The 109,508-nt window shown below is 71.0% G+C and carries 114 protein-coding genes, 1 tRNA gene, 1 pseudogene and 1 riboswitch (1 of these 117 running past the window's edge); of the genes and pseudogenes, 53 read left to right on the top strand and 63 right to left on the bottom strand.

Going from position 1 to position 109,508, the window contains the following annotated elements; translation table 11 throughout:
- Window positions 1–256 (top strand): fatty acid desaturase family protein (locus IO24_RS0114485; RefSeq protein ID WP_031135735.1); only part of this gene is annotated, 256 nt, incomplete at its 5' end.
- 100 nt (window positions 257–356) lie between these two features.
- Here the strand turns inward: IO24_RS0114485 and IO24_RS0114490 are convergent.
- A complete protein-coding gene (locus IO24_RS0114490; RefSeq protein ID WP_031135738.1) occupies window positions 357–539 on the bottom strand; it encodes a hypothetical protein in 183 nt (60 codons plus the stop codon).
- A gap of 203 nt (window positions 540–742) precedes the next feature.
- Here IO24_RS0114490 and IO24_RS0114495 point away from each other — a divergent pair, with 203 nt between their 5' ends.
- Window positions 743–1,984, top strand: coding sequence for a PP2C family protein-serine/threonine phosphatase (locus IO24_RS0114495; protein ID WP_031135740.1), 1,242 nt, complete (start codon window positions 743–745; stop codon window positions 1,982–1,984).
- Here IO24_RS0114495 and IO24_RS0114500 read toward each other — a convergent pair.
- From IO24_RS0114500 to IO24_RS0114510, 3 genes are all read right to left on the bottom strand, one after another.
- Window positions 1,963–2,340, bottom strand: coding sequence for an STAS domain-containing protein (locus tag IO24_RS0114500; RefSeq protein WP_031135742.1), 378 nt, complete (start codon window positions 2,338–2,340; stop codon window positions 1,963–1,965). The two genes, IO24_RS0114495 and IO24_RS0114500, sit on opposite strands and share 22 nt — an antisense overlap.
- Before the next feature lie 95 nt (window positions 2,341–2,435).
- Complete coding sequence (locus IO24_RS0114505) at window positions 2,436–2,750, bottom strand: hypothetical protein (RefSeq protein WP_051905910.1); 315 nt, start codon at window positions 2,748–2,750, stop codon at window positions 2,436–2,438.
- Window positions 2,751–2,752: 2 nt separating this feature from the next.
- Entirely contained in the window at window positions 2,753–3,349 is a 597-nt protein-coding gene (locus tag IO24_RS0114510; RefSeq protein ID WP_031135747.1) for a DUF5994 family protein, read from the bottom strand.
- Window positions 3,350–3,867: 518 nt separating this feature from the next.
- On the opposite strand from IO24_RS0114510, the gene IO24_RS0114520 reads away from it, so the two are divergent.
- From IO24_RS0114520 to IO24_RS0114545, 5 genes are all read left to right on the top strand, one after another.
- Window positions 3,868–4,332: a hypothetical protein gene (locus tag IO24_RS0114520; RefSeq protein WP_031135751.1), complete on the top strand. Its 465-nt coding sequence runs from the start codon at window positions 3,868–3,870 to the stop codon at window positions 4,330–4,332.
- 355 nt (window positions 4,333–4,687) lie between these two features.
- The gene (locus IO24_RS0114530; RefSeq protein WP_031135753.1) at window positions 4,688–4,876 is read left to right on the top strand and encodes a hypothetical protein; all 189 of its coding nucleotides are present in this window, start codon (window positions 4,688–4,690) and stop codon (window positions 4,874–4,876) included.
- 188 nt (window positions 4,877–5,064) lie between these two features.
- The gene (locus tag IO24_RS0114535) at window positions 5,065–5,694 is read left to right on the top strand and encodes a DinB family protein (protein WP_045296162.1); all 630 of its coding nucleotides are present in this window, start codon (window positions 5,065–5,067) and stop codon (window positions 5,692–5,694) included.
- Window positions 5,695–5,856: 162 nt separating this feature from the next.
- The gene (locus IO24_RS0114540; protein ID WP_031135756.1) at window positions 5,857–6,276 is read left to right on the top strand and encodes a YciI family protein; all 420 of its coding nucleotides are present in this window, start codon (window positions 5,857–5,859) and stop codon (window positions 6,274–6,276) included.
- Entirely contained in the window at window positions 6,273–7,418 is a 1,146-nt protein-coding gene (locus IO24_RS0114545) for an RNA polymerase sigma factor (RefSeq protein ID WP_031135758.1), read from the top strand. The genes IO24_RS0114540 and IO24_RS0114545 overlap by 4 nt, the downstream gene beginning before the upstream one ends.
- 30 nt (window positions 7,419–7,448) lie before the next feature.
- Here IO24_RS0114545 and IO24_RS0114550 read toward each other — a convergent pair whose 3' ends face one another.
- The 3 genes from IO24_RS0114550 to phoU all read right to left on the bottom strand — a co-directional run bounded on the left by IO24_RS0114550 (window position 7,449) and on the right by phoU (window position 8,926).
- Window positions 7,449–7,700 carry an SCO4226 family nickel-binding protein gene (locus IO24_RS0114550; RefSeq protein ID WP_031135760.1) on the bottom strand — a complete coding sequence of 84 codons (252 nt, stop codon included), beginning with the start codon at window positions 7,698–7,700 and terminating at the stop codon, window positions 7,449–7,451.
- Window positions 7,701–7,868: 168 nt separating this feature from the next.
- Window positions 7,869–8,024 (bottom strand): hypothetical protein, encoded by a 156-nt coding sequence (locus IO24_RS45640; protein ID WP_167345925.1) that lies wholly within the window; start codon window positions 8,022–8,024, stop codon window positions 7,869–7,871.
- Window positions 8,025–8,224: 200 nt separating this feature from the next.
- A complete protein-coding gene (phoU, locus tag IO24_RS0114560; RefSeq protein ID WP_031135762.1) occupies window positions 8,225–8,926 on the bottom strand; it encodes a phosphate signaling complex protein PhoU in 702 nt (233 codons plus the stop codon).
- Window positions 8,927–9,171: 245 nt separating this feature from the next.
- On the opposite strand from phoU, the gene phoR reads away from it, so the two are divergent.
- Together phoR and phoP are read left to right on the top strand one after the other, a co-directional pair.
- A complete protein-coding gene (gene phoR / locus IO24_RS0114565) occupies window positions 9,172–10,464 on the top strand; it encodes a two-component system sensor histidine kinase PhoR (protein ID WP_031135764.1) in 1,293 nt (430 codons plus the stop codon).
- Between the two features lie 5 nt (window positions 10,465–10,469).
- The gene (phoP, locus tag IO24_RS0114570) at window positions 10,470–11,141 is read left to right on the top strand and encodes a two-component system response regulator PhoP (RefSeq protein WP_020271862.1); all 672 of its coding nucleotides are present in this window, start codon (window positions 10,470–10,472) and stop codon (window positions 11,139–11,141) included.
- Window positions 11,142–11,217: 76 nt separating this feature from the next.
- On the opposite strand, the gene IO24_RS0114575 is transcribed toward phoP, so the two are convergent.
- Window positions 11,218–11,901 carry a copper chaperone PCu(A)C domain-containing protein gene (locus tag IO24_RS0114575; protein WP_031135766.1) on the bottom strand — a complete coding sequence of 228 codons (684 nt, stop codon included), beginning with the start codon at window positions 11,899–11,901 and terminating at the stop codon, window positions 11,218–11,220.
- A gap of 582 nt (window positions 11,902–12,483) precedes the next feature.
- Here IO24_RS0114575 and IO24_RS0114580 point away from each other — a divergent pair.
- The 6 genes from IO24_RS0114580 to IO24_RS0114605 all read left to right on the top strand — a co-directional run bounded on the left by IO24_RS0114580 (window position 12,484) and on the right by IO24_RS0114605 (window position 18,849).
- Complete coding sequence (locus tag IO24_RS0114580; RefSeq protein ID WP_003953493.1) at window positions 12,484–12,966, top strand: CarD family transcriptional regulator; 483 nt, start codon at window positions 12,484–12,486, stop codon at window positions 12,964–12,966.
- A 290-nt stretch (window positions 12,967–13,256) separates the two neighbouring features.
- The gene (gene ispD, locus IO24_RS0114585; protein ID WP_031135768.1) at window positions 13,257–14,021 is read left to right on the top strand and encodes a 2-C-methyl-D-erythritol 4-phosphate cytidylyltransferase; all 765 of its coding nucleotides are present in this window, start codon (window positions 13,257–13,259) and stop codon (window positions 14,019–14,021) included.
- Window positions 14,011–14,532, top strand: a complete 522-nt coding sequence (gene ispF, locus IO24_RS0114590; RefSeq protein ID WP_031135769.1) for a 2-C-methyl-D-erythritol 2,4-cyclodiphosphate synthase — start codon at window positions 14,011–14,013, stop codon at window positions 14,530–14,532. The genes ispD and ispF overlap by 11 nt, the downstream gene beginning before the upstream one ends.
- Before the next feature lie 55 nt (window positions 14,533–14,587).
- Window positions 14,588–15,982 carry a cysteine--tRNA ligase gene (gene cysS / locus IO24_RS0114595; RefSeq protein WP_031135771.1) on the top strand — a complete coding sequence of 465 codons (1,395 nt, stop codon included), beginning with the start codon at window positions 14,588–14,590 and terminating at the stop codon, window positions 15,980–15,982.
- 117 nt (window positions 15,983–16,099) lie between these two features.
- Window positions 16,100–17,041 carry a 23S rRNA (guanosine(2251)-2'-O)-methyltransferase RlmB gene (gene rlmB, locus IO24_RS0114600; RefSeq protein WP_031135773.1) on the top strand — a complete coding sequence of 314 codons (942 nt, stop codon included), beginning with the start codon at window positions 16,100–16,102 and terminating at the stop codon, window positions 17,039–17,041.
- Window positions 17,042–17,169: 128 nt separating this feature from the next.
- Window positions 17,170–18,849 carry a DoxX family protein gene (locus tag IO24_RS0114605; RefSeq protein ID WP_031135775.1) on the top strand — a complete coding sequence of 560 codons (1,680 nt, stop codon included), beginning with the start codon at window positions 17,170–17,172 and terminating at the stop codon, window positions 18,847–18,849.
- A 120-nt stretch (window positions 18,850–18,969) separates the two neighbouring features.
- On the opposite strand, the gene IO24_RS0114610 is transcribed toward IO24_RS0114605, so the two are convergent.
- From IO24_RS0114610 to IO24_RS0114620, 3 genes are all read right to left on the bottom strand, one after another.
- Complete coding sequence (locus IO24_RS0114610) at window positions 18,970–19,701, bottom strand: nucleotidyltransferase family protein (RefSeq protein ID WP_031135776.1); 732 nt, start codon at window positions 19,699–19,701, stop codon at window positions 18,970–18,972.
- Window positions 19,702–19,800: 99 nt separating this feature from the next.
- Complete coding sequence (locus IO24_RS0114615; protein ID WP_031135777.1) at window positions 19,801–20,250, bottom strand: hypothetical protein; 450 nt, start codon at window positions 20,248–20,250, stop codon at window positions 19,801–19,803.
- A 218-nt stretch (window positions 20,251–20,468) separates the two neighbouring features.
- A complete protein-coding gene (locus tag IO24_RS0114620; RefSeq protein ID WP_031135780.1) occupies window positions 20,469–21,551 on the bottom strand; it encodes an ABC transporter ATP-binding protein in 1,083 nt (360 codons plus the stop codon).
- A 315-nt stretch (window positions 21,552–21,866) separates the two neighbouring features.
- On the opposite strand from IO24_RS0114620, the gene IO24_RS0114625 reads away from it, so the two are divergent.
- Window positions 21,867–21,940 (top strand) — tRNA-Thr (locus IO24_RS0114625).
- 44 nt (window positions 21,941–21,984) lie between these two features.
- On the opposite strand, the gene IO24_RS0114630 is transcribed toward IO24_RS0114625, so the two are convergent.
- The 13 genes from IO24_RS0114630 to IO24_RS0114690 form a co-directional block, all read right to left on the bottom strand.
- Window positions 21,985–23,382, bottom strand: coding sequence for a tyrosine-type recombinase/integrase (locus IO24_RS0114630; RefSeq protein WP_031135782.1), 1,398 nt, complete (start codon window positions 23,380–23,382; stop codon window positions 21,985–21,987).
- A 63-nt stretch (window positions 23,383–23,445) separates the two neighbouring features.
- The gene (locus IO24_RS0114635; protein WP_031135784.1) at window positions 23,446–23,649 is read right to left on the bottom strand and encodes a helix-turn-helix domain-containing protein; all 204 of its coding nucleotides are present in this window, start codon (window positions 23,647–23,649) and stop codon (window positions 23,446–23,448) included.
- A 469-nt stretch (window positions 23,650–24,118) separates the two neighbouring features.
- Complete coding sequence (locus IO24_RS0114640; protein ID WP_031135786.1) at window positions 24,119–25,594, bottom strand: hypothetical protein; 1,476 nt, start codon at window positions 25,592–25,594, stop codon at window positions 24,119–24,121.
- A gap of 2 nt (window positions 25,595–25,596) precedes the next feature.
- Complete coding sequence (locus IO24_RS0114645; RefSeq protein WP_045296169.1) at window positions 25,597–26,490, bottom strand: bifunctional DNA primase/polymerase; 894 nt, start codon at window positions 26,488–26,490, stop codon at window positions 25,597–25,599.
- 91 nt (window positions 26,491–26,581) lie between these two features.
- Window positions 26,582–26,842, bottom strand: a complete 261-nt coding sequence (locus tag IO24_RS0114650; protein WP_031135789.1) for a hypothetical protein — start codon at window positions 26,840–26,842, stop codon at window positions 26,582–26,584.
- A gap of 16 nt (window positions 26,843–26,858) precedes the next feature.
- Complete coding sequence (locus tag IO24_RS0114655) at window positions 26,859–27,167, bottom strand: hypothetical protein (RefSeq protein WP_031135791.1); 309 nt, start codon at window positions 27,165–27,167, stop codon at window positions 26,859–26,861.
- A gap of 222 nt (window positions 27,168–27,389) precedes the next feature.
- Entirely contained in the window at window positions 27,390–29,519 is a 2,130-nt protein-coding gene (locus IO24_RS0114660; protein WP_031135794.1) for a hypothetical protein, read from the bottom strand.
- A gap of 1 nt (window position 29,520) precedes the next feature.
- A complete protein-coding gene (locus IO24_RS0114665; RefSeq protein WP_031135796.1) occupies window positions 29,521–31,125 on the bottom strand; it encodes a hypothetical protein in 1,605 nt (534 codons plus the stop codon).
- Window positions 31,126–31,201: 76 nt separating this feature from the next.
- A complete protein-coding gene (locus IO24_RS0114670; RefSeq protein ID WP_031135797.1) occupies window positions 31,202–31,510 on the bottom strand; it encodes an RRQRL motif-containing zinc-binding protein in 309 nt (102 codons plus the stop codon).
- Window positions 31,510–32,517 (bottom strand): hypothetical protein, encoded by a 1,008-nt coding sequence (locus IO24_RS0114675; RefSeq protein ID WP_031135800.1) that lies wholly within the window; start codon window positions 32,515–32,517, stop codon window positions 31,510–31,512. The genes IO24_RS0114670 and IO24_RS0114675 overlap by 1 nt, the downstream gene beginning before the upstream one ends.
- Window positions 32,514–33,044: a hypothetical protein gene (locus IO24_RS0114680; protein ID WP_031135801.1), complete on the bottom strand. Its 531-nt coding sequence runs from the start codon at window positions 33,042–33,044 to the stop codon at window positions 32,514–32,516. Before IO24_RS0114680 ends, IO24_RS0114675 begins: the two co-directional genes overlap by 4 nt.
- Window positions 33,041–33,298: a DUF6284 family protein gene (locus tag IO24_RS0114685; RefSeq protein WP_031135802.1), complete on the bottom strand. Its 258-nt coding sequence runs from the start codon at window positions 33,296–33,298 to the stop codon at window positions 33,041–33,043. Before IO24_RS0114685 ends, IO24_RS0114680 begins: the two co-directional genes overlap by 4 nt.
- A gap of 95 nt (window positions 33,299–33,393) precedes the next feature.
- Window positions 33,394–33,576: a hypothetical protein gene (locus IO24_RS0114690; protein WP_031135805.1), complete on the bottom strand. Its 183-nt coding sequence runs from the start codon at window positions 33,574–33,576 to the stop codon at window positions 33,394–33,396.
- 651 nt (window positions 33,577–34,227) lie between these two features.
- On the opposite strand from IO24_RS0114690, the gene IO24_RS0114695 reads away from it, so the two are divergent.
- Together IO24_RS0114695 and IO24_RS0114700 are read left to right on the top strand one after the other, a co-directional pair.
- The gene (locus IO24_RS0114695; RefSeq protein ID WP_031135807.1) at window positions 34,228–34,995 is read left to right on the top strand and encodes a helix-turn-helix domain-containing protein; all 768 of its coding nucleotides are present in this window, start codon (window positions 34,228–34,230) and stop codon (window positions 34,993–34,995) included.
- 3 nt (window positions 34,996–34,998) lie between these two features.
- Window positions 34,999–35,472, top strand: a complete 474-nt coding sequence (locus IO24_RS0114700) for an NUDIX domain-containing protein (RefSeq protein WP_031135809.1) — start codon at window positions 34,999–35,001, stop codon at window positions 35,470–35,472.
- On the opposite strand, the gene IO24_RS0114705 is transcribed toward IO24_RS0114700, so the two are convergent.
- Together IO24_RS0114705 and IO24_RS0114710 are read right to left on the bottom strand one after the other, a co-directional pair.
- Window positions 35,460–36,026 (bottom strand): HD domain-containing protein, encoded by a 567-nt coding sequence (locus tag IO24_RS0114705; protein WP_031135811.1) that lies wholly within the window; start codon window positions 36,024–36,026, stop codon window positions 35,460–35,462. The two genes, IO24_RS0114700 and IO24_RS0114705, sit on opposite strands and share 13 nt — an antisense overlap.
- Window position 36,027: 1 nt before the next feature.
- Complete coding sequence (locus IO24_RS0114710) at window positions 36,028–36,489, bottom strand: GntR family transcriptional regulator (RefSeq protein WP_031135812.1); 462 nt, start codon at window positions 36,487–36,489, stop codon at window positions 36,028–36,030.
- A 141-nt stretch (window positions 36,490–36,630) separates the two neighbouring features.
- Here IO24_RS0114710 and IO24_RS0114715 point away from each other — a divergent pair, with 141 nt between their 5' ends.
- Complete coding sequence (locus tag IO24_RS0114715; protein WP_157851253.1) at window positions 36,631–36,921, top strand: DUF2384 domain-containing protein; 291 nt, start codon at window positions 36,631–36,633, stop codon at window positions 36,919–36,921.
- 131 nt (window positions 36,922–37,052) lie between these two features.
- The gene (locus IO24_RS47590) at window positions 37,053–37,502 is read left to right on the top strand and encodes an RES family NAD+ phosphorylase (protein WP_476718213.1); all 450 of its coding nucleotides are present in this window, start codon (window positions 37,053–37,055) and stop codon (window positions 37,500–37,502) included.
- A gap of 102 nt (window positions 37,503–37,604) precedes the next feature.
- Here the strand turns inward: IO24_RS47590 and IO24_RS45160 are convergent, their stop codons facing one another.
- The 4 genes from IO24_RS45160 to IO24_RS0114730 all read right to left on the bottom strand — a co-directional run bounded on the left by IO24_RS45160 (window position 37,605) and on the right by IO24_RS0114730 (window position 42,897).
- A complete protein-coding gene (locus IO24_RS45160) occupies window positions 37,605–39,086 on the bottom strand; it encodes a PIN domain-containing protein (protein ID WP_157851254.1) in 1,482 nt (493 codons plus the stop codon).
- Window positions 39,087–39,724: 638 nt separating this feature from the next.
- Window positions 39,725–40,639, bottom strand: coding sequence for an aminoglycoside phosphotransferase family protein (locus tag IO24_RS0114720; protein ID WP_045296170.1), 915 nt, complete (start codon window positions 40,637–40,639; stop codon window positions 39,725–39,727).
- Between the two features lie 69 nt (window positions 40,640–40,708).
- On the bottom strand, window positions 40,709–41,692 hold the full coding sequence (locus tag IO24_RS0114725) for a zinc-binding dehydrogenase (protein ID WP_031135818.1): 984 nt from the start codon (window positions 41,690–41,692) through the stop codon (window positions 40,709–40,711).
- 44 nt (window positions 41,693–41,736) lie between these two features.
- Complete coding sequence (locus tag IO24_RS0114730) at window positions 41,737–42,897, bottom strand: FAD-dependent oxidoreductase (RefSeq protein ID WP_031135821.1); 1,161 nt, start codon at window positions 42,895–42,897, stop codon at window positions 41,737–41,739.
- 129 nt (window positions 42,898–43,026) lie between these two features.
- Between IO24_RS0114730 and IO24_RS0114735 the strand changes: the two genes are divergently transcribed.
- On the top strand, window positions 43,027–43,704 hold the full coding sequence (locus tag IO24_RS0114735) for a pentapeptide repeat-containing protein (RefSeq protein ID WP_078899276.1): 678 nt from the start codon (window positions 43,027–43,029) through the stop codon (window positions 43,702–43,704).
- An 8-nt stretch (window positions 43,705–43,712) separates the two neighbouring features.
- On the opposite strand, the gene IO24_RS0114740 is transcribed toward IO24_RS0114735, so the two are convergent.
- On the bottom strand, window positions 43,713–44,363 hold the full coding sequence (locus tag IO24_RS0114740; protein ID WP_051905912.1) for a hypothetical protein: 651 nt from the start codon (window positions 44,361–44,363) through the stop codon (window positions 43,713–43,715).
- A gap of 59 nt (window positions 44,364–44,422) precedes the next feature.
- Window positions 44,423–44,923, bottom strand: a complete 501-nt coding sequence (locus IO24_RS0114745; RefSeq protein ID WP_031135826.1) for a hypothetical protein — start codon at window positions 44,921–44,923, stop codon at window positions 44,423–44,425.
- A 7-nt stretch (window positions 44,924–44,930) separates the two neighbouring features.
- Here IO24_RS0114745 and IO24_RS0114750 point away from each other — a divergent pair, with 7 nt between their 5' ends.
- Window positions 44,931–46,376, top strand: coding sequence for a M1 family metallopeptidase (locus tag IO24_RS0114750; protein ID WP_167551614.1), 1,446 nt, complete (start codon window positions 44,931–44,933; stop codon window positions 46,374–46,376).
- A 190-nt stretch (window positions 46,377–46,566) separates the two neighbouring features.
- Here the strand turns inward: IO24_RS0114750 and IO24_RS0114755 are convergent, their stop codons facing one another.
- On the bottom strand, window positions 46,567–47,142 hold the full coding sequence (locus IO24_RS0114755) for a TerD family protein (RefSeq protein WP_031135830.1): 576 nt from the start codon (window positions 47,140–47,142) through the stop codon (window positions 46,567–46,569).
- 145 nt (window positions 47,143–47,287) lie between these two features.
- Here IO24_RS0114755 and arfB point away from each other — a divergent pair, with 145 nt between their 5' ends.
- Window positions 47,288–47,725: an alternative ribosome rescue aminoacyl-tRNA hydrolase ArfB gene (arfB, locus tag IO24_RS0114760; protein WP_031135832.1), complete on the top strand. Its 438-nt coding sequence runs from the start codon at window positions 47,288–47,290 to the stop codon at window positions 47,723–47,725.
- Here arfB and IO24_RS0114765 read toward each other — a convergent pair.
- Together IO24_RS0114765 and IO24_RS0114770 are read right to left on the bottom strand one after the other, a co-directional pair.
- Complete coding sequence (locus IO24_RS0114765) at window positions 47,722–48,189, bottom strand: GNAT family N-acetyltransferase (protein WP_031135835.1); 468 nt, start codon at window positions 48,187–48,189, stop codon at window positions 47,722–47,724. The genes arfB and IO24_RS0114765 overlap by 4 nt on opposite strands.
- Window positions 48,190–48,234: 45 nt before the next feature.
- Entirely contained in the window at window positions 48,235–48,819 is a 585-nt protein-coding gene (locus tag IO24_RS0114770; protein ID WP_031135837.1) for a flavin reductase family protein, read from the bottom strand.
- A gap of 337 nt (window positions 48,820–49,156) precedes the next feature.
- On the opposite strand from IO24_RS0114770, the gene cdgB reads away from it, so the two are divergent.
- Both cdgB and IO24_RS0114780 read left to right on the top strand, forming a co-directional pair.
- Window positions 49,157–50,821: a diguanylate cyclase CdgB gene (gene cdgB, locus IO24_RS0114775; protein WP_031135839.1), complete on the top strand. Its 1,665-nt coding sequence runs from the start codon at window positions 49,157–49,159 to the stop codon at window positions 50,819–50,821.
- Window positions 50,822–50,938: 117 nt separating this feature from the next.
- Entirely contained in the window at window positions 50,939–51,874 is a 936-nt protein-coding gene (locus IO24_RS0114780; RefSeq protein WP_031135841.1) for a CBM35 domain-containing protein, read from the top strand.
- A 9-nt stretch (window positions 51,875–51,883) separates the two neighbouring features.
- Here IO24_RS0114780 and IO24_RS0114785 read toward each other — a convergent pair whose 3' ends face one another.
- The 3 genes from IO24_RS0114785 to IO24_RS0114795 all read right to left on the bottom strand — a co-directional run bounded on the left by IO24_RS0114785 (window position 51,884) and on the right by IO24_RS0114795 (window position 55,081).
- Window positions 51,884–52,813: a 1-phosphofructokinase family hexose kinase gene (locus tag IO24_RS0114785; RefSeq protein ID WP_031135843.1), complete on the bottom strand. Its 930-nt coding sequence runs from the start codon at window positions 52,811–52,813 to the stop codon at window positions 51,884–51,886.
- A 115-nt stretch (window positions 52,814–52,928) separates the two neighbouring features.
- Window positions 52,929–54,140, bottom strand: a complete 1,212-nt coding sequence (gene nagA / locus IO24_RS0114790) for an N-acetylglucosamine-6-phosphate deacetylase (RefSeq protein WP_199808835.1) — start codon at window positions 54,138–54,140, stop codon at window positions 52,929–52,931.
- Window positions 54,140–55,081, bottom strand: coding sequence for an ROK family protein (locus IO24_RS0114795; RefSeq protein ID WP_031135847.1), 942 nt, complete (start codon window positions 55,079–55,081; stop codon window positions 54,140–54,142). Before IO24_RS0114795 ends, nagA begins: the two co-directional genes overlap by 1 nt.
- Before the next feature lie 132 nt (window positions 55,082–55,213).
- On the opposite strand from IO24_RS0114795, the gene IO24_RS0114800 reads away from it, so the two are divergent.
- Together IO24_RS0114800 and IO24_RS0114805 are read left to right on the top strand one after the other, a co-directional pair.
- On the top strand, window positions 55,214–56,467 hold the full coding sequence (locus IO24_RS0114800; RefSeq protein ID WP_031135849.1) for an ABC transporter substrate-binding protein: 1,254 nt from the start codon (window positions 55,214–55,216) through the stop codon (window positions 56,465–56,467).
- 33 nt (window positions 56,468–56,500) lie between these two features.
- Window positions 56,501–56,746 carry a DUF3263 domain-containing protein gene (locus IO24_RS0114805; RefSeq protein ID WP_031135850.1) on the top strand — a complete coding sequence of 82 codons (246 nt, stop codon included), beginning with the start codon at window positions 56,501–56,503 and terminating at the stop codon, window positions 56,744–56,746.
- Between the two features lie 84 nt (window positions 56,747–56,830).
- On the opposite strand, the gene otsB is transcribed toward IO24_RS0114805, so the two are convergent.
- The 3 genes from otsB to IO24_RS0114820 form a co-directional block, all read right to left on the bottom strand.
- Window positions 56,831–57,658, bottom strand: coding sequence for a trehalose-phosphatase (otsB, locus tag IO24_RS0114810; protein WP_031135851.1), 828 nt, complete (start codon window positions 57,656–57,658; stop codon window positions 56,831–56,833).
- 6 nt (window positions 57,659–57,664) lie between these two features.
- Entirely contained in the window at window positions 57,665–59,107 is a 1,443-nt protein-coding gene (locus tag IO24_RS0114815) for an alpha,alpha-trehalose-phosphate synthase (UDP-forming) (protein ID WP_031135852.1), read from the bottom strand.
- Window positions 59,108–59,180: 73 nt separating this feature from the next.
- Complete coding sequence (locus IO24_RS0114820; protein ID WP_031135854.1) at window positions 59,181–60,125, bottom strand: glucosyl-3-phosphoglycerate synthase; 945 nt, start codon at window positions 60,123–60,125, stop codon at window positions 59,181–59,183.
- A gap of 155 nt (window positions 60,126–60,280) precedes the next feature.
- A riboswitch (SAM riboswitch) is annotated at window positions 60,281–60,436 on the top strand.
- Between the two features lie 15 nt (window positions 60,437–60,451).
- Between IO24_RS0114820 and thrC the strand changes: the two genes are divergently transcribed.
- The 6 genes from thrC to IO24_RS0114850 all read left to right on the top strand — a co-directional run bounded on the left by thrC (window position 60,452) and on the right by IO24_RS0114850 (window position 67,735).
- The gene (thrC, locus tag IO24_RS0114825) at window positions 60,452–61,738 is read left to right on the top strand and encodes a threonine synthase (RefSeq protein ID WP_031135856.1); all 1,287 of its coding nucleotides are present in this window, start codon (window positions 60,452–60,454) and stop codon (window positions 61,736–61,738) included.
- A gap of 88 nt (window positions 61,739–61,826) precedes the next feature.
- Window positions 61,827–62,102, top strand: coding sequence for a MoaD/ThiS family protein (locus IO24_RS0114830; protein WP_031135858.1), 276 nt, complete (start codon window positions 61,827–61,829; stop codon window positions 62,100–62,102).
- Between the two features lie 447 nt (window positions 62,103–62,549).
- Entirely contained in the window at window positions 62,550–62,753 is a 204-nt protein-coding gene (locus IO24_RS0114835; RefSeq protein ID WP_010035953.1) for a cold-shock protein, read from the top strand.
- Between the two features lie 389 nt (window positions 62,754–63,142).
- On the top strand, window positions 63,143–64,765 hold the full coding sequence (groL, locus tag IO24_RS0114840; RefSeq protein WP_031135859.1) for a chaperonin GroEL: 1,623 nt from the start codon (window positions 63,143–63,145) through the stop codon (window positions 64,763–64,765).
- 196 nt (window positions 64,766–64,961) lie between these two features.
- On the top strand, window positions 64,962–66,089 hold the full coding sequence (locus IO24_RS0114845; RefSeq protein WP_031135861.1) for an NADH:flavin oxidoreductase: 1,128 nt from the start codon (window positions 64,962–64,964) through the stop codon (window positions 66,087–66,089).
- A gap of 89 nt (window positions 66,090–66,178) precedes the next feature.
- Complete coding sequence (locus IO24_RS0114850) at window positions 66,179–67,735, top strand: carboxylesterase/lipase family protein (RefSeq protein WP_031135863.1); 1,557 nt, start codon at window positions 66,179–66,181, stop codon at window positions 67,733–67,735.
- Window positions 67,736–67,745: 10 nt separating this feature from the next.
- Here the strand turns inward: IO24_RS0114850 and IO24_RS0114855 are convergent, their stop codons facing one another.
- Entirely contained in the window at window positions 67,746–68,315 is a 570-nt protein-coding gene (locus IO24_RS0114855; protein WP_031135865.1) for a hypothetical protein, read from the bottom strand.
- Between the two features lie 137 nt (window positions 68,316–68,452).
- Here IO24_RS0114855 and IO24_RS42970 point away from each other — a divergent pair, with 137 nt between their 5' ends.
- The 3 genes from IO24_RS42970 to IO24_RS0114870 all read left to right on the top strand — a co-directional run bounded on the left by IO24_RS42970 (window position 68,453) and on the right by IO24_RS0114870 (window position 71,494).
- Window positions 68,453–68,602, top strand: a complete 150-nt coding sequence (locus IO24_RS42970; RefSeq protein WP_167551611.1) for a hypothetical protein — start codon at window positions 68,453–68,455, stop codon at window positions 68,600–68,602.
- 135 nt (window positions 68,603–68,737) lie between these two features.
- Window positions 68,738–70,777 carry a membrane protein gene (locus IO24_RS0114865; protein WP_045296175.1) on the top strand — a complete coding sequence of 680 codons (2,040 nt, stop codon included), beginning with the start codon at window positions 68,738–68,740 and terminating at the stop codon, window positions 70,775–70,777.
- A 72-nt stretch (window positions 70,778–70,849) separates the two neighbouring features.
- A complete protein-coding gene (locus IO24_RS0114870; protein WP_031135869.1) occupies window positions 70,850–71,494 on the top strand; it encodes a hypothetical protein in 645 nt (214 codons plus the stop codon).
- Between the two features lies 1 nt (window position 71,495).
- Here IO24_RS0114870 and murQ read toward each other — a convergent pair whose 3' ends face one another.
- Window positions 71,496–72,428, bottom strand: coding sequence for an N-acetylmuramic acid 6-phosphate etherase (gene murQ, locus IO24_RS0114875; protein WP_031135871.1), 933 nt, complete (start codon window positions 72,426–72,428; stop codon window positions 71,496–71,498).
- A 46-nt stretch (window positions 72,429–72,474) separates the two neighbouring features.
- A complete protein-coding gene (locus IO24_RS0114880) occupies window positions 72,475–73,410 on the bottom strand; it encodes a MurR/RpiR family transcriptional regulator (RefSeq protein ID WP_031135873.1) in 936 nt (311 codons plus the stop codon).
- A gap of 55 nt (window positions 73,411–73,465) precedes the next feature.
- Here IO24_RS0114880 and IO24_RS0114885 point away from each other — a divergent pair, with 55 nt between their 5' ends.
- Both IO24_RS0114885 and IO24_RS0114890 read left to right on the top strand, forming a co-directional pair.
- Entirely contained in the window at window positions 73,466–73,846 is a 381-nt protein-coding gene (locus IO24_RS0114885; RefSeq protein WP_031135874.1) for a hypothetical protein, read from the top strand.
- A gap of 7 nt (window positions 73,847–73,853) precedes the next feature.
- Window positions 73,854–74,141 carry a DUF4031 domain-containing protein gene (locus IO24_RS0114890; RefSeq protein WP_031135875.1) on the top strand — a complete coding sequence of 96 codons (288 nt, stop codon included), beginning with the start codon at window positions 73,854–73,856 and terminating at the stop codon, window positions 74,139–74,141.
- On the opposite strand, the gene IO24_RS0114895 is transcribed toward IO24_RS0114890, so the two are convergent.
- Both IO24_RS0114895 and IO24_RS0114900 read right to left on the bottom strand, forming a co-directional pair.
- Window positions 74,111–75,166 carry a GNAT family N-acetyltransferase gene (locus tag IO24_RS0114895; RefSeq protein ID WP_031135878.1) on the bottom strand — a complete coding sequence of 352 codons (1,056 nt, stop codon included), beginning with the start codon at window positions 75,164–75,166 and terminating at the stop codon, window positions 74,111–74,113. The two genes, IO24_RS0114890 and IO24_RS0114895, sit on opposite strands and share 31 nt — an antisense overlap.
- Before the next feature lie 34 nt (window positions 75,167–75,200).
- On the bottom strand, window positions 75,201–75,863 hold the full coding sequence (locus IO24_RS0114900) for an HD domain-containing protein (RefSeq protein ID WP_031135880.1): 663 nt from the start codon (window positions 75,861–75,863) through the stop codon (window positions 75,201–75,203).
- A gap of 47 nt (window positions 75,864–75,910) precedes the next feature.
- Here IO24_RS0114900 and IO24_RS0114905 point away from each other — a divergent pair, with 47 nt between their 5' ends.
- A complete protein-coding gene (locus tag IO24_RS0114905) occupies window positions 75,911–76,591 on the top strand; it encodes a maleylpyruvate isomerase family mycothiol-dependent enzyme (RefSeq protein ID WP_031135882.1) in 681 nt (226 codons plus the stop codon).
- A gap of 137 nt (window positions 76,592–76,728) precedes the next feature.
- On the top strand, window positions 76,729–77,421 hold the full coding sequence (locus IO24_RS0114910; RefSeq protein WP_031135884.1) for a copper homeostasis protein CutC: 693 nt from the start codon (window positions 76,729–76,731) through the stop codon (window positions 77,419–77,421).
- A 129-nt stretch (window positions 77,422–77,550) separates the two neighbouring features.
- Here the strand turns inward: IO24_RS0114910 and IO24_RS0114915 are convergent, their stop codons facing one another.
- Window positions 77,551–79,593, bottom strand: a complete 2,043-nt coding sequence (locus tag IO24_RS0114915; protein ID WP_031135886.1) for a HelD family protein — start codon at window positions 79,591–79,593, stop codon at window positions 77,551–77,553.
- Between the two features lie 302 nt (window positions 79,594–79,895).
- Here IO24_RS0114915 and IO24_RS0114920 point away from each other — a divergent pair, with 302 nt between their 5' ends.
- A complete protein-coding gene (locus IO24_RS0114920) occupies window positions 79,896–80,084 on the top strand; it encodes a hypothetical protein (protein ID WP_031135889.1) in 189 nt (62 codons plus the stop codon).
- Window positions 80,085–80,109: 25 nt separating this feature from the next.
- On the opposite strand, the gene IO24_RS0114925 is transcribed toward IO24_RS0114920, so the two are convergent.
- A complete protein-coding gene (locus tag IO24_RS0114925) occupies window positions 80,110–81,753 on the bottom strand; it encodes a DNA repair helicase XPB (RefSeq protein WP_031135891.1) in 1,644 nt (547 codons plus the stop codon).
- A 181-nt stretch (window positions 81,754–81,934) separates the two neighbouring features.
- Between IO24_RS0114925 and istB the strand changes: the two genes are divergently transcribed.
- Window positions 81,935–83,167, top strand: coding sequence for an IS21-like element helper ATPase IstB (gene istB, locus IO24_RS0114930; protein ID WP_107062959.1), 1,233 nt, complete (start codon window positions 81,935–81,937; stop codon window positions 83,165–83,167).
- On the opposite strand, the gene IO24_RS0114935 is transcribed toward istB, so the two are convergent.
- The 3 genes from IO24_RS0114935 to IO24_RS0114945 form a co-directional block, all read right to left on the bottom strand.
- Window positions 83,145–83,333, bottom strand: a complete 189-nt coding sequence (locus IO24_RS0114935; protein ID WP_031135893.1) for a hypothetical protein — start codon at window positions 83,331–83,333, stop codon at window positions 83,145–83,147. The genes istB and IO24_RS0114935 overlap by 23 nt on opposite strands.
- Before the next feature lie 100 nt (window positions 83,334–83,433).
- Complete coding sequence (locus IO24_RS47155; protein WP_267886819.1) at window positions 83,434–83,565, bottom strand: hypothetical protein; 132 nt, start codon at window positions 83,563–83,565, stop codon at window positions 83,434–83,436.
- A 169-nt stretch (window positions 83,566–83,734) separates the two neighbouring features.
- Complete coding sequence (locus tag IO24_RS0114945) at window positions 83,735–86,275, bottom strand: helicase C-terminal domain-containing protein (RefSeq protein WP_031135895.1); 2,541 nt, start codon at window positions 86,273–86,275, stop codon at window positions 83,735–83,737.
- A gap of 153 nt (window positions 86,276–86,428) precedes the next feature.
- On the opposite strand from IO24_RS0114945, the gene IO24_RS0114950 reads away from it, so the two are divergent.
- Together IO24_RS0114950 and IO24_RS0114955 are read left to right on the top strand one after the other, a co-directional pair.
- Window positions 86,429–87,433 (top strand): membrane protein, encoded by a 1,005-nt coding sequence (locus IO24_RS0114950; protein ID WP_031135897.1) that lies wholly within the window; start codon window positions 86,429–86,431, stop codon window positions 87,431–87,433.
- A gap of 43 nt (window positions 87,434–87,476) precedes the next feature.
- Window positions 87,477–88,100: an HAD family hydrolase gene (locus IO24_RS0114955; RefSeq protein ID WP_031135899.1), complete on the top strand. Its 624-nt coding sequence runs from the start codon at window positions 87,477–87,479 to the stop codon at window positions 88,098–88,100.
- Here IO24_RS0114955 and IO24_RS0114960 read toward each other — a convergent pair.
- Window positions 88,079–88,327, bottom strand: a complete 249-nt coding sequence (locus IO24_RS0114960; protein WP_031135901.1) for a hypothetical protein — start codon at window positions 88,325–88,327, stop codon at window positions 88,079–88,081. The two genes, IO24_RS0114955 and IO24_RS0114960, sit on opposite strands and share 22 nt — an antisense overlap.
- Window positions 88,328–88,491: 164 nt before the next feature.
- On the opposite strand from IO24_RS0114960, the gene IO24_RS0114965 reads away from it, so the two are divergent.
- Complete coding sequence (locus tag IO24_RS0114965; protein ID WP_030849358.1) at window positions 88,492–88,875, top strand: cold-shock protein; 384 nt, start codon at window positions 88,492–88,494, stop codon at window positions 88,873–88,875.
- Between the two features lie 3 nt (window positions 88,876–88,878).
- Here IO24_RS0114965 and IO24_RS0114970 read toward each other — a convergent pair whose 3' ends face one another.
- The 4 genes from IO24_RS0114970 to IO24_RS0114985 all read right to left on the bottom strand — a co-directional run bounded on the left by IO24_RS0114970 (window position 88,879) and on the right by IO24_RS0114985 (window position 92,380).
- On the bottom strand, window positions 88,879–89,727 hold the full coding sequence (locus tag IO24_RS0114970) for a 1,4-dihydroxy-6-naphtoate synthase (protein WP_031135904.1): 849 nt from the start codon (window positions 89,725–89,727) through the stop codon (window positions 88,879–88,881).
- Window positions 89,717–90,427, bottom strand: a complete 711-nt coding sequence (locus IO24_RS0114975; protein ID WP_078899279.1) for a futalosine hydrolase — start codon at window positions 90,425–90,427, stop codon at window positions 89,717–89,719. The genes IO24_RS0114970 and IO24_RS0114975 overlap by 11 nt, the downstream gene beginning before the upstream one ends.
- The gene (locus tag IO24_RS0114980; RefSeq protein WP_031135906.1) at window positions 90,397–90,870 is read right to left on the bottom strand and encodes a hypothetical protein; all 474 of its coding nucleotides are present in this window, start codon (window positions 90,868–90,870) and stop codon (window positions 90,397–90,399) included. The genes IO24_RS0114975 and IO24_RS0114980 overlap by 31 nt, the downstream gene beginning before the upstream one ends.
- Before the next feature lie 76 nt (window positions 90,871–90,946).
- The gene (locus IO24_RS0114985; protein ID WP_031135909.1) at window positions 90,947–92,380 is read right to left on the bottom strand and encodes an MFS transporter; all 1,434 of its coding nucleotides are present in this window, start codon (window positions 92,378–92,380) and stop codon (window positions 90,947–90,949) included.
- Between the two features lie 273 nt (window positions 92,381–92,653).
- Between IO24_RS0114985 and IO24_RS0114990 the strand changes: the two genes are divergently transcribed.
- From IO24_RS0114990 to IO24_RS0115005, 4 genes are all read left to right on the top strand, one after another.
- Entirely contained in the window at window positions 92,654–93,580 is a 927-nt protein-coding gene (locus IO24_RS0114990; protein WP_031135911.1) for a DUF3027 domain-containing protein, read from the top strand.
- A gap of 89 nt (window positions 93,581–93,669) precedes the next feature.
- Entirely contained in the window at window positions 93,670–96,798 is a 3,129-nt protein-coding gene (locus IO24_RS0114995) for a sacsin N-terminal ATP-binding-like domain-containing protein (protein ID WP_031135913.1), read from the top strand.
- A 171-nt stretch (window positions 96,799–96,969) separates the two neighbouring features.
- Window positions 96,970–97,878, top strand: coding sequence for a hypothetical protein (locus tag IO24_RS0115000; protein ID WP_031135914.1), 909 nt, complete (start codon window positions 96,970–96,972; stop codon window positions 97,876–97,878).
- Between the two features lie 197 nt (window positions 97,879–98,075).
- Complete coding sequence (locus tag IO24_RS0115005) at window positions 98,076–98,930, top strand: hypothetical protein (RefSeq protein WP_031135915.1); 855 nt, start codon at window positions 98,076–98,078, stop codon at window positions 98,928–98,930.
- A gap of 55 nt (window positions 98,931–98,985) precedes the next feature.
- Here IO24_RS0115005 and IO24_RS0115010 read toward each other — a convergent pair whose 3' ends face one another.
- The 3 genes from IO24_RS0115010 to IO24_RS0115020 form a co-directional block, all read right to left on the bottom strand.
- Entirely contained in the window at window positions 98,986–101,379 is a 2,394-nt protein-coding gene (locus IO24_RS0115010) for an HAD-IC family P-type ATPase (protein WP_031135917.1), read from the bottom strand.
- 135 nt (window positions 101,380–101,514) lie between these two features.
- Window positions 101,515–102,360 (bottom strand): class I SAM-dependent methyltransferase, encoded by an 846-nt coding sequence (locus IO24_RS0115015; protein ID WP_031135919.1) that lies wholly within the window; start codon window positions 102,358–102,360, stop codon window positions 101,515–101,517.
- Between the two features lie 351 nt (window positions 102,361–102,711).
- Window positions 102,712–102,996 carry a DUF2530 domain-containing protein gene (locus IO24_RS0115020; RefSeq protein ID WP_031135920.1) on the bottom strand — a complete coding sequence of 95 codons (285 nt, stop codon included), beginning with the start codon at window positions 102,994–102,996 and terminating at the stop codon, window positions 102,712–102,714.
- A 117-nt stretch (window positions 102,997–103,113) separates the two neighbouring features.
- On the opposite strand from IO24_RS0115020, the gene IO24_RS0115025 reads away from it, so the two are divergent.
- Complete coding sequence (locus IO24_RS0115025) at window positions 103,114–104,565, top strand: NCS2 family permease (RefSeq protein ID WP_031135923.1); 1,452 nt, start codon at window positions 103,114–103,116, stop codon at window positions 104,563–104,565.
- A 23-nt stretch (window positions 104,566–104,588) separates the two neighbouring features.
- On the opposite strand, the pseudogene IO24_RS0115030 reads toward IO24_RS0115025, so the two are convergent.
- Window positions 104,589–104,762 (bottom strand): annotated as a pseudogene (locus IO24_RS0115030) (ribbon-helix-helix protein, CopG family); the annotation flags it as partial.
- Between the two features lie 154 nt (window positions 104,763–104,916).
- Between IO24_RS0115030 and IO24_RS0115035 the strand changes: the two are divergent.
- A complete protein-coding gene (locus tag IO24_RS0115035) occupies window positions 104,917–105,354 on the top strand; it encodes a MarR family winged helix-turn-helix transcriptional regulator (protein WP_031135926.1) in 438 nt (145 codons plus the stop codon).
- Window positions 105,355–105,381: 27 nt separating this feature from the next.
- Window positions 105,382–106,758: an MFS transporter gene (locus IO24_RS0115040; RefSeq protein WP_031135928.1), complete on the top strand. Its 1,377-nt coding sequence runs from the start codon at window positions 105,382–105,384 to the stop codon at window positions 106,756–106,758.
- Between the two features lie 7 nt (window positions 106,759–106,765).
- Here IO24_RS0115040 and IO24_RS0115045 read toward each other — a convergent pair whose 3' ends face one another.
- Together IO24_RS0115045 and IO24_RS0115050 are read right to left on the bottom strand one after the other, a co-directional pair.
- Window positions 106,766–107,353 carry a Uma2 family endonuclease gene (locus tag IO24_RS0115045; protein WP_031135930.1) on the bottom strand — a complete coding sequence of 196 codons (588 nt, stop codon included), beginning with the start codon at window positions 107,351–107,353 and terminating at the stop codon, window positions 106,766–106,768.
- Between the two features lie 96 nt (window positions 107,354–107,449).
- Window positions 107,450–107,971, bottom strand: coding sequence for a GNAT family N-acetyltransferase (locus IO24_RS0115050; RefSeq protein WP_031135932.1), 522 nt, complete (start codon window positions 107,969–107,971; stop codon window positions 107,450–107,452).
- Between the two features lie 25 nt (window positions 107,972–107,996).
- Here IO24_RS0115050 and thpR point away from each other — a divergent pair, with 25 nt between their 5' ends.
- Window positions 107,997–108,569, top strand: a complete 573-nt coding sequence (gene thpR, locus IO24_RS0115055; RefSeq protein WP_031135934.1) for an RNA 2',3'-cyclic phosphodiesterase — start codon at window positions 107,997–107,999, stop codon at window positions 108,567–108,569.
- Window positions 108,570–108,758: 189 nt separating this feature from the next.
- Here thpR and IO24_RS0115060 read toward each other — a convergent pair whose 3' ends face one another.
- Window positions 108,759–109,508: the 3' portion of an aldo/keto reductase gene (locus IO24_RS0115060; protein ID WP_031135937.1), read on the bottom strand. The gene runs 243 nt beyond the window's last position; 750 of the gene's 993 nt are visible here — the last part of the coding sequence; its start codon lies off the right edge, out of view; it ends in the stop codon at window positions 108,759–108,761.

Below are 109,508 nucleotides of genomic sequence, written 5' to 3' on the forward strand. Positions count from 1 at the left end.
GCTCACCTCACGCAACGTGCGCGGCGGTCGGCTCACCGACATCGCACTGGGCGGGCTGAACCACCAGATCGAGCACCACCTGTTCCCCAGCATGCCCAGCCCCAGCCTGCGCCGGGCGCGGACCATCGTCCAGCGCTACTGCGAGGACCTGGGCGTGGACTACGTGGAGACCGGGCTGATCACCTCCTACCGGCTGGCCCTCACCAGTCTCCATCAGGCAGGAGCACCGCTCCGGAGGACCCGGGTTCCCGCATAGGAGCGGGGCGTCCGGCGATCTCCGGGACGCCCCTGCTCATCACGCGCTCCTTTCGACGCACCGGGCCTGATCCGGTCCCCTTGCTCCGGTCCGGCCGTGCCTACTTTTCCCGCCTCAGCGCTCTCCGGATGAGCAAGAAGGCCGCAACAACGACCAGGGCGATCCCGATGAGGATCAGCATCGCCCCGAGGACGATCAGGACCGTCCCGACCAGGATCAACATCGCCCCCAGCAGGATCAATATCGTCCCGATGACGAGAAGAAACGCCGCGAGGACGGTCATGGCTGCCTCCTGCCCCCACTCGACTCTGACTCCTCCTCGTCCGCTTTGTAAACAATTCCGGATGAAATGGTGCAATGAGGCCTACGATGGCGGGAGGTCCCGCTTCTGCCCAAGCCTTGCGTGGCGAGGGGCGCTTGGGACGACATGCCGCCCATGGCGCGATCGGCTCGCCATCACCCCGGGACGAAGGGAAGCGAGCAGCGATGACGGACGGTGGGCGGCAGCCGGACAGGGCCGGGGTGGACCGGTCGGAGGGGTTCGGCGAACGACTGCTGGGTGTGCTGCTGGACCGTGCCCACGAGATGCCGCCGGACCTGATCGCCCCACTTGTCGCGGAGGAGGTGGCCAAGGTCGGGGGGCGGGAGGTCTCCATCCTGCTGCAGGACTACGAACAGGTGCTGTTGGTGCCGCTGCCGGGCCGGAGGCTGAAGGTCGGCGGCCCCGAGCCGGTCGAGAACTCCCCCGCCGGCGAGGCGTTCCTGAGCCTCAGAACGGTGGAGGTGCCGCAGGGCGCCAGCGTGCGGATGTATCTGCCACTGCTGGACGGCAGCGACCAGATCGGGGTCATGGCCGTCACCCTGGACAGCGTCGATGACGACGACCGGCGGCTGCTGCGGAGACTCGCCGGTCTGGTCGCGGACATGATCGTCACCAAGGACGCCTACACCGACCTGTTCTTCCAGGCCCGCCGCAGCGCCCCGATGAGCGTGGCCGCGGAGATCCAGTGGTCGTTGCTGCCCCCGCTGTCGATGACCGTTCCGCAGGTCGAGGTGGCCGGAATCCTGGAGCCCGCCTACGACGTGGCCGGCGACAGCTTCGACTACGCCCTGAACGGCGACATCCTGCATGTGGCCATGCTCGACGCGATGGGCCACGGGCTGGACGCGGCGACCATGGCGACGGTGGCCGTCGGCGCCTATCGCCACACGCGACGGTCCCACACCGACCTGTCCCAGGTGTACGCGTTCATGGACCGGGCCATCAACGACCAGTTCGGCCTCGATCACTTCGTCACCGCACAGATGATGATCCTGAACATCACCACGGGCCGGCTGCAGTGGGTCAACGCCGGCCACCCGGCTCCGTTCCTGATCCGTGACCGCGCCGTGGTGGACCGGCTGGAGAGTCCCACCACGCTGCCCGTCGGCTTCGGAGGCGAGGATCCGGTGGTCAGCGAGCGGATGCTGCACCCAGGCGACCGGTTGCTGTGCTTCACCGACGGTCTGATCGAGGAGCACCAGGCCGGCGGGCAGCAGTTCGGCGAGGAGCAGCTCATCGAGTGGACCAACCGGATCCTCCGCGACCGCACCGAGGTACGGGCGGTGGTGCGGGCGCTCTCGCACGCCCTGAAACACGAACGGGGCGGCACCACGACCGACGACGCCACCATCCTCCTCGTCGAGTGGCGAGGCGGCGGCGCCGATCACCTCACCGCCCTCGACTGAGCCTCCTCGGGAGACTGACGTGATGGCGTCGGGCCGGTGGGGAGCTCGTGGACCAGGAAACCGGAGCCGGTGATCTCGATGATGCGGGCCATGATCGGCGGCGGATGGTGCAGCCGGAGGATCATGCCGGCTTCGGCGGCGAGCCCCGATGCCGTGAGGAAGACGTTGAGTCCGCTGGCGTCGCAGAAGGTGACTCCCGTGAGATCGACGTCCGTGATGCCCGTACCGTCGTTCAGGCGCTCGGCCAGTGCGGCCCGTACGAGCGGGGCGGTGGCCAGGTCGATCTCACCTGCGAGGGTGATCAGCGTGCGGGTGGTGTGGTCGTGCCGGTGGACGTTCAGCCGTGGAAGGGGCATGCCGGCCTGCGGACACCGGACGCGGGTGGGCCCCGGCCTGTCGTGTGCGTGGCTGCGGCCGGGGTCCCGGATTGCGGGTTGTGCTGTCGGTGCGGTCAGTTCCGCTCGTCGGGTGACGGGCCGGGCGAACCTGCCGGAAGGGTGGGGCTCGCTCCTTCACGGGCGCGCGGGCGGAGCCGTCCGCGTACGCCGGGCCTGGGCCGGTCGGGGCGGCCGGTGCCGCTCGTCTCCGCCCTGCCGCGGGTCCTGCGCCGAGCCGACGGAGCCGGTCCCGCGACAGGCATCCCGGTGTGGCCGTAGTGGATGGCGGCCATGCGGTCGCCGTGCTGTGAGTTCAGCAGGCGGATGAGGAGCGCCCCGACCACGATCAGTCCGAGGATCACGGCCACGGTCACGAAGGTCTCCATCATCCTCACCTTCCCATCGGTTGCTGCGGCACCGCGCCGGTCATGGCCGGCACCCGTGGAGGTGCGGCCGAGTCGCGGGACTTGTGCCCTCCTTCGGAGTCCCAGACCGCTTCCACGGCCCGGTCGGCGTCGCGCAGCGTCCGCAGGCGCGCCGCCTCCTCCATCAGCCGGCTCGCGGTCGACATGCCGTGCGGGTCACTGGCGGCGGCCATCAGCCAGGCGGCCGAGTCGGGAGCCGTCTGCGGCGGGACGACCAAGAGGTTCCAGCGGCCCACGTGGTAGGAGAACAACAGCAGTTCATGCGGGTCCTGCTCGTCCCGGAACCAGCCCACGTTCACCACGTGCCCGGCGACGGGCACCTTGCGCGGGATGACCGGCCACTGGGCGGGATTCACCGTGATCCGGGTGATCCGCCCCCACCGCGGATCCAGTACAGCGGTCAGGGACGGGAGTTCCGCCCCGAGATCGCGGGAGCGGGGCCACCAGGCGCCGTCCAGCAAAGCCGGCGCGGAGCCGGTGGGAGCCAGCGACAGACGCAGAGAAAGCGAGGAGAGCCGGTCATCGGCTTCGGTCGTCGGCGGGCGGGAAATGGTCGCCATCATGACGCGAACCCTGCCCCGGGCCGGCCGAGGTCGGCCCGGAATATTGAATCGCCGAAAACGACACGAGCCTGAAAGCCGGTGCGCGAAATACTCTCGGTAAATCCAGCGTACTCCTCGAACAGGCCCGACGGACCGTACGGACAAAGGAGGAACGGTCCCATGCGCCCCTCCCCGGAACCGTCGTCCCTCAGGCAACGATTCCTGATGCCGACGGATCAAGGGACAGCTGGGGCCCTCCAGCTGAAGTGGGAGCTGACCGGCCGCGGTTGGGCGCGGTGCCACCTGGCTGATGACTCTCAGACGGCATCGGTGATCGCCAGTTGCTGCACTGACGCGTTGGCGGACCTCGTAGCAGGCGCAGTCGAGCTGTATGGGCAGCGGCGTTCAGTCCGGTTCTTCTTCGATCTGCCCCACGACCTCCCGTGCCGCCTGTAGGGGCACGGCGTGGCGTCTGATTTATGTCTCATGGAGCCCCGCACACGCCCCGCGAGGACGGCGATGCGTGATCAGCTTGGGATGTGGAGACCATCATCGCCAGCGGCATAGCCGTCCTGGGAACGCTGCTCGGTTCGGGGATCACCCTCGCGTTCCAGCTGCGTACCGCCGACAGGAGTCACGAGTTCACCCGTCAGGAGAAGCTGCGACAAGAACGACTCGATGCCTACTCCGCCTACGCCGGCACATTGGTCAACTACCGCCGCTGCCTGGTTCACCTCTATTTCTGCGAGCACGAACAGCCCCCACCGGAGGACCCCGACACGGTACGGATCCGTGCCTACGACCTACGCTCCAACGCCCAAGAGGCACTGTTTCGAGTACAGATGCTCACTGAGGACGAGCCGCTGAGCCAGGCCGCGGAAGACGTGCTCACCAACGTTACGGCGCTGTCCAAGACCGACAGCAGAACAGAACTCGACGATGCCAGGGCACGGACCCGTGACGACATCGGCCGACTGGTCAGAGCAGCCAAGCAGCACCTCTAGCGCCCCAGGTCGAGCGCGGAACACCGGGGAATCACGGTGAAAGCAACCGACAGGTGTCCGGTGTCCGCAGTTGCACAGGTCAGAGCTCGGTGCTCGCTGCCTCACGGGCCGGCCGGTGCCTTTTCCTCAGGCAGCAGGCACCAGTACATGTGCCCGGCCAGAAAGCCATCCAGCTCAATCGCAGCGAGCCACAGGCGGTAGTCGCTCATCGGCACAGCCTGCCACCCGCCGTCCCAAGGACGGGGCGGTGGACGCCAGTTGCCGCTACCTGCCTCGCCGGGCGACCACAGTCTGCGTATGGTCTGCGTCGCAGACGAGTTGGACGACGGCGCTGGCCGGGTGGGGGCATGGGACGGTGAGCAGGAGACGCTACGTTGCCAGGGGCGTGCCAGGTGGCTACCGAATGTGGGACAACCGCGGACGCCGATGGTGGTGCGATCTCTACGAGTTGTGCCCTGACGATCTCCTGGCCGAACTCAACGGCCAGGCGGACCAGGCCCGGATCACCGCGCTGATGAAGCGCTACAGAGCACAGAAGCGATAGTTCCCGCCGAGCACTCGACGCGACGCACGCACCACCAGCGCATCGGATGGGACGGGGAACAGCGCAGGCTGCGCTGAGCCATCACACCCGCGCCACCGGTAGGACTGGGCGCGGTGGAGCAGTTCGCGGATCCGGCCGCGCCCCGTTATTCGGTGGCGGGACCGCCCCGCCCGGTCCACCATGCCCGCATGGTCTCAGGTGAGCACACCGGCGAAGCAGTGGCGCCGGCAACGTCGGACACGGCCCGGTGGACGCAGGCGACCGTCTACCCCGACATGTGGGTCGACCCCGACGACGACCCCCGCGAGACCGATGCCCAACCGGTCGGCGAACGCGGCATCCTCCTCGACCATCTGCGCGGCTACCGCCTCACCCTGGAGATGAAGTGCGCGGGCCTGGACGCCGAGCAGATGGCCCGGCGGTCCGTCCCGCCGTCCACGATGTCCCTGCTCGGGCTGGTGCGGCACCTGACGGAGGAGGAGCGGCAAGTTCGCCGGGTGATGGCCGGTGAGGACGCGCCGAAGCTGTACCGCACGCAGGGGGACCGGGACGGTGACTTCAACGGTGCCGTCGCCGACCCGGCCGTCGTGGACGCGGCCTGGCGGCAGTGGCGTACCGAGGTCGAGCGCACCGACCGCTACCTGGCCGGCGTCACCGACCTCGCCACCACCAACGCCGGCCACTCCGACTTCGGACCCGAACCCGGCGGACAGATCCCGCTCCGCGACATCCTGGTCGCCCTGATCGCGGAGTACGCACGGCACTGCGGCCACGCCGACCTCCTGCGCGAACGGATCGACGGCCGCGTCGGGCAGTGAGTGCCCCCAGCACCCTCGGGCACCCCGTCCGGCACGCCCCGAGCCGCTGACGAAAAAGCCGACCCAAAAAACTTTGGCGGCGATGTCGAGATCCCGCGTCCCGCTCCGTCCCCGGGGTGAAGGCGGCCAAGATGGGTCGCATCAGGACCGAGGAGAACCACGATGGCCAAGTACCTGCTTCTGAAGCACTACCGCGGCGCCCCGGCGGCGGTCAACGACGTGCCCATGGACCAGTGGACGCCGGAGGAGATCTCGGCGCACGTGCGGTACATGGGCGACTTCGCGGCCCGGCTCGAGAAGACCGGCGAGTTCGTCGACGGCCAGGCGCTGGCCCCCGAGGGGACGTTCGTCCGGTACGACGGTGAGGGGCGCCCGCCGGTCACCGACGGCCCCTTCGCCGAGACCAAGGACCTCATCGCCGGCTGGATGGTGATCGACGTCGACAGCTACGAGCGTGCTGTCGAGCTGGCCGGGGAACTGTCCGCCGCCCCCGGGGCGGGTGGCAAGCCGATCCACGAGTGGCTCGAGCTGCGCCCGTTCCTGGCCGCGTCGCCCACCATCACGGAGTGCCCTCACGGATGAACGAGGCACTGCTGAGGAGCCTCACGCCGAGCGTGCTCGGGATCCTTGTCCGCCGCGGAGCAGACTTCGCGGCGGCCGAGGACGCCGTACAGGACGCGCTGGTCGAGGCAATCCGCGTCTGGCCGGCCGACCCGCCGCGGGACGCGAAGGGCTGGCTGGTCACCGTCGCCTGGCGCAAGTTCCTCGACCAGACGCGGTCGGACAGCGCCCGTCGCCGGCGTGAGGACCTCGTCGACGAGGAGCCGCCGCCCGGTCCCACGCCCGACGTGGACGACACGCTCCAGCTCTACTTCCTGTGCACCCATCCCTCGCTGACGCCGTCGTCCGCGGTCGCGCTCACACTGCGTGCCGTCGGCGGGCTCACCACCCGGCAGATCGCCCAGGCCTACCTGGTGCCCGAGGCGACCATGGCGCAGCGCATCAGCCGGGCCAAGCGCACCGTCTCGGGTGTGCGGTTCGACCAGCCCGGCGATGTCGCCACCGTGCTGCGCGTGCTCTACCTGGTTTTCAACGAGGGCTACTCGGGCGACGTCGACCTCGCCGCCGAGGCCATCCGGCTCACCCGGCAGCTCGCGGCCGCGATCGACCACCCGGAGGCGGCGGGGCTGCTCGCGCTCATGCTGCTCCACCACGCCCGGCGCGCCGGCCGGACCGCGCCCGACGGGAGCCTGGTGCCGCTGGCCGAGCAGGACCGCCGCCGGTGGGACACCGCGTCGATCGCCGAGGGTGTCGGGATCCTCCAGGCGGCCCTCGCCCGCGACCGGCTGGGGGAGTTCCAGGTGCAGGCCGCCATCGCGGCGCTGCACGCCGACGCGCCCACCGCGGAGGAGACGGACTGGGTGCAGATCGTCGAGTGGTACGACGAGCTCACCCGTCTGACCGACAGCCCGGTCGTGCGCCTCAACCGCGCGGTGGCCGTCGGCGAGGCCGACGGGCCGCGCGCCGGACTGGCGGCGCTCGCGGAACTGGACGACTCCCTGCCCCGCCACACCGCGGTGGCGGCCTACCTCCACGAACGCGACGGCGACCTGGAAGCGGCGGCCCGCCTGTACGCCGAGGCGGCCCACAAGGCCCCCAACCTCGCCGAACGCCACTACCTGACCCGCCAGGCGGCCCGCCTGAATGCCGGCCGGGGCCGCTGACGGGCCGCACACGTCAGGTCGTCCCTCAGGTCAGCGCACGGTCAACGGCACCGGGTGCACCTCGTCCGCCTTGTGCCCGGCGCGCTCGTGAATGCGCTGGACCGCTTCGGCCGAGGGGGCCTCGGAGAGGCAGTAGACGTGGCCGGACTCCGGGTCCGCCCAGGCCATCCTGAAGTGGACCTGCTCGTCCTTCTCTATCGCGAGGTCGGCGTTGTGGGCTTCACGCAGCTGTTCCTCCGTGATGCCTTCCATGCCGCGATGGACATCCATGAACTGGGGCATGTCGCGCGCCTCCTTCCCGGCACGGCACCGGCCGGCGCCGCATTGCCTACCTCTCATGCTCCGCCCGTACGGCCACCCGGGCGACCCCAGGCCGTACGACCCGACGCCGTGGGGCCCCGGCGACACCGCCGGGGCCCCACAGGTCGTACGCACAACGCCGTGCCGGTGTCAGCCGCACTGGCAGGGGCTGCCCGACTGGCAGCCGCAGCCGCAGCCCGAGCCGCAGCCGCACGCGGCGATCAGGGGCAGGCTCCTGATCTCGGCGGGCTGCTCGGTCTCGCGCTGCCGGGCGGGGTCGGGCGTCGTGCTGGGGGATTCGGCCATGGGTCCCTCCTCGAGGCTGGTGCCTGTGCCCATTGGATGCCCGTTCCGCTGGGCGCATCAACGGCGCACTGAGGCGCCCGCGCGCCCCAGCCGATCCCAGCAGAGTCCCAACCGACCCACAGCCGGCCCCGGCCAGTACCCGACCCCCGCCCCCGACGAGGCCCGCCAGGCGCTCTGAGCCCCCGGCACGGCCGTCGGGCTCAGGCGCTCTCCGCCCCCGGAACCGCCTGGATCTCCGGCTGCGTGTCCGTCTGGAGCTCGTCCGCGTGCTCACCCGTCACCAGGTACACCACGCGCTTGGCGACCGACACCGCGTGGTCGGCGAACCGCTCGTAGTAGCGGCCGAGCAGCGTGACGTCCACGGCCGTCTCGATGCCGTGCTTCCAGCGGTCGTCCATCAGGTGCTGGAACAGCGTGCGGTGCAGCAGGTCCATCTCGTCGTCGTCCTGCTCCAGCTGGAGCGCCAGGTCGACGTCCTTGGTGATGATCACCTCGGCGGCCTTGGCCATCAGGCGCTGTGCGAGCTGGCCCATCTCCAGGATGGTGGCGTGCAGGTCGCTCGGGACCGCGCGGTCCGGGTAGCGCAGGCGCGCGAGCTTCGCCACGTGCTGGGCGAGGTCGCCGGAGCGCTCCAGGTCGGCCGACATCCGCAGCGACGTGACGACGATCCGCAGGTCCGTCGCCACCGGCTGCTGCCGCGCCAGCAGGGCTATGGCCTTGGCCTCCAGGTCGTGCTGGAGCTCGTCGACCTTCTGGTCGGCCTCGATGACGTTCTCGGCCAGCTTCAGGTCGGAGTCGAGCATGGCGGTCGTGGCGCGCCCGATCGCCGAGCCGACCAGCCGGGCCATCTCCACCAGACCGTCGCCGATCGAGTCCAGTTCCTCGTGGTACGCGTCCCGCATCAGGCTTCCCTCTCGTACGTCTCAGTCGGGGGTCCAAGGGCCGGGGCCCACCGGACAACCGGCGGTACGACCGTCGTATTACCAACGGTCCGAACCCCACGCTCCCACGTTCGGGCCCGTACGCGTCCGTTTCCGTCATCCCAAATGAACCAATACTGGCTCCAAGGTGAACTCTGGGCGACGAGTGTTCGAGCTCGCACCCCGACGGCTGTGGAGGGTGCCCGAGCCATGCCTAACCTGGGTGCATGGACGTGAACGCGGCGGTTGCCGCAGCGGCAGCGATCGCCGGGGTGCTCACCGGCGTCATCGCCATGCTCGCGTTCCGCTGGAGTGAGCGCGAGCAGAAGCGCCCCACCCGTAGCTCACTGCACACGGACGCGGTGCTTCCGCCGGGCGTGGACACGGTCCTGTCGGTCCTCAGGTCGTCTGCGGTCGTCCTCGACGAGGCGGACGCCGTGGTCAAGGCCAGCTCGGCGGCGTACGCCCTGGGTCTGGTCCGCGGCGGCAAGCTCGCCGTCGAGCCGATGATGCAGATGGCCCGGGACACCCGGCGGGACGGCGAGATACGCCAGGTCGAACTGGACCTGCCACGGCGCGGCACCGGACGCGGAGAGGCCCTGGCCGTCTCCGCGCGGGTCGCGCCGCTCGGCTCCCGGCTGGTGCTGCTGCTCGTGGAGGACCTGACCGAGGCCCGCCGCATCGAGGCGGTCCGGCGCGACTTCGTCGCCAACGTGAGCCATGAGCTGAAGACGCCCGTGGGTGCCCTCTCGCTGCTGTCCGAGGCCGTGATGGACGCCTCCGAGGACCCCGAGGCCGTCGAGCGGTTCGCCGGGCGCATGCAGATCGAGGCCACCCGGCTCACCAGCCTGGTGCAGGAGCTCATCGACCTGTCGCGGGTGCAGAACGACGACCCGCTGGAGGACGCCGAGCCGGTCCGCGTCGACGAGCTCGTCGCCGAGGCCATTGACCGCTGCCGGCACCAGGCCGGCACCAAACAGATCACCATGGCCGCGGGCGGTGCCGCCGAGCTGCACGTGTGGGGAAACCGCGGCCAGCTCGCCGCCGCGCTCGGCAACCTCGTCGAGAACGCGGTCAACTACTCGCCCGCCCGCACCCGCGTCGGCATAGCGGCCCGTAGTGTGAACGCGCCCGGCGGGGATCACATCGAGATCGCCGTGACCGACCAGGGCATCGGCATCTCCGACAAGGACAAGGAGCGCATCTTCGAGCGCTTCTACCGCGTCGACCCGGCCCGCTCCCGTGCCACCGGCGGTACGGGACTCGGGCTGGCGATCGTGAAGCACGTGGCCGCCTCGCACGGCGGGGAGGTCACGGTGTGGAGCGCCGAAGGCCAGGGCTCCACCTTCACCCTGCGGCTGCCGGAGGCCGGTGCGGCCCGCGACCGCGCACATCAGCAGCCCGCCCGAGAGACACGCGCAGGAGGCGCGGGCCTCGACGTGGAGGCCGGGCGGTCCACCCCCACATCCCCCGAATCAACAGCGTACGAAACGCTTCCCGCCCCGGAGGTCCTTCCGTGACCCGTGTGCTCGTCGTCGAGGACGAGGAGTCCTTCTCCGACGCCCTGTCGTACATGCTCCGCAAAGAGGGCTTCGAGGTCGCGGTCGCGACCACCGGGCCCGACGGACTCGACGAGTTCGAGCGCAACGGCGCCGACCTCGTCCTTCTCGACCTGATGCTGCCCGGCCTGCCGGGCACCGAGGTGTGCCGCCAGCTGCGCGGCCGCTCCAACGTCCCCGTCATCATGGTGACCGCCAAGGACAGTGAGATCGACAAGGTCGTCGGGCTGGAGATAGGAGCCGACGACTACGTCACCAAGCCGTTCTCATCGCGCGAGCTGGTCGCGCGCATCCGTGCCGTGCTGCGCCGCCGCGGCGAGCCCGAGGAGGTCACTCCGGCGGCCCTGGAGGCAGGTCCGGTCCGCATGGACGTCGACCGGCACGTGGTCACCGTCGGCGGCACCAAGATCGACCTGCCGCTGAAGGAGTTCGACCTGCTGGAGATGCTGCTGCGCAACGCCGGCCGCGTGCTGACGCGCATGCAGCTCATCGACCGCGTCTGGGGCGCCGACTACGTCGGGGACACCAAGACCCTCGACGTCCACGTCAAGCGCCTGCGCGCCAAGATCGAGCCGGACCCGGGAGCGCCGCGCTACCTGGTGACGGTCCGCGGCCTCGGCTACAAGTTCGAGCCGTAGACCGGCCGCGCACCACGGCAGCACGAAGGGCGGGCCCTCTCCCTGGAGAGGGCCCGCCCTTGTGTTCTACGACTGCTCAGTGCCCGGTGCTCGCGCTCGCCGACGCGGCGTCGGTCGGCGTGCCGGACGCCTCGTGGCCACCCGGCGTCCCACCGCCCGCGGGGCTCTCCGGCGCGCCCGACCCACCCTCGGCAGGAGAGCCGGACGGCGACCCGGACGGGGACGACGAGGCACCCGGCGCGGCCGGGACCTCGGTCGGGCCCCACTCCTTGAAGTGGTGCTCGGCGGGGACGACGAACGCGCGCAGGCTCACGGCACCCGTCTTGCTGAAGGTGAAGGTGACCTTCTGGGCGTTGCCGTCCTGCACGGCCTCACGGCTGCTCGGGAGCATCGCCGTGGCGTTGTCCTTGCCGCCCACGATCAGCGAGCCGCCGGGCGGGATGCTGAGGCTGCCGCCCTTGGCGGGCTTGAGCTCGGCGGTCTTGCCGGTGCCGGGGAGGGTGATGGACTCCAGCGTCTCGGCACTGCTGCCGGAGTTGAAGAACGTCGCGGAGATCGCGGCCGGGCCGGTCGACTCGCGGTCGGGCTGCGTGATCACGATCGCGTTCTGGACCTTGATGTCACCGACGCTCGTGGCCGCGTTGTCCGGCTGGATCTCCAGGGTCTGGGCGTTGTTGCCGGCGCCGCACGCGGTGAGCGAGGCGATCGAGAACGCGATGACGGCGGCGGCGAGGGCACCGCTTCGAAGGCTGCTGCTCACGGCGGCGGCAACTCCTTGACTCGAGCGGAGCGGCCGATAAAGCCGCCCTAAGTGTCTGTCAGCGGGCCTTAGGTTACCGAGCCGCCCTGGTCCGGCCGCACCCGACCCCCCGGCACCGCTGGTCCCACCTGAGTCACGCGAGTCTCCGGCGTCACATTGGCGTGGTGCTCGTCCGGCATTCACATAAGAGTCCCGGGCGGTGCCGCGAAATTTCCGTGAAGGAATGTGCGGAGCCCTCGGAATTGATCACCCGGCGGGCCGTCGGCACGGCTCGTGATCAATTCCGGATTCGACCGGAACCCGGCTCGGGCCTCCGAACGGAGTAGCGGAAGTCGATCATACGGAACCGGACATATGGGGATGTTAGCCCTTCTGGAGGATGCTCCGGATGCGTGTAACGTACGCGTTTCGCTCCCCCCGGAGAGCCGCTCTCACCTGCGAATACCTTCTTCCACTCCCTGTCCGAAGCACGTTCCTGTCGGAGTTGTCAAGCCCCGAGATATGCCCTGACCTGCGAAAACGCCATTCAGAACCCGCAGTTTCCGTGTTACCCTGGATAGCCACGGAAGGGGTACCTGTCACATGACGTTCAAGGTTGGCGACACCGTGGTCTATCCCCATCACGGGGCCGCGCTGATCGAGGCTATCGAAACTCGCCAGATCAAAGGCGTGGACAAGACCTACTTGGTGCTGAAGGTCGCCCAGGGCGACCTGACGGTACGTGTGCCAGCGGACAATGCGGAGTTCGTCGGCGTGCGTGATGTGGTCGGTCAGGACGGGCTGGACCGGGTCTTCGAGGTGCTGCGCGCGCCGTACGCCGAGGAGCCCACGAACTGGTCCCGTCGTTACAAGGCAAACCTGGAGAAGCTCGCCTCGGGCGATGTCATCAAGGTCGCGGAAGTGGTGCGTGACCTGTGGCGTCGTGAGCGCGAGCGCGGACTCTCCGCCGGTGAGAAGCGCATGCTCGCCAAGGCCCGCCAGATTCTGGTGAGCGAGCTGGCCCTCGCGGAGAACACCAACGAGGACAAGGCCGAAGCCCTGCTCGACGAGGTTCTCGCCTCCTGAGGCGAAGCCGGTCGCTCAGCGCTGTGCGTATCAAGCGCGCGCCTGCACATCGAAATGCCGCGGTGCCCGATGACGAATTCCTTGTCGCCGGGCGCTGCGGCATGTTCGCACTCCGGCGCCGATGCGCCGTCACCCCGGGGTGTGTTGTCACTCACGCCCCGGTGCCGATGTGCCGGGCCCGGGCAGCCGGCTCGACCAGCGTCACGGAAGGGTCCGGTCGAGCGCGTCGCGCCCGGCACTCCTCCAGGCCATACCCACGCCAGGCCAGCACACAAACCTGACAGGAACCGATGTCTGACGATTCGCGTCCAACGCCGTCCGCCGCCCCCTCCGCGGCCCGTACGGCGGCCGTGATCCCGGCCGCCGGCCGGGGTGTACGGCTCGGCCCGGGCGTCCCCAAGGCGCTCCGCGCGCTGGGCGGCACCCCCATGCTCATCCACGCGGTCCGCGCGATGGCCGCCTCCCGCGCCGTCTCCCTGGTCGTCGTCGTGGCCCCGCCCGACGGTGCCGCCGAGGTCAGGTCGCTGCTCGACGCCCACGCGCTGCCCGAGCGGACGGACTTCCTCGTCGTCCCGGGCGGGCAGAGCCGACAGGAGTCCGTGAGGCTCGGCCTGGACGTGCTGCCGCCCGGCCACGACATCGTGCTGGTCCACGACGCGGCCCGGCCGCTGGTCCCGGTGGACACGGTCGACGCGGTGATCGAGGCCGTACGGGACGGTGCCCCGGCCGTGGTGCCGGCACTGCCGCTCGCCGACACCGTCAAGCAGGTCGAGCCCGCCGGCACCCCCGGCGAGCCGGAGCCGGTCGTCGCCACGCCGGAACGCGCCCTGCTGCGGGCCGTGCAGACCCCGCAGGGCTTCGACCGGGCCACGCTGGTCCGGGCGCACGAGACGGTGACCGGCGAGGTCACCGACGACGCCGGCATGGTCGAGAAGCTCGGCCTCACCGTCGTGGCCGTCCCCGGCCACGAGGAGGCGTTCAAGGTCACCCGTCCCCTCGACCTGGTCCTCGCGGAGGCGGTCCTGGCCCGCAGGAGGCTCAACGATGGCTTCTGAGGCACCTGACGTCCGGCTGCGGCCGGACGGGTTCCCGCTCCCGCAGGTCGGCATCGGCACCGACATCCACGCCTTCGAGGAAGGCCGCGAGCTGTGGTGCGCCGGTCTGAAGTGGGAGGGCGAGGGCCCGGGCCTGGCCGGCCATTCCGACGCGGACGTCGTCGCCCACGCCGCCTGCAACGCCCTCTTCTCCGCCGCCGGCCTCGGCGACCTCGGGCAGCACTTCGGCACGGGCCGCCCCGAGTGGTCGGGCGCCTCCGGGGTCACCCTCCTGACGGAGGCCGCGCGCATCGTGCGCGAGGCGGGCTTCCGGATCGGCAACATCGCCGTACAGGTGGTGGGTCCCCGTCCGAAGATCGGCAAGCGCCGGGACGAGGCGCAGAAGCTCCTGTCGGAGGCGGCGGGAGCCCCGGTGTCGGTGTCCGGCGCGACCACGGACGGCCTGGGCTTCCCCGGACGCGAGGAGGGCCTGATGGCGGTGGCGACGGCCCTGGTGGTGCGCGCGGGCTGAGTGTCCCGGGCCGATCGGGGCCGCGCACTCCCCACGGCCCACTACCCTAGGAACCGTGACTATTCGCCTGTACGACACCAGCGCCCGGCAGATCCGTGACTTCTCCCCGCTCCAGCCGGGTTGCGTCTCGATCTACCTGTGCGGTGCCACCGTGCAGGCCGCCCCGCACATCGGGCACATCCGCTCCGGGCTGAACTTCGACATCATGCGCCGCTGGTTCGAGTACCGCGGCTACGACGTCACGTTCGTGCGGAACGTGACGGACATCGACGACAAGATCATCGCCAAGTCGGCCGACCGGAACCGCCCCTGGTGGGCCATCGGCTACGAGAACGAGCGCGCGTTCAACGACGGCTACCGCGCGCTCGGTTGCCTGCCCCCGACGTACGAGCCCCGGGCCACCGGCCACATCACCGAGATGGTCGAGATGATGCGCGGCCTCATCGAGCGCGGGCACGCCTACGTCGCCGACGGCAGCGTCTACTTCGACGTCCGCTCCTTCCCCGAGTACCTGGCACTGTCCAACCAGGACATCGACGACCTGCGCCAGCCTGACGAGGGCGTCTCGGGCAAGCGCGACCCGCGCGACTTCGCCATGTGGAAGGCCACCAAGCCCGGCGAGCCCGACTGGGAGACGCCCTGGGGCCGTGGCCGTCCCGGCTGGCACCTGGAGTGCTCGGCGATGGCGCACAAGTACCTCGGGAGCGCCTTCGACATCCACGGCGGCGGCCTGGACCTGGTCTTCCCGCACCACGAGAACGAGATCGCCCAGGCCAGGGCCTACGGCGACGACTTCGCGCGGTACTGGGTGCACAACGCCTGGGTCACCATGAGCGGCGAGAAGATGTCCAAGTCGCTCGGGAACTCGGTCCTGGTCAGCGAGATGGTCAAGCGCTGGCGTCCCATCGTGCTGCGCTACTACCTCGGCACCCCGCACTACCGCTCGATGATCGAGTACAGCGAGGAGGCGCTGCGCGAGGCCGAGTCGGCGTTCGCGCGGATCGAGGGCTTCGTGCAGCGCGTGGTGGAGAAGGCCGGCGTCGTCGAGCCCGCTCCCGAGGTGCCGCTCGCCTTCGCCGAGGCCATGGACGACGACCTGGGCGTGCCGCAGGCACTCGCCGTGGTGCACACCACCGTCCGGCAGGGCAACAGCGCACTGGCCGCCGACGACAAGGAAGCCGCCGTGGCCCGGCTCGCCGAGGTCCGCTCGATGCTCGGCGTGCTCGGCCTCGACCCGCTGGATCCGGGGTGGGCCGGGGAGGGCGACCGCGGCGACGACCTGCACGGTGTGGTCGACACGCTCGTCCGCATGGTCCTCGACCAGCGCGAGGCCGCCCGGGCACGCAAGGACTGGCCCACCGCGGACGCCATCCGCGACCAGCTGAGCCAGTCCGGCCTGGTCATCGAGGACAGCCCGCAGGGCCCGCGCTGGAGTCTCGGGCCGCGCTGAGACAAGCCCTACGGGCTGATCGATTGTGCCGCCCGGGCCTCCGGGCGGCACACTGCACAGACATGCAAGACGTGCACAGACGTACGTACGAATCACTTCACGGAGACGAGTAGCTCAATGGCCGCGAACAACCGCCGCATGTCCGGCAAGAAGGGCGCGCAGGTCGGCAGTGGCGGCCAGCGGCGCCGGGGCCTCGAGGGCAAGGGCCCGACCCCGCCCGCCGAGATGCGCAAGGGGCACAAGAAGAACCGCATCGTCAACGCCAAGGCGAAGCAGGCCGTACGCCGGCCCACGGCGCGTGGCCGCGGCGGCAAGGGCACGTCCGAGCTGGTCGTCGGACGCAACCCGGTCCTGGAGGCGCTGCGCGAGGGCGTCCCTGCCTCCACGCTCTACGTCCAGCAGTTCATCGACAACGACGAGCGGGTGCGCGAGGCCCTCCAGGTCGCCGCCGAGCGCGGTGGGATCAACCTCATGGAGGCCCCGCGTCCCGAGCTGGACCGGATGACCAACGGTCTCAACCACCAGGGTATGGTCCTCCAGGTCCCGCCGTACGAGTACGCCCACCCCGAGGACCTGGCGTCCGCCGCCTACGACGACGGCGTGGACCCGCTGATCGTCGCCCTCGACGGCGTCACGGACCCGCGCAACCTCGGCGCGGTCGTCCGCTCCGTCTCCGCCTTCGGCGGGCACGGCGTCGTCGTCCCCGAGCGCCGCGCGGCCGGTATGACGGCCGGTGCCTGGAAGACGTCCGCCGGTACGGCGGCCCGCACCCCGGTCGCCCGCGCCACCAACCTCACCCGGGCCCTGGAGGCGTACAAGAAGGCCGGCATCACGGTCGTCGGCCTGGCCGCCGACGGCGAGGCCGAGCTCGGCGAGCTTCAGGCGCTGGACGGCCCGGTCGTCATCGTCGTCGGCAGCGAGGGCAAGGGGCTGTCCCGGCTGGTCGGGGAGACCTGCGACCACCGGGTTCGGATCCCGATGCCGGGCGGCGCCGAGTCGCTCAACGCCGGTGTGGCGGCGGGGATCGTGCTGTACGAGGCGGCCCGCCGACGGCGCTGAACAGGCGTCCGGAATTTCACCCGCACGGGGTAATTTCGGTGCCATCAGGGCGACGGGGACAAGCTTGACGGGGTCCGGACAGATCCGGCGGGTCAAAGCAGTGTCCTAACCCGACGTCACTCGGTTAGATGAGTGTGGACACCAGAACACCCCGCACACCCACGGGGGACCGCTCGTCGGGACTCGACGACGCTCCCGCGCTGAGCATGGTGAAGGTGCCGAGCGACCCGGCGCAGGTCATCGTCAACCACGCGAGTTTTCGCGTGCAGTTGGGCGTCTCGACGCGTCGCGTCCAGTCCCCCCGGGTCGCACGGCATCTGACCGCCACCGAGGACACCGCCCGCATGCCCCTCGTGGGGGGCGAGGCGGACGGGGTCACCGCCCGCCGCCGGCCCGTCGTCTGGAGCGGCAGATCCGCCCCCGACGACACCGGCGCCCACCGCCTGCTGCAGGCCGTGCGGCACGAGAGCATCCGCCACGCCGACGAGCCCGCCTCCGGCGCCGGAGCCACCCAGGTCATCTCCCGTGTGGGCCCGGGCTACGACGGCCCCGGACACCAGGGCGCGGGCTACGGCGGCGCCGGCTACGAGGGCGACCTCGCCCAGACCGTCGAGACCCCGGTCGTCGGCCCCCAGCGCACCCACCGGCCCGCCGACGGCGCCCGGCTGCTGCCGCCGATGCGCACCGTCGGCAGCGCCTACGACGAACCGGCCTACGCGGACGGTGAGTTCGAGGAGTCCGCCACCGGCGCGGACGACACCGGTCGCCGGGCCAAGCGGCACGGCGACGACCCGGCCCGGCACGCCTACTACCCGGGCCGCCGGATGAACCTCGGCGTCGTGCTGCTCCCGCTGCGCGTCTTCCTCGGCTTCATCTCGATCTACGCCGGCATGGGCAAGCTGTGCGACCCCGTCTACTTCGACGGCGGCAAGCGCGGCTCCATGGTCAAGTGGCTCAACACCCTGCACCCGTGGGAAGTCGCCGAGCCGCTGCGCCAGTTCGCCCTCGAGCACCCGGTCGGCGCCGGTCTGGTCATCGCCTTCGCGCAGGTCATCGTCGGCGTCCTGACGGTCCTGGGCTGCTGGCAGCGCGTCGCTGCCTGTCTGGGCGCCCTGCTGTCGGCCGCGCTGCTGGTCACGGTCAGCTGGAAGAGCGTCCCCGCCTACGAGACCCCCGACATCATCTACCTCGCCGCCTGGTCCCCGCTGATCATCGCCGGCGCCCCCGTCTACTCCGTCGACGGACGCCTCGCCGGCAGTGCCTGGCGCCGCCTCGGCCCCCGCGCCGACATCTGGGACCTGCGACGCTATGTGCTGCGCCGCGGAGCCCTCGTCACCGCCATCGCCATCGGGATCACCCTGCTCGTCGGCTCGCTGCTCGGCGGTGCCGTGCGCGACGCCGACCGGGTCGTCGTCCCGGGGCCCGGCGAGGCCCCGCGCAACGAACTGCCCGGCTCCCCGCTCCCGGGTGAGCCCGGCAAGCGGCAGGACAAGCGGACCCCGTCGGCCTCCTCCTCGCCCACCCAGGGCGCCACGGCCGGCTCGGCCAGCCCCAGCGCGGGCACCACGACCAGGCCGGACGCCACCCGCGACACCGGCACCGTCACCGGCGGCTCGCCCAGCCAGACCCAGGGCACCGCGGGCCAGGCCCCGCCCCAGCAGTCCTCCCCGGCCGACCAGGCCCCGAGCACCACGACCGGCCCCACCTCCGGCGGCACGGCGACGGGCGGCACCGGCTCGACGGGCGGCTCGGGCAGCGGCGGCTCCTCCACCGGGCGCCCGGGCCTGGTGGGCGGCCTGCTGGGCTAGCCGACCCGGGCAGCGAAGGGGCCCCGCACCAGCTGGTGCGGGGCCCCTTCGAGCTGTGCCGAGAGCGGGCCGGGCTCTCAGCGCGCCAGGGCGGGTTCCCAGCGCGCCAGGGCCGGGCTCTCAGCGCGCCAGGGAGGCCAGTTCCTTGGCCGCCTCGGTCAGGTCCTTCGCCGTGTCGATGGCCCGCCAGTACGACCCCTGCGGGATCGTGAACCCGGCCAGGCGCCGCTCACGGGCCAGACGAGGAAACGTCGTCCGCTCATGGTCGCCCCGGTGCGGCAACAGCCCGGCGAACCCGGGGGAGAAGACGTACACGCCGGCGTTGATCTCGAAGGTCGACGGGGGCGCCTCGATGAAGTCGGTGATGCGCCCGAACCCGTCGGTCTGCACCGCCCCCCACGGCAGCCGGGGCCGCGCCAGCGCCAGCGTCGCGACGGCGTCCCGCTCGGCATGGAAGTCGGCCATGTCCCGCAGCGAGAACCGCGTCCAGATGTCGCCGTTCGTCGCGTACCAGGGCTGGTCGGGGTGGGGGAGATGCGCCGCGGCGTACTTGAGGCCGCCGCCGCGCCCGAGCGGCTCCGGTTCGACGACCGTCGTGACGGAGACGGGCAGCTCGGCCGTCTCCAGCCACCTCTGCAGCACCTCGGCGAGATGGCCGCAGGAGACCACGACGTCCGTCACACCCTCGTCGGCCAGCCAGGACAGCTGATGGCCGATGATCGGCGTCCCCGTCCCGGGGATCTCGACCATCGGCTTGGGCCGGTCGTCGGTGTACGGACGCAGCCGGGAGCCCTGGCCTCCGGCCAGAACGACGGCTTGAACGGGGCGGGACGCGGCGCTCGGATCGCTCATGAGAACGAACTGTACGTGGCGTCCCGCCCGGGACTGCGGCCGACGATCGTTCCGCCGTCAGCCGTCAAGGACTTCCCACCCGGTGGCAGGACGGTGCGCTCAGCTGTGCGCGGCGGCGACGCCGGTGGCGAAGGCGGTGTCGCAGACCGGGCGCGCGTAGGACTGGGCGCGGGTCGGGCCGTAGACCCGGACGGCGGCCTGGCCGAGGGCGCGGGCGATGGACGCGCAGTGCCTGGCCAGCGACGGGCGGCCGTTGACGGCCTGCTGGAGGTGGGTGAGGGCGACGCCCGGGTCCTCCTCCTGCAGCTCGGTCAGCAACTTGTCGCGCAGGATGTCCTGGGGGGCGCGCTTGGCGGCCCGTGGGCTGCCCACGGAGGTGTCTGCGGCGGTGAGCACCGGGTCGGTGGAGTTCCCCGACCAGTTGACTCGGGTGACCGCGAGGGTCCCGGAGAGCACCAGGACGACGGGCAGGACAAAAGCGAGGGTGCGGCCGATCCGGCGGGCGGGGCCCCGACCGCGTCGCGTCTGTTGGTTCATGGAGTGCTTCACGCGTGTGAGGGTAGCGCCCGGTAATGGTTTGTAGACATTTAGTCACCGGTTCGGGGGATGAGAAGGTGCCACTTTCTGGGTATGGCGTTGACGCACAGAGCTCGAAACGTCCGGTCTGCCGGGGTATTTGTCGACAACGGAAAGGGCCCCGCAGCGCGCTGCGGGGCCCTCTTCGTCAACCTGGGTGAATCACCCGGGGTTGTGCGTTTGCTGGTTGATCAGTCCGACAGGCGCGCACCGGTCGACGTCGAGAACACGTGGGTCTCGCCGGAGCGGGGCACAACGTGCAGCTGGCTGCCCTTCTCCGGGACGTCACGGCCGTTGACGCGGACGACGAGGTCCTTGGAGTCGTCGCCCACCTGGGCGGTGCCGTAGACGTACGCGTCGGCGCCGAGCTCCTCGACGACGTTGACGGTGACGGCGAGGCCCTGCTCGACGTCCGACACCTCGAAGTGCTCGGGGCGGACGCCCACGGTGACGGTCTTGTCGGTGGCGGCGGCGAGCGCGTCGCGCTGCACCGGCACGACCGACTTGCCGAACTTCACGCCGCCGTCGGTGATCGGCACCTCGACGAGGTTCATCGCCGGGGAGCCGATGAAGCCGGCCACGAAGAGGTTGGCGGGCCTGTCGTACATGTTGCGCGGGGTGTCGATCTGCTGGAGCAGACCGTCCTTGAGGACCGCCACACGGTCGCCCATCGTCATGGCCTCGACCTGGTCGTGGGTGACGTAGACGGTGGTGATGCCCAGGCGGCGCTGGAGCGAGGCGATCTGCGTACGCGTGGACACGCGGAGCTTGGCGTCCAGGTTGGACAGCGGCTCGTCCATGAGGAACACCTGCGGCTCACGGACGATGGCGCGGCCCATGGCGACACGCTGGCGCTGACCGCCGGAGAGGGCCTTGGGCTTGCGGTCCAGGTAGTCGGTGAGGTCGAGGATCTTCGCGGCCTCCTCGACCTTCTGCCGGATCTCCGCCTTGTTGACGCCGGCGATCTTGAGCGCGAAGCCCATGTTGTCGGCGACGGACATGTGCGGGTAGAGCGCGTAGTTCTGGAACACCATGGCGATGTCCCGGTCCTTGGGCGGCAGGTGCGTGACGTCGCGGTCACCGATGCGGATCGCTCCGCCGTTGACGTCCTCGAGCCCAGCGAGCATGCGGAGCGAGGTGGACTTGCCGCAGCCGGAGGGGCCGACGAGGACGAGGAACTCGCCGTCCTCGATGTCGATCTCCAGCGCGTCGACGGCGGGCTTGGTGGAACCCGGGTAGATCCGGGTCGCCTTGTCGAACGAGACAGTGGCCATGGTGAATGAACCCCTTCTACCGGCAGGAACGTGCCGGACGATCCGAGTAGGAAGGCGGTGCCACGACGGTGATTGCCGTTGTGGTGTAGTCCACGCGTGTGAACTGGCTCAGGACGGTACCCGGCGTTCACACGTATGTCAGTAGTTCCGGGCCTGTGAACTTCGCGGAAACTTTCGAAGCGGCACGTCATGGCTGCCCGTGGCGGTTTACCACGGCGTCATCGCACGGCACGGGCCCGAACGGAACTTCGTGGCTCGGCGTAACGGGCTCTGTGTACAGTGGTGCCGCCTCGCGTACGGCGTCGTAGTGCGCGTGCCTCCTTAGCTCAGCTGGCCAGAGCAACGCACTTGTAATGCGTAGGTCGTCGGTTCGAATCCGACAGGGGGCTCTGGTGAACCCCAGGTCGGATTGCTCTGACCTGGGGTTTCGTCGTCAGCGGATGCGGCGGCGGCGCCGGGCGCGGGCCGCGCGGGTGTCGGCGGTCTCAGTTCTGGTCTCAGTGGGGTCCGGATCCGCGGTGGTGGGCGCGGGCACGAAGAACTCGCCCATGCGTCGCATGGCGTCCTTGGACAGGTGGGACCGGCCCTTCACGTACCGCCGGGTCTGGCTGATCTGGGTGTGTCGGAGAATCTCCATGATCGTGGGCATGTCCACGCCCAGCTCGTTCAGGATGGTGCCGGCGGTGTGGCGGCTCCCGTCGTAGAGGCGGCGGTCATCGATCCCGGCCGCCTTGAGCAGCTCCTTGAACTCCTCGTAGTCGGCGCGCGGGTCGAGCGGGCGTCCGTCCGGCCGTGAGAACACGACGTCGTGCTCCTGCCACAGTTCGCCGGCGGCGGCCCGCAGCTCCTCCTGCCCGGCCTTGTGCTCGTGAAGGAACGGAATGAAGACGGGCGGGATCGGGACGGCGTTCCGGCTCTTCTTGGTCTTGGGGCGGGTGAAGACGAGCCCACCCTCCTTGCGCTGCGGACAGGCGCTCGCGTGCCTCCTACATGCCTTGGGGCACGGCTTCGGGCAGCCGCGCTTGTAGCTCTTGTGCCTGGCGCATCCCGCAGGGCACGGCTCAAAGCGGTGCAGGCGTGCCCCGCAGGCGTGCGGGTCGGCGCAGCCGTGCCGCCACGTGAGGCGCTGCAGCTGCCACTCGGGACGGAACAGCTCCGCCTCCAGGTCGACGTACGACCAGCGCAGGCCGAGCGTCTCGCCCTGCCGGAACCCCATGCCGACACCGACAATCCACCGCATGAACGTGGGTCGCTTCGACGCGGCCTCCAGGAAGGCCTTGGCCTCCTCCTTGGTGAAGGGGTTGGCCTCGATCTCGTCGACGCTCGGCGGGTCCACGAGCGTGGCCACGTTCTCGCCGACGATGCGGCGCCGGTGGGCAATCTTCAGGGCCCGGGACAGGATCCGGTGCACCTTCACGACGTGCGAGGGAGCGCGGCCGGCGTCGAGCATGGCCCGGTACATCCGCTCCAGGTGCTCGGGCTGCAACTTGTCGATGCGGTGCTGGCCGACGCCGGGGACGATGTCGTTCCTGGTCTTCGACCAGTAGTCATCGAGCGAGCGCGGCTTGAGCTTCAGGCTCGCGATGTCGGTGAGGTAGGTCTCCATCCACTGCGCGACGGTGGGCTTGCGCCCCGCGGTGGTTGCGCGGCCCTGGTCGCGCAGCCGCTCCAGCTCCCGGACTTTGCGGCGTACCTCCGCCTTGGTCTTGGCGCGGCGGTGCCGGCGGTCGGGACTGCCGTCGTTCTTCACGCCCATCGTGACGCGTCCGTGCCACCAGCCGTCCGCACCGAAGTAGATGGTCGAATCCATGTTGGGCTTGCGGGGGCTCATGTGCTCCTCCATGCAGGAGGCGCCCCGAGCGGAGTGCTCGGGGCGCCTCAGGGCGTGCTGGGGTCAGTTGGGCAGAGGGGCGAGGTTCGCCACGTACTCCTCAAGGTCCGTTCGCCGGATCCTGCGGGTGCGGCCCAACTTGATGTACTTCAGGGCGCCTTCTGCCATCAGCTCGTAGACGGTGGATCGGCCGATGGCGAGCGCTTCGGCAGCTTCCTCGGGCTTGTACAGGAGTCGGTCGACGGGGGCGGCAATCGCCGTGCTCATCCGGGGTGCCTCCTAGGCGGGAGGGTCTTGGGCGCTCTCAGGTCTCGCGTCTGTCCGAAGTGCGGATTTCTGCGTCATTGCGTCATCAGCGTCATTCAGACCTCTGACCTGTGACTTTGTGTGACGCAGAGGTTTGGGGGTGCGTCACTGCGGCGTCATGGGGTGCGTCATCCGGTGACGCAGATGACGCAGGATGACGCAGACACGGCCGTCTGCGTCATGCCTCTAGGCGCAGGTCAGGGGCCGTTTCTCGGGCTGCATGACGCAGATGACGCAGAGTCCCTCCACTTGGGACAAGAGGGGGGTGGTGTCTGTTGTGGTGCGGTGCCGCTTCAAGCGTGAAGCAGGAGCCGCTGCGCGGCGCGACCATCGCAGGGCGGCGGTCGCCGCCGAACAGCAAGAAGAGCACGCACGGCGGTGGCCGGTGGTGCTCTTCTTGCTTGTCCGGGCGACCGCGCGCGCCGCGGGGTCAGAACATCCGCTTCTCCTCGTGTGGCTGTGGTGTCTGCAGGTGGGTCATTTCGAGGTAGCGGCCCTCGCTGGTGCGGCCCGATTCGATCAGGACACCCCGGGCGGCAAGCGTGGGCTGGAGGCGCTTGAGCCGGTCGGAGAGGACCTTTCCCGTGGTCGGCCACCCCTTGGGCAGCGGACGCATGTCGTCGCCGCTGTAGAGGCGGCTGAGGCAGTACAGCCACTCCGTGGAGGTCATCCGCTGCTCGCCGCCCGGCTCGATGGCCTCCGCGTGCTTGAGGACGGTCTGCGCGAGCAAGTCGCCCTCGATCACGTCGTCGTTGAGGTCGTCAAGGCTGCGCCGGTAGGCGGCGAGTCCTCCCAGGCCGGTCGCGGCGTCGAGCTGCGCGCACAGGTGCGCGAAGTCCGCCATCCGCAGATCGGTCGGGGTCTCTGCCTCAGCCGCACGGACCTTGACCGTGAGGTCGAGCAGGGACCCGAGAATGACCGGCAGCGCCTCGGCGTACTCCGCCCAGAGCTCCGCCTCGGTGCGCCGGACGCGCGGGCGCTCCATGCGCAGGGGCAGGAGCCGTTCGGCGAGGTCGGGCCGGATGACGCCGACGTCGATACCGGTCAGGAGCATGGGGCGGCGGTAGCGGGCGCGGACCACGTCCCCGTCGGTGTAGAGGGCGCGTTTGACGTTTTCGGCGCCGGTGACGATGCAGCACATCGCGTCGGACAGGTCCGGGGTCATGTGGGAGAGGTTGTCCAGGGCGGTGACCCATCCGGCGGCCACGGCCGCGATCAGGTTCTCCTCGTCCTTCGGGGCGCGGCGCAGGTCGCCGCTCATGCCCTCGATGATCCGCACGAGCATCCGCCCGCCCGTCGACTTGCCCGCGCCCTGCGGACCGGTGAGGAACGGAGCGGGCACGGGCACGGACGGACCGAGACAGCCGATCAGCCAAGCAATGGCCAGGCACTCCGTCTCCGCGCCTGCGAAATTACACAGCCTCAACAGGAGGTCGATGCCCTTGCCGTCGGTGTCCTTGACCGGCAGGGGCAGTTCGCCCGTGAGCTGTGTCCGGCGCCAGCACACCTCGCGCGGGTCGGGGATGGCGATGTCCCAGCCGGTGGGGTGGATGCGGACCGACTGCCCGTCGGTGCGGCCCAGGTCCAGCCACGTTGCCCCGTCGAACCCGGGGGCGACGCGGATATGGACGGGCTGCACGTCCTCGGTCAGCGCGAGTGCTTCGATCAAGTCCAGTGCCTCCTTGAGCGCGGTGCCGTTGAAGACGCCGTGTCCGTCGCGGTAGAGGCCGACCATGAGTTCCTGGCGGTGGCTGCCTGTGGTGCCCTGGGAGCGGATTGGGCGGGCTACGGGGTGGCCGTTCTTCTGCGCGTACACGGTCCCGTCGGCGGTGCGGAAGTACCGGAAGTGGGATTGGGCGTAGTTGGTGATGACTTCGCGGGCGGGGTTCTTTTCGTCGTCGGACATGGTCACAGTCCCAACGTGGTGCGGGCGTTGGTCCACGCGTCGGTGCAGTGCCGGGGCGATTCGCCCTTGGCCTGCGCTGCGGTGAACAGCCGCGCGACGTGCGTGTCGGTGAGGCAGCCGCACCGGCCGTGCGCGGACAGCACGGCCAGGAACGTGCGGTAGACGGTGGTGTGGATCGAGCTGCGGGCCTCGGTGATGCGCTGCTCGGCCATGGCGATGCCGCGTTCCAGGTACGCGGGCGTGCGGTGGCGGCACTCCCCGTTCACGGCCTCTGTGGGCAGGGCGATGGCGTGCGGCACCGGGCGGGCCGTGGCGGGGGCCTTCACGGCCAGGGCGCGCACGGCTTCCGGCAGGGCGGTCATGGTGCCGGTGCCGGTGCCGGGGCCGAGGTAGCGGGCGTAGGACATGGTCGACTTGATGTCGACGCCGGGGCGGACCGCGTTGTGCGACGACATGGCGCCCCGGTAGATCCAGTGCTCACCGCGCGTCGTCTCCACGGCCCGTGTGGCAGGGAGGGTCTCGCGGGCCCAGTCGACGGCCGCCGCGTTGTCCAGGTCCACCACGGTCAGCCCGGCGGCCCCGGGGTGGTAGGCGACGCAGACGGCCCGCCGCCATGCGGCCGTCCAGGCCGGGGAGGTGAGAACGGCGGGGTCGGTGGTGGCGGCGGCCCATGCGTGGCAGACGCCGGGGCACCGGCAGGGACCTGCGCTTTTCATGTTCGGCCGGCCGCCGCACGCGTTGTTCGCGCACCGGGGGCAGTTGCCGAACGGTGTCTTCCCTGCGCGCAGGGGCAGCACCGGCACACCGGTGGCGGCCAATGCCAGCGCGGTCGGCAAGGGTTCGGGCAGCGCGCTCATGCCGCCGTGCCCTCGCCGGATCATGGTCGGTTGCGTCATGCTGGGAGACCTCCACTGGTCAGGTGATTGGCAGGTGGACAAGGGCGGCCCCGGATTCATTGGCGTGAGACGGGGGCCGCCCTTGGCGTAGCTAGAAGGGCGGTTCGTCGCTGTAGAAGGACGGGGTGGTGCGGCGGAACCAGTAGGGCAGGGGCAGCAGGACCCAGCGGCGGGTGTCGTCCCAGCAGGTGCAGGGCTCCCAGTCGGTGCCGGCGTACTCGCCGGTCTCGGGGTCGCCGTAGTGGTGCCCGATCCCGCCGTCGCCATCGCACAGCGGGCACTTCGGGTCGGGAGTGTCGGTGAGGGTGAGGGCCCGGCGGGGCCAGTGGGTGAGCTGGATACGCAGTCGCACGAGCGTGGTCTCCTTGTCAGTGCTTGCTGCGGGCGAGGCGCAGGGTGATGCCGCCGATGCCGATGGGTCCGGCGGCTCCGGCGATGACGGTGGCGGTGTGGGCTGCGGCGTCGAGCAGGAGGCACAGGGCCGCGACCAGGCCCCAGCCGCCCGCGACGGTGGCCCCGGCGATGGCAAACGGGATCAGTAAGCGCCGCCACGCGATGCCGGTCGGGGTGGTGTCGTGGACGACGATGACGACGGGCTGTCCGGTGGCCTGTGCGCGCTGCCAGTCGTCGGCAGGTATGTGCGGGGCGATGTTCCCCGGCGGGGTGCGGTGGTCCATTTCGGGGCTCCCTTGGGTGAGCCGCGGGCCCGCACCAACAGGTGGTGCGGGCCCGCTCGGATGGGTGGCTGTGCTTGTCGCGTTGCTTGTCGTCTCCCTTGTCGTGTGGCTTGTCGTCTCCCTTGTCTTGTCGCTTGTCGCCTTGCAGGTCACAAGCCGTTTCCGCGCTCTCAGACCCGTGACAGCGGCTTATGTTTTCGGGGCGCGACAAGCGACAAGTGATCAGCCCTCGGGGGGCTGTTCGGGGGCGTGCCGGCGGTGGACGTAGCGGGCCTTGGTGCCTTCTCCGACGCGGACGGCGGTGCCGTCCTTCATCCAGTCCCTCAGCCATCCGACGACGGTCTGACGGGACGTGCCGTGCTCGTCGGCGAGCGCGCGGGCGATCGCGGAGGCTCCGGTGCCCGCGCTGCCGGCGGCGAGCAGCAGCGCCAGAGCGGCCTGTTGGGCGGGGTTGTCCTGCTCGCCTCGCAGCGCGGACAGGTTCAGCCCGCCCGCGGCCGGCGGCCTGTCGCTTCCTGCGGGGGCCTGCGGCTCGGGGGCGGTGCCGAACTGTGCGTCGATCTGCTCGCGGAAGCGGCGCAGCATCTCGTCTTCCGGCGAACCCGGGGCCTGCCCCGAGCTGTTCAGGGCGGACAGCCTCAGCCCTGCCCCTGCCCCTGCTCCGGCCGTGCCGGTGGTGCTGGTGTCGTTGCTGGAGGCTTGGTCGCGCATCCATGCGGTGCGGTCGCTGTCCCAGCGTCGGGCGTAGGCGGGCCCGGCGGCCTTGGCGGACACCGCGTCGAGCGTGGGGTGCCGGTCGGAGGTGGCCGCGATGATCTCCCGGATCTGGTTCGGGAGGATCCGCCAGGCCTTGAACAGCGCGGCCGGTGACTCCGGGGTGCCCATGAACCCGGCGCCCTTGTGGGGTGCCTGGTCGACGCGCAGGCCGCGGGAGCCGGGGAACATCTTGGACAGGTCCATGCCCTCGGTCTCACCCCCGGTCAGGGCAACCCTGACCTTGGCCTCTCGCCGGATCATGAGGTTGCTGAGCACGCTGCCCGTCGCTCCGAGGGCGGTGAGGACGGTGCGGATGCCCATGGCGCGGGCGATCCGGATCACTTCCAGGATCTTCTCTCCGAGCTTGCGCACCTGCCGGTCCGGGCTGGACAGGATCTCGGCGCCCTCGTCGATGACCAGCATGATCTGCGGAATCTTCGCGCTGATGGGCAGCAGATCGGTGTTGGCCTTGGCCAGCAGGTCCTGGTAGCCCATCTTGCGCTGCTTGGCGACCCTGACCGCGGCCTCCAGCATGGCCATGGCCTCGTCATAGGTGCCGGCGAGCCAGTCGATGCCGGGCCGGACTGCCTTGCCGTCCTCCGCCTTGATCTCCCCGTTGAGTGCCGGGAGCACCCAGGGCAGGCCCGCGGACCCGGCGTTGAGGTCGATCACCCAGGTCAGGATGTCGTCGGCGCGGGCGAACCCGGCGAGGATCGAGTGGACCATGTTGGTCTTGCCCGATCCGGTCGGGCCGACGATCAGGGCGCACTGCTCGCGCAGGTAGGCGAGGATCTGCTCGGCGTTGGTCCGGTAGCCCCACGGGATGCCCGTGTGGACGGACAGGGGCCCGTAGTCGCTGGGGTAGGTGCGTTCCTGCTCCAGGACGTTGACGGTGGTCACGTCGATGATGACGCGGCCCTGGTGGATACCGGGCCCGGCGGTGGCGGTGCAGCCGTGCGGCAGGCCCGCGTCCGCGGACAGCGCTGCCGATTGGGCGGCGATCCTGTTCCAGGTGGCGCCGCCGGGCGGGAGTTCAGCGTCGATGGAGTACCCGGCGCCGGTCTCCCACTGCTCGACTCCGACCACGCGCACGGTGATCGAGCAGACCCGCTGGATACGGTCCACCCACTCCGCGGCGATGGCCCGGCGCTCCGCGGACAGCTCGGCAGCGATCTGCCGCTGCTCGAGCGCGAGTGCCTCCTCCTCCCGGGCCTCCTCGAACAGGGCGGCGGAGCGGGCGGCGGCACCGATACCGACACCCATCGTGGCCAGAGAGCCGAGGGCAGCCCAGGTCAGGGGACCATTCGTCATGGCCCACGTGGTCCACCCGGCCCCGACCAACCAACTGGCGGCGCGGGTGGCGAGCGTGCGGCCGGCGTTGCGGACCCGGAGCCCGACGACGGTGTGGCCGAGGGCGCCGGCCGCGCCGACGGCCAGGGCCCAACCCGGGGGCATGGAGGTGGCGGCGCCGGTGGTGGCGACGGCGAAGGCTCCGGTGGTGGCGGACAGGGCGCCGGTCACGGGTCCGTGACCGGCCGCCCAGTCCAGCACCGGGCCACTGCTCGCGTTCTGCTTGGCGGTGGCGGTGCTGCTCATGTCAGACGTTCCAGCCCTTCTCGGCCTCGGTGCCGTTGCGGGGGTCCTCGTGCCGGGCGATGTCCTGCGCGTGGACCTGGCGGAACACCGGACCCATGTCCTCGGCCACGGCGACGGCGCTCATCAGGGTGCCGAAGATGTCGTTGAAGTTGTCGGCGATCTGCTTCTCCAGCGGGAACTCACTGTCGGAGCGCTCGGCGAGGATCTTCATCACGTTCGCCACGCTGGCCAGTGCGGCGGGCAGGCTCTCGACCATCGCCAGGATCTCCATGCAACCGTCAGGCTCGTAGGAGTTGGCGGCCTCCTCCATCTCGGAAGCGGCCTCTTCAAAGCGGAAACCGGACACGTGCTCTCCCTCGATCGACGGGGTGTTCGTGCTGGTGGGAACTTGTACGGCGGGCCGCTCGACGCCGTCCGCGATGCCGTCGGTGCCGTCCTTGCCTGCCTCCGCGTCGGCGGCGGCTTCCTGCGCGGCCTGCTCCTGGCGGATCGACTCATCCCGCGCGGTGCGCTGCTCGGCAGCGACCCCGGCCAGCCGCCGGTACAGGCGCCGTCCGGGGTGGATCAGCCAGGGCAGGTTGAGCTTGCGGCCGATCGGGCTGGTGACCAGCCCAAGCAGCCCGGCCGGGAGAGCGAGCAGCGCGGCGAGCAGGCGACGGCCGTGGAAGCGGGCCGCGGACCGGCGCAAAGCCTGCCGGGCTGCCCTACGGGCCGGGGCCTTGCGCACGCTGGCTCGCTTGGCTGCGACCGTGCCGGCAGCCTTGGCGTCCCGCTGCGCACGGCTCTTGCCGACCGCCATATCCCGAGCGGCGCGGGCCTTACGGACAGCAGCCCCGAGCATCCGACCTGCCAGGCCGACCCGGCGCCCCCGGGCCGCGTTCCCGGTGCCGCCGCCTGCTGCGCGGGCCTTGGCGTTGCGGCGGGCGTCCGCGACCGCGCGGCGTGCGGCGGTGGTCTGCGCCCGCTGCCCGGCACGGGATCCGGCCGCAGCCTGCTGCGCCGACCGCAGAGCCTTGACCTGCCCAACCCGGCCCGCAGCCTTCCCGAGGGTGCCGGCCGCGCGCTTGGACGCGCCCTGACCGGCCTTGGAGCGGGTCTTCCCGGCGGCGGTGCTGCCGTGCCGGGCAGACGAGCCGGATCCGCGGCGGCGCTGGCCGGGAACACTGCCCGACCGGCCACCGGAGCGACCGCCACGAGCCGCAGACGAACGCCCCGCGGCGCGGTTGCCGGGGGCTCCCGCACCGCTGCGGCGCAGGCCCGCACTGTGGGCGGCGGAACGGCCTGCGCTGCGGGCGGCGGCCCGGCGGGCTTCCTTGCGGGGGTTGGCCTGGCGGCTGCGGGTGGCGGCGACGGTGCCGAGGACGACGGCGCCGGTCGCGGCCACCATCGCGGCGACCGGGCCGCCGGCCAGGGCCGCGGTGGCGACCATGCCCACGGTGCTGTTCGCTCCGGAAAGGGCGAGCGGGACGACCGGCCAGCCGCCGGGCGTGTGCTCCACGTCGGCCGCAACCGGGGCCGGGACCTGCTCCGTTGGTGCAGGTGGTGGCGGGGGCGGTGTGGGTGCGGGAGCCTCGACGGCTACCGGCTCGGTGCTGAGTTCCGTCATGCTGTGAGCACTCCTTAAGGGGAGTAGGGCCCGGCCAGGGCTGTAGGAGGTTGCTGGCCGGGCCTGCCAACAGGGGTCAGGCGGCGCGCTGTTCGTCGGGGCAGGCGCAGGTGACGCACATGCCGAGCGAAGTGGGGATGACGTATCCGGCATCCCTCCGGCATTCGGGGCAGATACGGCGGGCGGCGTTGGCCTTGGCCAGGGCCGCCCTGGCCTGCTCGATCGCGTAGAGGTAGGCGACCAGAGGTTCACGGCGGCGCCGCGGACGCTCGACCTGCGCGGCCACCTCCTGACCGCCGGGCCGTAGCCCGAGGGCCCGGAGTTGGCGGCGCGTGGCCAACCCGTCCGGGGCGAGCCGCCACCGGTAGGTAGGGATGGTGGCCATCAGTTGCTCGCGATGGCCAGCTCAGCACCACCGGTGCCGGGGTCGCGGTGTTCGGCATAGCGGTGGGAGACCCAGCCGATCGACCAGCCGCACAGCTCCGCGGCCTGGCGCACCGACAGGTTCGCCTCGAATGCGGCGGCCACGATCCGGCGCGCCTCGTCCTCAGGCAGCTTGCCCTGCGCCGGGCCGCGCTCCAGCAGTGCGGCGCGTTCACGCTCGGCCCGCTCCTGGCGTTCACGGCGTTCACGCTCCGCCTGCTCGGCACGCTCGCGCTGCTCGCTTTCGGCCCGCTCCCGGGCCTGCTGTTCAAGGCGCAGCCGCTCTTGTTCACGCTGTTCACGCTCGCGTTCACGGCGTTCACGAGCCACCCGCTCGGCAGCCTCCGCCCGCTCCCGGGCCTCGCGTTCCTCGCGCCGCTGCCGCTCCTCCCGCTCCGCCTGCTCCCGTGCCAGCGCGGCCTCGTGTTCACGCTGTTCACGCGCCAACGCCGCGGCATGCTCGCGCTCCTCGCGGGCCTCTGCAAGGGCCTGCTTCTCACGCTCCCGGGCCGCCTGCTCCCGCCGCTCCTGCTCGGCTTTCTGGTGGGCTTCCAGGGCGGCCACGGCGGCGGCGATGGCACGCCGGTAGGCCAGGCTGGTCTCTGCTGTGACGATCAGCAGCAGCGGCGCAACCGAGTGGACGGCCACGCCGACCAGGTCTTTCTTCAGCGCGGAGTCTGCGGTGTTGAGGGCAAGGGTCATGAGACCGGTCATCCATCGCAGGACGATCGGCCAGCGTCCGCCGTGCCCACCCAGGCGAGCCAGCACGTCATCGAGCTTCACGACGATCACGACCGCTGCGTCTACGACGAGGGGCAGGATCGGTGCCGTCCAGTCCCACTTATCGGCCGTGTGCTTGGCCATCAGCGGCGTCACGGTGAGGATGGAGTAGAGCATCGCCCCACAGACGATCAGCCACGTCCCGCCCGACAGGGCGCGCTCTGCTGAACGCGTCTGAACACTGTTCACGCCGCCCCCTCGATCGGCTGCGGGGTGGGCATGTGGGCGCGCCGGAAGCCGTTGGAGGCGGCGTCGTAGATGAACGCCTCACACCGCCACCGGCACTCGGTGGCGGGGCGTTCACCGGAAGGCACCCACCCGTCCGGGTCGGCACCATGGGTGGCGGTATCGGCGTAGGCGTCCTCGCGGGAAGCGTAGACGGTGTGGGGCTCGCCGTAATGCAGCAGCACCGTCAGCGACCGCCCCTCCAGCGACTCGCCCTCCAGCTCCGCACGCAGCCGGCGGATCTCGATGTCCTTCAGCAGGAGTTCCTGCTGGGCGGCGAACAACTCCTCCAGGGTGCGCGAGAGGAACTCGCCCACCTCGGTGGCGTCTGCCTCCGCCCGCTCCGCACGGTCGGTGACGGCGTGCAGCTCCCGCACGTGGCGTCCCAAGGCGGCATCCGCCTGCGCCTGAACTTCCCGGGCACGGGAGCGGGCCTGTTCGGCGTCCTGCTCCAGCTGACACAGATGGCCGGCCGTGACGAGGCGGATCACGCCGCCTCCTCGCAGCCAGCACGGTTGGCCAGCGCGCGCCGCGCGGCCAGCACACGGCGGCGGGCCCGGCGAACCCGGCGGGCGTCCAGCTCGGTCGGGTTGTGCTCCAGCGCGGCGATCTCGGCGTCGACCAGCTCGACGTCCGCGAGGATCGCGGGCATCTCCAACTCGATCGCGTCCAGCTCCGCGTCCGTCGGCCCGATGAAGTCGGTGAACGCGGTAACAGCGCCCTGAACAGTGACGATGTGGCTCATTGGGTCGTGTGTCCTCTCACAGGTGAACGGCCCGACAGCGCCCCCGGAGCTGCAACTCCGGGGGCGCGCCGTTTATGGATGAGGCAGGTCTGAGGTCAGCGGCGAAGGGCCCAGGAGATGAGGCCACTGACGGCGTCGGTGCAGTCGGTGACCCGGCCGGACTCCAGCTCGTCGGCCCGGTCCTCCATCTGCTTCGCGGCGTCGTCCTTGCCGCGGTTACGCAGCACCTTCGCCGCGTCGCGGTTCTTGGCGGCCTGGTTCTTCATGCGGTCAGACATGGAAGTTCCCCCTCGGTCGTTCGATGCGGACACCGGGGCTCCGGCTCCTCTCAACCCCGCCCGTACGGGACGGCTCCGCAGAGCTCCCGGGCGGGCGGGGCGAGCAACCGGCGCGGCGCTATCCGCCGCGGTTCGGTGGAAGGTGACCGGTAGCCCGCTGCACCCGGAGGTGTTCACGGGCCAGGGATGGAACGGCGCGGCCGTGCCGGTCGATCACGGCCGCGCCCATCGCTTTCGTCGGCTCACAGCCACTCCTTCAGGTCTCTGAACAGGGGATTTGCACTGCAAGGGGGACCTTTTCCCCACTCTCCGGCCGTTGCTCGCGGTCACCGGGCCACCTCGCCAGTACGGGCCGAAACCCTGTTCTGCCTGGCCTTCAGCGGGATTGCAGCGTCCCCGCCTTCTGCGCATGCGACATGAAGCCGCCTTCCGACCGAGGTGGTGCGCTCGGTCGATGCAGTACCTGTTTTACAGGTACTGCATGAGGGTCCGTCAAGTGCCGCGACGGGGCCTCGTGCTTTCGCGCCTGGAACTTCTTGGCGCACCATCAGAATCGCCGCAGGTCAGGGGCGTTCGTAACCACGCCCTTGGAAACCTTGGGGAGCGCTGACTACGCTCAAGAAGTCCCTACAAGTCCCTCAGGGGGTGTAGATGTCCAACGAGCGCTTGAGGTCGGCGCTGTTAGCGCGTGGCATGACTGTTCAGGACCTGGCTGAAGAGATCGGCGTCATCCCGAAGACGGTCGAGCGTTGGATCACGCAAGGGAAGGTGCCGTACCGGCGTCACCAGTACGCGACAGCGGCAGCGCTCAAGGTCGACGTGACAACGATTTGGGAAGACGGCCGGACCACCGAGAGCGCAGCGGACCTGTCCAAAGCTGAGATAGCGACCGTCTACCCGCACCGCCATACGGTGCCACCAGGGCTCTGGCGAGAGCTCTACGGCCGCGCTGAGCGGAACCTGGACGTGCTCGTCTACTCCGGGTTGTTCCTCTCCGAGGACCCGCTGTTCCATGATCTCGTGAAGGCGAAGGTAGGGGCCGGAGCCCAGGTGCGCATCCTGCTCGGCGACCCCGAGTGCGCTGCCGTACGGCAGCGCGGCATCGACGAGGGGCACCAGATCATGGACGGCAAGATTCGGAATGCCCTGCTCCACTATCGCGCCCTCATGCGAAGCCATCCGGACATCGGCTTCCGGCTGCACGACTCGACGCTCTACAACTCGATCTACCGGGCCGACGACGAGATGCTGGTGAACCCTCACGTCTACGGTATCGGTGCCTTCATGGCGCCCGTCCTCCATCTGCGCCGTCTGCCGGGCGGCGGCATGTTCGACACGTACGCGAATAGCATCGAACACACCTGGGAGAACGCCCGCCCGGTCACTGAGCAGGACATAGCGAGCATCACGGGAGCCTGAACCATGGGACGTATCGACTACCTGCACGACCCCGATGCCCCGCCGGCCAACTCGGTCGTACCGTCCGTCGTCGCGTTCGTGCAGAACGACGCGAGCCAGGTGCTGATGATTCAGCGTTCCGACAATGGGCGCTGGGCGCTGCCCGGTGGCGGCCACGACGTGGGGGAGTCGATCAGCGACACCGTTGTGCGCGAAGTCTGGGAAGAGACCGGGATCAAGGCGGAAGTCGTCAACATGTCCGGGATCTACACGGACCCTGGGCACGTGATGCAGTACGACGACGGCGAGGTGCGCCAGCAGTTCAGCATCTGCTTTCGCGCGCGGCCGGTCGGTGGTGAGCTCCGTACGAGCAACGAGACGACTCAGGTCCGCTGGGTGGACCCAGCGGACCTGACGACGTTGGACGTGCACCCCACGATGCGACTCCGCATCGAGCACGCAATGGACCAAGCGCGCACGGCGCCCTACATCGGCTGACGCTTGGCAGCGGCGACCCGTTCGAGCACGCGGGACGTGCACGCCAGGATCTCAGGTTCGGCCCGGCGGATGAACTGCCCGATCAGGCTGTCCGGCCCGTACCGGCCGGCGATCTCGTTGATCCGGTCGATCGGGTTCGTGGACGTGCCGTCCGGCGTGGTGTTCATGTCGCAGTAGCAGAGCGCGTCGTTCAGGTGCGCGCTCTCGCGGGGGAACTCGCCCTCCAGCTCCTCGCGCATGCCGCGTGCTTCCGCCTCCATCCAGGCGCAGGAGTGGTGGGCGACCAGGTTGATGACGCGCTTGTCGGCGCCGGCCATGTCCCGGAGATAGCGGGCCCCGTCCAGCGGGTGGAAGCCGGTCTTGGCCAGGTCCGGCGCGTAGCCGATGTCGTGCAGGACTGCCGCGGCCTCGAGCAGATCGGCGTTCTGGTCGAGTACGAGCGCGATCGTGCGCGCCCTCTCGGCGACTCCGAGGCAGTGCTTCCACCGCCGCGGAAGCGGCTCGGCGAGCAGGGACTCAGCCAAGGGGTAGGCCCACTCTGTCAACTTCGGCAAGCTATGAACGCTCCTCTCGCATCGGCACGGCGCGGACTGTCCGCACTTTGCCTTGGCCCTCACTCGCCAGTACGCCGGCGGCTTCCAGCTTGTCGAGGGCTTTGGTTACTGTGGGCCGGGAGACCTCGAACCTATCCATGAGCTGCGAAGTGCTCAGAAACGACGCACCGACCTCGAACCCCTCGGTGGCGATGATCTCAGCGATACGTTCGACAAGTGGTCTCCGGTCGACCGGGTCGCCGTTGCGCCTGACACGCCACCGGCCACCCTGTACAGGCTCGGCAACACCGTCCCTCTCCAGCGCCTTGAACGCACGAAGCGCAACTCCACGCGAGACGTTGTGAGCCCGCATGAGATCCGCTGCGGCTGGAAGATGCGTCATCTGCGGGTCTGCCTTGATCTGGGCCTTCACTGCCTCCGCAACGTGCAAAAAGGTCCCCCGAGGGCTGGCTTGCTGGGTCACGCGCTCTCCCTCCCTGTCTGCTCGCCATCAGGCTCAAGCCTCCCATGCGCGGAAGCGGGTGTGGCAGGACGGCAAAGGATGCGGAACGGTTTAAGCGTCATAGCGCTCCCCCGGATGCCCACGAGGCGCACCAGCCGTAGCATGAAAGGGCTACGCGAGCCGGGGGTAGATGAGATGCTGAATGAGTCGAACCTCAAGGAATTCGGACTTGATGAGTATCAACTTGAGCGGTATCGGTTCTCTGAAAAGTTGCGTCTTTGGGAATCCATAGACGCTCTTATCCGCTCGGTTGGGCAGGAGAATGCGTTGACGTGGCTTGCAAGCCCCAGCAACTACCTGGAGCGCAGGGTTCCCTCTGAAGCCATTCAAGAGGGCGACGCTCTGAAGGTCTGCGAGGCCATCGAGGCCATGAGGCAGGGGTACTTCCTGTAAGGTCGATTCACTGGTAGTTAGCTATGACCGAGCGCGTATTTTTTGATGTCGATTCAGGTATTCGCATAGCGGTTCCCTTGGTTCGTGAGACCGGGCATTACTGGCGGCACTGTGACCGTGAATGTAACCCTATGCCGAGTCATGATGTCGCACGAGCTGAAGGTCGCTACCATGTGCTCAACGGTACTCCCGTTTGGTATGGAGCCGACTCTGTCGAGGGGGCGTGGGCTGAATTCTTCAAGCACTATGATCTCGGAACGTCCCCGCTGCGCTATCTGGCTCACGTTCACGTTAGGGAGATAGCAGTCATCGATCTTTGTGACGAAAGAACGCTCACTAGATTGAGTTGTTCACCAGTGGAACTCGTTGCGTCAGGATATGGCACCTGCCAAAAGCTCGGTCAACTCCTCCTTGGGCATCAGCGGGTTGATGGGATTTTGGCCCCGTCGGCTGCCCACGCGGGTGGCAGGGTGCTAATCCTCAAGCGGCAATCAGTGATAGATAGTCCGCGGGAAGTAGTCGAGGCGAGCCGCAGCGTCCACGACCTCATGCATCGGATCGGCTCACACGACGCCGCCTAGCTTGCTGCACTTAATCCGGTCTCAGTGGGGGACCACTTTTCGGGGTGTACAGGGTCTCAACGTGCCCGCGCGGTCTTGCTCGCAAGTTTCCATGATCGGATTTCAGTCGCTGTCGGAAAGTCGCTTTTGAAGTTCATTCGTCTGGTCGTTGATTCGTCCATTGATGAGACGCCTGCTGTTTTCGATCTGCTCATCAATGTCTGAGATTTGCGTCAGGATTTCCCGCAACCGTCGCTCTCCCGAATCCAAAGCTCGCTCTGCTTCGCGTAGTCTCCTACCTCCTTCTTCGGACATGCGAAGCGAATCCACCTCGGTGCGTGCTGCGTCAACTGTGTGCTTACCGTCCTGATATTCAAGAGCTAGCCTCTGTCGCATTAGCTCCAGATCATCGAGGTGCCTAGCCACACCTTGGTTGGATAGGGGCGCCGGACCAGGTGCGGTGCCGTACTCTCGCCGGGAGACTGCGGCAGGGCTGCGTCTGAACGCCTCTTTCAGAATCTCCCAATCATCGCGTGTGAGTTTCATTCTCACCGAATCGTTGGCGAGTTGCGCCTGTGAGACTTCAGGCAGGCGGTTTAGCAGCTCTAGTACGCGCTGCCCTTCATGCATGGCCTGCTGTCGGTTACGGGCACTGAGTCTACGGTTCCCGGCATGCGAGTCCCACCGGTTGAGTTCTGCAGCTAGAAGGTGAGGGATGTTGCGAACCTCTTCAGCATCCAGAATGACGTCAATTGCCTCTTTCGCTCCAGCGCTGTCTTGCAGGTTCTTGGCTTGCTCCAAAGTTGAAGGGCTAATAGCGGCACCGAGCTCTTCCTTGGCAAAGGTCAAAAATGAGCTCAATTGGATGATCAGAAAGTCTCCGCCGTTGCGGCGTTTCTTGAATTCTGCGATCAGCTCTGGATGGGCACCAATGGTGAGCCCGCCCTCCTTGGCGATCCAATCCTCCTTAGCGTCATTCGTTACGAACAGCAATGATGCTTCGCGCGCTACTACCTCCCGCAACATCTGTTCCCAGATGAAGAAGTCGCCGTGTGGATTTTCTCGTTTACCGGCGTCTTTGTAGCCAGGGGGGATCTTTTCAGCATATCTACGGTCTGCTTCCTTTGTTAGAGATTCGACATCCTCTGCGTCGAATGCTTGCCCGACCCTGCCGTCTAGGATTCGGGCAAGTCTGGATAGAATCGGATCATCGGAAACTACTCGCTCTAGAGTAAGGTCAAACGCCTTCGAATGACGTCGAACCTCTTCCGTCGCGTTCCTGAAGGCCGCTTCGATTGGTGTGAGTAGCTTCTCCTTATCGTCATCTGTCAATGAGCACCTCTTGGCGAAGACATGCAACTCTTGGGCCGCTTTCCTCTTTAGTTCATCAAGGGCATTAGGAATTGCCTCATGAAGCTTCAATCTCTCCTTCACTGCATCGATTCGTCGTGAGTAGTATTCCGACACGACCTGGTGGGGAATCCAGATGCGATCCCGAAGTTGTTCTATTACGTTCAGCAGTTCATCCCGGGCTTCGGGTGTGAATCGGTAAAGCTCAAGTAGGACGTTTGTATCTAGGGCAATCGTGTATGACCGAACTGCCACCCTGTAATCGCTGGCAGGGCGACGCCAGCGACCCTCGAAGCAGCTCAAGAATGTTGACAATTCGGCCCCCTAGTTCACGGATGAGGTATTGATGTTAGCGAGCATCAGCCCGCCGCGCCGAGCTTCCGCTTAGTTCAATCCGTAGGCTGCCCCGACACTGCAGAGACTGGGGCTTCTTGCCGTTGAGCGGCAAGGGGGGGCTGCAATGAGCGGCCGTAGGCCCCTCGCCGATGCCGTTGATCGCGCGGTGTCTGGAGCGGCGGGTCCAAGTTGCGCACTTGCCCACAGGTGGCAAGGAGCGTGGCAGTACTCGCGGCAGGGGTGGCAGGCGCCGGTCTCAGTTGCAGTCTCATACGGCCCTTGGTCCGTCAACATCTGCAGTCGTCCGCTGTAGTCCGCTACCTCTCTGACCATAAGGAAAGGCCTGCTTCGCGGATGCCAACGGACCCAGCCGGACCAAGATCGGACAACTTGTAATGCGTAGGTCGTCGGTTCGAATCCGACAGGGGGCTCTGCTGAACCCCAGGTCAGGTGTGTACTGACCTGGGGTTTCGTCGTCAGCGGGTGCGGTGGCGGTTCCGTCCTGGTCGCTGCGGCCGGTTCAGGCCCGGCGGGCTGTCCGAGGCGTGCCGTGCCCGTCACGGGATCAAGCGGCGGGCGATTTCCAGTTGGGCGTCGTCGAGGGGGCGGTCGTCCTCGATGTCCCACAGGGCGTTCTGGAGGAGGCGGCCGAGGGTCCAGGCGCGGGCGCGGTCGCGGTCCAGGGCGAGGATGTCGGTCATGGCGTCGAAGCGCCAGAGGATGTCGTCGGGGTCGTAGCGGTTGTCGAGGGCGGGCCACAGTTCGAAGCCGGGGTCGCCGGCGAGGGGCTTGGGGTCGATCGCGAGCCAGGGGCCGCGGTCGGAGGCGAGGACGTTCTCGTCGTGGAGGTCCCAGTGGAGGAGGCGGTCGCCCGGCTCGTCGGCGACTTCGCGTAGCGCGGCCGCGCAGTCGGCGAGGAGGCGGCGGGTCTCCGGGTCGGGGATGCGGCCGATTGCCCAGGGGGTCTGGTCGAGCATGCCCTGGGCGATGTCGCCGAGGCGGCGCATGCCGGGCGGGGCGGGGAAGGCCGTGAGGTGGGCCAGGAGCTCGGCGATGGTGACCACGGCCTGGTGGACGTCCGGCACGTGGGACAGCATGCGGGTCTCGTCGAGGCGCTCCAGCAGCATGGTGCCGGTGGGCTCGTCGTGGTCGAGGAGGCGGACGGCCCCGTCGCCGTTCCAGACGCGCAGCGCCACCGGTTCGCCCTCGCTCTCCTCGTCGAGGATCTGGAGCTTGAGGACCGCCGGGGTGCCGTCGGCGCGGACGACCGGGAGGACCAGGGCTGACACGCCGTGCATGGGTGGTCCGTCGGGTCTCAGCTGCCAGTGGTCGAGGAAGTGGGCCGTCTGCTCCGGCAGTCCGGTGATGAAGGCGCGGCCCGCCTCGCCGTTGAACTTCTCCTGTGATGCCGCCAGTTCCCGGGGAATGTCGATCACTCTCGGCACGGTAGTGGGGCGCGCCGGGCGGGTCATGCGAATTCGCGGGAGGGGGGCCTCGTGCCCGGCCGCCGGTCCCGGCGCGGGCGCGGGCGCCGGGACCGGTCATGGCTCCAGGACGACCTTTCCCGTGGTGCCCCGGGTCTCCAGTGCCCGGTGCGCTGCCGCGGCCTCGCGGAGCGGGAAGCGCTGTACGGCCGGGGTGAGCCGGCCCGCGGCGGCTTCGGTGAGGGCGCGCAGTTCGAGGGTGCGGAGGGGGTCGGGCCCGCCGGCCTTTTCCAGCATCACCGGGCCGAGGACCTGCTCGGAGACGCCGTCGACGAGGTAGGGACCGCCGTCGTGGACGCCCTCGCCGGACCAGCCGAAGACGATGTGCTTGCCGCCCGGGCCGAGGAGGGCGACGGCCTCGCGGGCGATGTCGCCGCCGACGCCGTCGAAGACGACGGTCGCGGTGCGGCCGCCGAGCTGGGCGCGGATCTTCTCGGGCCAGGCGGGGTCCTTGTAGTCGACGGCGAGACCGGCGCCGCCCGCCCGCACCCGGGCGGTCTTCTCCGGGCCGCCCGCGAGGCCGACGACCGTCGCGCCGGCGTTCCTGGCGTACTGCACGAGGAGGGTGCCGATGCCTCCGGCGGCGGCCGGGACGACGACCACGGAGTCGGGGCCGAGGTCGGCGAACTGCAGGATCCCCATCGCCGTACGGCCCGTGCCGATCATGGCGACGGCCTCGGCGAAGTCCAGGTTCCCGGGGATCCCGTGCAGGCGCTCGGCCTCGGTGACGGCCAGTTCGGCATAGCCGCCCGGGACGAAGCCGAGGTGGGCGACGATCCGCTTGCCGAGCCACAGCCCGGCGACGCCCTCGCCCAGGGACTCGACGACACCGGCGACCTCGCGGCCCGGGACGGTGGGCAGCGGCGCCCGCTCGTTCGCCGGTCCGCCCCGCATGCCCTCGCGCAGGGCCGCGTCCAGAAGGTGGACGCCCGCCGCGCGTACGGCGATCCGGACCTGGCCGGGGCCCGGCCGGGGGTCCTCGACCTGCTCGTAGGCGAGGTTCTCGGGCGGGCCGAAGGTGTGCAGGCGGATGGCGTGCATGGCAGCTCCTCTGGTGGGGCGTTCGGTGCGACCAGCCTTCGGCCTCAAGCTTGCTTGAGGTCAAGTTCGCGCCGGCCGAGGGCCAGAGAGACCGCCGTGAGGGCGCTGTTGAAGGACACCTCCGACAGCACGCCGGGGGCCGCGACCTGGTCACCGGCGAGGTAGACACCGTCGCCCCGGTCCACGGCCGGCCGGTCGCGCCAGCTGGTGCCGGGCAGATCGACCGCACCCGTACGGCCGTCCGCGACGGACTCGCGCCGCCAGGTGACCCGTTCGCGCCAGCCCGGGAAGCCCAGGTCGAGCAGCTGCTCGGCGCGGGCGGTGCCGTCGGCCTTGGACTCGTGCGGGGCGAGAGGGATCTGCCCCTGGATCAACTGCTCGCCCGCCGGGGCGAGGCTGCGGTCCTGGGCGGTGAACCGCTCCAGCCAGCCGGGTGCGTCCAGGTCGGAGACCGCGAAGGCGTCCCCCCGCCGGGTGCGTACGGCCAGGTCGACGAGGGCGGTACGGCCGCTGGGCCAGGTCAGGGAGTCGTCGCCGAGCAGGCGGCGGGCGGCGTCGAGGGAGGTGGCCACGACGACGGGTGTGTCGGTGGGGAGCTCGTCGACGCGGGACAGCGTCTCCATGCGGACGCCCATGTTCCAGGCGCGAGCGGCCATCCGGTCGATGAGGCTCGCCCAGCCGCCGCGCGGGTAGTGGGCCTCGGGCGGCAGTTTGGTGGCACGGCGCAGCCGCTCCTGCACGAACGCGGCCGACAGCGACCCGGGGTCGTGGTGGAACAGGGCGACCGCCGAGTAGTGCGCGGCGGCCCGGGCCCCCTCCTCGCCCGCGATGCCCGTCGCCCAGGTCAGGAAGTCCACGTCCACGGGCGCCTGCCGGCCCGCCCGGCGCAGCAGCTTCAGCATCGGGAAGGGCGGGGTGCGGCGCAGCACGCCGTGGTGCCGCAGCCGGAGCCGGGCCGCCTCCAGCGGCGGGAGCGGGGCGAGCGGTCCGATGAGGGCGCGCTGCTTGAGCCAGGCCCAGTGCGGGCCGCCGCTGTAGAGGGCGTGCGGGCCCTCGTTGGTGCGGTACGGGCCCTCGGCGGTGCGCGCCCGGCCGCCGAGCGTGTGGTGGGCCTCGTGGATGGTGACCTTGGCGCCCGCCTCGGCAGCGGTGATGGCCGCGGTCAGTCCGGCGAAGCCGCCGCCGATGACGGTGATGCGGTGCATGGCTGGGGATCTCCCTCGGGTCGGGGCCGCCTTCTGCGAGTACGACCGATCGAGGGCCCCGGAATGTGACATAGGTGGTGTTCACGCAGGTCAGGGCCGGTTGTCAGTGGTGGGGTGCAGCATGGGGGCATGGCGAGGCGAGCGGTGGGCGGTACGAGTGTGAAGGGCGCGCGGCGACCGGAGGTCCGGCTGCCGGTGCTGGAGCCGCACGAGGGTGGTGAGCTGGAGCCGGACGGGGACTACGACGGGCTGGACTTCCGGGACGCGGACCTGTCCGGGCAGGACGGGTCGGGCGCCCGCTTCATGGACTGCGCCCTGACGGGCTGCGCGCTGGACGAGACCCGGCTGCGGCACGCCCGCTTCCTGGACTCGGCCTTCACCGGCGTCCGCGGCGTCGGCACCGACCTCGCCGAGGCGACCCTGCGCGACGTGGAGCTCAGCGATGCCCGGCTCGGCGGACCGCAGCTGCACGGGGCGGTGCTGGAGCGGGTGCTGATCCGCGGCGGCAAGATCGACTATCTGAACCTGCGCACGGCCCGGCTCAGAGACGTCGTCTTCGAGGGCTGCGTCCTGGTCGAGCCGGACTTCGGCGGGGCCCGCCTGGAGCGCGTGGAGTTCGTGGACTGCGCGCTGAAGGGCGCCGACTTCCACGCGGCGACCCTGACCGACGTCGACCTGCGAGGGGCCGCGACGCTGGAGATCAGCCGGGGGCTGGACCGGCTGTCGGGGGCGGTGATCAGCCCGGCACAACTACTGGACCTGGCGCCGGTGCTGGCGGCGCAGTGGGGGATCCGCGTGGAGGGCTGACCCCCTGCTCACCTCCCGTACCAGCCTTCTGTCCCCGCCTCCTCCGGGCAGTCGTAGGACTGGTGCAGCGCGATGAGGGCGTTGACCAGACGCGGGTCGAGGTCCTGCCTGAGCAGCCGGTAGTCCTCGGCCACCGCGCGGAAGACCAGATGGGCGCGGCGTGAGCCGTCGCGCCAGATGACGCGTCGCGGCGGCCGGAAGCCGTCGTCGGCCTCCGCCAGCAGCACCCAGGCCAGAAACAGCAGATAGACCGGCAGACCGAGCGGCCACCACAGCGCCCACGCCCACCAGCGGCCCTGGTATCCGTCGAGGACGGGCCCGGCGGCCGGTTCCACGGTCCAGCGCTTGCGGCCCCAGCGGAAGGCGCGGCGCCGCCTCAGCGTGACCCGTCCGAGTGGCGCCCCCTGGGGATCCAGGACCTGGTACACCGCCGGGCGTCCGCTCAGCCGGGAGCCCAGGGTCTGCTCCGTGATCACGCGGGCGACCGGCGTCCAGTCCTCGGCGCGCAGATCGAAGGCCCGCAGCGAGTGGAGCCGGTCGGGGGCGGGTCCGGGATCACGGATGAGGCGGAGGGACGTGCCCCGCCCCGGTTCGCCGCTGACGACGGCCGGTGGGGTCACCTTGTAGTTCAGTGTGTAGACCACACGCTCCTGCGCCATGCCTGTTCTCCCCGTGTCAGGTACTGATCACGGGTGATGGTGTCATCGTGTCCGGCCGGTCAGGAGACCCGGGGGAAGCGGGCCAGGAGGGTCCAGATCGCCGGGTTGTCGGCGAGGTCGTCGTGCAGGTCGGTGAGGTCGGCGATCAGGTCGTGCAGGAAGTCCCGGGCCTCGCGGCGCAGTTCGCTGTGGGAGACGGTGAGCGCGGGCTCCTCCGCGCGCATCCAGTCGGCCTCGATGTCCACCCAGCCGAAGCGGCGCTCGAAGAGCATCCGGTCCGTCGACTCGGTGAAGTCCAGTTCCGCCCGCTGCGGCCGGGAGGCCCGCGAGCCCGCCGGGTCCTGGTCGATCCGCTCCACGATGTCGCACAGCGCCCACGCGAAGTCGAGCACCGGCACCCATCCCCAGGCTGTGGACACCTCGTGATCCGTCTTGGTGTCCGCCAGATAGACGTCCCCGCAGAACAGGTCGTGCCGCAGTGCCCGGACCTCCGCGCGGCGGTAGTCGGTCTGCGGCGGGTCGGGGAAGCGGTTGGAGAGGGCGTAGCCGATGTCGAGCACGGAGGTGATGGTGTCATGCGCCCGTAGGATCGCGATCGTGGCCCGATCTGTACGTCTTGTCCCCACGCTGCCCGCAGCCACCCTGCTCGCCGCCGCTCTCGTCCTCACCGCGTGCGGCGGCGGAGTGCACGGCACCCCGGGCGGCTCCGGCGTCCGCGACCCGTACTTCCCGAAGGCCGGCAACGGCGGCTACGACGTCACCCACTACGGCCTGCGCCTCGCCTACGACCCCGACGCCCACCACCTCACCGGCACGGCCACCCTCACTGCCCGCGCGGCCAAGGACCTCTCCGCGTTCAACCTCGACCTGCTCGGCATGGAGGTCGAGAAGGTCACCGTCGGTGGCGAGACCGCCCGCTGGAACCGCGCCGGGCAGGAGCTCACCGTCCGGCCGCACGACGACATCGGCCGGGACGAGACGTTCCGCGTGACCGTCCGCTACTCGGGCGCACCCGAGACCGTCACCGACCCGGACGGGTCCCAGGAGGGCTGGCTGCGCACCACGGACGGGGTGCTCGCGCTGGGCGAGCCGACGGGGTCGATGGCGTGGTTCCCCGGCAACCACCACCCCTCCGACAAGGCGGCGTACGACCTCACGGTGACCGTGCCGCAGGGGCTGCGGGCCGTGTCAAACGGGGAGTTGCGGAGCGAGACGACCGCGCGGGGGCGTACGACGTCCACCTGGCACATGGCACGGCCGATGGCGAGCTACCTCGCGACGGTCGCGATCGGCCGCTTCGGCATCAGCCGGTCCAGGGCCGGGAACCTGCCCGTGTACACGGCCGTCGACCCGGCCGAGGCGGCAGCGAGCCGGGCGGTGCTCGGCCGGATCCCCGAGGTGCTGCGGTGGGCCGAGCGGCGGTTCGGTCCGTACCCCTTCTCCTCCACCGGCGCGATCGTCGACCGGGCGGCCTCCGTCGGCTACGCGCTGGAGACCCAGACCCGGCCGGTGTTCCCGGGGGCGCCGGACATCACGCTCCTCGTCCATGAGTTCGCCCACCAGTGGTACGGCGACTCCGTCACGCCGAAGAGCTGGCGGGACATGTGGCTCAACGAGGGCTTCGCGACGTACGCGGAGTGGCTGTGGGAGGAGGACCACGGCGGGGACAGCGCGCAGGAGACGTTCGACGCGCTGTACTCCGGCGAGTACTTCGACACGGAGGAGGCCGGGGAGGAGATCTGGGACTTCCCGCCGGCGGACCCGCCGAGCGCCGCGCGGATCTCCGACCCGCCGGTGTACTGGCGGGGGGCGATGGTGTTGCAGAAGGTGCGGCAGGCCGTCGGGGACGACCGGTTCTTCTCGATGCTCCGGGGGTGGGCGGCGGAGTATCGGTACGGGAATGCCGACACGGCCGACTTCACGGCGTACGTCGAGCAGCGGGCGCCCGGGGCGGATGTCGAGGGAGTCTGGGACGAGTGGCTGTACGGGGAGGAGAAGCCGGGGCGGTCCTGAGGGGCCGAAAGGGGCCCTACGAGGTCCGGTAGAAGCGCCGTTGGGGCTTGCGCCGCGTGTCGGGCGCAGGTGGTTCGGGGCTTGTCGCGCAGTTCCCCGCGCCCCTTGGGGACGCTCCCCCGAGGGGACGCCGGAGCCCCCGGCCCGTCATCCGCGGCCGGGGGCTCCGTAGGTCACCCAAGGGCGTCCGTCAGACGTTCACGCCGAAGTCCTGGGCGATGCCGACCAGGCCCGAGGCGTAGCCCTGGCCGACCGCGCGGAACTTCCACTCCGCGCCGTTGCGGTAGAGCTCGCCGAAGACCATGGCCGTCTCCGTGGCCGCGTCCTCCGACAGGTCGTAGCGGGCGATCTCCGCGCCGCCGGCCTGGTTGACGATGCGGATGTAGGCGTTGCGCACCTGGCCGAAGTTCTGCGAGCGGTTCTCCGCGTCGTAGATCGACACCGGGAAGACGATCTTCTCGATGTCGGCCGGGAGGCCGGCGAGGTTGACGTTGATCGCCTCGTCGTCGCCGGCGCCTTCACCCGTGCGGTTGTCACCCGTGTGGACGATCGTGCTGTCCGGCGTCTCCTTGTTGTTGAAGAAGACGAAGTGGGCGTCCGAGTAGACCTTGCCCTGCGTGTTGACCGCGATCGCGGAGGCGTCGAGGTCGAAGTCCGTGCCGGTGGTGGTGCGGACGTCCCAGCCGAGGCCCACGGTGACGGCGGTCAGGCCCGGAGCCTCCTTGGTGAGCGAGACGTTGCCACCCTTGGACAGGCTTACAGCCATTGTTGGGAGTCCCTTCCCTCGTTTACGTACGGCAAGAAGCTACAGCTACCCCCATGAACGTGGAGAGGGGTACGCGAGGTTCCAGCTCCTTTACTTTCTTTACTCGCGATTATTCGGGTGACGTGGACCGGACAGGAGCGGGAACATGGACGGCATGTCCGGTCCCCATGTCATCCGCGGCTCCGCCTCCCTGCCCGAGGCCGAGCTCATGTGGCGTTTCTCGCGGTCGTCGGGGCCGGGCGGGCAGCACGTCAACACCAGCGACTCGAAGGTCGAGCTGAGCTTCGACGTGGCGAAGACCGAGGCGCTGCCCGCGGTGTGGAAGCAGCGGGCCCTCGAGCGGCTGGCCGGGCGCCTGGTCGACGGAGTCGTCACCGTACGGTCCTCCGAGCACCGCTCCCAGTGGCGCAACCGCGAGGCCGCCGCCGTACGCCTCACCGCGCTCCTGGCCGAGGCCACCGCACCCCCGCCCAGACCCCGCAAGCCGACCCGGATCCCCCGGGGCATCAACGAACGCCGGCTGCGGGAGAAGAAGCAGCGCTCGGAGACGAAGCGGGGGCGCTCCGCGCGGGACTGGGGTTAGGCCAGGTCCAGGACCCCTACCGTCTCGCCTTCGCTGGTCTCCCCGTTCGGGCGGAAGCCGAGTCCCAGGTGGAAGCCTTCCGGGCCGTCGGGCCCCGGGTGCCAGGTGACGTAGAGCTCTTCGGCGCCGCGCCGGCGCAGTTCGGCCGCCACCGACTCGACGGAGAACCGGCCGTACCCCCGGCCCTGCTCCCCGGCCGCTATGTTCAGCCGCCACAGGCCTGAGCGGCGGACGCTGCCGTCCTCGTACCAGTCGATGTCGAGGAAGGCCATGAGGAAAGCGACCGGGCGGTCGCCGTCGACGATCAGGCGGGGCCAGGCGATGCCGGGATGGACCCAGGCCTCGGCGAGCGACTTCACGACCGGGGCGACCGCGTGTTCCTGGTCGGGGCGGACGTGGATGCCGAGGGCGGCGTCGAGGTTCCCGGGGGTGATCTCCGCGAGGCGCGGGCCGGTCTTGGTCATGCGCGCACCCCAGGAGGGCGGATCACCACCGGGCCGGCCAATTCCTCAGCCCAACTGCCGGTACCTGCCCCGGAAGTACGTCAGGGGCCCGCCCTCCGCGCTCGGGACGCCGGCGGTCAGGACGCGGCCGATGACCAGGGTGTGGTCGCCCGCCGGGACGCGCTGCTCGGTGCGGCACTCCAGGACGGCCAGGGCGCCGCCGACCAGCGGGGCGTCGGTGTACTCGCCGCGCGTGTACGGGATGTCGGCGAACAGCAGCCGGTCGCTGAGGCGGCCCTTCATCGCGAAACGGCCCGCGATGTGCCGCTGGCTCTCGGAGAGGACCGAGACCGCCCACAGGTCCTGCTCCTCCAGCAGCTCGTCCATGCGGGAGCCCTCGCGCAGGCTCACCAGCACCAGGGGCGGGTCCAGGGACACCGACATGAAGGCCGTGGCCGTCATGCCCACGTCCTCGACATCCGGCGCCGAGGGGTCGTCCGGGTCGAGCGATGGCTCCTGCGCGGTCACCAGGACCACACCCGAGGCCAGCCGGGACATGGCGGCGCGGAACTCGTCGTTGCTCACCCCCTCAGCATGCCCGGAGGCGGGCGACGGAATGATCGGGGACGGGGCGGCGGGAGTGTTCGGCACACCGGAGACGCTAATCTCCGCCGCGCGCGCCCCGCATCGGACTCCCGCCCGATCACGGTCTTAGGACTCCCGACGGACATCCGCGGTCCACCGAAGAGCACGACGGAAATACATGCGCGCATCCTGACAAAATTGGCGTCGGTAGACGCACGTGAAGAACGCAGAAACTCCACGCAATTGTTCAGGTTTGCCTGTGACTTGAGTCACAAGGGGCAGGAATTGTTGACCCTGTGTACCGAGTGAGCAGCGCGCTGTGATTCAGTGGCGGGGAAGCTGCCAGGACGATACGCCGATGAGAACCCTTGATTCGCTGCGAGGTCTCGGGGGGAGGGCGAGCATGGAGAGCGAGTCGGAGCCCTACGTCCGCCTTGCGTCCCTGCGACAACTGCACCAGGTCATGGCCGACATGAACACGGCCCGCAGCCTGGCGGACACACTGCAGACCGTCGCGGAGGGCGTCGTCGCGGCCCTCGGCTACGAGCTGGCGTGTGTGAACCTCGTACGGCCGGACGGCGATCTCGTCGTCGCCGCCTTCGCCGGGAACCCCGCCGCCGAAGCCCTCATCACCGGCCGCGTCGGCTCGCGCGAGTCCTGGGAACGCCGCCTCGGCATGGGTGAGCACTGGGGCGACCTGGTGTTCATACCGCACACCGAAGGCTGGGTCCTCGACGACGACGACGTCCCGCAGTGGTACACCGACGGCCCCGCCCCCCGCTTCGAGGACGAGTGGCACCCGGCCGACCGGCTCTTCGCCCCCATGTACGCGCCGGGCCCGCAGGGCAGCGCCGCGTGCGGCGAACTGATCGGCGTGCTGTCCGTGGACCGGCCGCGCAACGGCCGCCGGCCCGGAGCATGGGGCCGCGAGGCGCTCCAGATGTACGCCTTCCAGGCCGCCATCGCGATCAGCAACGCCCGGCTGCGCGCCAACATGCAGCGCGCGCTGGTCCGCCTGGAGCGCGAGCAGCAGGCGCTGCGGGCGAGCGAGGAAAGCTTCAGGCAGGCCTTCGAATACGCACCCTCCGGCATGGCCATCGCCGAGATGGGCGGCGACCAGCACGGCCGGATCCTGCGCACGAACGACGCCCTGTGCCGGCTGCTGGGCCGCCCCGCCTCCGCGATGCGCCGCTACTCGTTCTCCGACCTGGTCCACCCCGAGGACATAGGCACCCTGCTGCGCACCTCGGCGGAGGGCGGACGCGCGGAGCTCCGCCTCGGCCGCCGGGACGGCACCTACGTGTGGGTCTCGCTGCGCAACAGCGTCGTCGCGGACGCCGCCGACGGACCCCGCTTCCTGCTCACCCACGTCGAGGACATCGAGGAGCGCAAGCGCCGCGAGCTCCAGCTCGCCCACCGCGCCTCGCACGACTCGCTCACCGGCCTGCCGAACTCCGCGGAGCTGCGCTCCCGCCTGTCCGCCCGGCTCTGCCAGCGCGCGACGTCGCCGCACTCCCTCGCAGAGTCCGTCGACGCGGCCTACGGCCATCCCGCCTTCGACGTGGTCGGGCCCGGCTTCGACTTCCGGCAGGGCGCCGAGTCGTACGACGCCTACGACCACCACGTGCACACCATCGCCCCGGACGGCGACGGCGACCACGACGACGGCACCAAGGGCCTCGCCGTGCTCTTCTGTGACCTCGACGGCTTCAAGTCGATCAACGACCGGTTCGGGCACAACGCGGGTGACGCGGTTCTCATCGAGGTGGCCCGGCGGCTGAACAACGGCGTCCGCGACGGCGACACGGTCGCCCGGCTCGGGGGTGACGAATTCGTCATCCTGGCCGACGGACTCGGCCGGGCCGACGCACAGGACCTCGCGGTCCGGCTCCGCAACGAGATCATCCAGCCCATCCGTGCCGAGGGGCGGGCCGTCCGGGTGGGCGCCAGCTTCGGCATCGGATGGGCACACTGTGGAATGACGGCGGACGAAGTGTTGAAATCCGCTGACGAGCGGATGTACGTCGAGAAACGATCTCGTCCCAAACAACACAGACGCGCCGGGTGAAGTCCAGGTCAGGCATTTGATGCGGTGTGAGTCACCCGTTTGGGTCTCCGGGAGCGGGTAGGCTCGCTTACTCACCCGTGTACCGCATGCACCGCACCTGACTGAGGAGACCAAGGGATGACGCCCGGCAACAACGGCGCGAGCACGCCCGAGGACGACGACCCGTTCGGCTATCTCTACGCCGACGGGCAGGCCAACGGAGCCCAGCCGCCGTCCGGGGGCTACGGCTACCCGAACTCGGTCAACCGGGTGCGGGCGGTCGGTACCCGCCCGTACGGCCAGCAGTCGCAGGCGGCCGCCGGCCAGACCGCGCCGTACGGCCAGGTCCCCCAGCAGCACAGCGCCCAGGGCCGGCCGAACGCGCACTACGCGGCGCCGGAGACGCTCCCGGGCGGTGCGCAGACCGTGCAGCATCAGGTGCCGGGCGGCGGCCGGGGCGGCCGCGGCCCGAACACCAAGGGCCTGCTGATCGGCGCGATCGCGGTGGTCGCCGCGGTCGTCATCGGCATCGGCGTGGCCATGCTGGGCGGCGACAAGGACAAGGACGACGCGTCCGACGAAGTGGGCACGGCCCCCACCCAGTCCCAGGAGTCCAAGCCGAGCCCTTCGAGCAGCAAGGCCGGAGCGGCCCAGCAGAATCTCCCGGAGATCGACGCGAAGGCCCTGCGGCTCAGCCCCGGCTTGACGACGGCGTCGGACGTCAAGGGCGCGAAGGCCGACGGCGGGGTCTACGTAACGGGCTTCAACCAGGTCGGTGCCAAGGTCACCTGGACGGTGGACGGCATCGAGAAGGCCGGCACCTACCGGCTCTACGTGCGCTACGGCATCCCGGGCGTCGACGCCAACGCCACCCTGATGGTCAACGGTGAGGCTCAGGACCGGCCCGTCAACATGAAGAACTTCGGCGGTCTGCCCAAGGGCGACTGGGAGAAGGGCTGGCAGGAGACGTGGTCCAACGTCAACCTGACCAAGGGCACCAACACCATCGAGATCGCCTGCAACGAGGGCAACCAGTGCGACGCGGTTCTCGACCAGCTCTGGCTGAAGAAGTGACGGCTCCGCTCACGCGGCGCTGACCTCCCCCGAAACCGTCACCCTCCCCAGCATCTGCTCGTACACCCCCCGGTCGAACTCCCCGGCAACCGGTGCTGCCACCGTCGCTGCCGCGAGGGCCGTTGCCCGGGTCAGGCGGTCCGGCCAGGAGAGGTGTTCGGCCAGGCCCGACAGGAGGCCCGCGACCACAGAGTCGCCCGCGCCTGTCGGGTTGCCTCGTAGCGGGGTCGGAGGGGTGGCTCGCCAGCGGCCTGCTCGGGTGGCGGCGAGGAGGCCTTCGGGGCCGAGGGACGCGACCACCGCGCCCGCGCCCCGGCGGCGGGCGTCCTGGGTCGCGCGCAGCGGTTCGTGGGAGCCGGTCAGCTCGGCCAGTTCGTCGGCGTTCGGCTTGATGATGTCGGGACGGGCCGCGACGCCCCGGCGCAGTGGCTCGCCGCTCGTGTCCAGGAGGACCGGGATCCCAGCGGACCTGGCCGTGCGGACCAGGCCCGCGTACGCGCCCACCGGAACGCCCGGCGGCAGGCTGCCGCACAGGGCCACCGCGGAGACGCCGGAGAGCAGATCCTCGTAGGCCTCCTGGAAGGCCGACCACTCCTGGGGCGTGACCGTGGGGCCCGGTTCGTTCAGCTGGGTCGTGTCGCCGGTCCGGTCGTCGACCACGGCGATGGTGCGGCGGGTCGCCCCGGAGAGCGGGACGAACGCGTCCACGACGCCCGGTACCGTCGCGAGCCCCTCACGTACGACCCGGCCCGTCGCCCCGCCCGTGAATCCCGTCACCGTCACTTCGTGTCCGAGGGCCGCGAGTACGCGGGCCACGTTGACGCCCTTGCCGCCGGGGCGCTCGGTCACCTCGGAGACGCGGTGGGAGGCGTGCGGCCGGAGGGACCGTACGAGGTAGGTGATGTCGAGAGCGGTGTTCAGCGTGACCGTGAGGATCATCTTGCCGACCTCCCCCCAGACGCGCTTGTTGCGGTGAACGTTCCCTGATCATGCCAAAGAGACGGCGGTCGGCCCAGTCCTGGAGCCGGCCACCGTCCTTCGACTGCGGGATGGATCAGCCCAGTTGGGGACCGACCACCCATTCGCCCCGGCGCATGACGCCCTTCAGGTCGTACGCGGAGTCCAGGAGCAGCAGGTCGGCGTACTTTCCGGGCTCCAGTGAGCCGATCGTGTCGTCCAGGCCGAGCAGGCGGGCCGGGGTGGCGGACAGGGCCTTCACCGTGTCCTCGACGGAGAGGCCGTCGACGGTGACCGCCCGCTTGAACGCGCGGTCCAGGGTGAGTGTCGAGCCGGCGATCGTGCCGTCCTCCACCAGGCGGGCCACGCCGTCCGCGACCTCCACCTCCAGCGGGCCCAGCCAGTAGCGGCCGTCGCCGAACCCGGCCGCGTCCATCGCGTCCGTGATGAAGGCGACCCGGTCCGCGCCCGTGTGGTGGAACGCCAGCCGGAGCGCCGCCGGGTGCAGGTGCGTGCCGTCGTTGATCAGCTCGACCGTGATCCGGTCGTCCTCCAGGAGAGCCGTGATCGGGCCGGGGGAGCGGTGGCCGAGCGGGGGCATCGCGTTGAAGAGGTGGGTGGCGACGGTGGCGCCCGCGTCGATGGCCTCCACGGTCTGCTCGTACGTCGCGTCCGTGTGGCCGATCGCCGCGATCACGCCGTGCTCGGCGAGGAGGCGTACGGAGTCGAGGCCGCCGGGCAGTTCGGTGGCCAGGGTGACCATCTTCGCCCGGCCCCGGGCCGCGTCGATCAGCCTGCGGACGTCCGCGGGGTGCGGGTCGCGCAGGAGGGCCTCGGAGTGGGCGCCCTTGCGGCAGGGGGAGATGAACGGGCCCTCGAAGTGGACGCCGGCGATCTCGCCCTGCTCGGCGAGTTCGCTCAGCAGGCCGGCGCGCCGGGTGAGGAAGTCCAGGTCGCCGGTGACGGTGGAGGCGACCAGGGTGGTCGTGCCGTGCAGGCGGTGGGTGTGGATGCCCTTGAGGATGTCGTCGACGGAGCCGGAGGTGAAGGAGGCTCCGCCGCCGCCGTGGTTGTGGAGGTCGACGAAACCGGGGATCACGTAGTGGTCCGTTACGTCGATGACCTGGGCGTTTTCCGGGGCGGTGGCGGCGATGCGGGTGCCGTGGACGGCCAGTCGGCCGTTTTCGACGGTGCCTGTGGGGAGTACCACTGTCGCGCCGGTGAGGACCGTGGGGTGTCCGGCCGTCGCGGGGTGCGGGTGCGTTGGGGCTGGTCGCGCAGTTCCCCGCGCCCCTGAGTCCGCTGCCATCAGGGCGTTACCTCCATGCGGTCGGTGTGGTCGAGGAGATCCCAGGCCAGGAGCCCGGCGCCGAGACATCCGGCCGTATCACCCAGCGCCGCCGGGACGAGTGCCGGCTGCTTCTGGAAGGTGATGCGACTGCGGATCGCTTCCCGCAGCGGCGTGAACAGGGTTTCCCCCGCTTCCGCCAGGCCACCACCGATGATCAAAGTGCGTGGATCCAACAACGTCAGGGCCGTGACCAGGCCGTCGGCGAGGGCGTCGACCGCCTCCTGCCAGACCGCCCGGGCCTTCGGGTCGCCGGAATCCGCCGCCTTCGCGCAGTCCGCCGCGTCCGCGCCCGGGTCGCCGGAGGCCGCCGCCCAGGCCTCGCTCACGGCCGCGGCCGAGGCGAAACGCTCCAGGCAGCCGTGCTGCCCGCACGGGCAGGGGGCCCCACCGGGGCGTACGACGATGTGGCCGATCTCACCCGCGAAGCCGTGGGCGCCCGCCTCGACCCGGCCGTCGACGCCGATGGCGCCCGCGATGCCGGTGCCCAGGGCCACGAACAGGAACCGGTCGGCGCCCCGGCCCGCGCCGACCCGGCCCTCGGCGAGGCCGCCGGTGCGCACGTCGTGGCCGAGGGCGACCGGGACGCCCAGCCGCTCCGCCAGCAGGGCGCGCAGGGGGACGTCGCGCCAGCCGAGGTTGGCCGCGTAGACGGCGACGCCGCGTGCCTCGTCGACGATGCCGGGGACGGCCACGCCGGCGGCGGACGCGGGCGTGCCGAACTGCTCGGTGCCGTAGGCACGCAGCTCGGCGGCGAAGTCGAGGATGCCCGCGACCACGGCGTCCGGCCCCTGGGCGCGTCCGGTGGCACGGCGGGCCCGGTGCAGCACCTGGCCCCCCGGTCCGGCCAGGGCGGCCTTCATTCCGGTGCCGCCCACGTCGAGGGCGATGACATGTCTCACGGAAACAGTGTGACCCGCGGACCCGCAAGAGGTCTAGTCCACTCACGTGGTGTAGACCTTATTCCGGATATCGAAATGTTTCGGCGGCGGTGACGCCGGGGTTGGGGAAGAGAAGCGGTGCAGCGGCGGCGGATGGCAGGAACGATCGCGGTGGTGTCCGCACTGGGCATGACGGCGGTGCTCGGCGGCTGCGGTGTCACGGGCGGCTCGGCCGAGGTGACCCTGAAGCTGGTCGCCGCCGACTACGGCGACAGCGCGGCCAACAGCTCGAAGAAGTACTGGGACAAGCTCGTCGAGGAGTACGAGGCCGACCACCCCGACGTCAAGATCGACGTCAGCGTCTACTCCTGGAACGACGTCGACCGCAAGGTCAGGGAGATGGTCGCCGCCGGTGACCCGCCGGACATGGCGCAGATCGGCGCGTACGCCGACTATGTCGCCCAGGACCGGCTCTACAAGGCCGACGACCTGCTCTCCATACGCACGCAGGCCGACTTCGTCGGGCAGCTGGCCTCCGCGGGCCAGGTGAAGGGCGTGCAGTACGGCATGCCGTTCGCCGCCTCCACCCGCGTGCTCTTCTACAACAAGACCCTCTTCGCCAAGGCCGGCATCACCCCGCCCGAGTCCTGGGACGACCTGGCCGAGGACGCCGAGGCGCTCAAGGCGGAGGGCGTGAAGGTCCCGTACGCGCTGCCCCTCGGCCCGGAGGAGGCGCAGGCCGAGACCATGCAGTGGATGCTGAGCGGCGGGGGCGGCTACACCGACAGCGTCGACGGCTACGGCATCGACTCCCCGGAGAACATCGACACCTTCTCCTGGCTGAAGGACGACCTGGTCGGCAAGGACCTGACCGGGCCGGTCGCGCCGGGCAATCTGAACCGGGCCGCGGCGTTCGCCGGCTTCGCGAAGGGCGAGGTCGGGATGCTCAACGGCCACCCCTCGCTGATGAAGATCGCCGCCAAGAACGGCATCAAGTACGGCATGGTGCCCACACCGGGCCACGAGGGCCCGAGCAAGTCCACGCTCGGCGTCTCCGACTGGATGACGGCGTTCCGCAAGAACGGCCACCGCGACCAGGTGGGCGACTTCCTCGACTTCGTCTACAGCGAGAAGAACGTGCTGGCCTTCTCCCGCGAGTACGACCTGCTGCCGGTCACCTCCTCCGCGTCCGGCACCATGGCCGCCGCGGACGAGGACCGGCACCTCAGGCCGTTCCTGGAGGAGCTGCTGGCCTCCGAGCTCTACCCGGTCGGCAAGACCTCCTGGGCCGACGTCAGCTCCCAGGTCAAGCAGCAGATCGGCAAGGCCGTCGCGCCCGGCGGCAGTCCCTCGGGCGTCCTCGGCCACCTCCAGGCGGCGGCGATCCGGGCGGAGAGCGCGGAGTAGGCGTTGTCGGTGGCGGGCGCTACGGTGCCGGGCATGGACGAGGAGCACGACGGGACGCGGCTCGGGCGCCGGGAGCAGGACATCCTCGCGCTCGAACGCCGCGGCTTCTCCGGGCCCGGCGCGAAGGAGCGGGTTATCCGCGAGGAGCTGGGTCTCGCCCCGGTGCGCTACTACCAGCTTCTCAACGCCCTGCTGGACGACGCGCGGGCGCTGGCGCATGATCCGGTGACGGTCAATCGGCTGCGGCGTGTCCGGGAGCGGCGCCGGTCTGATCGTTGAGGGCCGTGGGGCTTCTGCCCGTCGCGGGGTGCAGGTGCGTCGTGGTTGTTCGCGCAGTTCCCCGCGCCCCTTCGGGGCGCGACCTCAGCCGATCCGGTTCGCCAACGCGGCCAGCAGCCGTACGACGCCCTCCGGGCCGTCCACCACCAGGTCCGCCCGCTCCCTGAGCTCGGTCACCTCGTCGCTGCCGCTGCACACCAGCAGGCCCGGGGTGCCCTCCGCGCGCAGGGTGCCGACGGCGGCGTAGGCGGGCAGGTCGCCCAGGTCGTCACCGCCGTAGAGGACGGATCCGGCGCCGATCTCCCGGGCGAAGCCGGCGAGGGCGACGCCCTTGTCCATGCCGGGCGGGCGCAGTTCCAGGACCATACGGCCGGGCTCGACGATCAGGCCGTGCCGGGTCGCCAGGTCGGTGAGCGGCTCGCGCAGGGCCTCGAAGGCGGCCTGCGGGTCGGCGGCCCGGCGGGTGTGCACGGCCACAGCCCGGCCCTTGTCCTCGACCCAGGTCCCGCTGCCTTCGAGGAGCCCGGGCAGCCCGGCGCGGACGGCGTCGACGCCGGGGTGCGGGTCGGGGGCGGTGACCTTGCCGCTGCGGGCGTCCCACCGCTCGGTGCCGTAGTGCCCGAGGACGACGAGGTGCTCCAGTCCCGGTGCGTCCGCGAAGCCGCCGTTGCGCACCGCGACCTCGGCCGGCCGGCCGGTGATCACCGCGATGGCGGCGACCTTCGGGGCGAGCGCCACCAGCGCGCCCAGCGCCTCCGGATGGGCCCGGGCCAGCTCCGGATCGGCGACGATCGGCGCGAGCGTCCCGTCGAAGTCCAGTGCGACCAGCGCCTTGCCGGGATCGGCGAGCAGGGCGGCGAGCCCGTCCTGCCCGGCCTTCGTGACAGGCGCGGGCAACGCGTTCGCGCTCATCGCCGCTCAGCCCCTCAGCGCTTCGAGCTGGTCGACGAACCACTGCGCCGGTGGCAGTGCCGTCGCCGCCGCCGCCAGGCGCTTGCTGCGCTCGGCGCGTTCGTCCGGGCGCATCGACAAAGCCTCGTGCAGGGCCGCCGCGGTGCCCGTCACGTCGTAGGGGTTCACCGTGATCGCGTCCTCGCCGAGCTCCTCGTGCGCCCCGGCCTCCCGCGACAGCACCAGCGCGCAGCCCGCGTCGGAGACGACCGGGACCTCCTTGGCGACGAGGTTCATGCCGTCCCGGATGGGGTTGACGAGTGCCACGTCGGCCAGCCGGTAGGCGGCCAGTGAGCGGGCGAAGTCGTCCTTGACGTGCAGCACGACCGGCTTCCAGCCCGGTGTGCCGTACTCGGCGTTGATCTCGTCCGCGAGCCGCTGCACCTCGGCCGTGTAGTCCCGGTACACCGCGAGGTCCTGCCGCGAGGGGTAGGCGAAGGCGACGTGCACCACGCGCTCGCGCCACTCGGCGTGGGCCTCGAGGAGCCGCCGGTAGGCCAGCATGCCGCGCACGATGTTCTTGGACAGCTCGGTGCGGTCGACGCGGACGATGGTGCGCCGGCCCTCGCCGATCTCCTGCCGCAGCGCGGCCATCCGCTCCTCGACGTCCGGCTCGTGGGCCCGCTTGCGCAGGAACTCCGCGTCGGCCCCCAGCCCGTGCACTCCGATCCGGGTGCCGCCGAGCCCGCCGGCGAACCGCTCGGCGCACGCGGTGAACGCCTCCGCCCAGCGCTCGGTGAGGAAGCCCAGCCGGTCCGCGCCCAGCATGCCGCGCAGCACCTGCCCGGCCACGTCGTCCGGCAGCATCCGGAAGTACTCCGGCGGCGCCCACGGCGTGTGGGAGAAGTGCCCGATGCGCAGGTCCGGCCGCAGCTCGCGGAGCATGCCCGGCACCAGCGTCAGGTGGTAGTCCTGCACCACCACCGCCGCACCCTGCGCCGCCTCCTCGGCCAGCGCCTCGGCGAACGCCCGGTTGTACGTCTCGTAGGAGGCCCACTGCCGCCGGAACTCGGCGTCGAAGACCGGCTCCAGGGGCGTCTGGTAGAGCATGTGGTGCACGAACCACAGGACCGAGTTGGCGATGCCGTTGTACGCGTCGGCGTGCACGTCGGCCGGGACGTCCAGCATCCGCACGCCGTCCTCTCCCGCCCGTCGCCCGCCACCGCCCCTCTGCGGAGGGGCCTCCGGCCCCGCCCCTACGATTCCGCGCCTCACCGCCTCCCGGTCGCCGTCGGACAGCGCCGAGCACACCCACAGCGCGTCCGCGTCCGAGCCGATCGCGGAGAGGCCGGAGACCAGTCCGCCGCCGCCTCGTTTGGCGTCCAGCGATCCGTCCTCGCCCACCGTGTACGAGACGGGACCCCGGTTGGAGGCCACCAGCACCTGCGCAGCACCGTACGTTGAAGCCATAAGCCTCAACCTAGCCCGGCCCGGAAACGCTCAAACGTGCGGATCTTCCGTACCCGGCCGAAAACGGCCCCGGTCAGGCCGCTTTCCGCGCCTGGTACTCGGCGATCTCCACCATCGGCGGACGCTCCTCGGTGTCCACGCGGTACGTCCGCGGCTCGAAGCCGTCCTCGCCCCGCTCGAACTGCGTCAGGGACGGCCGGATCAGATGCCCGCGGGCCAGCCGCAGCTGAGCCGTGCGGTAGATCGCGGCGGCCATCCGGCCCAGCGCCTGCCCGTCCTGGTGCCGGTGCTTGCGCACTCCGACGTCCACCTGGGCGAGGGCGTCCAGGCCTGCCAGGTGCAGGGCGTCGACCAGCATGCCCAGCTCCACGCCGTACCCGACGGGAAACGGCAGCCGCTCCAGCAGCGAGCGGCGGGCCGCGTACTCGCCGCCGAGCGGCTGCACGAAGCCGGCCAGCTGCGGCCAGTGCATGTTGAGCAGCGGGCGCGCCATCAGTTCGGTGACCCGGCCGCCCTGCCCGGCAGCGCCACCGAGGGGACGGTCGTACATGGCTTTCACCAGGTCGACGTCCGGTTCGGTGAGCAGCGGGCCGACGATCCCGGAGACGAAGTCGGACGAGAAGTCCCTGAGGTCCGCGTCGACGAAGCAGACGATGTCCCCCCGGGTGGCGAGCAGCGAGCGCCACAGCACCTCGCCCTTGCCGGGCGCGGCGGGCAGGCGCGGGAGTATCCCGTCCCGGTGCACCACCCGCGCGCCCGCGGCGGCGGCCACCTCGGACGTGCGGTCGGTGGACCCGGAGTCGACGACGACCAGTTCGTCGACGAGCGGGACCTGCCGCATCAGGTCGTGGCGGATGACGGCGACGATGTCACCGACCGTCGCCTCCTCGTTGAGCGCGGGCAGCACGACGCTGACCGTCCGGCCCGTGCGCTGCTTGGCGGCCAGGACCTGGTGGAGGGGGCGATCGGTCGCAGACCAGGAACGGGTGCTCAGCCAGCGCTCGACTTCTTCCAGCACCGTGGCGGCTCCTCTGCGTACTCCAGGCGGGAGGGACTGTGATCCATCTCGCGGTTCGGACGACTATCTCAACTGTCCTGGTCGTCGGTTACAGTCTTGAACAACGCGGATGACCATCGCATGTCCGGGGTCACCCGCCGCCTACAACCACATACAGCTCATCCAGAGGGGCAGAGGGAAACGGCCCGATGAAGCCCCGGCAACCCTCCAGTCGGTACTCGTAGGTCACTGGCGACCACTTCGCGAGGCTCCCGGCTAGGGAAGGTGCCAAATCCGTCTCGCGGCGAAATGCGTCGTGAGGAAGATGAGGAAGGGCCTCGCCTCACATGGCTGTGCAGACTGTTGCAAGCACCACTGACTCCACCGTAGACCTCGGTCCCGCCGCGGCGCTGAGCTGCCGCGAGTGCGGTCACCGCGTCCCCCTCGGCCCGGTCTTCGCGTGCGAGGAGTGTTTCGGTCCGCTGGAGATCGCCTACGACTTCTCGTCCTACGACGCCGAGGAGCTCCGCAAGCGCATCGAAGCGGGCCCGGCGAACATCTGGCGGTACGCCCCGCTCCTGCCGGTCCCGGCCGACGTGGCGGACAAGCCGAACATCAACCCGGGCTGGACCAAGCTCGTCAGGGCCGACAACCTCGCGCGTGAGCTGGGTGTCGACGCCGGCAAGCTGTTCGTCAAGGACGACTCCGGCAACCCGACGCACTCCTTCAAGGACCGTGTCGTCGCCCAGGCCATCGAGGCCGCCCGCGCCTTCGGCTTCACCACGCTCTCCTGCTCCTCCACCGGCAACCTCGCCGGTGCGGTGGGTGCCGCCGCGGCCCGCGCCGGCTTCCGCTCCTGCGTGTTCATCCCGCACGACCTGGAGCAGGGCAAGGTCGTCATGGCCGCGGTCTACGGCGGCGAGCTCGTCGGCATCGAGGGCAACTACGACGACGTGAACCGCTTCTGCTCCGAGCTGATCGGCGACCCGGCCGGCGAGGGCTGGGGCTTCGTCAACGTCAACCTCCGGCCGTACTACGCGGAGGGTTCCAAGACGCTCGCGTACGAGATCTGCGAGCAGCTCGGCTGGCAGCTGCCGGACCAGCTCGTGGTGCCGATCGCCTCCGGCTCGCAGCTCACGAAGATCGACAAGGGTCTGCAGGAGCTGATCAAGCTCGGTCTGGTCGAGGACAAGCCGTACAAGATCTTCGGCGCGCAGGCCGAGGGCTGCTCGCCGGTGTCGACGGCGTACAAGGCCGGACACGACGTGGTGCGGCCGCAGAAGCCGGACACCATCGCCAAGTCCCTGGCCATCGGCAACCCGGCGGACGGGCCCTACGTCCTCGACATCGCGCGCCGTACGGGCGGTGCGGTGGAGGATGTGAACGACGAGCAGGTCGTCGACGCGATCAAGCTGCTCGCCCGGACCGAGGGGATCTTCGCGGAGACCGCCGGTGGTGTGACGGTGGGCGTGACGCGCAAGTTGATCGAGAACGGGTTGCTCGACCCCACCAAGACCACTGTCGTGCTCAACACCGGGGACGGTCTGAAGACGCTGGATGCGGTGGCGGGGACCGGGCTGACCGCGACCATTCGTCCCAACCTTGATTCTTTCCGCGAGGCCGGGCTCGTCTGAGCGTCGTCGATCGCTGCGGGCCGGTGGGGGTTGGTCGCGCAGTTCCCCGCGCCCCTAGGTGCGATATCCAACCGGAGGTTTTGAAGTCATGAGCGTCACCGTTCGCATCCCCACCATCCTGCGTACCTACACCGGCGGGCAGGCCGAAGTATCCGCCGACGGCGGGACCCTCGGTGAGGTCATCGCCGATCTGGAGAAGAACCACACCGGGATCGCCGCCCGGGTGCTCGACGACCAGGGCAAGCTGCGCCGGTTCGTCAACGTGTACGTCAACGACGACGACGTGCGGTTCGAACAGGGTCTGGAGACGGCGACGCCGGACGGCGCCGGCGTGTCGATCATTCCCGCCGTCGCCGGCGGCTGAATCCGGTCGACCGGCTTGGTTGTTACCTTGAGTAATTCCGGTCACCGAGCGTGTATCGAATTGCCCCCTCCGTGAGAGAAGCGGAGGGGGCAATTCTGTGTGATTGAGCGCGGTACAGTTGGGGAACGCGTTCCGGATCTCGTGACCGGAACCCTGAATTCCTGCCGCGAGCCCGACAAGATGTAGCCAAAGTGTGCGCGTCTTTCGCGGCTTTTGTTCTTTTTGTGTGGCCCGACTTGCCCTGAAGTCGGGCGAATTCTCCCTACATTCCGGACCCTGCGCGTCCAGAATTCTCGTCCGATTGACCTGTTGCAGACGGCAGTTGGACAGATACATTCAGCCGCGGTCGACGCGTTCCGGCGCACGCCCCCAACCGTGGGGGGTGAGGTCTGACCCGGATCCGCGAAGTGTGGATCTGTGCAAGGGCCAGTAATAGGGGAGTTAGGCATGGCTCAGGGCACCGTCAAGTGGTTCAACGCGGAGAAGGGGTACGGCTTCATCGCGGTCGACGGTGGTGCGGATGTTTTCGTCCACTACAGCGCGATTCAGATGGACGGCTACCGCACCCTTGAAGAGGGCCAGCGGGTCGAGTTCGAGATCTCGCAGGGTCAGAAGGGACCGCAGGCCGACATGGTTCGCGTCTCTGCCTGAACGCGCACCACGACCAACGCACAAGCGACCGGTCTTCTCAGAAGGGCCCGTACCCCCCGGGGTGCGGGCCCTTCGGCCTGTTCGAAGGCGCGCCGGGCGGTGTTCGCCGGGGGCTGCCCCCCTGCCCGATCCCCGGGAGGCGCTTGCGCCCGCCGTCACCCGACCACCACCCCTCGACGAGCACTCGCTTCGCGAGCGCGCCTTGCACTCTCGGGGGTCGAGTGCTAATCATTGCGTTAGCACTCTGAAGGTGAGAGTGACAACGTAAGGACCGGGTCGGTGAGGCCCGCAGGCCTGGTGGGAAGGAACCACGAGGCAAGCGAGCCGTCCGTCGCGGGCGCGGGCGCGGTCCGAAGTAATCACCCCCAGTCCTGGAGGGACCACTTCACATGGCCAAGATCATCGCGTTCGACGAGGAGGCGCGGCGCGGCCTCGAGCGCGGCATGAACCAGCTCGCGGACGCCGTCAAGGTGACGCTCGGCCCCAAGGGCCGCAACGTCGTCCTCGAGAAGAAGTGGGGCGCGCCCACGATCACCAACGATGGTGTCTCCATCGCCAAGGAGATCGAGCTCGAGGACCCGTACGAGAAGATCGGCGCCGAGCTGGTCAAGGAAGTCGCCAAGAAGACGGACGACGTCGCCGGTGACGGTACGACCACCGCGACCGTTCTCGCCCAGGCCCTGGTCAAGGAGGGCCTGCGCAACGTAGCCGCCGGCGCCAACCCGATGGCCCTCAAGCGCGGTATCGAGCGTGCCGTCGAGGCCGTCTCCGCCGCCCTGCTGGAGCAGGCGAAGGACGTCGAGACCAAGGAGCAGATCGCCTCCACGGCCTCCATCTCCGCCGCCGACACCCAGATCGGCGAGCTCATCGCCGAGGCCATGGACAAGGTCGGCAAGGAAGGCGTCATCACCGTCGAGGAGTCCCAGACCTTCGGTCTGGAGCTTGAGCTCACCGAGGGTATGCGCTTCGACAAGGGCTACATCTCGGCGTACTTCGCCACCGACATGGAGCGTATGGAGGCCGTCCTCGACGACCCGTACATCCTGATCGCGAACTCCAAGATCTCCAACGTCAAGGACCTGCTCCCGCTCCTGGAGAAGGTCATGCAGTCGGGCAAGCCGCTGCTGATCATCGCCGAGGACGTCGAGGGCGAGGCCCTGTCGACCCTGGTCGTCAACAAGATCCGCGGCACCTTCAAGTCCGTCGCCGTCAAGGCCCCGGGCTTCGGCGACCGCCGCAAGGCGATGCTGCAGGACATCGGCATCCTCACCGGCGGCGAGGTGATCTCCGAGGAGGTCGGCCTCAAGCTGGAGAACGCCACGATCGACCTCCTGGGCAAGGCCCGCAAGGTCGTCATCACCAAGGACGAGACCACCATCGTCGACGGTGCCGGCTCCGCCGACCAGGTCCAGGGCCGGGTCAACCAGATCCGCGCCGAGATCGAGAACAGCGACTCGGACTACGACCGCGAGAAGCTCCAGGAGCGCCTGGCGAAGCTCGCCGGCGGTGTCGCGGTCATCAAGGCCGGTGCCGCCACCGAGGTGGAGCTCAAGGAGCGCAAGCACCGCATCGAGGACGCCGTGCGCAACGCCAAGGCGGCCGTCGAGGAGGGCATCGTCGCCGGTGGTGGCGTGGCCCTGCTCCAGGCCTCCACGGTCTTCGAGAAGCTGGACCTCGAGGGTGACGAGGCGACCGGCGCCAACGCCGTGAAGCTCGCGCTGGAGGCCCCGCTGAAGCAGATCGCCGTCAACGGTGGTCTCGAGGGCGGCGTCATCGTCGAGAAGGTGCGCAACCTGCCCGTCGGCCACGGCCTGAACGCCGCGACCGGTGAGTACGTCGACATGATCGCCGAGGGCATCATCGACCCGGCGAAGGTGACCCGTTCCGCGCTGCAGAACGCCGCCTCCATCGCCGCGCTGTTCCTCACCACCGAGGCCGTCATCGCCGACAAGCCGGAGAAGTCCGCCGCGCCTGCCGGTGGCGGCATGCCGGGCGGTGACATGGACTTCTGATCGACCTGAGGGTTGATCAACGTCCTTACCGAGGGCGGTACCTCCTGTTCCGGCAGGAGGTACCGCCCTCGGGCGTGTCCGGGGTGCGTGTCCGGGATCACAGCGGGGGTGGGATGGCCCGGACGGGACCGGATGGTTGAAGGTTATGTCCTATGCGTATGCACATACCTTCCGGTATCCGAAAGTGAGCCCCCACGTGACTGTCGCCGCCTCCGCTTCCCGCGCCGCCGAAATCCTGTCCCGGCCCGTAACGCTGGGCGGCCTGACCGTTCCGAACCGGATCGCGATGGCGCCGATGACCCGCATGTTCTCCCCGGGCGGTGTGCCCGGCGAGGACGTCGTCTCGTACTATGCGCGCCGCGCCGCCGCCGGAGTCGGCCTGATCGTCACCGAGGGCACCTACGTCGGCCACGACTCGGCCGGGCAGAGCGACCGCGTGCCGCGCTTCCACGGCGAGGAGCAGCTCGAGGGCTGGGCGAAGGTCGCCGAGGCGGTGCACGCCGCGGGCGGCACGATCGTGCCGCAGCTGTGGCACATCGGCATGGTCCGCAACCAGGGCGAGCCGCCCGTAGCCGACGCCCCGGCCGTCGGCCCCTCCGGTCTGCGCATCGGCGCGACGGAGCCCACCGGCAAGGCCATGACCCAGGCCGACATCGACGCCGTCATCGGCGCGTTCGCCGAGGCCGCGGCCGCCGCCGAGCGCATCGGCTTCGACGGTGTCGAACTGCACGGCGCCCACGGCTACCTGCTCGACCAGTTCCTCTGGGAGGGCACCAACCGCCGCACCGACGCCTACGGCGGCGACCGGGTCGCCCGCGCCAAGCTCTCGGAGGAGATCGTCGCGGCCGTCCGCGAGAGCGTCTCCGCCGACTTCCCCGTCATCTTCCGCTACTCCCAGTGGAAGCAGGAGGCCTACGACGCCCGCCTCGCCGAGACTCCGGAGGAGCTGGAGGCCATCCTGACCCCGCTGGCCGCCGCCGGCGTCGACGCCTTCCACGCCTCCACCCGCCGCTACTGGGTCCCCGAGTTCGACGACTCCGACCTCAACCTGGCCGGCTGGACCAAGAAGCTCACCGGCAAGCCCGCCATCACCGTCGGCTCGGTCGGCCTGAACGGAGGCGACTTCCTCAAGTCCTTCCAGGGCCACGGTGCCGAGGTCGGCGACCTCGACAACCTCCTCGACCGCTTCGAGCGCGACGAGTTCGAGATGGTCGCCGTCGGCCGCGCCCTGCTCCAGGACCCCGACTGGGCCCGCAAGGTGCTCGACGGCCACTTCGATGACCTGGCGCCGTACAACCCCGCGTCGCTGAAGACGCTCCACTGACCGTCGTCCCCTGAGGCTCTGGATCTGCTTGCGTCAGTCAAGGACACTGGCCGAGCGCCTGTTCACTCGCATTCGGTGAGGAGATCCAGATGACGACGACCGAGTCCCGCCCGTCGGCGGGCGGCCCTTCCGAGCCGCCCGCACCGGTGGTCCGCACGACCGCCGGTGCGGTCCGGGGCCGAAGGGAGGAGGGGCTCGCGGTCTTCCGCGGTGTCCCGTTCGCCGCACCCCCGGTGGGCGAGGCGCGCTTCATGGCGCCCCGCCCCGCCCGCCCTTGGGACGGCATACGGGACGCGTACACCTTCGGCCCGCCGCCCCCGCAGGACGTCGGCAACCTGGGCGGCCCGGGCCTGCTCGACGTGCCCGAGGGCGACGAGTGGCTCACGGTCAACGTCTGGACCCCCGAGACCGACCCGGCCGCCCGGCGCCCGGTGATGGTGTGGATCTACGGCGGCGCCTACAAGCTCGGCCACTCCGGCAGCCCCGGCTACGACGCCCGGCGCATCGCCGCCGACGGCGACGTGGTGGTCGTGTCCTTCAACTACCGCCTGGGCATGGAGGGTTTCGCGTTCATCGAGGGCGCGCCCGCCAACCGCGGACTGCTCGACCAGGTGGCCGCGCTGGAGTGGGTGCGGGACAACATCGAATCCTTCGGCGGCGACCCCGGGCAGGTCACGGTCTTCGGGGAGTCCGCGGGCGCGGGCTCGATCGCCTCGCTGCTCACCATGGAGCGCGCGGCCGGACTGTTCCGGCGGGCGATCGCCCAGAGCGTGCCGGGGACGTTCTTCTCCGACGCGCTGGCCCGTGACATCGGTACCGCCCTCGCCGCCGAGGTGGGCCTGCGCCCCACGGTAGCCGACCTCTCGACGGTCGATCCGCGCCGGCTGACGTCGGCGGGGGAGACGCTGAGCGCCAAGATGCTCCAGCGCGTCGACCGCTGGGGCCAGGCGGCGCCCACGGTCACGCCCTTCTCCCCGGTCGTCGACGGGGAGGTCCTGCCGACGAGCCCGTGGCAGGCGCTGGCGGCCGGATCGGCTCGGGACATCGACCTCCTCGTCGGCCACAACCGCGACGAGTACCGCCTGTTCATCGCCATGGCGGGCCGGCTGGGCCAGATCACGCAGGAGCGGGCGGCATCGGCCCTGCGCCTGTTCGCCCCCGGCGCCTCCGGTGAGGAGGCGTACCGCGCCGCCTTCCCCGATGCCTCCCCGGGCGAGCTCTACGAACGCGTCCAGACGGACTGGCTGTTCAGCATGCCCTCCCTGCACCTCGCCCAGGCCCACCGCGCGGGCGGCGGCAGCGCGCACGTCTACGAACTGACCTGGCCGGCCCCGGGCCTCGGCGGCGCGCTCGGCGCCTGCCACGGCCTGGACATCCCGCTGCTGTTCGGCACGTACGGGGCCGACCTGGGCGCTCTGCTGTTCGCGGGCGCGGAGCCGTCCGCCGAGGCGCTCTCGCTGTCGTCCCGCTTCCGCGCGTCCTGGACGTCCTTCGCGCGGTCGGGTGACCCGGGCTGGCCCGCGTACGACGACGCGGAGCGGCTGGTGCAGGTGCTGGACGCGCAGCCGGTGGTCACGGCGTACCCGGAGGAGCGGTCGCGGCGGCTGTGGGAGGGGCACGCGTTCCTGCCCCTGCCGCTGCTGTGAGCTCGATCTGCTACAGGTTGCCCATGGGCTCGATGTCCACCTTCACCGGCGTCCCCCACACCCGCAGCACCTCGTAGTCGGTGAACTCGTGCACCAGCCGGTACGCCATGGCGGCCCGGGGCGCGCGGCGCTGGGCGGCGATGAACAGCTCGGCCTCGCGGCGGTCCCGGCGCGGGGTACCGCACAGCTGCCAGGCCTGGCCGTTCCACAGCTCCGCCAGCCAGCGCTGCTGGGGCTGGGGGCGGTCACCGCGTACGCCGTAGCGGGACTGCACGGGGTCGGTCTGTGGCTGCTGCGGCGCGGGCCCGTTGAACTCGTTGCGGCGGGCCGCCCTGCGCCGGGTCTCGCACAGCAGGCACAGGTCGGGGGCGGCCTCGTCGACCGGGCCGTTCGGATGCTCGGGGCAGCGCGTGCTGGGCGCGGCGTTCGAGACGCTCTCCTCCAGCAGGTCCACCGCGCGCTTCAGGTCGGCCTTGACCTCGTGCAGCTTGGCGTCCGGGGTGTCGGAGGTGAGGGCTTCCCCGTGCTCACCGAGGAGACGGAGGGCACGGCCTAGGGCGGTGAGCTGGGCGTGGTTCATGGGTCCATTGTCCTCGGTCGGCGTGGTCGCCCGAGTCCTCGAGGGGCAGAGCGGTCATGTGCGTGCCTTCTCCCGGTCGTGATCCCGCGCCATGGCACGGCACGCTGCCGTCGCGGGGCGCGGAACCGGTGACCGGCGTGAGTGACGAGCCGTTCGCGCTGGTCGATCTGGGGCGGTGCGACGTACGGGTGTCCGAGCAACTTGCCGACGCCCTGGGCTCGTTGCCCGTTCGGGAGACGCTGCGGGCTCGCGTGCGGCAGGTCGACCGGGAGCCGAAGTCACGGTGACGTATTGGTGGCCGACGGGTGTACAACCATTCGTCCACGACTGCCGTCGAACAGGCGTATCGCGCGTACACACCGGCGTTCGCCCCACCGCACGCCAGCCCGGAAGACACGTCCTTTCCCAGAGAAAGCCTCTTCATGACGTTCCGTTGGTTGTGCGGTGTCCTGCGTGTGCGCGGGAAGACCGACCTTCTGCTTGTTCTCCTGTTCGCCGCCGGTTTCGCCGCATTGCCCGTCTTCGCGCTGCTCCCGTCGCTGTGGGGTTTCGTGGTCGCCTCGGCCGTGACGTACGTCGTGGACGAGGTGCTGCACACGCGTGCTCCCGCCTTCGTGCGGCGGCTGGCCGCGTTGCAGCTGACCCGGACGATGCGGTTCGCCGTGCGGACGGTGATGCTGCTCGCGCTGGCCGACCGGATGGACGCGCCGGGCGCGGTGCTGGTGGCCGCGCTGGCCGTGTTCAGCGCCCATATCAGCCTGGTGATCCTGTACACGGCGGTGCATCACGCCATCCGGCGGCGCCGCACGCTGCCGGTCGTGGTGCGCAACCTCGACATGAGCGGGGCGGGCATCCCGCAGTCGCCCCCCGCTCTCCTCTACCGGCGCTTCCTGCGCAAGCTGCTGCATCTCGACGTGCCCGCGCACGCGGGGCTGCTCGCCGCGCTCGCGGCCGGGGCGTGGCAGCCCGCGGGCATCGGCTTCGCCCTCACCGCAGGGCTCGCCGTCGCGGCCGTGGTGGCGCTGCTCGGGCAGTTGCGCCGGGCCCGCCGGATGCCGTCGGGCGACGAGGTGATCGCCGAGCTCAACCGGCAACTGGCCGGGTACCGGCCGGAGGTGGCGCTGTACTTCAGTTTCGCGGCCGTGTCCCGGGACTTCATGTACCAGGTCAACATGTGGATCGAGACGCTGGAGCGGCTCGACCGGCGGCCGTTGATCATCCTGCGGGAGCGGGCCTCGTTCCGTTACCTCGGCCGTACGTCGATCCCCGTCGTGTGCGTGCCGAAGGCCGACGACGTGGCGCAGCTGGAGCTGCCCGAGCTGCGGGTCGTCCTCTACCCGGGCAACGCGGGCAAGAACGTGCACATGCTGCGCGTCGCCGAGGCCAAGCACGTCTTCATCGGGCACGGCGACAGCGACAAGCTCGCCAGCAGCAACCGGGTGAGCAAGGTGTACGACGAGATCTGGGTGGCCGGGCGGGCCGGACGCGACCGCTACCAGCGGGTGCGGCACGCCATCAGCGACTCGGCGATCGTCGAGGTGGGCCGCCCGCAGCTGTCGTCGATCAGGCTGCACGCCGACCATGTGCCGGGGCCGCTGCCGACCGTGCTGTACGCGCCGACGTGGGAGGGCTGGAGCGACGACGACTGCCACACGTCCCTGATCCCGATGGGCGTGCCGCTGGTCGAGAAGCTGCTCGCGGAGAACGTGCGGGTCCTCTACAAACCGCATCCCCTCACCGGCAAGCGCTCCCGTGCGGCGGCCGAGGCGGACCGGGCGATCCGGGAACTGCTGCACGCCGACAACGAGCGACGGGACACCCGGGCGGGCCAGGCGGCCGAGACCATGACGGCCGCCGCCGGGCCGCGGCTCGCGGAGATCCAGGCGCGGCTCGGCGAGCTGTCCGGGCGGCTCGCCGGTGACGACGCCCAGCAGACGCGCGAGGCGCGGGTCACCGGCCTGGACGGGGAGGCCGAGTGGCACGAGCTGCGTGCCGAGTGGCACCGGCTCTTCCACGAGAGCCGGGGGCCGGTCCGGCATCAGGTGATCCTCAAGCAACTGCCCACGCTGTACGAGTGTTTCGACCAGGCCGACATCCTCGTCAGCGATGTCTCGTCGGTGGTCGCGGACTTCGTGGCGAGCCTCAAGCCCTACGTCCTGACCAACGCGAACGGCCTGACCGACGAGGCCTTCCGGGCCGCCTACACGACGGCCGGGGGTGCCTACCTCCTCGACCGGGACTGCACCCGGCTGCCGGAGATCCTCGACTCGGTGCGCGTGCCGGGGCACGACCCGATGGCGCCCGAGCGCCGGATTCTGAAGGAGTACGTCCTGGGCCCGGACCGCCCCACCTCGATGGAGCGGTTCAACGCGGCGGTCAACGTCCTGGCCGGCAAGGCCGCGGCCGAACAGGAGGAGCGGCACGCGGACGGGCAGGAGGTGGTCGTCCAGCTCACCGGCTGACCGGGGGACGCCGCCCGTTGTATATCGTGGCGGGCGCACTCGAACGGGCGACTGGCAGGGGGAACGCGGGACATGGGCGCGTCCGGGACGGTCGTGGCGGCCGACGGCACGGGTGGGACGGGGAGCTCGCGGCCGGGCCTGTCCGGCGGGCGCAAGGCGGTCGGTTCGGTGCTGTGGGCCGTGCTGGTGCCCGCCCTGCTGCTGCTCGGTTCCGCGATCGGGCAGTGGATGACCGGGCTCGGGGTGGTCGTCGTCCTGGCGGTGATCGCGGTTGCCGCGTGGGTCATCGGGGGTTCCTGGCACCGGGCCGGGGCGGCGACACTCGTCTCCTTCGGCGGCTTCGCGCTGATGCTGTTCGCCGGGCCCGCCGTGTACGACGGGTACATGAGGACCGTCGGAGAGCCCGTCGACGCCGTGGTGACCCAGGTGGCCGACCGGGACCAGCGGCGCGGGCCGGACATGTTCTGCTCGGTCCGGGAGCTCGGCGGGGACCGCAGGACGTACGAGGTGTCCCAGCGGGAGAACTGCTTCGGGCAGGCCGAGCCCGGCGACCGCGTCGAGATCCGGAAGGACCCGCTCGGGCTGCTCGAACCCCGGCTGCCCGATGGCCCCGACCAGCGGAACACCACGGAGATCACCCTCGCGGTCACCGCCGGACTGACGGTCCTCGTCGCCGCCGGCACCTTCTACGGTGGTCAGCGCCGCAGGGACCGGTAAGTCAGCCGGCCGCCGCCAGGGCCGCCCGCAGGTGCCCGTGGGCCTCCTCCAGCAGGCGCGCCGCCGTCGGGCCGTCGACGTCGGCCAGGATGGTGAGGATCGCGTGCTTCACCTCGCCGTCGGTGGCGGTCAGGGCCCGTTCGATGTCCTCGTCGGGGGCGCCGGTGGCGAGGGCGACGATGCGGTGGGAGCGGGCGCGGAGCTTGTCGTTCGACGCGCGGACGTCGACCATCAGGTTCCCGTAGGTCTTGCCCAGCCGGATCATCGTGATCGTCGAGAGCATGTTGAGGACGAGCTTCTGCGCCGTGCCGGCCTTCAGGCGGGTGGAGCCGGTGAGCAGTTCGGGGCCCACGACGATCTCGACGCCGTGGTCGGCGGCGGCCGCCAGCGGGCTGCCGGGGTTGCAGGCGAGCCCGATGGTGAGGGAGCGGCGGGCGCGGGCGTGTTCGACCGCGCCGATGGCGTACGGGGTGCGGCCGGAGGCGGAGATGCCGACCACCGTGTCGTCGGGGGTGAGGGCGAGGGACTCCAGGTCCGCCCGGGCCAGTTCCCGGGAGTCCTCGGCGCCCTCCACGGAGGTGATCACGGCGTCCCGGCCGCCCGCGATCAGGCCGACGACCCGGGCGGGGTCGGTGTTGAAGGTGGGCGGGCACTCGGAGGCGTCCAGGATGCCCAGCCGGCCCGCCGTGCCCGCGCCCGCGTACACCAGGCGGCCGCCCCGGGCCATCCGCTCCGCGACGGCGTCGATCGCGGCGGCGATCTGCGGGAGCCGGGCCGCGACCGCCCCGGCCACGGTGGCGTCCTCGCCGTTCATCAGCCGGGCGATGTCGAGGGTGGGCAGCCGGTCGATGTCCGCGAGTTCCGGCCGGAAGGCCTCGGTGGTCAGGGACTCCAACTCGGTCCTGAGGTCCCGGGGGCGGGAGGTGGAGGTCATGGACGGCTCTTTCCGTGTCTTTCCGGTGCTGGGCGGGGCGGCTGCCTCAGGAACGGTGCCGGTGGGCCAGCGCCTCGTACGAAGCCGACAGCGCCGGCGCCGCCTTCTCGTACGTCCGCTGCGCCACCCCCACGAACAGGCAGTCCACCACGAGCAGCTGACCGGTCCGGGACGACATCGCCGCCGGACGCAGCTCGCTCTCGCGTGCGGTGGACGTGGTGAGGACGTGGTCGGCGTACTGCGTGACCGGGCCGTTCGGGCGGCCGGTGATCGCCACCGTCGTCGCCCCGCGCTCGAAGGCGACCCGCAGCGGCTCGATGACGTCCCCCGTCGACCCGGAGTGGGTGACGGCGACCGCGACATCGCCCGCGCGCAGTTGCACGGCGTTGGTGACGGCGAGGTGCGGGTCGCTGTGGGCGTGCGCTATCAGCCCTATGCGCAGCAGCTTCTGCGTGAGGTCCTGGGCGACCAGGCCGGACGCCCCCACGCCGTACACATCGGTGCGGCGGGCCGTGGTCAGCGCGGTGACGGCCGCGCCCAGTTGGACGGTGTCGAGTCCGGCGGCGGTGTCGGCGAGGGTCTGCTGCTCGTCGTAGGCGAGCTTGGCGACCACGTCGGCGATCGGGTCGTCCACCGCGATGTCCGTCGTGATGGCCGGGGCGCGGCCCGACTGCTGGTGCGCGGCCAGGCCGGCGAGGGCCAGGCGCAGGTCCCGGTAGCCCGGATAGCCCAGCAGGCGGGCGGTGCGTACGACGGTCGCCTCGCTGGTGCCGGTGAGTTCGGCGAGGCCGGTGACCGTGAGGGCCGCGCAGCCGGCCGGGTCGCCCGCGACGGCCTCGGCGACGCGCTGCATGGAACGCGTCATCGACGGGCCCAGCGTGCGGACCTTGGCCGCCAGGGCGGCCGGGGCGGGTGGGGTGCCGCCCGCCCCCGAGGGCCCGCCGCGTTCGCCGGCGAAAATTTCCTTCACGTCTCGGGTCACGATTGAAAGATATTTTCGGCGCGGCGCCGGGGTCAAGAGTGCGCACAATGGGTGCATGGATCCCATCAGCCCCCTGGAGCAGGCGCTGCACGCCGCGCGCGCCCTTGTGCTGGCCGACCTCGTCGCGGGACGCGTCGCCGAGGCGGACGTCGTGTCCCTGGTCGAGGACTCCGTCACGCAGCGGCGATGGTGGGTCGAGCAGTGGCCCGAAGGCGCGCGGTACGTGGCCGGTCTGGTCGCGCAGGACGTACAGGACTCCCTGCTGGAGCGGTACGGCCGCTGGCCGCTGTGCCCGGTGTGCGGCACCGGCGAGCCGCACGCCCTCGACGTCGAACCGGAGTTGGGGCCCGACCCGCACTGGGTGTGCACCGAGGCGGGTGTGAAGGTCGCCGCGGTGGGATCGCTGAGCGAGGCCATCGGCGGGGCGTCCTCGTGAGGCCCGCGTGACGATCTACATCGACCCGCCGACCTGGCCCGGCCACGGCCGCCTGTGGTCCCACCTCGTCAGCGACGTCTCCTACGACGAGCTGCACGCCTTCGCAGCCCGCCTCGGCGTCCCCCGCCGGGCCTTCGAGCGCGACCACTACGACATCCCCGACCAGCGGTACGCCGACGTGGTGGCCGCCGGGGCCGTGGAGGTCAGCAGCCGCGAGGTGGTGCGGCTGCTGCACGGGGCGGGGCTGCGGCGGCCCAAAGGGCGCTATTCCTCGCGGGATTCGCGCAGCTCGTAGGTCAGGTGCTCGGGGTCCTCGGCGACCTGGGTGAACCCGGCCCGCACGAGCACGTTCCGCGAGGGCGCGTTGTCCCGCTCGACGTTCGCGACCACGGTCCGCACCTCGTCCCGGCCCAGTGCCCAGGACGACAGCGCGCGCAGCGCCTCGGTGGCATAGCCGTGCCCGCGGGCGCCCTCGACCAGGTCGTAGCCGATCTCGACCCGCCCCGCCTCGTCCGGGACGCTGTGGAAGCCCATGGCGCCGAGCGCCCGGCCGTCCGCACGCCCGACCAGCACGTACATGCCCCATTCCGGCCGGTGGACCCCGTCCTCGTACTGCTTGTACACCAGTCCGGCGCCGACCCGGGTGCCCTCCATCGGGCCGCCCTCGATCCACTCGAAGCCGCCGTCGCCGACCGTGGACAGATCGGTGGCCGCCGCCGGCGTGACGCCCTCCAGGGTGAGCCGCTCGGTCCCGATCACCAGGTTGTTGTTCCAGCGCCACCCGGTCACCTGGGCGCGGCCGGCCGGTTCGGCGCGGCCGGTGGCCCACAGCAGGGTCGGCCACGGGGTGGGGCCCGGCTGGACGTGCGGGAAGATCCGGGTGAGCACGAAGTCGCACAGCTCCGGCGCCGGTTCGTACGGCAGGCCCAGCCCCTCGGCCATGTCGTGCGTGTGCAGCAGCACCTCGGCCACGCCCATCGCGGCGAACCCCTCACGGTTCGCGCTGCGGAACGGGTACGGATGGAAGGCCCGTACCTCACGCGGGGTGGTGCGGAGGGCGGCGGCCAGCAGGGCGCCCGTCGCGCCGATCACCCGCACCGCACCCGCATTGTCGGTCCCCTCCTCCAGCGAGAGCTCGAACGGTGTGTACCCGTCCTGCTCCCGCCCCGCCAGCTGCCCCGCGTACGCGATGAGATCCTCGGCGATGTGCACCGCCGTCCTGCGGCAGTCCCACTCCAGCCGCCCGGCCCGTACCCCTTCCCAGTCCCGGTCGGCGACCGCCCTCAGCAGCTCCACGCACTCGGCGACGGCCTGCTCCACCTGTTCCGCTCCCGTTGTCCCCATGGTGGGCAGGCTACGAGGCGTCGTGGGACGGGAGCGACAGCATTTCCAGCTCGGCGGTCAGGTTGTGGCGGGCCGTCGCCTCCCACTTCGCCGCCGCGTACGGCGTCCTGAACAACCTCGGCAGGTCCAGGAGTTGGCGCAGGATCGCGGTGCGCCCCTCGCGGAAGGCGTCGTTCGGGACGAAGTGGTACTCCTCGCGGACGGCCGTCGTGTACGCGGCGTACGCCGACGGGGACGAGGCGAGGATCGCGAGGTCGGCGTCGCACAGGACCTGGCCGTCGGGGTCGTCGTCGGCGGGGTCGTGGGTGACGGTGAGGCGGACCAGGCGGGCCGCTTCGGCGGTCTTCGCCTCGGGAACGCCGGCTTCGGCGAGGGCCCGCTCGGCGAGGCGCGCCGAGCGCTCCTCGTTCTCGGAGCGGTCGGGCAGGTAGACCGCGTCGTGGAACCACGCGGCCAGCCGGACCACGTCCGGGTCGTGCGCGTACCGCTCCAGTTCGTCGACGCGGTCGAGGACCGCCGTGAGGTGCTCGACCGTGTGGTAACGGCGCTGGGGCTCCTGCCAGCGGCTGAGCAGGTTGCCTGCGTACGGCGCGGGGTCGGGGCCGCCGGCCGGGCCCCGGGCCGCTTCCAGGGTGCGGGCGAAGCGGGTGCGCAGGGAGTCGAGATCGGCCATGGGGGCATTCTCCCGCTGAGAGCCTTGTGGGATCTAGCGTGGTGGGCATGACGACTCCTGCTGATGTGCATGACGTACGGGACCCCGAGCAGCCCGGGCGGCTGCTGACGATCGAGCGTGACGCGCTGATCCCGCTGCTGCGGGGCCGGGCCGGGGAGGACTTCGCGCGGCCCGTCGCCGCGTGTCCGGGCTGGACGGTGCGGGACGTGCTCGCGCACTGCTCGGCCGCGCTGACACGGGTGGCGGAGGGCAGGTTCGAGAAGGGCGTGTTCTCGCCCGAGTCCAACGACCGGGACATCGCGGAGCGGGCCGGCTGGACCGACGCGCAGGTCGTCGACGAGCTGGAGCGGGGCATGGGCGCGGCCGGGCCCGTGATCGCCGGGGCCGGCGGGAAGCTGGACATTCTCGCCCTGGGGGAGTGGGTGCACGCCGGGGACGTCCGCGAGACCTTCGGGGAGCCCGGGGCGTACGGCGGGGCCGGGCTGCCGGACGCGCTCGCGCTGCTCGCCAGGATCACCCGCGAGCGGGGGCACGTACCGCTGCACGCCGACCTCGACGACCTGGACGAGCCGCTGCGGCTGGGGGAGAGCGGCGGGGAGCGGCCCCCGGGCCGTTTCATCGGGGACGGGCCGACGCTCGTACGGCTGTACACGGGGCGGCCGCTGGACGGGGTGCCGGCGTTCGAGCTGGCCGGGGTGGAGGCGAAGGAGCTGAACATCTTCGGCTGAGGCGTGGTTCCGGGGCACGGGCTCGGGGGCCGGGGGCTTGGGATCCGGCGGGAGTGGGCAGCGTAGTCTTGATTGGACTAGACCTGTCGCACCCGCCAGGCGTCCGAACGCCGACGCCACGCCGACGAAGGGGCCCCATGAGCAAGCGTGCAGTCCTGGAGGTGATCGCGCTCGGCGTCGAGGACGCGGTCGCCGCCCAGGCGGGAGGCGCGGACCGCCTCGAGCTGGTCACCGACATGGCGGCCGACGGGCTCACTCCGTCGGCCGCCACCGTTGCCGGGATCCGCCGGGCGGTCGACATCCCGCTGCGGGTGATGCTGCGGCCGGCCGGGGGCTTTGCGGCCGGGGACGTGGACCGGCTGGTGGGGATGGCGGGCGAGCTGCGGGAGGCCGGGGCCGAGGAGTTCGTGCTGGGGTTCCTCGAGGCGGGCGGTGTGGTCGATCTGGCGGCTGTGGAACGGGTCGTGGGGGTGCTGGACGGTTGCCCCTGGACGTTCCATCGCGCGATCGACCGGGCCGCGGACCGGGACGCCCTGCGCAAGCAGTTGGACGGGATGCCCGGGCTGGACACGTACCTGACGGCCGGGTCGGCGGACGGGGTCGATGACGGGTTGCCCGTGCTGCTCGCGGAGGCGGGGCGGGCGGGGGAGCCGGGGTATGAGCAGAGGCTGCTGGTCGGGGGTGGGCTGCGGCTCGATCATGTGCCGGTGCTGTTGGAGGCCGGGGTCGGCGGGTTTCACATCGGTGGGGCGGCTCGGCCGCGGGGGTGGGACGAGCCGGTGTCTGCCGAGGCTGTCGCGGAGTGGCGGGCTGCGGTGGACGGGTTCTGAGGGGTGCTCGGCGTGGGGCTGGGGCCGGGTGGGTCCGCAACCCGGCGGAGCGGGATGCCGCTGCGGGCATGCGTGCCGCCCCCAGCGGCACGCATGCCCGCAGCCAGGCGCGGTGCGCAGGCCCGCCGCTCAGGCGAGCAGTTGTGTCGGCAGTGGGGCCGTATGGGTCACCGTCAGGCCTGACACCGCCCTTGTCAGTGCCACGTACAGGCGTCGCAGGCCCGTCCGTTCGTCCGGTTCGCCGTCGACCACCGCCTGGGGTTCGTCCAGGACGACGTAGTCGTACTCCAGGCCCTTGGCGAGTGACGCGGGGACCAGGGTCAGGCGGGTGTCCTGGGTGGTCTCCTCGCCGGGGCCCAGATACGGGATGCCGGCCTCCGCCAGGGCCCCGGCCAGCTCGGGCACGCGGGCGTCCGCCGCGATGAGGCCCGTGGAACCCTCGTTGCGCAGCAGCTCGCGGCAGGCCCCGACCACGTCCTTCGTGCCGGAGACCGGCCGGACCTCGAAGTGGCCCGGGTTCTCGCGGATGGAGACCACCGGCGTGAGGCCCGGGGCGATGTACGGGAGCAGCCGGGAGGCGTAGGTGATGACGTCCGTCGGGACGCGGAAACCGGCCGTCAGCTCCTCCACCAGCGCGTCCGGCTTGCCCAGGTGGGTCAGCGCCTCCTGCCAGCCGCGGGTCGCCCACGGCGTGGTGCCCTGCGCCAGGTCGCCGAGGACGGTCGCGCTGCCGGTCGTGCAGCGGCGCCCGACCGCCCGGTACTGCATGGGGGAGAGGTCCTGCGCCTCGTCGAGGACGACGTGCCCGAGGGAGTGCGTGCGCTGGATCAGGTCGGTGGCCTCGTCGATCAGGACGGCGTCCGCGGGTGACCACTTGGCCGACTTCACACTGCGCGCCGGCTTCGCCCGGAGGATCGCCTTCTGCTCGTCCTCGTCGAGGATCCCCTCGGCGTGCACGGCCAGGAATTCCGGGTCCGACAGCAGGCGGAGCACGAGTTTCGCCGGGTCGACCGCCGGCCAGACCGCCTTGACCGCCGCCTTGACCGCGCTGTTGCGGGCCACCGCGTCCTGCACCCGGTCGTCCGGCGCCTCACCCGAGCGTTCCATCTGCACCAGCACCGCGTGCGCGATGCGCTGCGGCAGGGCCTCGCGGGCAGCGCCGTAGCGGATGTCGCGGTCGAGCAACTCGCGGACGAGCTCCTCCAGTTCGTACGCCGGGACCCGCCAGCGGCGGGAGCCGCGCACGACCACGACCGGCTCGGTGGGCATCGTGACGTGTGCGTAGAGGGCCCGGCGCAGCACCTGCGCCAGCCGGGCGTCGCCCTTGACGACGGCGGCGCGCGCGTCGTCGGTGCCCTTGATCTCGACGTGCGCGACGAGGTCGTCGACGGTGGCCTGCTGGACGGTCAACTCGCCCAGCGCGGGCAGGACCTGCTCGATGTAGTGCAGGAAGGACCGGTTCGGCCCGATGACCAGCGTGCCGGTGCGGGCGAGCCGCTCGCGGTGGGCGTAGAGGAGGTAGGCGACCCGGTGCAGGCCGACGGCGGTCTTCCCGGTGCCGGGGCCCCCTTGCACGCACACCGTGCCGGAGAGGCCGGAGCGGACGATCTCGTCCTGCTCCGGCTGGATCGTCGCGACGATGTCCCGCATCGGGCCGACACGCGGCCGCTCGATCTCCTGCTGGAGCAGCTTGCTGGTCCGGGCCGCCTCGGACGGGTCCGACAGGTGCTCGTCCTCGTACGCCGTGATGTCGCCGCGGGTGTAACCGAAGCGGCGGCGCAGCGCGACATCGAGCGGGTCCTTCTTGGAGGCCCGGTAGAACGGCTGCGACACCGGCGCGCGCCAGTCGATGACCATCGGGTCGCCGTCGTGATCGTGCACATGCCGCCGCCCGATGTAGAAGCGCTCCCCCTGCGCCCCCTCGGCCTGTTCACTCCCGGGGGCGTGCAGGTAGTCGAGCCGGCCGAAGAACAGCGGGGTGTCGCTGAGGTCGGCCAGGGCCTTGACGCGCTCCTCGATCTGGCGGGCCAGCACCTCGGCGTTGACCCAGTTCGCGGTGACGTCGCTGATGTCGAGGGCCTCGACGTCCTCACGCATGGCGCGCAGGGCGGAACGGGACGCGGAGAGGTGGGAGCGCTCACGCGAGAGCGGGTCGTCGACGGGCGTGGACAAGGGGGTGCCTCCGGAGGGACCGGCTGAAGAGTGGGCGGTGAGATGCCGGCCGGTTTCCGTCCGGTCGGCGGCGCTCCTCTGGGGAGGCGGGCAAGAGCGGAGATCTTAGAGGAGCGGGTGCGGCGGCCGCCAACGATTTTCTCGCCGCCTCGCCGCCTCGCCGCCCGGGCCCCTTCATCCCCTAGGGGACGAGCCCCTCCTCTCTGAGGGGCACAGATCGGCCCAGGGGCGTACACGGGCCGTCGTCAGGTTCGGTCCCGAGACCGACGCGGGCTTTACGGACGAAAACGCACCATGGAGACATGAGCGCAGCAACCATCCACCCCGCCCCGGCGCCGGGCCGCCCGCCCGGCGCCACCGCCGTGGCAGGCAGTCACCGCCACCGTCTCGGCGATGCCCTGCGCGCCGTCAAGGTCTTCGCGGGCGCCGCCTTCGACGTGGTCGTCCTCGGTCAGTACGGAGAGGAAGTCGGCGTGGTCCGCCACAAGTGAGCGGACCGGCCCCCGCCGAGCGCCGTCAGCTCTCCGCCAGCAGCTCGTCCGCGTCCATGATCCGGTACGCGTAGCCCTGCTCCGCCAGGAAGCGTTGCCGGTGTGCGGCGAAGTCCTGGTCGATGGTGTCCCGGGCGACCACCGAGTAGAAGTGCGCCTGGTGGCCGTCCGACTTGGGGCGCAGAACCCGGCCGAGGCGCTGGGCCTCCTCCTGCCGGGAGCCGAAGGTGCCCGAGACCTGGATCGCGACCGTCGCCTCCGGGAGGTCGATCGAGAAGTTCGCGACCTTGGACACGACGAGCACGCTGATCTCGCCCTCCCGGAAGGCGTCGAAGAGCTTCTCCCGCTGCGCGTTCGACGTCTCGCCCTTGATGACGGGCGCCCCGAGGTGCTCGCCCAGTTCGTCGAGCTGGTCGATGTACTGGCCGATGACGAGGATCTGCTGCCCGGCGAAGCGGCGGACGATCGCCTCCGTGACCTTCCGTTTGGTCGCGGTCGTCGCACAGAAGCGGTACTTCTCCTCCGTCTCGGCCGTGGCGTACGCGAGCCGCTCGGAGTCGGTGAGATTGACCCGGACCTCCACGCAGTCGGCGGGCGCGATGTAGCCCTGCGCCTCGATCTCCTTCCACGGCGCGTCGAACCGCTTGGGACCGATCAGGGAGAACACGTCCGACTCCCGGCCGTCCTCACGCACCAGGGTGGCGGTCAGGCCGAGCCGCCGCCGCGCCTGGAGGTCGGCGGTGAACTTGAAGACCGGAGCGGGCAGCAGGTGCACCTCGTCGTAGACGATCAGCCCCCAGTCCCGCGAGTCGAACAGCTCCAGGTGCGGGTAGACGCCCTTCCGCCGGGTCGTCAGCACCTGGTACGTGGCGATCGTGACGGGCCGGATCTCCTTCTTCGTCCCGCTGTACTCGCCGATCTCGTCCTCGGTGAGCGACGTCCGCTTCACCAGCTCGTGCTTCCACTGCCGGGCGGAGACCGTGTTCGTGACCAGGATCAGCGTCGTGGACTTGGCCTGCGCCATCGACCCGGCGCCGACCAGGGTCTTTCCGGCGCCGCAGGGCAGGACGACGACGCCCGAGCCGCCGTGCCAGAAGTTCTCGACGGCCTGCTTCTGGTACGGCCGCAGCGCCCAGCCGTCCTCGGCCAGCTCGATCTCGTGCGCCTCGCCGTCGACGTACCCGGCGAGGTCCTCGGCCGGCCAGCCCAGCTTGAGCAGCGTCTGCTTGATCTGCCCGCGCTCGGAGGGGTGCACGGCGACCGTGTCCGGGTCGATGCGGGCGCCGACCAGGGGCGCGACCCGCTTCGACCGCAGGATCTCCTCCAGCACCGGGCGGTCGGTGGTGGTCAGGACCAGCCCGTGCGCCGGATGCTTGGACAGGGTGAGACGGCCGTAGCGGTCCATCGTCTCGGCGATGTCCACCAGCAGCGCGTGCGGCACCGGGTAGCGGCTGTACTGCACGAGCGCGTCCACGACCTGCTCGGCGTCATGGCCCGCCGCGCGGGCGTTCCACAGGCCCAGCGGGGTCAGACGGTAGGTGTGGATGTGCTCCGGTGCCCGTTCCAGTTCCGCGAACGGGGCGATGGACCGGCGGCAGTCGTCGGCCTGCTCGTGGTCGACTTCCAGGAGCAGGGTCTTGTCGGACTGGACGATCAGCGGACCATTCACGCGCGGCACCCTTTCTGTGGCCGGACGGCTCGGACGGCTCGACAGTGCGACGCCTCGGCCAAACGTCCAGTGTGCCTGATCGACCGCGTCAGGTGGTGTGATCTGCGCGTCCGGTCGTACTGAATGCCTATTCATCCCAACGTGTGGTGTGAATTCAGTTTTTCCATCGCGGCCCCGAAGAATGGCGAAGGTGCAGAACCCGACGACCACCACACTCGGATACGCCCTGTTCGCCACCCGCTGGCTCCAGGCCCCGCTGTACTTCGGGCTGGTGGCCGCCCAGGGCGTCTACGTCTACAAGTTCTTCAAGGAGCTGTGGACCTTAATCCTCATGTGCGTGAGCGGGCACGCCACCGAGACGTACGTGATGCTCGCGGTGCTCAAGCTGGTCGACGTCGTCATGATCGCCAACCTGCTGATCATGGTGATCGTCGGCGGCTACGAGACGTTCGTCTCGCGCATCGGCCTCCAGGGCCACCGTGACCAGCCCGAATGGCTCTCACACGTCAACTCCAACGTGCTGAAGGTCAAGCTCGCCACGGCGATCGTGGGCATCTCCTCCGTGCACCTGCTCCAGATGTTCGTGGACGTCCACCACACGTCGCGGCACGCCCTGCTGTGGGGGACGGTGATCCACATGGCGTTCATCGCCTCGGCGGCGATCCTCGCCTACATGTCGGGCCCGATGGTCGCCCACACGGACCGCGGACACGCCGACCGCCCACCGACCGCACCTGCGCAGGCGCACCACCACGAAAGCCGGCCGCAGACGAAGGAGCCCGAGACGGCCCCGGCGGCTGCCGCGGTCGTCTCGCCGCGGCCCGACCCGGACGCCGACGCCGAGGCCCGGATCCGTGCCGCCGGCTTCCCGGCGCGCAAGGTGCTGGAGGACTTCGACCAGCAACACCCCCGGGACTTCGACCGGGAGGCCGTGGCCCGGCTCGGGAAGGCGGACTTCGTCACCGCCCGGCGCAACGTGGTCTTCGTCGGTCCGCCCGGCACCGGCAAGACTCATCTGGCCGTCGCCCTGGGCGTCCGCGCCTGCCAGGCCGGGCACCGGGTGCTGTTCGCGACCGCCGCCGAGTGGATCGCCCGGCTCGCAGACGCCCGGGCCGCCGGCCGGCTCGACGCGGAACTGACCGCTCTCGACGATCACCCCCTCCTGATCGTCGACGAGGTCGGCTACACGCCCTTCGACGCGGCCGCCGCGGGCCTGTTCTTCCAGCTCGTCGCGCACCGCTACGAACGGGCCTCGCTGATCGTGACCAGCGACCGCCCGCTCGGCCGCTGGGACGAGGTCCTCGGTCCGTCCGCCCCGGCGATGACGGACCGCCTCGCCCATCACGCCGAGATCGTGCGGCTGGACGGCGACAGCTACCGGACGCGCCGCGCTACATCAGCGTGGGCAGACTGACGTTCTGGACCAGCGGGCCTTCGATGGAGACCCCCTCGGTGACCAGCGGTTCCGCACCGGCGGCCGGCAGGGGCAGCGGCAGCGCGGGGGCCGCGGCGGCGGAGGGCGCGAGCACCCCCACGAGCGCGACGGCACAGAGAGCGACGGCGGGCAGGTTCTCACGCATGAGGACGGCAGGGCCTTTCACGGGCTGAGAGACGGGGGACACCGCACCGCGGGCCGGCCCGGGGACGCCTGGGCCGGCCCTAGGGGTGCGCGGGAGCGGATCAGATCTGCGGTGTCTCGAGGACGAGGCCGGCGACATCGATGCTCACCGCGGAGGCCGGGGTGGCCAGGCCTCCGAACGTCATCAGAGCCGCGGTGGCCAGGACGGCGGCGACTCGGCGGACAGCGCGCATGTGGGGGACTTCCTTTCGGCGAAGCTCACAGGACACCCGGTGGCTGCCCCCACGCGCACGACGTGATGCGGCACGCCCGGGAAGGTCGCCCGAGCGTGGGAATTCCCCGGCGTGGCGTGCATGAACGCCCGCCCGCACCCGAACGGGTGACACGGGCCGCGAGGGGCCGTCAGCCCGCGTCGTCGGCGAGCTCCGCGACCCCGGTGATCCGGTGCAGCGGATACGTGCGGACCTCGTCCGCGGTGTGGTCGTACGCCGTGACGAAGCCGCCCTCGACGCGGACGGGGGCGATGACCCGCTGGCTGGCGGCCCCCTCGGCGTTGACGTAGCCGATCCACAGCGCCTCGCCGGTCAGGACGGCGGCCTGCATGGTGGCGAGGGTCTCGGCGGCGCCGGTGCGGGGCAGCTCGCCGTCGACCGCCGGAGCCGCACCGGGCTTGCGCGGGGTGGTGGAGGCGAGGTCGCCGGCCCGGATGGCGCGCAGCGCGGCCGCGAGGAGGGTGTCGTCGGGGACCGGCGGGCCGTCCGGGACCGGCTCGGGAGCGGTGCGGGGCGGGGTGCGGTGGGCCAGGGCGCGGGTGATCAGCACATCGCCCTCGGCGGACTCGGCGGCCGGCGCGAACCCCATCACCCGCAGGCCCTCCAGCAGCCCCGACGGGTCGGCCTGCGCGGCCAGCACGGTGGGGGCCAGCCGGCGCAGCCCGAGCCCGGTGGCCCGCTTGTCGGCGAGGATCTCGTTGAGCACCGCGTCGTCGTCGCAGCGGACGTACGCCGACGCCGCGCCGACGCGCAGGTGCCCGTGCCGGCGGGCCACGTCGTCGATCAGGTACGTGAGCGGCTGCGGCACCGGCGTACGGGAGTGCGCGGCGAGGAAGGCGTGCAGGTCGGAGGCGGCCTGCCCGGCGTCCAGAGCCCGCCGCACCGAGCCGGGCGTGAACCGGTAGACGGTGGCCCCGCCCTTGGACTCGACGTCCGCCAGCACGCCCAGCATGTCCGCGAGGGGCCGCCGCAGGGGCCCGGGCGCCACCGCCGTCAGGTCGGCCTGGAGCAGCACGTGGTCCAGCGGCTCGGGCAGCAGCGGCGCGAGCAGCCGGGCCGCGGCGGCTGACGCGACGGCCTGTTCGGCGGCGGAGAGGGGAGCGAGCGGGGCGGGGCGGTGATGGTGGTGGACGGGCAGCTTGTCGCCCGGGCCGGAGGGTTCTGCTTCCGGGCCCGGGGCGGGAGCCGCGGGCGCGCCCAGCAGTACCCGGCCCTGGGCGGACAGCGCGCCCCGGCCCGTGACGCCCAGCAGCTCCGCCTCGGACAGGGCCCACTCGGCGAGCCGGCCGCGCAGATCGTCCTCGCGCCGGTCGCCGCGCAGAGGCCGCTCCCAGCGCAGCCGGGCCAGCACCGACCCGGCGGCCGGAGCGGCGCCCTCCGGCAGCCCGGCCAGCAGCGCCAGCAGCCGGTGCCGTACCTCGGGCGCGGCCGAGCGGTCCAGGCCCGGCCCGAGCGCCGACAACGTACGGTCCTTCGCGTCGCGCCCGCCCACCAGACCGGCCGTCCGGGTCGCCGCCAGCCACGCCGTTACCAGCCGCGACCAGCGCTCGGCGGCGGGCAGCTCGCGCCACTCGTCGTACGCCGGGGTCGCCGCGTACCGCTCGTCGGCCTCGCCGTCCGAGGCGATCAGGCCCGCCGCGTACGCCAGTTCCACCCAGAACGCGGCCACCGGCTCCGGCACGTCGAGCGCGACCGCGGTCCGTTTCAGGTCCCGCACGCTCAGCCCGCCGGCCCGCAGCACCGCGGGCCCGCCCTCGTCCCAGTCCTTCAGCAGCTCCTCGACGGTCGCGAGCGCGGTGTACGCCTGCCCGGCGGCGGTACTGTCCACAACCTGTGGACGGTGAACGGCGGCCGCCTCCACGACCGGCGGCACGGGCTCGGGTGTCCGGTGCGCCAGCCCCCGCCGCAGATGCAGGGCGACCTCGCGCGGCAGGACGACCGTCCCGGGCGCCGTCGGCAGCAGCAGCCCCCGGTCCAGCAGCCAGCGCAGCCGGGGCGCCGGATCGGCCGTGACCTGCCCGTACGGCGGCCCCCACACCAGGCGTTCCAGCACCTCGAGCGAGTCGGCCGGGGCGTCGGCGAGCAGCGCGGCCATCCCGGCCCGGTCCGTGAACAGCCCGGCCAGGGCGGTCACCGCGGAGACCGAGTCGTGCGTCGAGGCCAGCCCGGCGGCCGTGACGATCTCCTGGATCCGTCCCGGGGACATCCCGGCGGTGGCCTCCTGCACCGACGGGCCGAGCCCCGTCGGCGACGGGTGCTGCGGCGAGGGGGCCAGCAGCTCACGCGCCGTGCGCACCAGCCGCAGCCGGTCGTCGTCGCCCCACACCAACGCCTGCTCGCGCAGGACGTCCACGGCGTGCGGCAGGGCCTGGACGACGGCCGGGTCGGCGTCGTCCCCGGCCATGAGCCCGAGCAGTTCGCCGTACGCCGCCGGGTCCGCCGCCACGGCCAGCGCCTCCGCCGTCTGCAGCGCGAACCGGTCCAGCCGCTCCAGGGCCCGCACGACCGAGGCACGGGTGCCCGCGCGGGTCGCGAGCTGGGTGAGGTCGGTGGGGACGGGCGTGATGAGATCCGGGCGGCTGCGCAGGAGCGCGCCCAGCGCGGCATCGCCCCGCGCGCGGAGCGCTTCCGCGAGGGAGCGGGGGGCCGGGGGCCTGTCCTCGGTGCTCATCCGGTCCACGGTAGCGGGTCGCCCGCGGCGGGCGGGCCGACTGTGCGCGGCCTCGCCCCCCGAACGCGGGACGGGCTTTTGGCCGCCCGGCAGGTCCTCGCGGTACCGTCGTCCGACGGCGTCACGCAACGCACCCGCCCCGGAGGGGACTTCGTGGGGATTGAGAGCGACCAGGTCGTTTACGAGTATCTGAGCCGCGTCGGCGACGTGGCCCAGCAGCGGCAGTTGTCGTCGGCCACCCGTATGCGCCTGGTCGCGGACCTGCGCAACGAGATCGACAAGCGCCGCGCGAAGGCCACCGTCGACTCGCCCGCCGCCGTCCGCCGCATCCTGTCCCGTCTGGGCAGCCCCGACGACGTCGTGACCGCGGCGGCGGGCGGCACGACCGGTGAGCCGTCCAGCGCCGCTGCCGCCCCCGCCTCCGTGCCCGTACAGCGCGAGGCCGAGCCGGAGCAGCGGGCGAAGAGCGTCATGCGGCGCGTCGTACCGCGTCCCCGCCCCGCGCGGCCCGCCGAGGAGCCGCGCCCCGCGTCCTTGGACGGTCCGGCCCCGCCGCATCTGGCCGCCGGGCACGAGCTCGGCGACACCGCGGTCCAGCCGGACTGGTGGCGGGTGGACAGCAGCCCCTTCGGCGTGGGCGACGAGGTGCCGGGATTCGTGGGCGGCGTGGAGCTGCCGGACCTCCTGAGGCCCCCGGCGCAGCGGAAGGCGGAGAAGGAGCAGCCGGCGGCCGAGGAGACGGAGCCGGTCGCCGAGGCGGCCGAGGTGGCCGAGGTGGCCGGGAAGGGGAGCCGCCGCCGTCTCCCGCGCCTGCCGGCCGCGAGCTGGAGCAACCCGCTCCTCCTGATCGCCGCCGGGCTCCTCGTCGCCGGCGCCGTGCTCGGCAACTGGTTCGTCCTCCTGGTGGGCTGGCTCATCGCCTACGCCTCCCGTCGCCTGACCCAGGCCGAGACGAAGTGGGCCGTCGTGATCCTGCCGAGCCTCTCCGTGGCGGGTGGCCTGGTGTGGTTGTGGGGCCGGATGAACGGCCGCTGGGGCACCCCGATCGCCGAGGGCCAGATGAACGCCGCGGTGGCGGAGACCTGGCCGTGGGTGGTCAGGGGCGCGGCGGTGGCGTCGGCGCTGTTCCTGGTGTGGCGTTCACAGCGCTCGCGCTAGCCGGTGACAGGCGGACGTCTGCCGTTCACACCGCCTGGGGAGAATGGCCCGTATGGCACTCACCGTCGGCTTCGACCTCGACATGACCCTCATCGACTCCCGGCCCGGCATCCGCGCCTGCTACCAGGCGCTGTCCGAGCGGACGGGGACGTACATCGACGCCGACCTGGCGGTGACGCGGCTCGGGCCGCCGCTCGCGGAGGAACTGATCAACTGGTTCCCGGCCGGGAAGATCCAGGTCATGGCGGACCTGTACCGGGAGATGTACCCGTCGATCGCCATCGCCGCGACCCCGGCGATGACCGGCGCCCGGGAGGCCATCGCGGCCGTGCGGGAGGCCGGTGGACGCGCGATAGTGGTCACCGCCAAGTACGAGCCCAACGCCAAGCTGCACCTCGCCCACCTCGGCATCGAGCCCGACGCCGTCATCGGCGACCTGTGGGCCGAGCAGAAGGCGGAGGCCCTGCGCGAGCACGACGCGGGCGTGTACGTCGGCGACCACGTCGGGGACGTCCGCGGCGCCCGGGCCGCCGGGGCGCTCTCGGTCGCGGTGGCCACCGGCCCGTGCCCCGAGGAGGAACTGCGCGCCGCGGGTGCGGACGTCGTCCTCACCGATCTGACCGAATTCCCGCGGTGGCTTTCGGACTACCGTCCCGCGCGCGCCTGACGCCGGCCCGCTGCCACGGAACGCAGCACTCCCGCACCGGCCATCAGGAATCCGACCGCCATGAGCATGCTCAATCCGAACATGTACGTCGGAAAGGGCGTCGTTCCGAGCAACAGTGGGGCGACCGTGACCAGTGTGGCCAGGGCGCCGATGAAGAAGACGAGGGCTCCGGCACGGACCAGGCGGTCACCGGGAGCGGCGGAATTCGTTTGGGTTTTGTCACGCACCCGACCAGGGTAGTTCCCAGCGCGAAGGAACAACCGGGTGACGTCTTGTCACCGGCCGCAAGAGCATTAGCCTTGGTACCTGGCGGGTCGTACGACCCGCCCGAGTGCTATCAAGAGCCGTTTCCAGAAGCAGTTTTCCGACGAGTACGAGGACGAGGACAGACGTGCCTACCGGCAAGGTCAAGTGGTTCAACAGCGAGAAGGGCTTCGGCTTTCTCTCCCGCGACGACGGCGGTGACGTCTTCGTCCATTCCTCGGTCCTCCCCGCCGGAGTCGAGATGCTCAAGCCGGGTCAGCGCGTCGAGTTCGGCGTCGTCGCCGGACAGCGCGGCGACCAGGCGCTGTCCCTGACGATCCTGGACCCGACCCCGTCGGTCGCCGCCGCGACCCGCAAGAAGCCGGACGAGCTGGCCTCCATCGTCCAGGACCTGACGACTCTCCTGGAGAACATCACGCCGATGCTGGAGCGGGGCCGCTACCCCGAGAAGACCGCCGGCAAGAAGATCGCCGGCCTGCTGCGCGCGGTCGCCGACCAGCTGGACGTCTGAGCCTCAGGGGAACCGCAGCGCGTCCGGGCCGAGGGGCGGTACGAGCCCCTCGGCAGCCGCGCGCGTCAGCAGCCCCCGCACGGCCGCGTAGCCGTCCTCGCCGAGGCCGGCGGTGAACTCGTTGACGTACAGCCCGATGTGCTGGTCGGCGACGGCCGGGTCCATCTCCTGGGCGTGCTCCATGACGTACGGCCGGGACACCTCGGGGTCGTCCCAGGCGGCGCGCACGGACGTCCGGATGGAGTCGGCGAGCAGCCGGAGCTTCTGCTCGCCCAGCGACCGCTTGGCGATGATCGCGCCCAGCGGGATCGGCAGCCCGGTGGTGTTCTCCCAGTGCTCGCCCATGTCGGCGAGCTTGTGCAGCCCGTAGTCGCGGTAGGTGAAGCGCGCCTCGTGGATCACGAGCCCGGCGTCGACCTTGCCGTCCCGCACGGCCGGCATGATCTCGTGGAACGGCATGACGACGATCTCGCCCACCCCGTCGGCCACGGTGTCCGCGGCCCACAGCCGGAACAGCAGATAGGCGGTCGACTTCTCGCTCGGCACGGCGACGGTCCGGCCCGCGAGGTCGGTGCCCGCCTCCCGCGTGAGAACCAGCGGCCCGCAGCCCCGCCCCAGCGCGCCCCCGCAGGGCAGCAGGGCGTAGTCGTCGAGGACGTAGGGCAGCACGGCGTACGACACCTTCAGCACGTCGAACTCGCCGCGTTCGGCCATGCCGTTGGTGATGTCGATGTCGGCGAACGTCACGTCGAGGGCGGGGGCGCCGGGGACGCGGTCGTGGGCGAGGGCGTCGAAGACGAAGGTGTCGTTCGGGCAGGGCGAGTAGGCGATCTGCAGCTGCTCAACTGTCATGCCGGTTCCAACTCTCCAGTACGGGCGTGAGCTTCCCGAACCCCTCGGTCAAGGCTGCCAGAGCGTCCGGGACGCGCCAGGCGGCGCGGTCACGCGGCCCGACGGGATTGGAGATCGCCCGGATCTCCAGCACGGGCACCCCGTGCGCGGCGGCTGCCTCGGCGACGCCGAAGCCCTCCATGGCCTCGGCGAGGGCCGTGGGGTGCCGGTCCCGCAGTGCGGCGGCCCGGGCGGCCGTCCCGGTGACGGTCGACACGGTGAGAACGGCCCCGGTCCGGGCGCCGGTGGCGTCGGCGACCCGCGGTACGAGATCCGCGGGCGGCCGGTGCCTGACGGTCCCGAACCCGAGCTCGGTGACCGGCACGAACCCGTCCTCGGTCTCGGCCCCCAGATCGGCCGCGACGATCTCGTCGGCGACGACGAGCGACCCCACAGCCGCCTCGGGCTGGAACCCGCCCCCGATCCCGGCGGAGACGACGAGGCCGTAGGGCTCGCCCCTCAGGGCGGCGGCGGTGAGGGCGGTGGCGGTGCAGGCAGCCGCGAGAGCGGGCCCCACACCGACGGCGATCACCTCGATGCCGGTACCACCGGGGAAGGCCCCGGCCACCGCGTCCCGCTCCACGGGAACGGCGGTGGCGACCAGCACCCGGTCAAGCTCAGCGGCAGCGATCAGGCATCCTTCTTGAGCTTGAAGTTCCACAGGCCGGACGCGTCCTTGTCGCCCTCCTTGATGGAGACCAGCGTCGAGTCGCCCTGCGCGCCGTACTGGGCGTTGAAGAACACGCTGCCCGGGATCGTGCGGTAGGTCTTCGTGCTGGAGTCGGTCAGCGGCTGACCGTTCATCAGGATCGTCCAGCCCTTGTCGGCGATCTCGGGGTCCACACCGAAGCGCACGGTGGCGTCGGGGTCGACGGAGATGCTCTTGATGCCCTTGTCCTTCAGGCACCCGGCGAGATCGGACTGCTTCAGGGCATCGCCCTCGCCGCCACAGGTGGCCTCGGAGTTCACCGAGTCGCTGCCCACGGTGACCGTGGCCATCGGCGTCGGCTTGTCACAGGCCGACAGGACGAGCAGTCCGGCGGATACGACGCCGGCGACGGCGACGGCGCGGCGGCGTCGCACAACGGATTGCAACGTGTTCATGGGCGAAGGCTATCGGGCCCGCGGGTTGCACCGCCCACGCGGGGTACGGCTCCCTCGGAGATCCATCAGAAGGGCCCTACGCGACGCGCGCCCGCCCCGTGCCCCCGCGCCGCGCCGAGCCGAGCAGCCCCCGTACGGTCGTCAGCCACCCGGCGCCGACGATCGCGGCGCCCACCGCCAGCCCGGCCGTGCCGTTGAGCGGCATCGCGATGCCCACCGCCCCGCCCAGCACCCAGGACATCTGGAGCAGCGTCTCGGAGCGGGCGAACGCCGACGTACGGACGAGTTCCGGCACGTCCCGCTGGATCAGCGCGTCCAGGGACAGCTTGGCCAGGGCCTGGGCGAACCCGGCGATCGCGGCCAGACCGGCCACCAGGACCGCGCTGAAGAACACCGCGGCCGTGATCGCCGCGCCCGCCACGCCCGCCACGACCGTCACGATGATGATCTCCGGCGCCCGGGAGCGCAGCCACGCCCCCACAGCCGTACCGAGCGCGTTGCCCACGCCCGCCGAGACGCCCACTATCCCCAGCGACACCGCGGCGCTCTGGCCGGAGATCGGGTGCTCCCGCAGCAGGAACGCCAGGAAGAAGATCAGGAACCCGGTCAGGCAGCGGATGGCGGCGTTGGCGGCCAGGGCGTGGGTGACGGCCGGGCCGACCGTGCGCAGCCCGGGACGCTTGACCGGCTGCCGGTGCGGCCCGTGCAGGTGCTGCTCGTCCGCCGCCAGCAGGGCGCGGTCCTCGCCCTTGGCGGAGTCGACCTTCGGCGGCAGTGTGAACGACAGGATCGTCCCCGCCACGAACAGCACGAAGGCGCCGAAGAGGGGCCAGCGCGGCCCGATCTGCTGGAGCCCTGCGCCGATGGGCGCGGCGATGCCGGTGGCGAGGAGGCCGCCGAGCGTGACGCGCGAGTTGGCCTTCACGAGGGAGAAGCGCGGTGGCAGCAGCCGGGGCACGACGGCGCTTCTGACCACCCCGTACGCCTTCGACGAGACGAGGACGCCCAGCGCGGCCGGGTACAGCTCCAGGCCGCCGCTGACGACCGCGCCGGACAGCACGATCGCGAGCAGCGCCCGGGCCAGCATCGCGCCGGCCATCGCGGCACGGCGGCCGTGCGGGATGCGGTCGAGGAGGGGCCCGATGACGGGCGCGAGGAGGGTGAAGGGCGCCATGGTGATGGCGAGGTACAGGGCGACGCGGCCGCGGGCCTCGTCGGTGGGCACGGAGAAGAAGACGGTGGAGGCCAGCGCGACGGTGATCATGACGTCGCCGGCGCCGTTCACGCCGTGCAGTTCGATCAGCTTGCCGAGGCCGGACTCGCCGGCGCCGTGCGCGTGGGTGGCCTTGCGGATGCCGCGGGCGGTGCCGGTCACCGGGAAGTGCAGGGCACGGCCGACCGCACGGAGGGAGCCGCCCAGACGGCCCGGCCCGTTCAGTCGGCTGTTTCCCTTGACCCCTTTCGACCCACCGGTCCCGGTGGCGCCCGGGGGTGTCTTCGCGGCTGCCACGACGTCATAGTGCCCCGATAAGGCCGTGGGTAGTGCCATTACCGCATGTATAGGGCCTGAGGGGTGACTGTCCGGGGCGGCCGCTCGTGGTCCGGTGGGCGGCGCAACAGGGACCGTCGGTGTACGCGAAGAGGGGCGGAAGGGTAGCGTGCGTATCTCAGCCATCCCGCAAAATGGATGAAGGATGTCGACGCGGTCCCCCGGTCCGCTCCGTCCGCCCCCGCGCTGGGAGTGGCGCACTCGTGAGACGGCGTATGGAGAGAAGCGATACCTGTGAGCGCAGCGACAACGCGAAGCCGCACCCCTGACCGTCTGTGCGCCGAGGCCGTCGACCTCGCACGCGCCGCAGCCGAGGAGGCCGCCGCGCCGGGAATCGTCGGGGAACACGTCGGGCTGGTCTCCGAGGGGGACCGCGTCGTCACCCACTTCTTCGAGTGCCGCGAGCTCGGCTACCGGGGCTGGCGCTGGGCCGTGACGGTGGCCCGGGCGTCCCGGGCGAAGATCGTCACGGTGGACGAGGCGGCCCTGCTGCCCGGCCCGGACGCGGTGCTCGCGCCCGAGTGGGTGCCGTGGAGCGAGCGGCTGCGGCCGGGCGACATGGGCCCGGGCGATCTGCTGCCCACCGACGCCGAGGACCTGCGGCTGGAGCCGGGCTACTCGGGTGAGGACGAGCCGGCGCCCGCGTCGCCCGTGTCGCACGAGCTGGCCGACCTGGTGGAGGCGGAGGACGCGGACCTCACCGCGGATTCCCCGGCCGGCTTCACGGTCGCCCCTTTGCGCGGTTCGATCCCGGCGGTCGCCGAGGAACTGGGCATGCGCCGGGCCCGCGTCCTGTCCCGCTACGGCCTGCACACCGCGGCCGACCGCTGGGAGGAGGCGTTCGGCCCCAAGACCCCCATGGCCCAGGCGGCCCCCGCGGCCTGCGTCAGCTGTGGCTTCCTCGTGCCCATCGGCGGCTCCCTCGGCCAGGCCTTCGGTGCCTGCGCCAACGAGTTCTCCCCGGCCGACGGCCGTCTGGTCTCCCTCGCCTACGGCTGTGGCGGCCACTCCGAGGCCGCGGTCATGCCCCGGCCGCCCCAGCCGGCCGCCCCGGTCATCGACGAGACCCGGGTCGACCCGTTCCCCCTGCGCCCGTCCTCGGACTCGGGCTCGGTGTCGGCGACGGCGGACGCGGACACGGAGGAACTGGGCCACTCGTAGCGGCCGGCGGCCCGCGCCGGGCGGGCGCACGAGGGGTGCTCCCCAGGCGGTACCTTCATCCTCACGTCCACGAGGAGAAGGAACGGAACGTGAGCAGCAAGTTCGTGCGGCCCGCCGCCGAGGGGGCCGATCCGTTCGGTACCGCCCGTCTGCGGCGCGGTGTCCTCGACGCCTGGGCCACCAGCCCCGCCCGGTTCCGTGAGGACGCCAACGCCGAGGAGGACCTGGTCCTCGGCGGCTACCGGGACCGGCTCGTCGTGGAGCTCGCCCAGAACGCCGCCGACGCCGCGGCCCGGGCCGGAGTGCCGGGGCGGCTGCGGCTCACCCTGCGGGACGAGGTGCTCGTCGCCGCCAACACCGGCGCCCAGCTGGACGCGGCGGGAGTCGAGTCGCTGTCCACACTGCGGGCGTCGGCCAAGCGGGACACGCGGGACACGACCTCCGTGGGGCGGTTCGGTGTCGGTTTCGCCGCCGTGCTCTCCGTCACCGACGAGCCCGCCGTCGTCGGCCGCCACGGCGGTGTGCGGTGGTCGCTCGCCGAGGCCAGGGCACTGGCCGCCGACACCGCCCGGCACAGCCCCGGCCTCGGCGACGAGGTCCGGCGGCGGGACGGGCACGTCCCCCTGCTGCGGCTGCCGTACGCCGCCGAGGGCACCGCCCCCGACCCGTACGACACCGCCGTCATCCTGCCGCTGCGTGACGCGGCTGCCGCCGATCTCACCGAGCGGCTCCTGCGGGCCGTCGACGACGCCCTGCTGCTCACCCTCCCCGGCCTCGAAGAGCTGGTCGTGGAGATCAACGGGGAGAGTCCGCGGACCCTCACCCGCCGCACCGACGGTGCCTTCACCGTCGTCGACGACTCCGCCGACGGCGTCACCCACTGGCGCACCGCCACCGCTCACGGCCCCCTCACCCCCGACCTCCTCGCCGACCGGCCCGTCGAGGAGCGGCTGCGGCCCCACTGGTCCGTCACCTGGGCCGTGCCCGTGGACAGCGACGGCAGCCCCGCCCGGCCCCGCACCAGCGCGGTCGTGCACGCCCCCACCCCGAGCGACGAGCCGCTCGGCGTCCCGGCCCTGCTCATCGCCTCGTTCCCGCTGGACTCCACCCGCCGGCACGCCGCCCCCGGCCCGCTGACCGACTTCCTGGTCCAGCGCGCGGCCGACGCCTATGCCGAACTCCTCGGCGACTGGCGGCCGGTGACGTCCGGGATCATCGGCCTGGTACCCGGCCCGCTCGGCAAGGGCGAACTGGACGGCGCCCTGCGCCAGGCGATCCTCCAGCGGCTGCCGCGGACCTCCTTCCTGCCGCCCGCCCTCCCTCCCCGCGAGGGTGACGACCTGCCGGAATCCCTGCGGCCGCGGGACGCCGAGGTCGTCGAGGGCGCGGGCGCGGACACCGTGCGGGTGCTCGCCGAGGTGCTGCCCACCCTGCTGCCCGCCGGGCTGGAGCGCCGCGCCGAGCTGCGGACCCTGGGTGTCGCCCGGGTCCCGTTGACCGACGCGATCGACCGGCTGGCCGGTCTCGAGAAGGAGCCCGGCTGGTGGCGGCGGCTCTACGACAGCCTGGCCGGGGTCGACCCGGACCGCTTGTCCGGGCTCCCGGTGCCGCTCGCCGACGGCAGGACCACCATCGGGCCCCGGCAGGTCCTGCTGCCCGGCGCGGAGGCCGGTCGGATCGACCCCGAGGTGCTGGCCCGGCTCGGTCTGAAGGTCGCCCACCCGGACGCCGCCCACCCGATCCTGGAGAAGCTCGGCGCCCTGCCCGCGACCCCCCGGGCCGTCCTCACCACCCCGCAGGTCCGGGCCGCCGTCGCCGCCTCCCTGGACGACGAGGGCGGCGTGAACTGGGAAGAGGACGTCCTCGACGCCGACGAACTGGCCGACACCGTGCTCGCCCTGGTGCGGGATGCCGCGCTGGAGCCCGGTGACGAGCCGTGGCTCGGCGCGCTCGCCCTGCCCGACGAGGACGGCGAACCGGCCCCCGCCTGTGAACTCGTCTACCCCGGTGGCCCGTTCGCCCAGGTCATGCGCGAGGGTGAACTCGCCTCCGTGGACGCCGAGCTGGCCGGCAAGTGGGGCGAGCAGCCGCTGGCCGCCTGCGGGGTCCTGGTGAACTTCGCGGTCGTCCGCGCCACCGACGTCGTCCTCGACCCGGACGAACTGGAAGCCCGCGAGGGAGACTTCGCCGAGCCGGACGACGCGGGTCTGCTGGACGCCGTCGACGTGTGGTGCGAGGACATCCTCGACCGCTTCCCGGACAGCCCGGTGCCGCCGGTCGCCACCGAGATCATCGCCGTACGGGATCTGGACCTGGTCGACGAGGACAAGTGGCCGCAGGCGCTGGCTCTGCTGTCCCGGCCCCCGCTGCGGGACGCCGTCGTGGAGCCCGTGCGGATCCTGCTGCCGGACGGGACGCACGAGGTCGTCCGGCCCTACACCGCGTGGTGGCTGCGCGGGAACCCCGTGCTCGACGGCCGCCGCCCCGCCGGTCTGCGGGCCGCCGGCGGCGATCCGCTGCTGCGCGGGCTCTACGACGAGGCCGACGCGACCGGCTTTGAAGACGAGCAGGTGCTGCGGGCGCTGGGGGTGCGCACGTCCGTCGCCGCGCTGCTGGACGAGCCCGGCGGTGCCGCCGAGCTGCTCGACCGGCTCGCCGACCCCGACCGCGAGGTGACGAGCGCTCAGCTGCACGCCCTGTACGGGGCGCTGGCCGAGCTGGACCCCGAGCAGGTGACCCTGCCGGACGACCTGCGGGCCGTCACCGACGGCCGGGTGGAGGTCGTGGACGCGGCCGACGCCGTGGTGTGCGACTCGCCCGACCTGCTGCCGTTCACCGAGGGCGTCCCGCTGCTCCCCGTACCGCCGTCCCGCGCGGCCGAACTGGCCGAACTGTTCCAGGTGCGGCGGCTGAGCGAGTCCGTCACCGGGGAGGTCACCTCCGAGGGCACCGAGCACGACGTGCCGGAGCCGGTGCGGGTGCTGCTCGGCCGGCGGACCCCGGCCTTCTACGTCGAGCACGAGGAACTCGTCGTCGACGGCGTGGAGATCGACTGGCGGCTCACCGCCGACGGCGTCCTGCACGCCGCCACCCTGGAGGGCGTCGCCGCGGGGCTCGCCTGGGCGGCGGGGCAGTGGCCGCGGCGGTTCGAGGTGGCGGCCCTGCTGGAGGACCCGTCCCGGACGCAGGAGCTGGCGCGGGACCGGTGGTTCGACTGAGCCGGTGACGACGTTCGACCGTTGGTGAAAAGTTCCGCACATATTTTTCACCTGTCGTACAACCAAGTGCACTGCTGAGGTATCTGATCAAGCGAGTCAACAGACTCCACGATCACTTGGGCCCCGAGAGCCGACGACGAGCACCGGGGCCCCTCTCCACCTGGAGAATGCATGCGTATCCGAGCCACCGTTGCCGCTGTCACCGGCGCCCTGGCCCTCTCCGCCCTCGCCGTGCCCGCCGCGCAGGCCGCGGAGCCGAAGGTTCCCGCGGACATCGCCGCCGCGAGCGAGGTCGTCCACGCCGACTCCGGCCGGTCGGCCTTCGCCGCCGCCGCGGACGGCACGCCGACCGTCCTGAACGCGACCTTCTCCTCGGTCAAGGTCAACAACGGCAAGAACATCGCCGTCGGCACCACCAACGTGGTCAAGGTCCCCGTGTCCTTCACGCTGACCCACGGCAAGGAAGTGAACATCCACGCCGCGGACTTCTTCGCGGGCGTCGAGCTGTACCGCGGTGCCTCGTTCGAGGAGACGGTCTTCTTCTTCGACAGCAACGACGCGAGCTGCACGGACTCCTCCGCGACCGTCGCCACCTGCAAGGCCACCGTCGCGATCGACCCGTACGCGCTGCTCAACGAGGACGCCGGCTCCTGGAAGGCGGCCGCGTTCGCGGTCGCGTTCAACGGTGAGGACCCGGAGAACCCGAACCTGGACAACGTCGGGGTCGCGGTGAAGGACCCGACGAACTCCTTCAAGCTCCAGCGCTACTCCAAGCTGACGGTCAACGCCTCGCCGGAGCCGGTGAAGAAGGGCAAGACCATCACGGTCACCGGCAAGCTGTCCCGCGCCAACTGGGACGACAACAAGTACCACGGCTACACGAACCAGTCGGTGAAGCTGCAGTTCCGCAAGAAGGGCAGCAACACCTACACCACGGTGAAGACCATCAAGTCCAACTCCACGGGTGAGCTGAAGACCACCGTCAAGGCCTCGGCGGACGGCTACTTCCGCTACTCCTTCGCGGGCACCACGACCACCCCGGCGGTCAACGCCGCGGGTGACTTCGTCGACGTGCGCTGACACCCTCCCCGCACGGACCACACCGCCGGCCCCGGAACGCGTTCCGGGGCCGGCGATGCCGTATGTCCCATGGGCGTGCCAAACGTTGCGGATGAGACGGCAAAACCAGGGTCGTGCCCTACAACCCCGCCCGGGGCTCGTGAATCTGATCGCGTGAGTCAACAGACTCCCAGATCACTTCTCCCCCTGGGGAACACATGCACATCCGAGCCACCGTGGCCGCCGTCGCCGGCGCCCTGGCCCTCTCCGCCCTCGTCGTTCCGGCCGCGCAGGCCGCCGACGCCCCGTCCGGCAAGCAGGCCTTCAGCTCCGCCTCGGCCGACGCGGGCACCGGCACCACCGCGTCGACCCTCGATGTCACCTTCTCCAACGTGAAGGTGAACAGCGGCAAGAACATCGTCGTCGGCACCACCAACGTGGTGAGCGTGCCGGTCACCTTCACCGTGACCCACGCCGCGGACCTCGACACCAGCTCCGACCACTTCGCCACGGGCCCGCTGATCTACCACGGCTCCTCGCTCGACGCCGCCGACAACGTCCTGATCAGCGACGACCCGGCCACCTGCACCGCCGCCTCGTCGACGGTCCTCAACTGCAAGGGCGTCATCAACATCCGCCCGGCCGACGGCGACCTGTTCAACTCCGAAGCCGGCACCTGGGGCGCCGGCGCCCTCGCCGTCACCAGCGACGACGCCGAGAAGATGCAGGGCGGCCTGGGCAGCACCAAGGTGCAGCGCTACTCCAAGCTGACCGTCAACGCCGGTCCCGAGCCCGTCTCCAAGGGCAAGACCATCACGTCCACCGGCAAGCTCTCCCGCGCCAACTGGGAGGACAACGCCTACCACGGCTACACCAACCAGCCGGTCAAGCTCCAGTTCCGCAAGGCGGGCACGAGCACGTACACCACGGTCAAGACGGTGTACTCCGACCAGTACGGCAACCTGAAGGCCACCGCCACCGCCCAGTACGACGGCTACTGGCGCTTCAGCTTCGCCGGCACGACGACGACCCCGGCGGTCAACGCCACGGGCGACTACGTCGACGTGAGGTAAAGCGCCCCGCCGAGGGGCGCGGGGAACTGCGCGACCAGCCCCCACGGCGCCGCGCTCAAGCGGGAAAGCGGCGGTCCACCCACCTCCACAGGAGTTCCAGGGTGGCCGCCGCCACCGCCGCGGTGCCGACCGCGATCCACGGCATCGTCATCCCGACCAGCTTCAGCGCGAAGAAGTGCTGCAACCACGGCACGACCAGCACCAGCAGGAACGCCCCCGCCATGGACGCCACGAGGACGACACGCCACCAGGTGTAGGGCCGGGCGATGATCGCCAGCACCCACATCGAGATGAGGAACAGCGTGAGCGTCGCCGCACTCGTCTCCGCGTCCAGCGCCCCCGCACCCGTGTAGTGCTCCCGGGCGATCAGATAGGTCGCGAAGGTCGCCGCCGCGGCCACGACCCCGCCCGGGATCGCGTAGCGCATGACCCGCCGTACGAAGTTCGGCTTCGCGCGCTCCTTGTTGGGCGCGAGCGCGAGGAAGAACGCCGGGATACCGATGGTCAGCGTCGACAGCAGGGTCAGGTGGCGCGGCAGGAACGGGTACTCCACCTGTGAGCACACCACCAGGACGGCCAGCAGCACCGAGTAGACCGTCTTGACGAGGAACAGGGTCGCCACCCGCGTGATGTTGCCGATGACCCGGCGCCCCTCGGCCACCACCGACGGCAGCGTCGCGAAGCTGTTGTTCAGCAGCACGATCTGCGCGACCGCCCGGGTCGCCTCCGACCCGGAGCCCATCGCCACGCCGATGTCGGCGTCCTTCAGGGCCAGGACGTCGTTCACCCCGTCACCGGTCATCGCGACCGTGTGCCCCCGGGACTGCAGCGCGCCCACCATGTTCCGCTTCTGCTGCGGGGTGACCCGCCCGAACACCGTTCCGTCGTCGAGGGCGTCGGCCATCCCCTCCTGCTCGGCGGGCAGCCGGCGCGCGTCCACGGTCGTGCCGGACAGCCCGAGCTTGGCGGCGACCGCGCCGACCGACACCGCGTTGTCACCGGAGATGACCTTGGCCCGGACGTTCTGGTCGGCGAAGTAGCGCAGGGTGTCGGCGGCGTCCGGCCGCAGCCGCTGCTCCAGCACGACCAGGGCGGTGGGCTTCGCGCCCTTCGTCACCTCGGGATCGTCCAGGTCCCGGGCGACCCGGGCGAGCAGCAGCACCCTGAGGCCCTGTTCGTTCAGCCGCCCGGTCTCGGCCAGGGCCGGATCGTCCTCCGCCAGCAGCACGTCGGGCGCGCCCAGCAGCCACCGGCCGGTCTGCCCGTCGCCCTCGCTGAACGCGGCGCCGCTGTACTTGCGGGCGGAGGAGAACGGCAGCGCCTCGGTGCAGCGCCAGTCCTCGACGGCCGGGTAGGTGTCGATGATCGCCTTCAGGGAGGCGTTCGGCCGCGGGTCCGACTCGCCGAGAGCCCCGAGCACCTTCCGTACGTACGTCTCGTCGGCACCCTGGAGCGGCCGCAGCTCGGTGACGTCCATGCCGCCCTCGGTGAGGGTGCCGGTCTTGTCGAGGCAGACGGTGTCGACCCGGGCGAGCCCCTCGATGGCGGGCAGCTCCTGCACCAGGCACTGCTTGCGGCCGAGGCGGATCACGCCGATGGCGAAGGCGACCGAGGTGAGCAGGACGAGCCCCTCGGGGACCATCGGGACGATGCCGCCGACCGTGCGGGCGACGGAGTCGTCGAAGGCGTTCTCCTTCACGACCAGCTGGCTGATGATCAGGCCGATCGCGGTCGGGACCATCATCCACGTGACGTACTTGAGGATCGTGGAGATGCCCGACCGCAGCTCGGACTGGACGAGGGTGAAGCGGGATGCCTCCTCGGCGAGCTGGGCGGCGTAGGCCTCCCGGCCGACTTTCGTCGCCTGGAAGGCCCCGCCGCCCGCCACCACGAAGCTGCCCGACATGACGTGGTCGCCGGGATGCTTGACGACCGGGTCGGCCTCGCCGGTGAGCAGCGACTCGTCGATCTCAAGACCGTCGGCCTCGACACAGACGCCGTCGACGACGACCTTGTCGCCGGGCCCGATCTCGATCAGGTCGTCCAGCACGATCTCGGACGTGCTGACCTGCGCGGCGGTCCCGTCCCGGCGCACGGTGGGCCGCACCTCGCCGATCAGCGCGAGCGAGTCCAGCGTCTTCTTCGCCCGCCACTCCTGGACGATCCCGATGCCGGTGTTGGCGAGGATCACGAACCCGAACAGGCTGTCCTGGATCGGCGCGACGACCAGCATGATCAGCCACAGCACGCCGATGATCGCGTTGAAGCGGGTGAAGACGTTCGCACGGACGATGTCGACGGTGGACCGGCTGCTGCGCACCGGCACGTCGTTGACCTGGCCGCGCTCCACCCGTTCGGCGACCTGAGCACCGGTCAGGCCGGTCTCGCGGGAGGTGACCGTCGCCGGCCGCGCGGAGTCGGGCCGGGCACCCGCGTCGAGATGCGTCATGCATTCGACGGTACGTGCGGATTTGCCGCTTCACCCGCTGAATGCGGCGAAGATCCGACCTGGGAAGGACGGACTTCGTGCCGTGGTCGTACGGCAGTTGTACGCCGTCGGACCCAGGGGTGCCGCGCCCCGGTGTCAGCCCGTCCGGCGGGCGGTGAGCAGCAGGTACTCCCACTCCAGGACGGTCCTGCCGGAGCCCGTGCCGAGGTCGCCGTCGCGGGCGAGGTCCACCAGGGCGCCGTCCAGGGCGGCGGCGCGTTCGGGTTCGCCGGCGATGTTCTTGTAGACGCTGATGGTCGGGCCGTAGCGCTCTTTGAAGTAGTCGCGGAACATCTCCGGCGTCTCGAAGCGGTCGACCCGGACCGTGCGGCGTTCGGCGCTGACGTCCGTGACCCGGTCGCCGAGGAGGGCGCGCACATGGTCCTCGTCCCCCCACAGCGGGGGCGGCTGGGCTCCGGGCGGGGGCGGCGGCGCGTACGGCTTCATGGCGGCGAACATCCGGCCGATGAAGCCCTGGGGCGTCCAGCTGAGCAGCCCGATGGTGCCGCCCGGACGGCAGACCCGGACGAGTTCACCGGCGGCCTGCTGGTGGTGCGGGGCGAACATGACGCCCACGCAGGACAGCACGGTGTCGAACTCCGCGTCACCGAAGGGCAGGGCCTCGGCGTCGGCCTCCTGCCAGGTGAGGTGCGCACCCTGCTTCTCGGCCGCCCGCCGGCCGGCCTCGAACAGCTCCGGGGTCAGGTCGGAGGCCACCACGTCCGCGCCGGCCAGGGCCGCCGGGATCGCGGCGTTGCCGGAGCCGGCGCCCACGTCCAGCACCCGCCGGCCGGAGCGCACCCCGCACGCCTCGACCAGGATCGCTCCGAGATCGGGGATGACCTCGGCGGCCAGGGACGGGTAATCGCCCTGGGCCCACATCGCCCGGTGCTTGGACTTCAGGGCACGGTCGGCCTCGACCGCGCTGTTCTGCATCGTCATCGCTGCGCTCCTCACCGGTCCGGCGGCGGGTCCCGCGCGACGGTTTCGAGCGTTTCGCCGCCATCTCCTGAGCGTAGGGAGGGGGCGGGCGGGTGTCTCGTCGGAGAGTGCGGGTTTGTGTGTTCGCCTTGCGCCGGGTGGTGGGGCGGGGCCGTGCCGGGGGTGTCCGTCCTCGGAACGGCGCGATGGGGTCTCACACCGACTGACTGGTGTTGACGCGCCAACCAGCTGCGGGCGGGCAGCCCCCGACATGGCCCCTTGCGTCGTCCGGCGGGTGCGGGTGCGGGTGCGGGTGCGGGTGCGGGTGCGGGTGCGGGTGCGGGTGCGTCTCGGCTCGGGTCGTCGCCGGGCCTACTGGGCCGAGGGGGTCGTGGGAGGCGCCGTCGGGTTATGGGTGGCCGCCCGCTTGATCGCGGCGTCGCGCTTGCGGACGTACCAGATGCCGATCAGTCCCAGCCCGCCGCCGGCCAGGCAGGTCCACACCCACCAGGTGTGGCCGTGATCGTCGAACCAGCCGTAGAAGGGGAGCTGGACCAGAAAGAGGACGAACCACAGGATCGTGCCGCCGGTGATGGTGGCGACCACGGGGCCCTCCAGGGGCTCCGGTGCCTCGTGTCGGGGGGTCCATTTCGCCATGGGGACAGCTTACGAGGCGATCAGGTCTACGCGCGGAGATGGCCGATCCAGGCCTTATACGTTCATACTGAAACGGTTTGTGTCTGACCACTTCTCTTCGTAGGAAACTCCAAACACATGTCCTCCTCGGCTCCTGCCAAGGTCCCCGCCCCTGAACAGCCGGGAGCCGGGCGCACGTACGGCGCACTCGACCGCTTCTTCCGCATCTCCGAGCGGGGCAGCACCCTGTCCCGCGAGGTCCGGGGCGGTCTGGCCACCTTCTTCGCGATGGCCTACATCATCGTGCTGAACCCGATCATCCTCGGCAGCGCCAAGGACATGTACGGCCACCAGCTCGACAACGGGCAGCTGGTCACCGCGACGGCCCTCACCGCCGCGCTCACCACCCTCCTCATGGGCGTCATCGGCAACGTCCCGATCGCGCTGGCCGCCGGCCTCGGCGTGAACTCGGTCGTCGCGCTCCAGCTCGCCCCGCGCATGTCCTGGCCGGACGCGATGGGCATGGTGGTCCTCGCCGGGGTCGTGGTCATGCTGCTGGTCGCCACGGGACTGCGCGAGCGCGTCATGAACGCCGTGCCCTACGGGCTGCGCAAGGCCATCTCCATCGGTATCGGCCTGTTCATCATGCTGATCGGGCTCGTCGACGCGGGCTTCGTCTCCCGGATCCCGGACGCCGCCCAGACCACCGTCCCGCTCCAGCTCGGCGGCGACGGTCACCTCGACGGCTGGCCGGTCCTCGTCTTCGTCCTGGGCGTCCTGCTGACGCTGGCGCTCATCGTGCGCAAGGTCTCCGGCGCGATCCTGATCTCGATCGTCGCCATGACGGTCCTCGCGGTGATCATCAACGCGGTGGCGAAGGTGCCGAGCTGGGGCCTGACCACGCCCAAGTGGCCCGGCAACCCGGTCGCCGGCCCCGACTTCGGGCTGATCGGGCAGGTCAGCCTGTTCGGTGGCTTCGAGAAGGTCGGCATGCTCACCGGTGTGCTCTTCGTCTTCACCGTGCTGCTGTCGTGCTTCTTCGACGCGATGGGCACGATCATGGGCGTCTCCGACGAGGCGAAGCTGACCGATGCGCAGGGGCAGATGCCCGGCATCAACAAGGTGCTGTTCGTCGACGGCCTCGCGGTCGCCGCCGGCGGCGCCAGCTCCTCCTCCGCGACGACCGCCTTCGTCGAGTCCACGGCGGGTGTCGGCGAGGGTGCCCGGACCGGTTTGGCGAACGTCGTGACCGGTGGCCTCTTCGCCGTCGCCCTCTTCCTGACGCCGGTCGCCACGATGGTGCCGTCCCAGGCGGCCACGCCCGCGCTGCTCGCGGTCGGCTTCCTGATCCTGGCCGGCTCGGTCAAGGAGATCGACTGGGCGGACTACACGATCGCCGTCCCGGCCTTCGTGACGATGCTGATGATGCCGTTCACCTACTCGATCACCAACGGCATCGGCATGGGCTTCATCACCTTCGCGGTGCTGCGGCTGGCGGCCGGGCGGGGCCGGGAGGTGCCGGTGGCGATGTACGTCGTGTCGGCGGTGTTCGCGTTCTACTACCTGATGCCGGCGCTGGGCCTGACCTGATCCCCGTCGCCGGAGTCGGGTGATCCGTAGAACCTCTCCGTCTCCTCGACGGCGGTCTGGAACCGCTGGTCGAAGTCATCTCGAATGAGCGTCCGGACGACATAGTCCTGGACGCTCATTCCCCTTTTCGCGGCCTGGTACCGGAGCCGTTCGAGCAGGTCGTGGTCTATTCGCAGGCTGAGCACACTGGTCCCCATGAGCAGAGGGTCGCGGCACCGTTCGGTACGGCGGGGCGCGTTCCGCCGCCGCGTCACCCATATGAGTGATGTCATGGTTCAGTGGCGGGCGTCACGGGCGGTCCTGCGTGTTACCGCTGGTCTTTAGCGAGGGTAATGAGTTACGCTAAAGAACATGCCGGACCTCACCCATGGCGACGATGTAGCCGCCGTGAACTCCCTCCGATCCGCAGTGATGCGGCTGTCCCGTCGGCTCAAGCACCAGCGGGTCGACGAATCGCTCAGCCCCACCGAGATGTCGGTGCTGGGCACCCTGTCCCTGTGCGGCAGGGCCACCCCGGGCGAGCTCGCCCGCAAGGAGCACGTCCAGCCGCCGTCGATGACCCGCATCGTGGCGCTGCTGGAGGCCAAGGGACTGGTCCGGCTGGAGCCGCACCCCGAGGACCGGCGCCAGAAGGTCGTCACACGCACCGAGCAGGCCGAGGCCATGCTCGAGGAGAGCCGCGCCAAGCGGAACGCGTTCCTGGCCACGCTGGTGGAGAACCTCGACGAGGACGAGTGGGCGAAACTCCGCGCCGCCGCCCCCGTGCTGGAGAAGCTCGCACATCTGTAAGCAGGCTGTTGCAAGGAGGCGACCCATTTGAGTTCGGGACCCGGAGCAGCTTCCGCCCCCGCACCTGACCACCACGATTCCCCGCCCCCCTCCGGCACACCCGCCGCCCGGCCCGCCCGCAAGTCCTCGATGTTCTCCTCCCTGAAGGTCAGGAACTACCGCCTGTTCTTCCTGGGACAGGTCGTCTCCAACATCGGCACCTGGATGCAGCGCATCGCCCAGGACTGGCTGGTGCTCAGCCTCACCGGCTCCTCCGCCGCCGTCGGTATAACGACCGCGCTGCAGTTCCTGCCGATGCTGCTCTTCGGCCTCTACGGCGGCGTCCTCGTCGACCGGCTGCGCAAGCGGCCCGCGCTGCTCGTGACACAGACGTCGATGGCGCTCACCGCGATCGCCCTGGCCGTCCTCACGCTCACCGGACACGTCCAGGTGTGGCACGTGTACGTCGCCGCCTTCGCGGTCGGTCTCGCGACCGTCGTCGACAACCCGGCCCGGCAGTCCTTCGTCTCCGAGCTCGTCGGCCCGGGGCAGCTGCAGAACGCGGTCAGCCTGAACTCCGCGAACTTCCAGTCCGCCCGCCTGGTCGGCCCCGCCGTCGCGGGCCTACTGATCACCGGCGTCGGCACCGGCTACGCGTTCCTCTTCAACGGCCTGTCCTTCATCGCGCCGCTCACCGGCCTGCTGCTGATGCGCGCCCGCGAGCTGCATGTCGTCGAGCGCACCCCGCGCGGCAAGGGGCAGCTGCGGGAGGGCGTGCGGTACGTCACCGGCCGCCCGGAGCTGATCTGGCCGATCGTCCTGGTCGGCTTCGTCGGCACGTTCGCCTTCAACTTCCCCGTCTACCTGTCGGCCTTCGCGGACGACGTGTTCCACGCCGGCGCGGGCGCGTACAGCATGTTCAACACCCTGATGGCGGTCGGCTCGGTCGCGGGCGCGCTGCTCGCCGCGCGGCGGGGCACGGCCCGGCTGCGGCTGCTGATCGTGGCGGCCATGGCCTTCGGCGCGCTGGAGATCCTGGCGGCGACGACCCCCACCCTGTGGATGTTCGCCCTGCTCATGGTTCCGCTGGGCCTGTTCGGCATGACCGTCAACGTCACGACGAACACCAGCATCCAGATGTCCACGGACCCGGCGATGCGCGGCCGGGTCATGGCCCTCTACATGATGGTCTTCCTCGGCGGCTCGCCCGTCGGCGCCCCGATAGTCGGCTGGATCACGGACACGTACGGCGCCCGGGTCGGCCTCGCGGCCGGCGGCGCGGTCGCGGCGCTCGCGGCTGCGGTGATCGGCCTGGTCCTGGCCCGGGTGGGCAACCTCCGGCTGTCGGTGGGCTGGCACCGGGGGCACCCGAGGGTGCGGTTCGTGCCCCGGGAGCATCGGGAGGAGCTGGCCCCGGCGGCGTAGGGCGGCGTCAGTCGCGGGGGAACTCGCCGGTTTCGAGGACGAGCCCGACCACGGTGCCCGTCAGGTCGATCTCGTCCCCGAAGTCCAGGCTCAGCTCGCCCCGGTATTCGCCGTCCCTGGGCTTGGTGTGCAGATGCCAGCGGCCGGTGTATGGATCAACGATCAGGTACACCGGCACACTGGCGGCCGCATAGGCGTCCTTCTTGGGGCCGTAGTCGTTCGCGGAGGTCTTCCTGGAGATGACCTCGGCGACGAACTCGACGTCCTGGTAGCGCCACAGGCCCTTGTCGTTCTTCGCCGAGCCCTCCGCCATCACGGTGATGTCGGAGGCGAAGCCGTTGAGGTGGCCCGGGTAGTCGACACGGACATCGGACTTCACGCGCTTGCGCGGGTACTTGGCGCGCAGCTGGTCGTAGATGTCCGCGATGATGTCCCAGTGGGTGTCCCGCTGAGGCGCCATGAAGATGTTCCCCCCGACGATCTCGACCTTGTAGCCCTCGGGGACCGGCATCGTCTCCATCCACTCGAACATCGTGTCGAGGGTGAGTTCACCGCTGCTGTCGGCCATCTCGATCCTGTCGTCAAGGACGGTCATCGTGGCGCTCCTCCCCGGCCGAACCCGCGGATGGGCCCGGCCGCGCAGTACAACGATACGCACGGTGACCGGGACACGCCCGGACCCGGAGGCCGCCTACACCCTGCGTGCCAGCAACTGCCCCGGCCAGTTGTTCTCGCCGACCGTGAAGGCCTCGGTGCGGGTGAAGCCGTTGGACTCGTAGTAGCGGACGAGCTTGCCGTCGTCCCCGGCGTAGCAGTCGACGCGGAGGAGGGAGATCCCGGCGCGGCGGGTCTCCTCGGCGGCGTGGATGAGGAGGGCGCTGCCCACGCCGTGCCCCTTGAAGCGGCGGTCGGAGGCCAGCCAGTGGATGTAGCGCTCGGGCTCGTCGGGCTGCGGGAGGTGGGACAGGTAGGCGCCCGCCGAGTCGGTGAGGGTGAGGGTCCCGGCGGGGACGCCGTCGATGTCGGCCATGAACACGCTGCCCTCCGCCATGTACCGGCCGACCGACTCCACCGTCTTCGGGCTCTGCGACAGCGGCCGGGTCCCCCACTGCCCCGTGCGGCCCTGGGAGACCAGCCACTCCACACAGCTGTCGAGCATGCCGAGTATCGCGGGAAGGTCGTCGGGCCCGCCGTCCCGGATGGTGATCCGCATGGCCTCATGGTGCCAGGCTGGCCCCATGAGACTCTTCGCGGCCGTGCTGCCCCCTGACGAGGTGTGCCGTGAACTCGGCGCCGTGGTCGACGCGTTGCGGGAGCTGCCCGGCGCCGGCGGCATGCGCTGGACCGGCCGGCCCGGCTGGCACTTCACACTCGCCTTCTACGGGGAGGTCGACGACGGCCTCGTCCCGGAGCTCTCGGAGCGGCTGGAGCGTGCCGCGCGCCGTACCGAGCCGTTCCCGCTGGCCGTGCGGGGCGGGGGCCAGTTCGGGCACGGGAAGGCGCTGTGGGCCGGGGCCGAGGGGGACCTGGCGACCCTCCGGCTGCTGGCCGAGCGGGCCGAGGCGGCGGCGCGGAAGGCGGGGGTACCGATGGGCGAGCACCGGCGGTACAAGGCCCATCTGACCGTGGCGAGGAACCGGGAGGCGGGGGACGTGCGGGCGTTCCTGGACGCGCTCGCGGGATTCACGGGCCGGACCTGGACCGTGCGGGAGCTCTGCCTGGTGCGGAGCAATCTGCCGACGTCGGGGGTCCCGGGGGAGCAGCCCCGGTACGAGGCGGTCGGGCGCTGGCCGCTCGGGGGCGCCGGTTAGGCTCGGTGCCGTGGACCCGAAAACCCGTAACCGGATCATGGCCGGTGTGCTCGTGCTGATGTTTCTCGTCGTCGCCCTGGCTTCCGTGCTGGGGAGGTAGGGCGGTGGGGGAACTGCGGACGGCTGCTTTTCGGCTGCGCGCCGGTGGGGGCTTGTCGCGCAGTTCCCCGCGCCCCTGAAGGGGCGCACCTACCAGGCGAAGGCCTCCGGTGACGGGCCCGGGCCCGGGAAGATCTCGTCCAGGCCGGTCAGGAGCTCCTCGGAGAGCTCCAGCTCGGACGCGCGGACGGCGGAGGCGAGCTGCTCGGCGGTGCGCGGGCCGACGATCGGGCCGGTCACGCCGGGGCGGGTGAGCAGCCACGCCAGGGCGGCCTCGCCGGGCTCGATGCCGTGCTTGTCGAGCAGGTCCTCGTAGGCCTGGATCTGCGCGCGGGTGCCGGCGTCGGCGAGCGCGTCGGCCGCGCGGCCGGAGGCGCGGCGCTTGCCCTCGACCTCCTTCTTGAGGACACCGCCCAGCAGACCGCCGTGCAGCGGCGACCACGGGATGACCCCGAGGCCGTACTCCTGCGCGGCCGGGACGACCTCCATCTCGGCGCGCCGCTCGGCGAGGTTGTACAGGCACTGCTCGCTGACGAGGCCGATGGTCCCGCCGCGCCGGGCGGCGGTCTCGTTGGCCTGGGCGATCTTGTAGCCGGGGAAGTTCGACGACCCGACGTAGAGGATCTTGCCCTGCTGGATCAGGACGTCGACCGCCTGCCAGATCTCGTCGAAGGGGGTGTCCCGGTCGATGTGGTGGAACTGGTAGACGTCGATGTAGTCCGTCTGGAGCCGCTTGAGGCTGGCGTCGACGGCCCGGCGGATGTTGACCGCGGAGAGCTTGTCGTGGTTGGGCCAGGCAGGGCCGTCGGCGCCCATGTTGCCGTAGACCTTCGTGGCGAG

The sequence above is a fragment of the Streptomyces flavovariabilis genome (assembly GCF_000725785.1).
GTDB lineage: Bacteria > Actinomycetota > Actinomycetes > Streptomycetales > Streptomycetaceae > Streptomyces > Streptomyces hawaiiensis.

What these genes read in the sequence shown, in the direction of transcription:
- IO24_RS0115010 (WP_031135917.1), bottom strand. Translation starts at nt 101,379, where the DNA reads ATGACGCATCTCGACGCGGGTGCCCGGCCCGACTCCGCGCGGCCGGCG.
- IO24_RS0115020 (WP_031135920.1), bottom strand. Translation starts at nt 102,996, where the DNA reads ATGGCGAAATGGACCCCCCGACACGAGGCACCGGAGCCCCTGGAGGGC.
- thpR (WP_031135934.1), top strand. Translation starts at nt 107,997, where the DNA reads ATGAGACTCTTCGCGGCCGTGCTGCCCCCTGACGAGGTGTGCCGTGAA.
- IO24_RS0114980 (WP_031135906.1), bottom strand. Translation starts at nt 90,870, where the DNA reads ATGAACACGTTGCAATCCGTTGTGCGACGCCGCCGCGCCGTCGCCGTC.
- IO24_RS0114920 (WP_031135889.1), top strand. Translation starts at nt 79,896, where the DNA reads ATGAGCGCAGCAACCATCCACCCCGCCCCGGCGCCGGGCCGCCCGCCC.
- IO24_RS0114830 (WP_031135858.1), top strand. Translation starts at nt 61,827, where the DNA reads ATGAGCGTCACCGTTCGCATCCCCACCATCCTGCGTACCTACACCGGC.
- IO24_RS0114800 (WP_031135849.1), top strand. Translation starts at nt 55,214, where the DNA reads ATGGCAGGAACGATCGCGGTGGTGTCCGCACTGGGCATGACGGCGGTG.
- IO24_RS0114935 (WP_031135893.1), bottom strand. Translation starts at nt 83,333, where the DNA reads ATGCGTGAGAACCTGCCCGCCGTCGCTCTCTGTGCCGTCGCGCTCGTG.
- IO24_RS0114815 (WP_031135852.1), bottom strand. Translation starts at nt 59,107, where the DNA reads ATGGCTTCAACGTACGGTGCTGCGCAGGTGCTGGTGGCCTCCAACCGG.
- thrC (WP_031135856.1), top strand. Translation starts at nt 60,452, where the DNA reads ATGGCTGTGCAGACTGTTGCAAGCACCACTGACTCCACCGTAGACCTC.
- IO24_RS0115025 (WP_031135923.1), top strand. Translation starts at nt 103,114, where the DNA reads ATGTCCTCCTCGGCTCCTGCCAAGGTCCCCGCCCCTGAACAGCCGGGA.
- IO24_RS0114805 (WP_031135850.1), top strand. Translation starts at nt 56,501, where the DNA reads ATGGACGAGGAGCACGACGGGACGCGGCTCGGGCGCCGGGAGCAGGAC.
- IO24_RS0114645 (WP_045296169.1), bottom strand. Translation starts at nt 26,490, where the DNA reads ATGACGCAACCGACCATGATCCGGCGAGGGCACGGCGGCATGAGCGCG.
- groL (WP_031135859.1), top strand. Translation starts at nt 63,143, where the DNA reads ATGGCCAAGATCATCGCGTTCGACGAGGAGGCGCGGCGCGGCCTCGAG.
- arfB (WP_031135832.1), top strand. Translation starts at nt 47,288, where the DNA reads ATGGACGGCATGTCCGGTCCCCATGTCATCCGCGGCTCCGCCTCCCTG.
- IO24_RS0114510 (WP_031135747.1), bottom strand. Translation starts at nt 3,349, where the DNA reads ATGATGGCGACCATTTCCCGCCCGCCGACGACCGAAGCCGATGACCGG.
- IO24_RS0114740 (WP_051905912.1), bottom strand. Translation starts at nt 44,363, where the DNA reads ATGGCGCAGGAGCGTGTGGTCTACACACTGAACTACAAGGTGACCCCA.
- IO24_RS0114870 (WP_031135869.1), top strand. Translation starts at nt 70,850, where the DNA reads ATGGGCGCGTCCGGGACGGTCGTGGCGGCCGACGGCACGGGTGGGACG.
- ispF (WP_031135769.1), top strand. Translation starts at nt 14,011, where the DNA reads ATGGCTTCTGAGGCACCTGACGTCCGGCTGCGGCCGGACGGGTTCCCG.
- IO24_RS0115050 (WP_031135932.1), bottom strand. Translation starts at nt 107,971, where the DNA reads ATGCGGATCACCATCCGGGACGGCGGGCCCGACGACCTTCCCGCGATA.
- IO24_RS0114905 (WP_031135882.1), top strand. Translation starts at nt 75,911, where the DNA reads ATGACGACTCCTGCTGATGTGCATGACGTACGGGACCCCGAGCAGCCC.
- IO24_RS47155 (WP_267886819.1), bottom strand. Translation starts at nt 83,565, where the DNA reads ATGCGCGCTGTCCGCCGAGTCGCCGCCGTCCTGGCCACCGCGGCTCTG.
- nagA (WP_199808835.1), bottom strand. Translation starts at nt 54,140, where the DNA reads ATGGCAGCGGACTCAGGGGCGCGGGGAACTGCGCGACCAGCCCCAACG.
- IO24_RS0114720 (WP_045296170.1), bottom strand. Translation starts at nt 40,639, where the DNA reads ATGACCCGCCCGGCGCGCCCCACTACCGTGCCGAGAGTGATCGACATT.
- IO24_RS0114700 (WP_031135809.1), top strand. Translation starts at nt 34,999, where the DNA reads ATGGGACGTATCGACTACCTGCACGACCCCGATGCCCCGCCGGCCAAC.
- cdgB (WP_031135839.1), top strand. Translation starts at nt 49,157, where the DNA reads ATGGAGAGCGAGTCGGAGCCCTACGTCCGCCTTGCGTCCCTGCGACAA.
- IO24_RS0114955 (WP_031135899.1), top strand. Translation starts at nt 87,477, where the DNA reads ATGGCCCGTATGGCACTCACCGTCGGCTTCGACCTCGACATGACCCTC.
- IO24_RS0114900 (WP_031135880.1), bottom strand. Translation starts at nt 75,863, where the DNA reads ATGGCCGATCTCGACTCCCTGCGCACCCGCTTCGCCCGCACCCTGGAA.
- IO24_RS0115015 (WP_031135919.1), bottom strand. Translation starts at nt 102,360, where the DNA reads ATGACGATGCAGAACAGCGCGGTCGAGGCCGACCGTGCCCTGAAGTCC.
- IO24_RS0114490 (WP_031135738.1), bottom strand. Translation starts at nt 539, where the DNA reads ATGACCGTCCTCGCGGCGTTTCTTCTCGTCATCGGGACGATATTGATC.
- IO24_RS0114765 (WP_031135835.1), bottom strand. Translation starts at nt 48,189, where the DNA reads ATGACCAAGACCGGCCCGCGCCTCGCGGAGATCACCCCCGGGAACCTC.
- IO24_RS0114535 (WP_045296162.1), top strand. Translation starts at nt 5,065, where the DNA reads ATGGTCTCAGGTGAGCACACCGGCGAAGCAGTGGCGCCGGCAACGTCG.
- IO24_RS0114730 (WP_031135821.1), bottom strand. Translation starts at nt 42,897, where the DNA reads ATGCACCGCATCACCGTCATCGGCGGCGGCTTCGCCGGACTGACCGCG.
- IO24_RS0114780 (WP_031135841.1), top strand. Translation starts at nt 50,939, where the DNA reads ATGACGCCCGGCAACAACGGCGCGAGCACGCCCGAGGACGACGACCCG.
- IO24_RS0114550 (WP_031135760.1), bottom strand. Translation starts at nt 7,700, where the DNA reads ATGCCCCAGTTCATGGATGTCCATCGCGGCATGGAAGGCATCACGGAG.
- IO24_RS0114495 (WP_031135740.1), top strand. Translation starts at nt 743, where the DNA reads ATGACGGACGGTGGGCGGCAGCCGGACAGGGCCGGGGTGGACCGGTCG.
- istB (WP_107062959.1), top strand. Translation starts at nt 81,935, where the DNA reads ATGGCGAAGGTGCAGAACCCGACGACCACCACACTCGGATACGCCCTG.
- IO24_RS0114750 (WP_167551614.1), top strand. Translation starts at nt 44,931, where the DNA reads ATGGTGTCATGCGCCCGTAGGATCGCGATCGTGGCCCGATCTGTACGT.
- IO24_RS47590 (WP_476718213.1), top strand. Translation starts at nt 37,053, where the DNA reads ATGCCGAGTCATGATGTCGCACGAGCTGAAGGTCGCTACCATGTGCTC.
- IO24_RS0114945 (WP_031135895.1), bottom strand. Translation starts at nt 86,275, where the DNA reads ATGAGCACCGAGGACAGGCCCCCGGCCCCCCGCTCCCTCGCGGAAGCG.
- IO24_RS0114540 (WP_031135756.1), top strand. Translation starts at nt 5,857, where the DNA reads ATGGCCAAGTACCTGCTTCTGAAGCACTACCGCGGCGCCCCGGCGGCG.
- murQ (WP_031135871.1), bottom strand. Translation starts at nt 72,428, where the DNA reads ATGACCTCCACCTCCCGCCCCCGGGACCTCAGGACCGAGTTGGAGTCC.
- IO24_RS0114835 (WP_010035953.1), top strand. Translation starts at nt 62,550, where the DNA reads ATGGCTCAGGGCACCGTCAAGTGGTTCAACGCGGAGAAGGGGTACGGC.
- IO24_RS0115005 (WP_031135915.1), top strand. Translation starts at nt 98,076, where the DNA reads ATGCACATCCGAGCCACCGTGGCCGCCGTCGCCGGCGCCCTGGCCCTC.
- IO24_RS0114735 (WP_078899276.1), top strand. Translation starts at nt 43,027, where the DNA reads ATGGCGAGGCGAGCGGTGGGCGGTACGAGTGTGAAGGGCGCGCGGCGA.
- IO24_RS0114660 (WP_031135794.1), bottom strand. Translation starts at nt 29,519, where the DNA reads ATGAGCAGCACCGCCACCGCCAAGCAGAACGCGAGCAGTGGCCCGGTG.
- IO24_RS0114620 (WP_031135780.1), bottom strand. Translation starts at nt 21,551, where the DNA reads ATGGCCACTGTCTCGTTCGACAAGGCGACCCGGATCTACCCGGGTTCC.
- IO24_RS0114635 (WP_031135784.1), bottom strand. Translation starts at nt 23,649, where the DNA reads ATGAGCACGGCGATTGCCGCCCCCGTCGACCGACTCCTGTACAAGCCC.
- IO24_RS0114665 (WP_031135796.1), bottom strand. Translation starts at nt 31,125, where the DNA reads ATGACGGAACTCAGCACCGAGCCGGTAGCCGTCGAGGCTCCCGCACCC.
- IO24_RS0115035 (WP_031135926.1), top strand. Translation starts at nt 104,917, where the DNA reads ATGCCGGACCTCACCCATGGCGACGATGTAGCCGCCGTGAACTCCCTC.
- IO24_RS0114855 (WP_031135865.1), bottom strand. Translation starts at nt 68,315, where the DNA reads ATGAACCACGCCCAGCTCACCGCCCTAGGCCGTGCCCTCCGTCTCCTC.
- IO24_RS0114505 (WP_051905910.1), bottom strand. Translation starts at nt 2,750, where the DNA reads ATGATGGAGACCTTCGTGACCGTGGCCGTGATCCTCGGACTGATCGTG.
- IO24_RS0114690 (WP_031135805.1), bottom strand. Translation starts at nt 33,576, where the DNA reads ATGTCTGACCGCATGAAGAACCAGGCCGCCAAGAACCGCGACGCGGCG.
- phoR (WP_031135764.1), top strand. Translation starts at nt 9,172, where the DNA reads ATGGACGTGAACGCGGCGGTTGCCGCAGCGGCAGCGATCGCCGGGGTG.
- IO24_RS0114725 (WP_031135818.1), bottom strand. Translation starts at nt 41,692, where the DNA reads ATGCACGCCATCCGCCTGCACACCTTCGGCCCGCCCGAGAACCTCGCC.
- rlmB (WP_031135773.1), top strand. Translation starts at nt 16,100, where the DNA reads ATGGCCGCGAACAACCGCCGCATGTCCGGCAAGAAGGGCGCGCAGGTC.
- phoU (WP_031135762.1), bottom strand. Translation starts at nt 8,926, where the DNA reads ATGCGGGACGCGTACCACGAGGAACTGGACTCGATCGGCGACGGTCTG.
- IO24_RS0114850 (WP_031135863.1), top strand. Translation starts at nt 66,179, where the DNA reads ATGACGACGACCGAGTCCCGCCCGTCGGCGGGCGGCCCTTCCGAGCCG.
- IO24_RS0114885 (WP_031135874.1), top strand. Translation starts at nt 73,466, where the DNA reads ATGGATCCCATCAGCCCCCTGGAGCAGGCGCTGCACGCCGCGCGCGCC.
- IO24_RS0114580 (WP_003953493.1), top strand. Translation starts at nt 12,484, where the DNA reads ATGACGTTCAAGGTTGGCGACACCGTGGTCTATCCCCATCACGGGGCC.
- IO24_RS0114910 (WP_031135884.1), top strand. Translation starts at nt 76,729, where the DNA reads ATGAGCAAGCGTGCAGTCCTGGAGGTGATCGCGCTCGGCGTCGAGGAC.
- IO24_RS0114545 (WP_031135758.1), top strand. Translation starts at nt 6,273, where the DNA reads ATGAACGAGGCACTGCTGAGGAGCCTCACGCCGAGCGTGCTCGGGATC.
- IO24_RS0114610 (WP_031135776.1), bottom strand. Translation starts at nt 19,701, where the DNA reads ATGAGCGATCCGAGCGCCGCGTCCCGCCCCGTTCAAGCCGTCGTTCTG.
- IO24_RS0114605 (WP_031135775.1), top strand. Translation starts at nt 17,170, where the DNA reads ATGAGTGTGGACACCAGAACACCCCGCACACCCACGGGGGACCGCTCG.
- IO24_RS0114865 (WP_045296175.1), top strand. Translation starts at nt 68,738, where the DNA reads ATGACGTTCCGTTGGTTGTGCGGTGTCCTGCGTGTGCGCGGGAAGACC.
- IO24_RS0114500 (WP_031135742.1), bottom strand. Translation starts at nt 2,340, where the DNA reads ATGCCCCTTCCACGGCTGAACGTCCACCGGCACGACCACACCACCCGC.
- IO24_RS0114670 (WP_031135797.1), bottom strand. Translation starts at nt 31,510, where the DNA reads ATGGCCACCATCCCTACCTACCGGTGGCGGCTCGCCCCGGACGGGTTG.
- ispD (WP_031135768.1), top strand. Translation starts at nt 13,257, where the DNA reads ATGTCTGACGATTCGCGTCCAACGCCGTCCGCCGCCCCCTCCGCGGCC.
- IO24_RS0114785 (WP_031135843.1), bottom strand. Translation starts at nt 52,813, where the DNA reads ATGATCCTCACGGTCACGCTGAACACCGCTCTCGACATCACCTACCTC.
- otsB (WP_031135851.1), bottom strand. Translation starts at nt 57,658, where the DNA reads ATGAGCGCGAACGCGTTGCCCGCGCCTGTCACGAAGGCCGGGCAGGAC.
- IO24_RS0114630 (WP_031135782.1), bottom strand. Translation starts at nt 23,382, where the DNA reads ATGAGCCCCCGCAAGCCCAACATGGATTCGACCATCTACTTCGGTGCG.
- IO24_RS0114640 (WP_031135786.1), bottom strand. Translation starts at nt 25,594, where the DNA reads ATGTCCGACGACGAAAAGAACCCCGCCCGCGAAGTCATCACCAACTAC.
- IO24_RS0115045 (WP_031135930.1), bottom strand. Translation starts at nt 107,353, where the DNA reads ATGACCGTCCTTGACGACAGGATCGAGATGGCCGACAGCAGCGGTGAA.
- IO24_RS0114970 (WP_031135904.1), bottom strand. Translation starts at nt 89,727, where the DNA reads ATGACAGTTGAGCAGCTGCAGATCGCCTACTCGCCCTGCCCGAACGAC.
- IO24_RS0115000 (WP_031135914.1), top strand. Translation starts at nt 96,970, where the DNA reads ATGCGTATCCGAGCCACCGTTGCCGCTGTCACCGGCGCCCTGGCCCTC.
- IO24_RS0114695 (WP_031135807.1), top strand. Translation starts at nt 34,228, where the DNA reads ATGTCCAACGAGCGCTTGAGGTCGGCGCTGTTAGCGCGTGGCATGACT.
- IO24_RS0114715 (WP_157851253.1), top strand. Translation starts at nt 36,631, where the DNA reads ATGAAAGGGCTACGCGAGCCGGGGGTAGATGAGATGCTGAATGAGTCG.
- IO24_RS0114655 (WP_031135791.1), bottom strand. Translation starts at nt 27,167, where the DNA reads ATGGACCACCGCACCCCGCCGGGGAACATCGCCCCGCACATACCTGCC.
- IO24_RS0114755 (WP_031135830.1), bottom strand. Translation starts at nt 47,142, where the DNA reads ATGGCTGTAAGCCTGTCCAAGGGTGGCAACGTCTCGCTCACCAAGGAG.
- IO24_RS45640 (WP_167345925.1), bottom strand. Translation starts at nt 8,024, where the DNA reads ATGGCCGAATCCCCCAGCACGACGCCCGACCCCGCCCGGCAGCGCGAG.
- IO24_RS0114685 (WP_031135802.1), bottom strand. Translation starts at nt 33,298, where the DNA reads ATGAGCCACATCGTCACTGTTCAGGGCGCTGTTACCGCGTTCACCGAC.